At 69.8% G+C, this 82,331-nt stretch carries 76 protein-coding genes and 3 pseudogenes (1 of these 79 cut by a window edge); 30 read left to right on the top strand and 49 right to left on the bottom strand.

Annotation, left to right across the window (positions count from 1 at the left end; all coding sequences use genetic code 11):
• Positions 1-306: 306 nt before the first annotated feature.
• Positions 307-723, bottom strand: a complete 417-nt coding sequence (locus ACGFWI_RS08915; protein ID WP_393905225.1) for a 4-oxalocrotonate tautomerase family protein — start codon at positions 721-723, stop codon at positions 307-309.
• Between the two features lie 118 nt (positions 724-841).
• On the opposite strand from ACGFWI_RS08915, the gene ACGFWI_RS08910 reads away from it, so the two are divergent.
• The gene (locus ACGFWI_RS08910) at positions 842-1,771 is read left to right on the top strand and encodes a LysR family transcriptional regulator (RefSeq protein ID WP_393905224.1); all 930 of its coding nucleotides are present in this window, start codon (positions 842-844) and stop codon (positions 1,769-1,771) included.
• A gap of 41 nt (positions 1,772-1,812) precedes the next feature.
• On the opposite strand, the gene ACGFWI_RS08905 is transcribed toward ACGFWI_RS08910, so the two are convergent.
• The 4 genes from ACGFWI_RS08905 to ACGFWI_RS08890 form a co-directional block, all read right to left on the bottom strand.
• On the bottom strand, positions 1,813-2,328 hold the full coding sequence (locus ACGFWI_RS08905; protein WP_393905223.1) for a hypothetical protein: 516 nt from the start codon (positions 2,326-2,328) through the stop codon (positions 1,813-1,815).
• Positions 2,329-2,600: 272 nt separating this feature from the next.
• On the bottom strand, positions 2,601-2,894 hold the full coding sequence (locus ACGFWI_RS08900) for a hypothetical protein (RefSeq protein ID WP_393905222.1): 294 nt from the start codon (positions 2,892-2,894) through the stop codon (positions 2,601-2,603).
• Between the two features lie 286 nt (positions 2,895-3,180).
• Positions 3,181-3,393: a hypothetical protein gene (locus tag ACGFWI_RS08895; protein ID WP_393905221.1), complete on the bottom strand. Its 213-nt coding sequence runs from the start codon at positions 3,391-3,393 to the stop codon at positions 3,181-3,183.
• 153 nt (positions 3,394-3,546) lie between these two features.
• Entirely contained in the window at positions 3,547-4,797 is a 1,251-nt protein-coding gene (locus tag ACGFWI_RS08890; RefSeq protein WP_393905220.1) for a GNAT family N-acetyltransferase, read from the bottom strand.
• A gap of 94 nt (positions 4,798-4,891) precedes the next feature.
• On the opposite strand from ACGFWI_RS08890, the gene ACGFWI_RS08885 reads away from it, so the two are divergent.
• The 3 genes from ACGFWI_RS08885 to ACGFWI_RS08875 all read left to right on the top strand — a co-directional run bounded on the left by ACGFWI_RS08885 (position 4,892) and on the right by ACGFWI_RS08875 (position 6,917).
• On the top strand, positions 4,892-5,083 hold the full coding sequence (locus ACGFWI_RS08885; protein ID WP_393905219.1) for a hypothetical protein: 192 nt from the start codon (positions 4,892-4,894) through the stop codon (positions 5,081-5,083).
• A gap of 270 nt (positions 5,084-5,353) precedes the next feature.
• On the top strand, positions 5,354-6,457 hold the full coding sequence (locus ACGFWI_RS08880; protein ID WP_393905218.1) for an NUDIX domain-containing protein: 1,104 nt from the start codon (positions 5,354-5,356) through the stop codon (positions 6,455-6,457).
• A gap of 229 nt (positions 6,458-6,686) precedes the next feature.
• Complete coding sequence (locus ACGFWI_RS08875; protein WP_393905217.1) at positions 6,687-6,917, top strand: chaplin; 231 nt, start codon at positions 6,687-6,689, stop codon at positions 6,915-6,917.
• Between the two features lie 188 nt (positions 6,918-7,105).
• Here ACGFWI_RS08875 and ACGFWI_RS08870 read toward each other — a convergent pair whose 3' ends face one another.
• The 4 genes from ACGFWI_RS08870 to ACGFWI_RS08855 all read right to left on the bottom strand — a co-directional run bounded on the left by ACGFWI_RS08870 (position 7,106) and on the right by ACGFWI_RS08855 (position 9,978).
• Positions 7,106-8,374 carry an aromatic acid exporter family protein gene (locus ACGFWI_RS08870; protein WP_393905216.1) on the bottom strand — a complete coding sequence of 423 codons (1,269 nt, stop codon included), beginning with the start codon at positions 8,372-8,374 and terminating at the stop codon, positions 7,106-7,108.
• 307 nt (positions 8,375-8,681) lie between these two features.
• Positions 8,682-8,837: a hypothetical protein gene (locus ACGFWI_RS08865; RefSeq protein WP_393905215.1), complete on the bottom strand. Its 156-nt coding sequence runs from the start codon at positions 8,835-8,837 to the stop codon at positions 8,682-8,684.
• Positions 8,838-8,956: 119 nt separating this feature from the next.
• The gene (locus ACGFWI_RS08860; RefSeq protein ID WP_393905214.1) at positions 8,957-9,121 is read right to left on the bottom strand and encodes a hypothetical protein; all 165 of its coding nucleotides are present in this window, start codon (positions 9,119-9,121) and stop codon (positions 8,957-8,959) included.
• 371 nt (positions 9,122-9,492) lie between these two features.
• A complete protein-coding gene (locus tag ACGFWI_RS08855; RefSeq protein WP_393905213.1) occupies positions 9,493-9,978 on the bottom strand; it encodes a peroxiredoxin in 486 nt (161 codons plus the stop codon).
• A 663-nt stretch (positions 9,979-10,641) separates the two neighbouring features.
• On the opposite strand from ACGFWI_RS08855, the gene ACGFWI_RS08850 reads away from it, so the two are divergent.
• Entirely contained in the window at positions 10,642-10,959 is a 318-nt protein-coding gene (locus ACGFWI_RS08850) for a UBP-type zinc finger domain-containing protein (protein WP_393905212.1), read from the top strand.
• 350 nt (positions 10,960-11,309) lie between these two features.
• Here the strand turns inward: ACGFWI_RS08850 and ACGFWI_RS08845 are convergent, their stop codons facing one another.
• The 4 genes from ACGFWI_RS08845 to ACGFWI_RS08830 form a co-directional block, all read right to left on the bottom strand.
• Complete coding sequence (locus ACGFWI_RS08845; protein WP_393905211.1) at positions 11,310-12,047, bottom strand: SAM-dependent methyltransferase; 738 nt, start codon at positions 12,045-12,047, stop codon at positions 11,310-11,312.
• 135 nt (positions 12,048-12,182) lie between these two features.
• Positions 12,183-13,259 (bottom strand): chitinase, encoded by a 1,077-nt coding sequence (locus ACGFWI_RS08840; RefSeq protein WP_393905210.1) that lies wholly within the window; start codon positions 13,257-13,259, stop codon positions 12,183-12,185.
• A gap of 545 nt (positions 13,260-13,804) precedes the next feature.
• Positions 13,805-14,530, bottom strand: coding sequence for an HAD family hydrolase (locus tag ACGFWI_RS08835; RefSeq protein ID WP_393905209.1), 726 nt, complete (start codon positions 14,528-14,530; stop codon positions 13,805-13,807).
• A gap of 228 nt (positions 14,531-14,758) precedes the next feature.
• Positions 14,759-15,679 carry a ScbA/BarX family gamma-butyrolactone biosynthesis protein gene (locus tag ACGFWI_RS08830; RefSeq protein ID WP_393905208.1) on the bottom strand — a complete coding sequence of 307 codons (921 nt, stop codon included), beginning with the start codon at positions 15,677-15,679 and terminating at the stop codon, positions 14,759-14,761.
• Between the two features lie 105 nt (positions 15,680-15,784).
• On the opposite strand from ACGFWI_RS08830, the gene ACGFWI_RS08825 reads away from it, so the two are divergent.
• From ACGFWI_RS08825 to ACGFWI_RS08815, 3 genes are all read left to right on the top strand, one after another.
• Positions 15,785-16,447, top strand: a complete 663-nt coding sequence (locus tag ACGFWI_RS08825; protein ID WP_393905246.1) for a ScbR family autoregulator-binding transcription factor — start codon at positions 15,785-15,787, stop codon at positions 16,445-16,447.
• A gap of 131 nt (positions 16,448-16,578) precedes the next feature.
• Positions 16,579-17,394, top strand: a complete 816-nt coding sequence (locus ACGFWI_RS08820) for a thioesterase family protein (protein WP_393905207.1) — start codon at positions 16,579-16,581, stop codon at positions 17,392-17,394.
• A 277-nt stretch (positions 17,395-17,671) separates the two neighbouring features.
• Positions 17,672-18,028: a hypothetical protein gene (locus tag ACGFWI_RS08815; RefSeq protein WP_393905206.1), complete on the top strand. Its 357-nt coding sequence runs from the start codon at positions 17,672-17,674 to the stop codon at positions 18,026-18,028.
• Between the two features lie 156 nt (positions 18,029-18,184).
• Here the strand turns inward: ACGFWI_RS08815 and ACGFWI_RS08810 are convergent, their stop codons facing one another.
• Positions 18,185-24,169, bottom strand: a complete 5,985-nt coding sequence (locus ACGFWI_RS08810; protein WP_393905205.1) for a TIR domain-containing protein — start codon at positions 24,167-24,169, stop codon at positions 18,185-18,187.
• A gap of 56 nt (positions 24,170-24,225) precedes the next feature.
• Between ACGFWI_RS08810 and ACGFWI_RS08805 the strand changes: the two genes are divergently transcribed.
• Positions 24,226-25,416, top strand: coding sequence for an SLC13 family permease (locus ACGFWI_RS08805; protein ID WP_393905204.1), 1,191 nt, complete (start codon positions 24,226-24,228; stop codon positions 25,414-25,416).
• 139 nt (positions 25,417-25,555) lie between these two features.
• On the opposite strand, the gene ACGFWI_RS08800 is transcribed toward ACGFWI_RS08805, so the two are convergent.
• The 7 genes from ACGFWI_RS08800 to ACGFWI_RS08770 form a co-directional block, all read right to left on the bottom strand.
• A complete protein-coding gene (locus ACGFWI_RS08800) occupies positions 25,556-26,467 on the bottom strand; it encodes an inositol monophosphatase family protein (RefSeq protein ID WP_393905203.1) in 912 nt (303 codons plus the stop codon).
• Entirely contained in the window at positions 26,448-27,113 is a 666-nt protein-coding gene (locus tag ACGFWI_RS08795) for a hypothetical protein (RefSeq protein ID WP_393905202.1), read from the bottom strand. The genes ACGFWI_RS08800 and ACGFWI_RS08795 overlap by 20 nt, the downstream gene beginning before the upstream one ends.
• Positions 27,114-27,599: 486 nt before the next feature.
• A complete protein-coding gene (locus tag ACGFWI_RS08790; RefSeq protein WP_393905201.1) occupies positions 27,600-28,520 on the bottom strand; it encodes a hypothetical protein in 921 nt (306 codons plus the stop codon).
• Positions 28,521-28,882: 362 nt separating this feature from the next.
• Positions 28,883-30,013, bottom strand: a complete 1,131-nt coding sequence (locus ACGFWI_RS08785; protein WP_393905200.1) for an FAD-dependent oxidoreductase — start codon at positions 30,011-30,013, stop codon at positions 28,883-28,885.
• Positions 30,014-30,404: 391 nt separating this feature from the next.
• Positions 30,405-32,249, bottom strand: coding sequence for a gamma-glutamyltransferase (gene ggt, locus ACGFWI_RS08780; protein WP_393905199.1), 1,845 nt, complete (start codon positions 32,247-32,249; stop codon positions 30,405-30,407).
• A 414-nt stretch (positions 32,250-32,663) separates the two neighbouring features.
• Positions 32,664-33,092: a TIGR03668 family PPOX class F420-dependent oxidoreductase gene (locus ACGFWI_RS08775; protein ID WP_393905198.1), complete on the bottom strand. Its 429-nt coding sequence runs from the start codon at positions 33,090-33,092 to the stop codon at positions 32,664-32,666.
• 16 nt (positions 33,093-33,108) lie between these two features.
• A complete protein-coding gene (locus ACGFWI_RS08770) occupies positions 33,109-33,933 on the bottom strand; it encodes an LLM class F420-dependent oxidoreductase (protein WP_393905197.1) in 825 nt (274 codons plus the stop codon).
• Between the two features lie 355 nt (positions 33,934-34,288).
• On the opposite strand from ACGFWI_RS08770, the gene tap reads away from it, so the two are divergent.
• Both tap and tpg read left to right on the top strand, forming a co-directional pair.
• Positions 34,289-36,373 carry a telomere-associated protein Tap gene (tap, locus tag ACGFWI_RS08765; protein WP_393905196.1) on the top strand — a complete coding sequence of 695 codons (2,085 nt, stop codon included), beginning with the start codon at positions 34,289-34,291 and terminating at the stop codon, positions 36,371-36,373.
• Positions 36,374-36,382: 9 nt separating this feature from the next.
• Positions 36,383-36,940, top strand: a complete 558-nt coding sequence (gene tpg, locus ACGFWI_RS08760; protein WP_393905195.1) for a telomere-protecting terminal protein Tpg — start codon at positions 36,383-36,385, stop codon at positions 36,938-36,940.
• Between the two features lie 186 nt (positions 36,941-37,126).
• Here the strand turns inward: tpg and ACGFWI_RS08755 are convergent, their stop codons facing one another.
• Complete coding sequence (locus tag ACGFWI_RS08755) at positions 37,127-37,537, bottom strand: RidA family protein (RefSeq protein ID WP_393905194.1); 411 nt, start codon at positions 37,535-37,537, stop codon at positions 37,127-37,129.
• A 257-nt stretch (positions 37,538-37,794) separates the two neighbouring features.
• On the opposite strand from ACGFWI_RS08755, the pseudogene ACGFWI_RS08750 reads away from it, so the two are divergent.
• Positions 37,795-38,600 (top strand): annotated as a pseudogene (locus tag ACGFWI_RS08750) (transposase).
• Between the two features lie 171 nt (positions 38,601-38,771).
• Here the strand turns inward: ACGFWI_RS08750 and ACGFWI_RS08745 are convergent.
• Positions 38,772-39,350, bottom strand: a complete 579-nt coding sequence (locus tag ACGFWI_RS08745; RefSeq protein ID WP_393905193.1) for a dienelactone hydrolase family protein — start codon at positions 39,348-39,350, stop codon at positions 38,772-38,774.
• A 341-nt stretch (positions 39,351-39,691) separates the two neighbouring features.
• Between ACGFWI_RS08745 and ACGFWI_RS08740 the strand changes: the two genes are divergently transcribed.
• Positions 39,692-39,826 (top strand): hypothetical protein, encoded by a 135-nt coding sequence (locus tag ACGFWI_RS08740; RefSeq protein WP_393905192.1) that lies wholly within the window; start codon positions 39,692-39,694, stop codon positions 39,824-39,826.
• A 283-nt stretch (positions 39,827-40,109) separates the two neighbouring features.
• On the opposite strand, the gene ACGFWI_RS08735 is transcribed toward ACGFWI_RS08740, so the two are convergent.
• On the bottom strand, positions 40,110-40,595 hold the full coding sequence (locus ACGFWI_RS08735; protein ID WP_393905191.1) for a lamin tail domain-containing protein: 486 nt from the start codon (positions 40,593-40,595) through the stop codon (positions 40,110-40,112).
• 904 nt (positions 40,596-41,499) lie between these two features.
• On the opposite strand from ACGFWI_RS08735, the gene ACGFWI_RS08730 reads away from it, so the two are divergent.
• Both ACGFWI_RS08730 and ACGFWI_RS08725 read left to right on the top strand, forming a co-directional pair.
• A complete protein-coding gene (locus tag ACGFWI_RS08730) occupies positions 41,500-41,994 on the top strand; it encodes a hypothetical protein (protein ID WP_393905190.1) in 495 nt (164 codons plus the stop codon).
• A 20-nt stretch (positions 41,995-42,014) separates the two neighbouring features.
• Complete coding sequence (locus ACGFWI_RS08725) at positions 42,015-42,458, top strand: DUF2690 domain-containing protein (RefSeq protein WP_393905189.1); 444 nt, start codon at positions 42,015-42,017, stop codon at positions 42,456-42,458.
• Between the two features lie 177 nt (positions 42,459-42,635).
• Here ACGFWI_RS08725 and ACGFWI_RS08720 read toward each other — a convergent pair whose 3' ends face one another.
• Positions 42,636-43,526 carry an aminoglycoside phosphotransferase family protein gene (locus ACGFWI_RS08720; RefSeq protein WP_393905188.1) on the bottom strand — a complete coding sequence of 297 codons (891 nt, stop codon included), beginning with the start codon at positions 43,524-43,526 and terminating at the stop codon, positions 42,636-42,638.
• A 317-nt stretch (positions 43,527-43,843) separates the two neighbouring features.
• Between ACGFWI_RS08720 and ACGFWI_RS08715 the strand changes: the two genes are divergently transcribed.
• Both ACGFWI_RS08715 and ACGFWI_RS08710 read left to right on the top strand, forming a co-directional pair.
• Positions 43,844-44,143: a hypothetical protein gene (locus ACGFWI_RS08715; protein WP_393905187.1), complete on the top strand. Its 300-nt coding sequence runs from the start codon at positions 43,844-43,846 to the stop codon at positions 44,141-44,143.
• Between the two features lie 54 nt (positions 44,144-44,197).
• Positions 44,198-44,305, top strand: a pseudogene (locus ACGFWI_RS08710) (IS5/IS1182 family transposase); the annotation flags it as partial.
• Between the two features lie 59 nt (positions 44,306-44,364).
• Here ACGFWI_RS08710 and ACGFWI_RS08705 read toward each other — a convergent pair.
• From ACGFWI_RS08705 to ACGFWI_RS08690, 4 genes are all read right to left on the bottom strand, one after another.
• The gene (locus ACGFWI_RS08705; RefSeq protein WP_393905186.1) at positions 44,365-44,829 is read right to left on the bottom strand and encodes a hypothetical protein; all 465 of its coding nucleotides are present in this window, start codon (positions 44,827-44,829) and stop codon (positions 44,365-44,367) included.
• Between the two features lie 290 nt (positions 44,830-45,119).
• Positions 45,120-45,395: a hypothetical protein gene (locus ACGFWI_RS08700; RefSeq protein WP_393905185.1), complete on the bottom strand. Its 276-nt coding sequence runs from the start codon at positions 45,393-45,395 to the stop codon at positions 45,120-45,122.
• A gap of 370 nt (positions 45,396-45,765) precedes the next feature.
• The gene (locus tag ACGFWI_RS08695) at positions 45,766-46,434 is read right to left on the bottom strand and encodes an AAA family ATPase (RefSeq protein WP_393905245.1); all 669 of its coding nucleotides are present in this window, start codon (positions 46,432-46,434) and stop codon (positions 45,766-45,768) included.
• A gap of 413 nt (positions 46,435-46,847) precedes the next feature.
• Entirely contained in the window at positions 46,848-48,074 is a 1,227-nt protein-coding gene (locus ACGFWI_RS08690) for an AI-2E family transporter (protein ID WP_393905184.1), read from the bottom strand.
• Positions 48,075-48,543: 469 nt separating this feature from the next.
• Here ACGFWI_RS08690 and ACGFWI_RS08685 point away from each other — a divergent pair, with 469 nt between their 5' ends.
• Positions 48,544-48,903, top strand: a complete 360-nt coding sequence (locus ACGFWI_RS08685; RefSeq protein ID WP_393905183.1) for a YciI family protein — start codon at positions 48,544-48,546, stop codon at positions 48,901-48,903.
• Positions 48,904-48,911: 8 nt separating this feature from the next.
• Complete coding sequence (locus ACGFWI_RS08680) at positions 48,912-50,150, top strand: RNA polymerase sigma factor (protein WP_393905182.1); 1,239 nt, start codon at positions 48,912-48,914, stop codon at positions 50,148-50,150.
• A 151-nt stretch (positions 50,151-50,301) separates the two neighbouring features.
• On the opposite strand, the gene ACGFWI_RS08675 is transcribed toward ACGFWI_RS08680, so the two are convergent.
• The 3 genes from ACGFWI_RS08675 to ACGFWI_RS08665 all read right to left on the bottom strand — a co-directional run bounded on the left by ACGFWI_RS08675 (position 50,302) and on the right by ACGFWI_RS08665 (position 53,992).
• Complete coding sequence (locus ACGFWI_RS08675; RefSeq protein WP_393905181.1) at positions 50,302-51,003, bottom strand: hypothetical protein; 702 nt, start codon at positions 51,001-51,003, stop codon at positions 50,302-50,304.
• A 298-nt stretch (positions 51,004-51,301) separates the two neighbouring features.
• Positions 51,302-53,245 carry a SpoIIE family protein phosphatase gene (locus ACGFWI_RS08670; RefSeq protein ID WP_393905180.1) on the bottom strand — a complete coding sequence of 648 codons (1,944 nt, stop codon included), beginning with the start codon at positions 53,243-53,245 and terminating at the stop codon, positions 51,302-51,304.
• 48 nt (positions 53,246-53,293) lie between these two features.
• Positions 53,294-53,992, bottom strand: coding sequence for a class I SAM-dependent DNA methyltransferase (locus ACGFWI_RS08665; RefSeq protein ID WP_393905179.1), 699 nt, complete (start codon positions 53,990-53,992; stop codon positions 53,294-53,296).
• A 543-nt stretch (positions 53,993-54,535) separates the two neighbouring features.
• Between ACGFWI_RS08665 and ACGFWI_RS08660 the strand changes: the two genes are divergently transcribed.
• A complete protein-coding gene (locus ACGFWI_RS08660) occupies positions 54,536-55,741 on the top strand; it encodes a cytochrome P450 (protein WP_393905178.1) in 1,206 nt (401 codons plus the stop codon).
• A gap of 137 nt (positions 55,742-55,878) precedes the next feature.
• Here ACGFWI_RS08660 and ACGFWI_RS08655 read toward each other — a convergent pair whose 3' ends face one another.
• From ACGFWI_RS08655 to ACGFWI_RS08640, 4 genes are all read right to left on the bottom strand, one after another.
• Complete coding sequence (locus ACGFWI_RS08655) at positions 55,879-57,576, bottom strand: ABC transporter family substrate-binding protein (RefSeq protein ID WP_393905177.1); 1,698 nt, start codon at positions 57,574-57,576, stop codon at positions 55,879-55,881.
• Positions 57,577-57,639: 63 nt separating this feature from the next.
• Positions 57,640-59,775, bottom strand: a complete 2,136-nt coding sequence (locus tag ACGFWI_RS08650) for a dipeptide ABC transporter ATP-binding protein (RefSeq protein WP_393905176.1) — start codon at positions 59,773-59,775, stop codon at positions 57,640-57,642.
• 67 nt (positions 59,776-59,842) lie between these two features.
• On the bottom strand, positions 59,843-60,910 hold the full coding sequence (locus ACGFWI_RS08645; RefSeq protein WP_393905175.1) for an ABC transporter permease: 1,068 nt from the start codon (positions 60,908-60,910) through the stop codon (positions 59,843-59,845).
• Positions 60,911-60,962: 52 nt separating this feature from the next.
• On the bottom strand, positions 60,963-61,943 hold the full coding sequence (locus ACGFWI_RS08640; protein WP_393905174.1) for an ABC transporter permease: 981 nt from the start codon (positions 61,941-61,943) through the stop codon (positions 60,963-60,965).
• 649 nt (positions 61,944-62,592) lie between these two features.
• Here ACGFWI_RS08640 and ACGFWI_RS08635 point away from each other — a divergent pair.
• Together ACGFWI_RS08635 and ACGFWI_RS08630 are read left to right on the top strand one after the other, a co-directional pair.
• Entirely contained in the window at positions 62,593-63,246 is a 654-nt protein-coding gene (locus ACGFWI_RS08635; RefSeq protein ID WP_393905173.1) for a TMEM175 family protein, read from the top strand.
• Positions 63,247-63,410: 164 nt separating this feature from the next.
• Complete coding sequence (locus tag ACGFWI_RS08630) at positions 63,411-64,823, top strand: alpha/beta hydrolase family protein (protein WP_393905172.1); 1,413 nt, start codon at positions 63,411-63,413, stop codon at positions 64,821-64,823.
• A 121-nt stretch (positions 64,824-64,944) separates the two neighbouring features.
• On the opposite strand, the gene ACGFWI_RS08625 is transcribed toward ACGFWI_RS08630, so the two are convergent.
• A complete protein-coding gene (locus ACGFWI_RS08625; protein WP_393905171.1) occupies positions 64,945-66,714 on the bottom strand; it encodes an MOSC domain-containing protein in 1,770 nt (589 codons plus the stop codon).
• Positions 66,715-66,994: 280 nt separating this feature from the next.
• On the opposite strand from ACGFWI_RS08625, the gene ACGFWI_RS08620 reads away from it, so the two are divergent.
• On the top strand, positions 66,995-67,783 hold the full coding sequence (locus ACGFWI_RS08620) for an alpha/beta fold hydrolase (RefSeq protein WP_393905170.1): 789 nt from the start codon (positions 66,995-66,997) through the stop codon (positions 67,781-67,783).
• Positions 67,780-69,069, top strand: coding sequence for a cytochrome P450 (locus ACGFWI_RS08615; protein ID WP_393905169.1), 1,290 nt, complete (start codon positions 67,780-67,782; stop codon positions 69,067-69,069). Before ACGFWI_RS08620 ends, ACGFWI_RS08615 begins: the two co-directional genes overlap by 4 nt.
• 28 nt (positions 69,070-69,097) lie before the next feature.
• Here ACGFWI_RS08615 and ACGFWI_RS08610 read toward each other — a convergent pair whose 3' ends face one another.
• From ACGFWI_RS08610 to ACGFWI_RS08600, 3 genes are all read right to left on the bottom strand, one after another.
• Complete coding sequence (locus tag ACGFWI_RS08610; protein WP_393905168.1) at positions 69,098-69,310, bottom strand: hypothetical protein; 213 nt, start codon at positions 69,308-69,310, stop codon at positions 69,098-69,100.
• A gap of 98 nt (positions 69,311-69,408) precedes the next feature.
• A complete protein-coding gene (locus ACGFWI_RS08605) occupies positions 69,409-70,017 on the bottom strand; it encodes a CatB-related O-acetyltransferase (RefSeq protein WP_393905244.1) in 609 nt (202 codons plus the stop codon).
• Positions 70,018-70,165: 148 nt separating this feature from the next.
• On the bottom strand, positions 70,166-70,807 hold the full coding sequence (locus tag ACGFWI_RS08600) for an ArsR/SmtB family transcription factor (RefSeq protein WP_393905167.1): 642 nt from the start codon (positions 70,805-70,807) through the stop codon (positions 70,166-70,168).
• A gap of 113 nt (positions 70,808-70,920) precedes the next feature.
• Between ACGFWI_RS08600 and ACGFWI_RS08595 the strand changes: the two genes are divergently transcribed.
• Positions 70,921-71,349 (top strand): hypothetical protein, encoded by a 429-nt coding sequence (locus ACGFWI_RS08595; protein WP_393905166.1) that lies wholly within the window; start codon positions 70,921-70,923, stop codon positions 71,347-71,349.
• On the opposite strand, the gene ACGFWI_RS08590 is transcribed toward ACGFWI_RS08595, so the two are convergent.
• The 3 genes from ACGFWI_RS08590 to ACGFWI_RS08580 are packed head-to-tail and all read right to left on the bottom strand — an operon-like array spanning position 71,343 to position 74,174.
• A complete protein-coding gene (locus tag ACGFWI_RS08590) occupies positions 71,343-72,575 on the bottom strand; it encodes a cytochrome P450 (protein ID WP_393905165.1) in 1,233 nt (410 codons plus the stop codon). The genes ACGFWI_RS08595 and ACGFWI_RS08590 overlap by 7 nt on opposite strands.
• 35 nt (positions 72,576-72,610) lie before the next feature.
• Positions 72,611-73,975: an NAD(P)/FAD-dependent oxidoreductase gene (locus ACGFWI_RS08585; protein ID WP_393905164.1), complete on the bottom strand. Its 1,365-nt coding sequence runs from the start codon at positions 73,973-73,975 to the stop codon at positions 72,611-72,613.
• Positions 73,965-74,174: a ferredoxin gene (locus ACGFWI_RS08580; protein ID WP_393905163.1), complete on the bottom strand. Its 210-nt coding sequence runs from the start codon at positions 74,172-74,174 to the stop codon at positions 73,965-73,967. Before ACGFWI_RS08580 ends, ACGFWI_RS08585 begins: the two co-directional genes overlap by 11 nt.
• 649 nt (positions 74,175-74,823) lie before the next feature.
• Between ACGFWI_RS08580 and ACGFWI_RS08575 the strand changes: the two genes are divergently transcribed.
• A complete protein-coding gene (locus ACGFWI_RS08575) occupies positions 74,824-75,441 on the top strand; it encodes a hypothetical protein (RefSeq protein ID WP_393905162.1) in 618 nt (205 codons plus the stop codon).
• A 676-nt stretch (positions 75,442-76,117) separates the two neighbouring features.
• Positions 76,118-76,795 (top strand): guanitoxin biosynthesis heme-dependent pre-guanitoxin N-hydroxylase GntA, encoded by a 678-nt coding sequence (gene gntA, locus ACGFWI_RS08570; RefSeq protein ID WP_393905161.1) that lies wholly within the window; start codon positions 76,118-76,120, stop codon positions 76,793-76,795.
• Between the two features lie 125 nt (positions 76,796-76,920).
• On the opposite strand, the gene ACGFWI_RS08565 is transcribed toward gntA, so the two are convergent.
• Positions 76,921-77,571 carry a DUF2238 domain-containing protein gene (locus ACGFWI_RS08565; protein WP_393905160.1) on the bottom strand — a complete coding sequence of 217 codons (651 nt, stop codon included), beginning with the start codon at positions 77,569-77,571 and terminating at the stop codon, positions 76,921-76,923.
• Between the two features lie 427 nt (positions 77,572-77,998).
• Between ACGFWI_RS08565 and ACGFWI_RS08560 the strand changes: the two genes are divergently transcribed.
• Positions 77,999-78,640, top strand: coding sequence for a hypothetical protein (locus tag ACGFWI_RS08560; protein ID WP_393905159.1), 642 nt, complete (start codon positions 77,999-78,001; stop codon positions 78,638-78,640).
• A 31-nt stretch (positions 78,641-78,671) separates the two neighbouring features.
• On the opposite strand, the gene ACGFWI_RS08555 is transcribed toward ACGFWI_RS08560, so the two are convergent.
• From ACGFWI_RS08555 to ACGFWI_RS08545, 3 genes are all read right to left on the bottom strand, one after another.
• The gene (locus ACGFWI_RS08555; RefSeq protein WP_393905158.1) at positions 78,672-79,400 is read right to left on the bottom strand and encodes an alpha/beta hydrolase; all 729 of its coding nucleotides are present in this window, start codon (positions 79,398-79,400) and stop codon (positions 78,672-78,674) included.
• Between the two features lie 60 nt (positions 79,401-79,460).
• Positions 79,461-79,667, bottom strand: a complete 207-nt coding sequence (locus ACGFWI_RS08550) for a DUF2180 family protein (RefSeq protein ID WP_393905157.1) — start codon at positions 79,665-79,667, stop codon at positions 79,461-79,463.
• Positions 79,668-80,128: 461 nt separating this feature from the next.
• Positions 80,129-80,479 (bottom strand): alpha/beta fold hydrolase, encoded by a 351-nt coding sequence (locus ACGFWI_RS08545; protein ID WP_393905156.1) that lies wholly within the window; start codon positions 80,477-80,479, stop codon positions 80,129-80,131.
• Here ACGFWI_RS08545 and ACGFWI_RS08540 point away from each other — a divergent pair.
• Positions 80,453-80,713 (top strand): hypothetical protein, encoded by a 261-nt coding sequence (locus tag ACGFWI_RS08540; protein WP_393905248.1) that lies wholly within the window; start codon positions 80,453-80,455, stop codon positions 80,711-80,713. The two genes, ACGFWI_RS08545 and ACGFWI_RS08540, sit on opposite strands and share 27 nt — an antisense overlap.
• Before the next feature lie 111 nt (positions 80,714-80,824).
• On the opposite strand, the pseudogene ACGFWI_RS08535 reads toward ACGFWI_RS08540, so the two are convergent.
• Positions 80,825-81,127, bottom strand: a pseudogene (locus ACGFWI_RS08535) (hypothetical protein); the annotation flags it as partial.
• 334 nt (positions 81,128-81,461) lie between these two features.
• Here ACGFWI_RS08535 and ACGFWI_RS08530 point away from each other — a divergent pair.
• The gene (locus ACGFWI_RS08530; RefSeq protein WP_393905155.1) at positions 81,462-82,112 is read left to right on the top strand and encodes a CAP domain-containing protein; all 651 of its coding nucleotides are present in this window, start codon (positions 81,462-81,464) and stop codon (positions 82,110-82,112) included.
• A gap of 195 nt (positions 82,113-82,307) precedes the next feature.
• Here the strand turns inward: ACGFWI_RS08530 and ACGFWI_RS08525 are convergent, their stop codons facing one another.
• On the bottom strand, positions 82,308-82,331 hold the final stretch of the coding sequence (locus tag ACGFWI_RS08525; RefSeq protein ID WP_393905154.1) for an FtsX-like permease family protein. The gene runs 2,316 nt beyond the window's last position; only the last 24 of its 2,340 coding nucleotides appear in the window; its start codon lies off the right edge, out of view; it ends in the stop codon at positions 82,308-82,310.

Below are 82,331 nucleotides of genomic sequence, written 5' to 3'. Positions count from 1 at the left end.
CCCGCGGTGAGCGCGCCGACCGGCGACGAGATCGTGCGGATCGACCCCGAACAGCGCACCGCGCAGGGGCCGGGCCGGCCGCGGGCCCGGTCGTAGCACGAATTCGAGCTGCTGGCCCCTCTGGTCGCGCACCCCCCCCCGGGGGCCACCCCCGCCGGCCCTGTGGCCCGCCCCCGCCCGCCCCGCGGGGGGCGCACAACGCTTCACTGGCAGCAGCCCTGTGCCACCGGCTGGCGCCTGTGGTCGGCCGTAAGCCGGCCACAGGCACCAGCGCAGCGCAACGCGACCCGGCCGATGACAGGCAGTTCAGCGGGCAGCGAGGGCGGTCGGCGTGTCCCCGGCGCGGCGGTAGTAGTCGAATTGGGTCACTCCGTTGTAGCCGTAGCTCTCGGGGTGGAGTTCGTGCAGCGCGACGCCGGAACGGGGAAGCGGGCCGAGGATGTCCGACAGCAGCTCACCGGCCCTGGCGATGAAGGCAGCCTTCTCCGCGGCGCTGTTCGTGCCCAGGGTGAGGCTGGCCTCCACGTGCGCGTCGCGGGCGCCGCTCAGGGGCCTGCCGTCGACGAAGTAGCTGCCGGCCGGGACCAGGTTGAGGTGGACGATGGTCCTCGCGCTGGACTTGTGCAGGACCGAGACCGCCAGCCGGGTCAGACCCTCGGCAAGGGCGCACTGGACGTCGGCCGGGAGGTCGGGGTCGGGGACGGTGACGCGGAAGTACGGCATGGCTCTCCTCGGCAAGTGCTCGGTGTGCGTCCGCCGGAGCCGGCGGCACGGATCAAGCGTCGCCAACCTGGCACCATGGATCCAACGCATAGCTGTCATAGACACATGAGGCTCTCGCATGACCGTGAACATTCCGCAGCTGAGGGCTTTCCTCGCCGTCGTCGATGCGGGCGGTTTCAGTGCGGCCGCCGCCGAACTGGGCATGAGCCAGTCAGCGGTGTCGCACGCCGTCGCCTCCCTGGAACGCGAGCTGGCCGCCCCACTGCTGGTCCGCGCCACCCCGGCCCGGACCACGGCACTCGGCGAGCGGGTCCTGCCACACGCCCGCATCGCGCTGTCGGCGGCCCGGTCCGTGGAGCGGATCGCGGTCGATGCCACCGAGGCGATGACCGGCACCGTGCGGCTGGCCGCCACACCCACGGTCTGCCAGGGGCTGGTCCCCGGTCTGCTCCGGCACTGGCGCGAGGACCAGCCGCGGATCACGGTGCGGGTCTTCGAGGGTGACAGCGCCGAAGTTTCGGGCTGGCTGGAGGACGGGACGGCCGAGGCCGCCGTCCTGATCGACCCGCCGCCCGGCCCCGGCATCCAGCTCGCGGTGGACTGCTACCGGGCCTTGCTGCCCCGGGACCACCCCTTGGCGGACGAGCCATCCGTCGACATCCGCGAGCTGGAGGACGACCAGTTCCTGATCTCACCCAATGGCTGCGAAGCCCGCATCCGTACGATCCACGGCCTGGCCGGGCTGCGGTTCACCCCCACTCACCGGGTACGGGACCTGGCGACTCTGATCAGCATGGTGCAGGCCGGCATCGGCGTGACCATCCTGTCCGAGGTCTCGCGTGCTCTGATCCCCCCTGATCTGGTCCTGCTGCCGCTGGAACCCCAGACCTCGCGCCGTCTCGTACTGACCGGACCGCATGGCCGCCCCTGGCACCCGGCGATCCGCACCTTGGCGGAGTCGGCCGGCGGCCATCTGGCTCGAACCGTTTCCCGGTCGCCCATGTCAGAGGAGGGACTGGCACCGCCGTCGCAGCAGCACGCGCCATGAACCGCACCAGGAGGGGCGGGCCGTCGCTGTGACGGCGGGCGTCACAGCGGGCGGAGCCTTTCGGGGCGGGCCCGGCCGGGCGGTTCGACTTCGAGGTATCGGCGCCGGCGTGGTCCGCGGTACTCCAACGCTTCCCACCCCAGCCGACGCAACGCGACGACGCAGCGCCGCAGCTCTTCCTGCTCGGCGTAGGCGGCGCCGCTTCCCGCAGGCCCCAGCCACTCGACCCGCGCCACTCCGTGCGTGTCGGCCGCACACACGCGGTACCCCGTCGCCACCCGCTGACCATCCTCGTCGACTGCCGAGGGGGCAATCCCGGCGGCCTCCAGGGCCAGAGCAACGGCGCGTACCACTTGGTTGCGCTCCCATTCCGCCGGCACCGCAAGCGGATCGGCGGCTCCTGCGTTCATCATCCGCCGGATCTGCAGCAACCCGTTGAACGCGGCCTGGACCGCGGTGCCCCTCGTCGGGTCCGTCTCCACCGGCGGGCGACCGTCGCCGTCGGCCACCTCGAAGCCCGCGCCGTCGGCGTTCACCCGGTCCCCTTTTCGCTGCATGGCATGGTGCCAGTCTGCCGGGCTCGGGCGACCACGGACGGTGTCGTCGTTCCGAGACCGTCCCCGCGGGAACCGGGAACCGGGAACCGGGAACCGGGAACCGGGAACCGGGAACCGGGAACCGGGAACCGGGAGCAGGAAAGGAGCAGGGGTTCCTCGCGGTCTTCGGCGGCTGCCGTCATGCACTCCCGCTCACGACGTCCCCGCCCTCCCTAGGACGGCCGACGTGACCGACGGGGTCACTCCTCGCCCCGAACTCCTGACTCAGGTCATCAGGCGCGGCGGAGCCGGGCGGCAAGGGCGTGCCCAAGGAGGACGTAAAGCACGGCGGGCAGCCCGTAATTCAGCACGGTCCGCACCCAGTCCGGATCCATGGTGAACAGGTCGTGCGACCATCCGGCCAGCCAGCCGGCGGCCGCTCGCACCCAACTGACCAGGTCGTTGGCGCGGTTTGCGTCGAGGAGGGCGAACAGGATCCACAGGCCGAGGATCACCGCGGTGAGGTCCGCGATGACGACGATGACTTTCGCTGCTTCGCTTCTGCCGTTACGGACGTGTCTGGACATGACAAACACGTTGCCGCTTTCGCCCCGTCGAAACCCGGCCTCAAGGTCAAGCGTGGGGCCTGCACCGGCGGCTACACCGGCACGCGCCCCGACTCGCCCGCCGCCCGGCTGCCCACCCCGGCCCGAAGAGCCGAAGCTGTGGCTCCGGCCAGGACCGTTGCCCCGGGCTGCAGGCAGGAGACCACCTTCTCGTTCCTGCAGGAGACCGCCTTCCGTTCCTGCAGGAGACCGCCTTCCGTTCGTGCCAGGCACGAGCGACACGGACGCCCGCAGCATCCCCTGGGCGTCACCGGCCGGCTGTCTCCCCCAGGCTGTTGCTGATGGTCTCCAGCTGGGCCCGGATGGTCGACAGCTCGCGCAACGCCTCCCGGCTGTAGAGCGTCTGCGCGATCTGCGTCAGCGCCGCCGCCTTCGCCCCAGGGTCCGTGATCTTGGCAGCCAGTTCCCTGGCGTCGTTGAGCAACTCGTGGGTCTCTTCGCTCCAGTGCTGTCCGGACATGCCACTACTCCCTGACGTCGCGGATCTTCTGCGACAGCTCTTCCCAGCCCTGGGCTTGCGGAATCGCACGGGCCGCGCCCGCCTGTTGCGGCGCGCGTGTGAGCGCCGTCCGATTTCTTCGGGTGCCCGCACCGAGCCACGGCCGCAGAACGCTCAGTAGGCGGGGAATGCCCAGCCTCCGGGGTAGAAGGGATCCCGATGTCCGCGGAAGGCGCTCGTTGCGCGTGCCAGGGCACCCGGCAGCAGTTCCTTGACCCGGCCCGCGGCCGCGAGGGAGGCGAGAGTCGTCCCGCCGAGAAAAGCCGCGCCCAGCTCGGTCGAGGTCAGCTGGAGGTCGGCGGGATCGTCCGTGCGCTCGCAGGCGGCCGATTCGTCGTCGGCCCGCAGCCGGTAGCGCCCGGTGTTCCACGGGCAGAAGCTGTCTTCCACGTCCAGGACGAGGTTCAACGGCGTCGAGTAGCGGCGCCCTGCCAGCGCCCGGTCGACGTCGACCAGACGTACCCACAGGCGGTCCACGGGCGTGGAGCGCGCCGCACGGGGATCGGTCAGCAGATGCGGCAGCGGTTCGTCGACCGCCGCCTCGTACTCGATCCAGGGCACGAGGTCGATGCCGGCGAGGAACCGCCACAGTGCGGCGTAGGCCCGGTGGCAGGTCGTCGCGCACTCCACGACCTGCACCGCGCTCTTGTCGTTGCCGAAGATGTCGCGTTCGCTCTTGATCCGGTAAAGCGCGTACCCGGTGACATGGCCGCTCGGATCCCGGTGCACGGCGAAGCGCAGCGACGTCGCGCCGCCGCGCGCCTGCGGCTCGTCGAACAGGCGGCTGTTCCAGGAGCCGTCGGTTCGGCCGGGCCAGCCGACCGCGCCGGTGCGAACCTGGTCATAGACCTTCTCGATCAACGGACGGGCTTCATCGCGGCCCAGGAGCCCGATGGTTCCGTCGCCGAATTCGGTCCCGGGTCGGAAGGTCATGGAGCGCTTCTCGCACTGGAGCCGGGCCCCGCGCGTGGCGGGTCCATATCCGAAGCGGCCGTAGATGGCGGCTTCGGCAGGGCGGAGCACAGCGACCGGCTCACCGCCGGAATCGTGCAGGTCGGTGAGCTGTTTGCGCATCATCGCGGTGAGGATGCCGCGGCGCCGGTGGGTGGGGGCCACGCCCACCCAGGTGACGCCCGCGACCGGGAGCACGGCGCCGGGAACGGCCAGGGAGCGGGTGTAGGCCGCGGTGCCGGCGACGGGGGTGTTGCCGTCGAACGCGGCGATCGTGCGATCCAGTTCAATCGTGGCTCGTTCGGTGGCCAGTTCCTCGTCGGACCGGTCCTCGCCATAGGTGTTGGCGACCATGCGGGCCCACGGCACGAACTCGTCATCGGTGAGGGGGCGGAGAGGATGGGGATCAGTCACCGGCCATGTGTAGCGGACAACGCGACACCGCGCGATCGAATAAACCGTTCCCGAGGCCGAGTTGGCGGTCTGCGAGATCACCAGGGAGCGCGCCATGGCCTCTTTCTCGCGTCGCCTGCGCGTGCATCCGCTCCCGGTCGGGTCGGTCCTGGGGGGGGACGCCTCCCCGTCGCCGACGGCCCGAGGCGGAGTGCTGTACAAGCACACGTCCGTACTGCTGCTGGACGAACCGACCGCGAGCATGGATCCCAAGGCGGAGGATGTGCTGCGTGACCACCTCCGCTGAACCGGCGCCGCGAAAGCCTCGGCCGACGCGTGCGGCGCCGGGCGGTCCCCGTGGCGGCACCAGAACCTCCGTCGCGGCAACTGCCCCGCACGCCACCCGGCCCGTCCCCCGAAAGCGGTGACCCGATGAACCGGTCCCAACTCCCCAAGTCGGCGGGCACAGCCACGATGCTCATCAACGACAACGGCGAGTACCTGCTGCGCCTGCCCGACACCTTCTTCTGATCCTCACCTACCTATCCGGTACCTCCGAAGCCGAAGGGTTTTCGCCATGGGACACGCCACGCAAGACGAATGGGATACCCACTACGGAGCAGGCCGTTCCTTCCGGCCGCTCGGCGACACCGAACACATCCTCTTTCGTGACCTTGCCCCCGACCCGCCTGGCGGCGGCCATGCCCTGGACGTGGGCTGCGGCGTGGGCGAACTCGCCCGCCATCTCGCCACCCTCGGCTACACCGTCGATGCCGTCGACTACGCCCCCTCAGCCATCACCACCGCCACGCAGATGCCGATTGCGGCCGGCACGGGAAGATTTGTGCAGTGCGACATCGAGCGGGACTCCCTCGACGGCCTGCACAGCTCGTACGACCTGATCGTGTTCCGGCTGAGTTACGCCTTCCTCCACGACCGCACGCGAGTGATGCACCGGCTGCGCGAACGGCTGAGCCCCGGCGGCGCGGTGGTGGTGATCACGCCGGTCGTGGACGAGGTGCCCGTCGAGCGGCGCGACATTGCGCTCGACGAGGAGGAGATCGGTCTGCTGTCCGCCGGATGGTGCACGGTCGAACGACGTGATGCCGAAGGGCTGGCGATCATCGTGCTGCGCGACCCTGAACCGGGCGCGGTGGCGTTCAGCGGCAAGGGGCGCCCGTCCCCGCACGCGCTGACCGGCGCAGGCGTCGTGGTGACGGACGATGCGGGCCGTGTGCTGCTGGGCAGGTCCGTGCGGGGGGTGTGGGAGTTGCCCGGTGGCAAGAACGACGGCGACGAGTCGTTCGTCGAGGCCGCCGTGCGCGAACTCGAAGAAGAGACCGGCCTGCAGGCCGAGGCGGCCGACGCGTGCCTGCTGGCGATCTTGATGGACACCGCCCATGGCATTCCGCGGGTGACCGGCGCCGTGCGCGTCGTCGCCTTCCGCGGCGAGCCGGCCGTGCGGGAGCCGAAGCTCGTCCACCGCTGGGAATGGCATGACGTCGCCGACCTGCCGACGCTGGCATCCGGGCTGTTCACGCCAAGTGCCCACGTCCTGGATGTCGTCTGGCCCGGACTACTTCCCGGCCTGCCGCCCGTCCACCGCCACACCCTCGTACAGCCACCGCGGCCGGACGATCCGGCCCGGGCGCGGGAAGCGGATCGGCTGCGCCAGACCTGACGCACCGGCTGCCTGACGGGCCGCTGCTCGCACCGCCCCAGACCTCGGCAGGACCGCGGCCACTTCCACACCCGTACGGGCCAGGGCAGATCCGGTCCGAAGAAGCGGATCGATGCGGCACTCTCGTTTGAGTGAACGGCACATGCAGGCATGTGCGCTTGGTCAGCTCTCCCGCGCCTCGTCCAGCCGCCGAGTCATCCCAACTGCTCTGCCGGAAAAGGAAATACCTATGCGCCGCATCGCTGCAATCGTTCTCGGAACCGCCGCTCTTCTTGGAGTTCTCGCCGGCCCTGCCAGCGCCGACGGTGGCGCCGAAGGAGTCGCCGCCGGGTCGCCGGGCATCATCTCGGGCAATGTGATCCAAGTGCCGATCCACGTTCCGATCAATCTGTGCGGCAACTCCATCGACATCGTCGCACTGCTGAACGCGGCCTCAGGCAACACCTGCATCAGCGCCTGACCGGGCCGATCGACTGCGGTGCCGTCAGCCCTTCCGGCGGCACCACAGCTCAGCGACCGCCTCAAAACCCTGACCGAGCGATTGCTGAGGGGCGAGACTCAGGATCCGGCATGGAACGCCGAGACGCACACCGCCGTTGCTCAGGCCGTGTCCTTCGCTCGCGGGCCCGCGCTGATCCGAAGAACGGCCTAGTGCGCCGCGTCCGTAGTGCGGTGTCCCTGCCGTCCCTGCCGTCCCAGGCGCAACCGGGCGCGCAGCTTGTCCACCAGCGGGTACTTCTCGCGCTGCTCGCGGGCCTGGCGGTTCAGCTCCTCCACGAGCCGCTCGGAGCGCTTCGCCACGTCCATCTCATCCAGGATCCGATCGATCTCGGCCAGCAGCGCGCCGTGCAGCTGCCATTGCCGCGGATGCTCCTGCACACCGTCGAGGAGCAGATGCGCGACGATCTCGCGGCTCTCGCGGCTCGCGGCGAGCTCCTGGGCGAGCCGCTCCTCGGCCTCCTCCGCATTGGCACTGACCTGCGTGGTGATCAGGACCGCGAAACTCTCGACCGCGCGGGCCATATGGCCGAACAGCTCCTGCAGGGCGGTGGCCAGGGCCGGCGAGAAGAGCGGCTCATCGGTCCGCGCCTTGGCGAGGTCGGTCAGTGTGCGGCACGCCGTACGGAGCACCACCGCGGAGATCTCCAAGGTGTCCAGGCCGGTACGCAGGACGACACGGGAGAGCAGGCCCTCCTTGACGCGAGGATTGAGCCGGAGACTGTCTTCCGCCTGCCGGAGCGACTCGTCCACCTGCACGATGTCGTGATCCAGCTGCCGCGCCTCGTGCAACCGGGCTGCCGCCTCCGCCACGGGTGTGTGGCCCGTCATCTCCTCGCCGAGGCTCAGCAGCAACCGGCTCATCCGGGCAGCCAGGCCTTCGATGGCCTCACTGGCGGGCTGCACCCACAGGGGTGGCACGAACAGCATGTTGAAGAGCAGTCCGACGACCGCCCCGATCAGCGTCTCCAACACCCGGTCCCAGGCCGTCGCGGCCACCCGCGTAGTCGTCACCCCGAGCACCAGCATCGCGCTGATCGCCACCTCGGGCACGAACTCACCGGCCCGGACGAAGCGCCCGATGACCAGCGACGCGAGGATGATCAGGCCCAGGCTCCACCAGGTCAGACCCACCAGGGAGCTGAAGCCGATGGCGATGAGGACGCCCACCACGACGGCGTTCACCCTGCGCACACTGGTGGTGAGGGTGGTGTACAGGGTGACCTGGACGACGAGCAGGGCAGTCAGGGGTGCGGTCAGCGGCGCCGGTTCGCTGCTCAGCAGCAGGGCGACGACATAGGAAATCACGGCGGCCACCGTCGAGCGGAGCGTCTGGGCGACGACGGGTTCGCTGTGCCATCGGACGAGATCCAGCAAGGGATCGGTAACTTCGCGCACCCTGCGTCCCTTTCCCCCCATCCGCCCGGAGGCAACATCGATCGCCGTGAATGACCCGCACACCTCACCGGCACCCGGTGCGTACGGCCTACCGGGGCACTTCAAGCGCAGCGCACAGACCGGCAGGCCCGAGCTGGTCGTGGGATGCTCACCCCGCCCGCGGTCACTGCTGCTTTCCGTCGCCTGGGCCCTCTTCGCGTCGTGGGTCGCGACGCCTACTGGACCGCGCTCAGGCCCCCGACTCGGCCCACAGCAGGAGAAGGCACCTCTTCCCTCTCCTACGGAAGAGGTGCCGGCAGGGCGGGACCGTGTATCCCTCCCCTTCCTGTCACCTCTCGTCGTCCTCCGCCAGGCGCTCGCCCTCCGCCTGGGACGGCTGGGTACGGGTCGTCGCAGGGTGGCGCTGCTCGGCCGGATCCCGGTCCTCCTCCAGCCTCTCGCCCTCGGCCTGCGACGGAGTCGGGTACTCCTCGTTCTGCCTCATGGCCGCCTCCGCAGTCGGTACGAGTCCATACAAAGCGAGCGTAACGCCTCGCCCGGTCTGCGGCCCGGGGGTGCGGATCCGGCTCCATGGTGAGGTGACGTCGGCCGCGGCGTGGGGTGTCAGGCCACGGTGACCACCACCGAATGCCAACCGGAGGCGGTCGAGGACTTGTCGGACGCCTTGTCCTTGCTGTCCATGTCGCTGGAGCAGGCGGCCAGTGCGATCGACAGAACCGCCGCGGCGGTGACAGCGAAGGCGGCACGACGGAAACGCAGGGTGCTCACAGTAATCTCCAGAGGATTTCGATGTTGGGTGGGACGAACGGATGGCCTGTGCCGCCGGAAGCTTCCTCGCTGTGGCGGACGCCGGACCGGGTGGCGTCACTGCAGTCCTGGTGCGGGCTCACCCCCGGGATCCGGGACACGCGGCCGGTCGAGACCGGGCGCAACGGACGCCGGCTCCGCAACGGACACGGCCACGCGCTCAGCCACGAGGATGCTCACTACGCCTCGTACCGTGCGGGTGGCTCTCTGTCGTCGCGTGCTCATGACCGGTATTCGGAACCCGCCCAGGAGCGGATTGGTCGATCGCTCCAGAAGGTTTTTTGCGGATTCAGTGGCCGACGGCACAGGTACTCATCCGAGCCCGTCATCGATCAGCTGGTTGCCATCCCGGCGAGCTGCCGGGCGAGGGTGTCGACCGGCTGGAAGGTGGCGCCGAGGAGCGCCACGTGCTTCCGGTGCAAGGTGCCGCCGGGTCCGATGAGGAACACCGCCCGGCGCAGTCCGATGCCGGGGGCGGCGACGCCGAAGGTGCGGGCGACCCGGCGATCGGTGTCGGCGAGCAGGGGCATCCGCAGGTCGTACTTGCGCGCAAACCGCTCGTGGCTGTCGACATCTTGAGGGCTGATACCCCAGACTTCCGCGTTCTGGTCCTGGAACTGCTCAAGGCCGCTGGAGTAGGAACACAGCTGCTTGGTGCACACACTGGTGTCGTCGCCCGGATAGAACGCCAGGACGAGCGGGCGGCCGCGCTGAAGGGAAAGGGTGTAGTCGCGACGCTCGAAGCGGTCGCCCGTCAGCACACCACCGGGCAGGGTGAAGTCGGGTACCGGCGAGCCGATTTGGGGTGCGGAAGCCATCTGGGTGTCCAATCCACCAGGGGAACGGGAAGGTCTGCGAGGAGTGTGCACGTACGCGGTTTCCCACGGTCCGGCGCCCTGTAGGAGAAAGCGGTGCAGCCGGCCCGGCGAGGGAGCAGCGCGGCTTTCAGGGCGCCCTCATCCGGTGCGTTCGTCACCTGGTGTATTCGTCGCCGGTCGAGGTGTGGATGGGTCGGGCAGCGGGCCTGCCGTCGGTGGGGCGCGGGCAGCCACGGGCAGCCACAGCCAGGCCGCGCGTGGTGGCGCATGGCCTGGCGGCCGTGGTCGTCTCCGCGCGTCTCGGCACGGGGACCGAGCATCTGAGTGATCACTCCGACACCTGGGCTCCTCTTGGCAGGATGCTGCGCGATGGCGTCAGCGGACCCGCGCCTCCTCCGGCAGAAGCGGTGATCGAAATGCGAGTGGTCCAGTCCACCGTTTGACAGGGTGCCGCCGCGTGGGAGGGTAGAAGTGATGATTGCGGCGCCGCGGCCGGGCCAGGGCGCCCCAGGACGTGGGCTGGACTACTTCGTCCTCCCTCCCAACGACGGCACCAGCTGACCCTGCTCGGTCGTACCCCTGCGACAAGCGTCCGTGAGGGGTCCCCGTGCAGATGCCCCAGGGGCCGGTCAGGGTGTGGGCTGCGTGCGGTGAGTAGGCAACATGGCTTTCAGCGAAGGAACGGCGGGCGGCCTGATCTGTGAGCACCTCAATCAGGTGGAGCCGGTCAGCCCGGACAGCCCTGACAGCTGCCCGGAGTGTGTCGCACTGGGCGACCAGTGGGTGCACCTGCGCGAGTGCCAGAGCTGCGGACACATCGGCTGCTGCGACTCTTCCAAGAACAAGCACGCCACGGCCCATCACGACGCCACCGGCCACCCGCTCATCCGGTCCTACGAGCCCGGCGAGGCCTGGTGGTGGTGTTACGAGGACCAGGTCGTCTTCGAGGTCGAGGGCGTGGGCCCCGTACGGTCGGCGTAAACCCAGGTCCCGCACCTACCCGGCGCCCGACGCCGCTGACCGGCGGCTTCGGGCGCCCGCACGGAGTCGGCAACGCCCTCGCAGAAAGTGGGCCGGGGTTGTTCACCGAACGCCCCTCCGTCGAGAGCTGGAGGTGCTCACGACCCAGCTCCCGGCGTAGCCGAGCCGGACCGTCACCGACGCTCAGCGCCCCGTGCGGAGGCGTCACCGGAAGACAGGAAGTAGAAGCCCCCGGCCGCACGGGGGTGTCGGCCGGGGACGTCAAGCCGTGTGCCCCGCGCAGCTCGGCACAAACGCGGTGGCGTGATCGAATCCCCCCTGTCCGACGGGGAGTTGGTGCTGTTCCGGGGTCAGCCGGATGTGTGACGCAGGACCAGGCAGACGAAGCCCCAGGTGTCCCGGTAGACGCGTAGCCATTCGGAGCGCCGAGTGGCGGCTGTCTCCAGCAGTTGCGAGCTGTCCGGGTCGGCGGGGTGGTCCAGGGCCCATGAGGCCAGTGAGCCCCAGCACGACCACTCGTAGTCGTCCAGCTCACTGCGGGTGCTGACATGGCCGTGCACAGGAGTCCACCCGTCCGCGGTGACACGGTCCATCGTGGTTGCCAGGTCGGCGAAGTCCCCGAGCATCTCGACGGCCTCCGGTGCGGGCTCGCGGTCCCAGAAGCCGTCACCGATCAGCACATGTCCCCCAGGAGCCAGGTGCTTGCGCGCCGCAGCCAGGGTGGGCAGCAGGCCGCCGAAGGCGTGCGCGGCCCCGACGCTGAGCACCAGGTCGAACGGGCGCGGTGCGGAGAAGCTTGCGGTTTCCTGGTGGTGGAGTACGAGGCGATCCTGGACGTCGAGGCGGGCCGCGGCCTGCCGGGCCTGCGCCAGCGCCTCCTCGGAGATGTCGACCCCCTCGGCGTGCACCTGAGGGTGCATGGCCAGGGCGCGCAGCAGCCATTCCCCTCCCCCGCAACCGAGGTCGAGTACCCGCTCGTTGCCGCGCGGAAGGCCGCGCTCCAGCAGTCGGCGTACCGAGTCGTCGTCGAGCGGGGACTTGATCGGGTGGTCGGCATGGGCGAGTGCCGAGATCTGTTCACGGTTCACCGGCGCAGCTTGACAGCGCCGGATGCCGCACGCACATGAATTTCCTCCACGGCGACATGGCCTACGCCCGCCCGACAGGCCGCGAGCGTGGAGCGACGGGAACCGCTGCGCAACCCGCTGGACCACGCATGCTGCTCAGCCGGTGAAAACCCTCGCGAACTCGTTGGCGGCCTTCCCGATGCTGGAACAGGTCGCTGCCGCCTTGAAGTTCGGGCCTCCCGGGCAGGCCTTGTCCCGGGTGACCGACCACATCGACAGCCGGCCGAGCCCCTTCTTCTCAGCGAACCTCTTGAGCTCGGCCGCGTCGTCGGGCCGGAAGACCTCGACCTTGACGTCGTTCACGCCGATCATCGGCGTGACCGCGACCGTCTTCCAGGCCTCGGCCTCGGTTCGAATGCCCAGGGCCGCCTTGACCTGCTTCTGGGTGGCGGTGGCGGCGGCGATGGCGTATTCGCCCATGTCACCGTGGTAGTAGGTGCCGTAGTCCATGGCCATGATGTTCACGGAGGAGATCCGGTCACCGTGCTTCTTGGCGTTCTCCAGCACCGCGACGGCGTGCCGGTTCAGACCGGAGGGGAGCACCGGGAGAGTGAAGGAGACATCCAGTTTCTTGCGCTGCTGGAGCCGGGCGATCGCCTGCGCACGAAGGTTGTTGGCCTTGGTGTCCGTCAGGGCGGGACCCTCGATGTCGAAGTCGACCTTCGTCAGGTGGTAGGCGTCGATGACCTCGCTGTACGCATTCACCAGCTTGTCCACCGAGCCGCAGACCCTGGCCAGTTCGTTACCGCTCTGCCCGCCGAAGGAGATCCGCACATCGCCGCCCTTGGCGCGCAGCGCGTCCGCCTGCCGCGCCACCGGGTTGTCGCGGAGCGCCTGCCTGCCGCCCCACTTGGGTACGCAGCCGCCTCCCGGGGAGACGAATGCGAGGTTGTACTCCTTCACGCCGGTCTCCTCGGCACCCTTGAGAAGGTCGTACGGGGGCCTGAGCGAGGTGTCCACGTACGGCGAGAAAGCGCTGGATTTCTCCGCGGGGGCATGGCTGCTCTTCTGCGGCGAGGGCTCCACTGGACTCGGGCGCTTGGGCTGATCCGGCTCCTCCGTCGAGCAGCCGGCGAGCAACAACGCCGCAATCACCGCCGCCCCTGCCGCGGTGGCGGTCGGCGTCAGCTTGCGGTTCCTCCGCGAAGCATGCACTGCTGCGTTGTTCGTCATCGTCGGGCTGCCTCCATCGGTGGGGGTGGGCAGTTTGCGTTCGGACCTGCCGCGAGGAAGCGACAAAAGCTGGGGATTCAGTTTGGGGGCCGGCTCCGGAAGACTTCGGGCGGCGGCATGTGAACGGGCGGGCGCCGGGGGCGGCGGAGGGCCCGTCCGTCGGATACGGATACGTCACGTGGTCATCCGTTGAGGGTACGTGATCCGACGGATCGGGCTTGGTCCCGCCCCCAGGTACGGCAAGGGCAACGGGTGCCCGCCCCGTCCCCCACGCGTCCGACCGCGCCAGTGAAGCGGGAGCCTCACACCCGGGCCCTTCCGGCCGCTGCGTAGCGGCGGGCTGAGGAAGGGCCCGGGGAGCGACGGAAGGCGCACGCCGCACCCCGCACGCATCCGAGCATCGTCAGAACTTCCCCCACTCAGGGCTGTGTTGGCCGGGAGCACATCGGTTCGCTCCGTACGGCGAGGACGGGAGCGGCTTCCACACGCCTGCGATGGTGCGGTGCGGCCCGCTCAGGGAGACGTCCGCCCGGACCGGACCGCGGTCACGCTCGTGGTGTCCCGGCCTCGGGCACAGTGGGACCAGAGCCCTGAGCAGGGATGCGGGCGTCGGCCCACCCCTGCACTGCCGGCTCTTCCAGCGAGTGGACCCACCAGTCGGCCAATGCGGTCTCCTGGTCGCTGGGCCGGGGGCCGACTCCGAGTACCCGCATGCCTGCACCTGCGGCGGCTTGGATGCCGCAGTGGGAGTCCTCGACGGCCAGCGTGTCACCGGGTTCCACTCCGCAGAGCTGGGCGGCGGTGAGATAGACGTCCGGATGAGGTTTGGGTCTCGTCGTGGCATTGGGCACCACGATGTGACTGAAGCAATCCCGGAGCCCGGCCATACCGAGGCACGACTCGACGACTTCCAGCGGGCAGTTGCTGGCCACCGCCAGCGGCGCGAACTGCACGGTCGAATAGACCAGTTCCGGCGCCCCGGGCATGGTGGTGGGGTCCGCGGCGACGAGGTCACGGAAACGTTCGAGCAGCGATTCCGTCATGTCCCCGGTCAGTTCCGGGCGGCCGGCCACATCGGCCATCAAGCGCCCGCATTCGGTGTAGTGCAGCCCCCGGGCCTTTTCCGCGAATGCGGCCGAGGGGGTGAATCCGTAGCTGTGCAGCACCATGTCACGGGCGTCCTGCCAGTGGCGTTCGGTGTCCATCAGCGTGCCGTCGCAGTCGAAGACGACGGCGGCGGGGGTCCAGGAAAGGAGGCTGTCTGCGGTCATCCGAGAATCCGTTCTGACGGGCCCGGAGGCGCCGCTGTGACCGGTCGCGAGAGGGGCGGAGCAGCGTCGGTTTCACGGACGTTCGGCACCGGGCCGAGGGATTTCCGGCAGCGGGCAGCGCTCATGGAGAGGAGTTGCTCCCGCGCCATGCCAGAAAATAACGATCATTACGTTACGGACGGCAACGCAGGGTGGTCAACAGGTTCATAAATGTCCATATTTTATGCTCTACATATAACCGAGAGTGCCCCAAGCCGTTTCCTTGCCGCCCTGGCGGATGCGGAATACGCACGTCGAGCGGTGCCGAGTGCACAGCACACGTGCGGGTGGGGCCAGTTCGGTGAACCGCGAGGCCTTCAGCCAACCGAAAAGGGGCCGGCTCAGCCTGCCCTGACTGCGATAGGAGGCGGCCTGCCGGGCGGCTTCCAACAGCACCATGCCGGGTACGTGATCGGTGGGGTGGTCGAAGAAGAACGGGTGCAGCGGGTCGGCCGGCGACACCAACAGCCCGCCCTCGTCGAGAGCGAGGACCACGTCATGCGGGTGGTTCACAGTCAGCCGGGCGGCCGGCGGGCGGTTCCCGTCACCCAAAGGGCAGGCCGGGGCGGCATCGACCGTGCTTCCGGCGCGCAGCACGGTGAAGCGCGCGCCGTCCAGGAATCGCACGCCCCCGCCACCACAGCCGAAGATCACCCCACGGGTGGCGAAGGTGACGTTGAGTCGCAGACCGACGATGGACCCGTCCGGCGCTCGCCGTAGGGCGCTCACCCGTGCGCAGCAGGTGACCTCGGTCGCTCCGGGGCGGGCCGGCGGCTCGTCGGCGGGGCTGAGATGGAAGTACAGGTCGGTGATGACCGCGTGGAACGCCTCCGGAACGGCATAGAACCGCAGGGGAATGCAGAGGCCGAGCTGACGCAGCGTCTCCACCAGGATGAGTGGGCTGTGCCGCTGTGACCCGTCGCGCGGGAAGGTCGTATGCGCACGTGGCCATGACGCCGCTGCCAGGAAGACATGCGCGGTATCGGTCGGTCGTACATCGGTGAGGAGGACCTCTGCCACCGAGGTCCGGTGCACCAGCTCCCGCTCGACCGTACGCGACCAGCTGAGCGGCTCACTCTTTCCGGCGGCATCGGCTGTTGGCGTGCTCATACGACCAGGGAATACCGAGAACCGTACGTGCGCACCCTTGAATTGCGGGGCGCGCGGAGCGGTAGGTTGCCATCCGGCGGAACGAGAACGATATCTGAGGTGTATGTGCAGATCCGGGCGGAGACGACGCGCAGGTCCCTTCTTGAGGCGGCAGCAACCTTGTTCGACGAGAGAGGGTACGCCGGTACCAGCATCAGTGACATCAGTGCGCATTCCGGTCGCACCAGCGGTGCCATTTATTTCCACTACGCCAGCAAGGAGAAGCTCGCCCTCGCCATTGTCGAGGAGCATTTCGCCACCTGGCCGCACTTGATCGGCCGATACCAGCAGCCCGGCCTGCCCGCCTTGGAGAAACTCATCGGGCTGAGCTTCGACGTGGCCCGGGCTTTTCGTGACGACATCATCGTCCGGGCCGGAGCCCGCCTTTGGGCCGAACGCAAAGCCATCGACACGCAGCTCCCCGCACCATTCCTCGGCTGGATCGAAGCGGTCACGCAGTTGCTCGAAGAAGCCGCCCGTAACGGGGAAGTCGCTGCCGATGTGCCGCCTGCCGCCACCGCCCATGGCATCGTCTGCGCCTTCTTCGGTCTGCACACCGTCTCCGACGCCTTGGACGGCCGCCGGCACATCGAGGAGCGCCTGCATGACCTGTGGCATCTGCTGCTCCGCGGTCTGCAGGCCCAGGCGGATCCGGCCGCACTGCTCGATCGCGTGCGCCGACCCATGCGCGACAACAGCGACAACAGGCAGGCCCCCGGACCGGCGTAGCTGGATCGTGTGGTCGACCGATGCCGAATCTTCGCAAACGGCGCTGCAACGTCCGTCCAACCTTGCTGCACGTTCGGCAGTAGCGCCGACAGCCGTTGCCTGGACAGCGAGCTTGGGGGTAAGCCTTTCGCATGACTGATCGTTGGTTTGCCGAGTCGGAACCCCAGCACCGCGCGTTTTACCGGAGCCTCGGCAACGGCCGCTATGAGAGCAGCCCCGCCACCGCGGGACCATGGAGTCCCAAGGCCCAACACGCCGGTCCGCCCTCGGCACTGCTGGGCAGGGCGTTGGAGCGCCACGCCGCCCGGCAGGGCTTTCGCATTGCCCGCATCACACTGGAGCTACCACGCCCGGTTCCCGTCGATGACCTGCAGGTCGAGGTGCGCACTGTCCACTCCGGTGGGCGAACGGAGTTGGTCGAGGGCGAGCTCACCGCCAACGGAAAGCCGGTGATGCTGGCGCGGGCGTGGCGGGTCGCGGCCAGCCCGGCTGACACTCCACAGCTACGGCCCGAAGCCGGCCCGCCGCCGCTGCCTGAATCGCAGGCGCCACAGGCCATGACCGGCGCGCATATGGACGGCTATATCGCCGCAATGGAATGGCGGTTCGAAAAGGGGAAAAGTTTTGACACACCGGGCCCTGGCATGGTCTGGGCCCGCCAGCGCATTCCGTTGGTGGCTGACGAGCCGGACACGCCGCTGACCCGGGCACTCACCTTGGCCGACAGCAGTTGGGCGGTCGCCTTCGAGCTCGACCACCATCAACAGTTCGTCATCAACACCGATGTGACGGTGTCCTTGCACCGTGAGCCGGTCGGTGAGTGGCTCTGCATGCGGTCGTCGACCGCGGCCAGCCCTCACGGTTCGGGGCTGGCACTCGGGCAATTCGATGACGCGGCCGGCGACTGCGGCCGCATTCTGCAGACCCTGTTGGTCGCCGAGCGCTGACCGGAGAGACCCCTGTGGTGGGGGACGTCGGCAGACGGGGCTGCTGGTCAGCGGGTCGGCGCCGGCAGGTAGCCTGCACCGGTCAATTCGCGTTGCCCTTCATTCGTGTCGTCAACCACGGGGGATTTCAGGCATGTCCGCACCGCCGCCCTATCAGAATCAGCCGCAGCAGCAGCAGCAGCAGCCGTACGGGTACCCGCAGCAGCAGTCGTATGGGCATCCGCAGCAACCCCACGGGCCACAGGGACCGCAGCGGCCGCCGCAAGGGAGCAGCCCGTTGCGGGGGCTGATCACCGCCGTCATCGTCCTGGCGGTCTTCGGCGGCGGGGCCTGGTACGTGTGGAACTACAACACCGATCCCCATGGCGGCAAGGCCAAGGCGGAGGCCTCACAGGCCGCGCGGGCCGAGGAGAACAAGAAGTACAACCCGGAGGTCGGGGACTGCGTCAAGGTCCAGGACCCCAAGGGGGAACCGCTGCCGGTGATCGTCGGCTGTGGCTCGGACGAGGCCCAGTACAAGACCGGCGACAAGCTGATCGGTGCCGACAAGCGGTGCGGATCGGGATTCGATTACGGCATTCAGGTCTCGAGCCGCCGCGGCGCTGACTACACGCTGTGCTTCACCAAGGTCTGACCGTCGGTTCGCACTCCGGCCGTCGCCCGTAGGAACGGGTGGCGGCCGGAGCTGTTCAGGCCCATGGGGAGCCGGCTTCGAGCCACCCCGGGACGCCGTTTCAGGATGCGGTGTCTAGGCACTCTGCGGACCGCTTCCGTACGGCTCGCCTCCGGCTCAGCCTTCGTTGGGGTCGGAGCCGCCGAGCGGCGCGGTGAGTGACATTCGGCGCACTCCCGGAAGGTGGCCGTCGAGTTCACCCGGTTCGAAGCGGCACATGCCCACCGCATGCCAGAACTCGCCCGCGATATCGCCCTCGTACTTGTAGCCACCCGTTGGTGAGAGCGCGGCCCAGCCGCCCGGTACACCGATCAAGGTGGCCTGCAGGGACGGCTCGCCCTGTGCGGGCACGCTCCACAGCCGGACCGTGCCGTCCTCGCCCCCGCTGGCGAGCAGCGAGCCGTCCGGGCTGAAGGCAGTCGACAGGATCCGCCCCGTGTGCCCGGTCAGTTGGCCGGTCTCCTGCCCGTCGCGCGGATCCCACAGCCGTACGATCCGGTCGTCGCCGGCCGTGGCCAGCAACGGGCGGCTCGGGTGCACGGCGGCGGTCCACAGCCGGCCGGAGTGTCCGCGGAGCAGGTGCTGTGGTCTGCCGTCGGCCCAGATGATCGCGTCTCCGTCCCAGGACGCGCTGGCCAGCCAGGAGTCGCCGGGCCCGAAGGCCACCGTGTACACCCGGTCCCGGTGCGCGTCGAGTTCGGCGGTCAGGCGGCTTTCCCGGAGGTCCCATATGCGGACGACCCGGTCGTCGCAGCCGGTCGCCAGCCGTGTGTCGTCGGCGCTGAACGCGATCGACCGCACCCGGCCCCGGTGCTGGGCGAGCGTCGTCACATGCGTGCCCGTGCTGCGGTACCACAGGCGGACCGTGTCGTCGTCGTTCGCCGTGGCGAGCAGCTCGCCGTCGCCGCTGAACGCCTCGGCCCACACATGGTCGGTCTCGACATCGATCTCCCGCTGGTACTCGCCCGTGGCGGCGTTCCACAGGTACACGTCGCCGTCGTTGCTGGAGGTGCCGAGGACTGCTCCGCCGGCCCCGGTGGGGCTGAAGACGGCCGACACCAGGCGGCCGCTGTGGCCGCTGAGCTCGCGAAGGCGACGGCCGGTCGCGGGTTCCCACAGCCGTACGACGCCGTCGTTGCTGCTGGCCGCCAGGTACGAGCCGTCGGCGCTGAAGGTCAGGGTGCCGATGCGGCGACCGTGACCGCGCAGGATGCGCCGGCCCTGGCCACTGGCGGTGTCCCACAGCCGCACCACGCCGTCGTTGCCGGCCGTCACCAGCAGCGAGCCGGACTCGGTGCCGCTGAGGCCGCCACGCGGCCGGAACCGGCAGGTCCAGACGGATCCGCGGTGGTCGGCGGGCTGCTGGCGCAGCGGGGACACGGACCAGCCGGGGGCATCGCCGGGGCGGCCCCGGCCGTCGGTCCCGGTGCCGGCCGCCTGCACCCGCCACAGCCGGACGGCGCCGTCGCTGTCGCCCGCCGCCAGCAGCGTGCCGTCCGTGTCGAACACCACCTGGTACACGGCGCCGCTGCCCCGGCCGGGCTGCCCGGCCGGGGTCCCGGCCACCGGGTCCCACAACCGCACCTGTCCGTCGGTGTCGCCGCTGGCCAGCAGCCTGCCGCTCGGGTGGAAGTCCAGGGTATAGACGCGCCCGGTGTGGCCGGTGAACTCGTGCCGCAGTCGGCCCGAGGCCACGTCCCACACCCGTACCGTGCCGCCGTGATCGCCGCCCCTGTCACCAGTGGCCAGGAGCGACCCGTCCGGGCTGAACTGCGTCCGGTTGCAGACGCCTTCGTGACCGGGCAGCTCGATGCGCAGTTGGCCGGTGCGGGTGTCCCACAGCCGTACGCCCGCGGCCCCGTCGCCGGTCGCCAGGGTGTGCCCGTCGGGGCTGAACACCGCGGTGTAGACGGGGGCCGTGTGCCCGAGCAGCTCGTGCCGCCGGGTGCCGGAGGCAGCGTCCCACAGGGTGACGGTGCCCTCCGCGTCGCCGGTGGCGAGCAGCGTGCCGTCCGCGTCGAGGGAGACCGGCCACACCCCGCTCGGGTGGATGTCCAGCCGGTGCAGGCAGGCGCCGGAGACGGCATCCCACAGCCGCACGGTGCCGTCCGCCCCGCCCGTGGCGAGCAGGTCCTGGCGGAACTTCACGGCGTAGACGCGGCCGACGTGGCCCTGAAGGGTGCGCAGTGCCGTACCGCTGGCGGCGTCGCACACCAGGACGCCGCCGTCCTCGCTGCCCACGGCGAGCAGTTCACCGTCGGTGCTGTACGAGACCGGCTCGGGCAGCCGGACGGATTGCATGCCGAAGCCGTAGGGGACGCCGACCGCGGAGGGCCGGAAGCCCGCGTCGACCGGCATGCCAGGGGCGAGGGCGGCGGCGCGCAGTTCGGGGCGGCGCAGGGCTTCTTCGTCGGTGGTCGCGTCGATCAGCGCGGCCCGGTTCCAGCGGCTGCCCTCGGTCCGCACGCCGCGCAGGTCGGCGCGGATCAGCCGGGCCCGGCGCAGGTCGGCGCCGCGCAGGTCGGCGCCGGTGAGGTCGGCGTGGTCCAGCCGGGCGCCGACCAGGCGGGCGTCGCGCAGCACGGCTCCGGAGAGGTTGGCGCCGACCAGCTGGGTGTCGGTGAGGTCGGCGCGGGTGAGGTCGACGCCGGAGAAGTCGCGGTGGGAGAGGTCCTCGCCGGCGAGGCCGGCGCCGCGCAGGTCGGTGTGGGCGGGCACCCGGAGCCGGGCGAGGACCTTGACCGCGTTGGCCCGGGCGACCTCGTCGGCCTGCCCGCGCCGCCCCTCCCCCTCGCCGTCCTCGTCCGGGCCGTCCAGGGTCCGCTCGGCCCACTCCTGGCAGGTGCGGTGGTCGGCAAGGTCGCAGAGGAACTCGACGGTGAGCTGGCTCAGCGGGCGGCGCGCCAGCAGCTCGTACTCGCCGCGGGCGAGCCGGGTCGCGGCCTCGCGGGCCACCAGCCACTCCACGATGGAGCTGTGGATGAACTGGAACAGCCCCTCGTCGCTGCGCACCAGCAGACTGCCGGAGCCGATCGCGTGGGCGGCCTCCCGCGCGGAGAGCCTGATGTCCGCCAGGCCCGTCAACGTCCCGGCGACGTCAGTGAGTTCGTCGAGGCTCAGGGTGCTCTGGCCGCTGGACCACAGCCGCAGTGCGAGCGTGGTGACCGCGTCCCACCGCTGGTCCAGATCCATCCCGGGAGCCGCGCCGGCGCCGCCCTGGCCGCGCCGCTCCTCGTACTGCAGCCAGGAAGTGAGCACTTCCTCGTACAGTCCGGCGGCGCTGAGCGCGCGCCCGGCCCCGGCGACGGCGCGCAGCCGGTCGTGGTCGAGGTCGGCGACGAAGCTGAGCAGTCGCGGGTTACGGCACAGCGCCAGCAGGTCGGGGATGCCTTCGAGGAGTCGCACCCGGCGGTCGGCGGCCTGCTCGTCGCCGTAGCGGTTGGCCAGGTAGGTGCGGATCTGCTGGGGCGTGAATTCCTGGAGGGCGAGGACACGGCGCTGCGGGAGCAGTCCGACGCGCTCCCCGAGGGCGGTGAGCACCTGGGCCTGGGACTTGAAGTGCTGGTTGCGACTGCTGACGACGACCTTGGCGTTGTCCACGACGGCGTCGAGGAGAACTTGCAGCCGGTCGGTGGCCCGCTCGTAGCTGACCCGGTTCGCCAGCTCGTCGAAGCCGTCGAAGAGCAGCACGATCCGGCCCTGCTGGAACATGTAGCGGAAGGCGCGGAGGTTGACGGAGTCGACACCGTGGTTTGCCAGGTGGGCGGCGACGAGGCCGTCCAGTGAATAGGCCCGGTCCAGGGTGTTCAGCTCGATGAACAGCGGGATGAGGTGCGGCATCTCCTCGGGGATACGGCGGGCGAGCTCGCGCAGCGCGAAGGTTTTGCCGTGTCCGAAGTCCCCCAGGAGCAGCAGGAACCGGCCGTGGTCGGCGTCGAGCAGCCGCAGCATGTCGTCGACCAGCCCGTCGCGCTCCTCGCCGCCCGGGCGTTCGACCTCCCGGTAGCGCTGCGGGAGATAGAGGTCTGGCCGGTAGCGGAGGTCGGTGCGCAGCCGCTCGGTCTGGGCGGTGACGTAGTCGCGCAGGTCCAGCAGCCCCTGGAACTCGGTGAAGCTGCGGACGCGGACGCCCCGGCGGCGGGCCCGCTCCCGCAGTTCGCGGGCCGGTGCGGGCCCGTCGTGGACGAGTTCGGTGTCGGGTTCGGTGTCGGAGGCGTGGACGTGGTCGAGGAAGCCGTCGATGTCCTCGGCGGAGGGGGTGCCGTGGCAGACCCCGACCCGCTGCTGCCGGACGAAACCGGACTCGTTCCAGGTGACCAGGAGTTGGGGCGGACTGCCGGCGATGCGCCGCAGCTGGGCACCGTCGTGGCGGGTGCGGCAGACCTCGGCGACGCGGGCCACCAGTTCGTCGAGCGGGTCGTCGAGGGCGCGGGCCTCCCGGCCGGGCTCGACGTCCGGCGCGCCGGGCCCAGCGGTCTCCGGCCTGCCCTCCTCAGGCGCACTGCCGCCGGCATCGGGCTGCAGGCGCGGCGGTCCGAAGACCCGCTGGGCGCGCCGCCAGTCGGCCTCGACGTGCTCCGGGTCCGTGTCGGGACGCTCCCGCCAGCGGGTGAGGCCGTCGCGGGTGATCCGCAGCAGTTGGTGGCGGGCGGGGCCGGCCGCACCGTAGACGGGCAGCTCACCCGTGGTGAAGGGGAGGGACGGGGTGGTGGGCGCCGCGGAGGCGGAGCGTCCGTCTCCGGCGGGGCCGTGCAGCAGGAGGTGCAGGCGGGGCGCGGTGAGCCGGGCGAGGGCGGCGGTGTCGCGGAGCGGGCCGGGGCCGTGCGCGGAGCCGGGGCGGCGGCCCCCGTCCTCGATGACCGGGTGCCGCAGGGCGCCGAGGCGCAGCCAGCCCTCCTGCTCGTACGGGCGCAGGGCCTGGGCGAACCAGGCGGCCTGCTCGGGGCCGAGCCAGCCGTACTGGTCGTCGGGCCGGTGGCTGTACGCCATGGAGGAGTTGAGGCCCGCGATGACCGTGCGCAGTTCCGGGATGGGGAACAGGCTCCAGGGCTGGTCGCTGTCGAAGACGACGTCGAGGCCCTGGTAGAGCTCGTGGAACAGCCGGGCGTAGTGCCGCCACTTGGGCCAGTAGGGCGGCCTGGGCTGCATCTCGTCGGCTTCGCAGGTGTTGAAGTACGCGCGGCAGGCGGCCTGGCTGACGTCCTGACCGCCGGGCACCACGGCGAGGCGGTGGGGTTCGAGGCCGAGCAGGGACCGCAGGCCGGTGAGAAAGCTCAGGGCCTGGTCGGTTTCGCGGGGGCTGCCCGAGGCGGTGAGATCGCCGGTGACGACGAGGAGGTCGGGGGCGGGGGCGCCGGCGTCGGTGAGCTCGACGAGGTCGCCCCAGATGGCTGCCTGGAGTGCGGCCGGGTCCTGGCCACGGCCGAAGGCGGGCCCCGCCAGGTGCAGCACGGTGACGGCCTCCCGGGTGTGCTGCGCTCCGGGCTCCTGGGGGTACTGCGGCGGGAGGGCCGGGCGGCGACGCCCTGCCCAGCCGGGGCGGCCCAGCGGCCTGCCGTCCCCGGACTGCGGCCGCGGAATCCCGGCCGGGGTGGCGGCTCCGGCGGGCCCGCCGGGGTAGCCGGGGCGGCTGGTGGGCCGGGCCCGCCCGTCGAGCGCCTGGCCCACCCGGGTGAGCAGCATCTCGCGGGCGGCGGCGGTGTCGGTGACGCCGACCAGGTCGACGTAGGTGATGGTGGCGAGCAGGCCCTCGATGGGGATGTCCTCGACCCGGACGGTCAGCAGTCTCCGTTCCGGGGCGTCGGGGTCGGCGCGCAGCGCGGCCTGCCACTCCATGCGCCCGTAGCGGGAGCGTTCATAGTTGCTGGAGAGCACGGCGATGACGGCGGCGGATTCGCTGACGCCACGGTCCATGAAGTCCACGAAGTTGGTGCCCGGGACGAAGTCCCAGGCCTGGACGACCGTCCGGTAGCCCGCCTCCTCCAGCGTCCAGGCGATCCATGAGGCCCACCGCTCATCGGCCGGTGAGTAGCTGATGAAGAAGTCTAACGGGCCGGTTTCCGGGCGGGTTTCGGGTTCTCCGAATTCCTGGCGAGCCACCATGCCCGCCATCCTATGATCCATCGTCAACCGGCTGCCCAGCGTTTACTCTTTTCCGTGTGCGCGCCATACAACGTCTGCATCCACTGGACTGGTTGGCCGGAGGGCTGCTCGCCTGCGGTCTGCTGTTCACGGCGACGGGCCTGCTTCCCACGGAATCGGCCGGCCAAGCGATGATCCGGATCGGTCCCCTCCTCGCCTTCCTCGGCACGGTCATCGTGCTCGCCGAGCTCACCAGCGAGGCCGAGGTCTTCGACGTCGTCGCCTCGGGCGTGGCCCGCGCCGGGCGGGGCGGCTACGGACGGCTGTTCGTGCTGTGCGTGGCCTTCGCCTCGATCACCACGATCACCCTGAATCTGGACACCACGGCGGTACTGCTGACCCCGGTGATGCTGGCGCTCGCGTCCCGGGTGGGGATTGCCGCGGTGCCGCTGGCGATGACGACGGTGTGGCTGGCCAATACGGCCAGTCTGCTGCTGCCGGTGTCCAACCTGACGAACTTGCTGGCCGCGAACCGCGTGGCACTGCGCCCCACGCAGATGGCCGCCACGATGTGGGCGCCCCAACTGGCGGCCATCGCCGTGACGATGGGCTGCCTCTGGCTGTTCTTCTGGCGCCGCGGGCGGCGCGGGGCGGAGTCCTACACGCCCCCGGACCTGCATCGCCCCGGGGATCCGGTGCTGTTCCGGGTGTGCGCCGTGGTCTGTGTGGGATTTCTGCTGGCCATACTGATCGCGGATGTGCCGCTGTGGTCGGCGTCCGCGACGGCGGCGGCGGTCGTGGTGGTGGCCTTCGCCGTCCGCCGCCCGGCCAGCCTGCGGCTGTCGCTGGTGCCCTGGCGGCTGCTCGTCATGGTGCCGGGGCTGTTTCTGGTGGTGGAAACGGTCAACGCCAACGGCCTGCACGAACTCCTGACCTCGGCGGTGGGAACGGACGGGGGCGTGGTGGGCATGTTCCGGGCCTCGGCGGTCGGCGCCGGCCTGTCGAACGTCCTCAACAACCTGCCCGTCTACCTGGCAGGCGAGTCGGCCGTGCCCCTCGCGAACCACCAGCAGCTGCTGTCGCTGCTCATCGGCACCAACGTGGGCCCGGTGGTGACTCCGTGGGCGTCGCTGGCCACACTGCTGTGGTTCGAGCGCTGCCAGGCACAGGGCGTACGGGTGCCGCTGCGGAGCTTCATGGCGACGGGCGCGGTGCTCGCAGTGGGCGCGGTGCTGGCGTCCACGGCGGCGCTCGTGGCGACGGGGTGAGCGGGCGCGACACGCTCCTGGTGACAGGCTGAGCAACCGGCCCGCGGCGTGACAGCAAACCCCAGGGACCTGGAGTCCGACAACGGGCGCGACGGACCAGGAAGTTTGACGGCACCCCTTAGCGAACGCGGTCGACGGCCTAACTCCGGCTGACCAGGTCGAGCAGGTACGGGATGTCCTCCGGCCGGCCGGCGACAAAACTGCGGTCGGTGTCGGGCCCGGCGATGGATCCCTGGAACGGGCCGCCGTCCAGGGACCGGATCTCCATCCCCGCCTCCGCGGCGAGCAGCGCACCGGCGGGGAAGTCGATGGCCTCAGCCCGGTAGCCGACGAACCCGTCGATGTCGCCACGGGCCAGCATCGACCAGGTCAGCAGTGGCGCCCACAGCTGCAGCAGGCGGCGGGAGCGGACCTCCAGAGCCGATTTGAGGGTGCGCGCGGCCGGGTCGTCGCGGGCGACGGCGTGCCCCTGGGTCCAGGCGAGCAGCGGCCCGGAAGCCGCGAGCGGGCCGGTGGGTCCTGTCATCCGCCCGTGCGGGCCGTACGCCCCGCAGCCGGTCAGGGCCGACCAGGTCCGGTCGGTGACCGGGTCGTGGATGACGCCGACCACCGGCTCGTCGTCGACGCACAGGGCGACGCCGACGACGTAGGCGGGCAGGCCGATGACGACGTTGTTGCTCCCGTCGAGCGGGTCGACCAGCCACATCCTGCGCGGACCCGGCGCGGACCCGCCGTCGCCGTCCAGGATTCCCGACTCCTCGGCCAGGATCCGGTCGTGCGGGAAGTGTTCGTGGATACGCTGCACGACGAGCCGCTCGGCCAGCAGATCAAGGTCGGTGACCACATCGCCCTGGTCGCCCTTCGGCTGGATGCCGTACTCGTCCTGGAAGCGCGAGCGCACCAGTGCGCCGGCCTCCCGTACGGTGGCGACGGCCAGCTGCTGCTCGGCTGCGAACGGCGCCGTCGCGAACGCCTCCGGTGCGAACGGCCCTGCAGCGGACGGTCCTGGAGCGTCCTGCGGGACGGCCGGGTCATTCCGGGTGATGCCCATGGATCCTCCTGAGGGCGGACCGCGCCGTCCGGGCGGTCTGTGCGGCGTCGCATGTCTGTCGTACCACCCGGTGCCCGGTGCCATCCACCGGTCCGAGGGACAGGTCAGTGTGCCGAGGGAGCGAACGGCCGAGCACGAGGGTGGCCGCGGCGCTGCCGCTCGGGACGACCGTGCTGTGGAACGCACCTGCCGGCAGGCGGTAGACCTGCCCGCGGGCGCTGGTCTGCTCGGGGCCGGGCTCGCAACGGACCAGGCGCGAAGTCGGCCGGATCTCGTCCACCCCGGAGGGGTTGCTGTGCACCTGGAAGACGCGGTGGGTGGGCTCCGCGGGATCCCGGCGCACCCCGATCCGCAGGTTCCCGACCTCGCCGTAGAGCACGAAGCTGGTCAACTCCCAGCTGTGGCAGTGCATGGGCGAGGTGGTGAGTTCCACAGGGTCGCTCGCGCCGGGCTCGAAGACATGCACACAGACGCCTTGGTCCCCGTCGCGCAGCACCGGCAGGCAGAAGAAGCCGAGCGGGTGGTGTACGGCGCTCAGGGCACGCCGCCCCGAGGTGACATCCTCCAGCGCGGCGACGGCCGCGCCGAAGAGTGTGTCGGTCCCTCCACCCCGCCCAATGATCCGTTCGAGCATGCGATAGTCCATGGGATGTCGCCTTCGGCGGCTCACCTGACCTCCCGCTGGATGCGGTCTTCGGGCCGGAGGGAGCTGCGGGCCCCGGCGGGGATGACCCTGTGGTACCGGCGCAGGCCCCCCGAAGCGCGCACGCACCCGACCGCATCTTCCTTACCGGCAGCACCCCTTGGCGCGGTTCGGACGGGCGCGGATCGGACGGGCGCGGATCGGACGGGCGTCGGCAGGCGGACTTCGTCGCCGGCGCCGTCCGGTCCGAGCCGCTTGAGGAAGCCCGGGACCGGACGGGTGCCGGGCTGGGTGTGGCGGACTTCGCGGTGACCGGTGGCGGGTAGCGGATCGCGGGCCTGCGCCCCTCGCAGACCTGCTCGGCCGGCGGGCACCTCCCGGACCGGCTGAAGCGAGGAAATGCCTCGGGCCGTGCCGGTGGAGCTGGTGTCGGTCGGCAAGGGTCCTCCCTTCCGCAGTCGGCCATGGAGCAGGAAATCCAGAGGGAGGTCAACTCCGATACGGGTTCTCCGCGTGCAGCGCCTTGTCGATGATCTCGCCGACGTCCGTGTCGGTGACGGTGGAGGGGAGCGCGAGGTCCAGCCTCTCGAAGAGCTGGCGCGCCTCGTCCACCGTGGGCTCGTCGCTGAGCGGCGCCGCGTGGTGCAGGTTGAGGGCGACCGCCTGTTCCCGGGCCTGGTGCAGCTCGGTGAGGTAGTAGTCGTACAGCGGACGCCCTCGGTCCACGAGGAGGTTGACCCGGCGCAGATCGTCCTGAGTGATGATCAGGCACGAGTCGGTCAGGTCGAACCGGAGGGTCGGGACCACGGAGGACAGATGGACGTCGATCTCCAGGACGTCCAGCCGCTGCTTGTGCCAGCAGGCGGCCAGGACGGTGGCATACGACTCCTTGCGGGTGCGCTCGGCGCTCCAGGTCCGCCGCTGTGCCGTGTCCGCCTGCCCGCCGTCGAACGTCCGCCGGAAGCGGGCGTACGCCTCACAGGCCTGTGCGTCCGCCGGGTTGACGATGTCGATCTTCATCGTGAGGGAGCGGCGCTGCTCCTGCGCCTTCCGTACGCACTCGGGGAGCGTGACAGCGCGCAGATACGTGCCGGTGCCGCCCTTGAACACCCAGCGGTCGGTGTTCTGGCGGGCCTCGTCCAGCGCCCGCCGGACCTCGGTTCCGGACAGCGACCGCACCATGGCGAGGTCCTCCAGCGCCTTCTGTGTGCCGGTCGTCGCCTCGCGGATGTCGGCGACCCGCCGCCGTCGCTCGGTGAGCGACCCGAAGACCAGCGCGGCCAGCACCAGAAGGGTCGCACCGGAGGTGACATTGTCCGAGACGGCATCGCTGAAGATGTCCATCAGGCCGACGACCATGGCGCCGGAAATGGCCACGACCCCGTCGAAGTGCCTGATGACCCAGGCCACAGCGGCCTCGATCCGATTCCCTGAAGACCGTTCTGACACCTGTCCTGAAGGTGTGTTTCTGCGCGCCACGTGGCCCAACTCCTCCCCCGGGTAAGGCAATCGTAGGAGGTGAACCGTGTGGCCCGCCAGCAATTGTGATCACTGAGGGGGGCATCTGCGCCACAGACGGAGGCGACAGGGGCCAGGGTCGGTGAGTTTGAGTGGTGATATTGACGTGAGGCTGGGCATCGTGACTCGCCCTGTCGTGGCTGTGGCGATGGCGGGCACCACTCGGCCACGTGCGGCATGGCGGCCGGCGTGAGGTAACGCGGGGGTGACTCACCGCCCGCCCGGGAGGTAAGGAGCGAGGAACTCCAGGTGATTTATCGATAGTTGATCCCGGCGAGTTCGGTGGCGATCTTGGTACGCAGGCCCAGCCGGCCGAGGAGGGGAAGCGCGATGTTGCGGGCGGTGCGGGCCGGCGCGCTGCGTGTGGTGGCCATCCGGGTCATCCGGTCGGTGAAGGCGACCACCCGCTGGGCGACCGGGCGGCGCTGTGCCTCGTAGCCGTCCAGGTGCCCGGTGGCGAAGGCCCGGCCGAGGGCATAGCCGTCCTGGATGCCGGTGTTCATCCCCTGGCCGCCCGCAGGGCTGTGCACATGGGCCGCGTCGCCCGCGAGGAAGAGACGGCCTGCGCGGTAGTGGTCGGCGACCCGGTGGTGGACGCGGAAGCGGGAGGCCCAGACGAGACCGCTGACTCGGGCCAGGCCGGGGGTGCGCTCGTCCAGCAGCTGCTGGACGAAGTCGAGAGTGGGCCGGGCGGGTGCGTCGTCCACGGTGACGACGACGCGGTAGTGGCCGTCCGGGAGCGGGGCGACGACGGCGAGACCGGCGGCGCCGAAGGTGAGGGACACCTCGCTGCGACCCGGGGCCCAGTCCATCAGGACGTCGGCGAGGACGAACGACTCGGCGTACGCGCTGCCGGTGAATCCGATACCCGACGCCTCCCGTACAGCGCTGTGCATGCCGTCGGCGCCTACGGCATACCCGGCGCGCAGGGTCTCCCCGTTGCTCATGGTGAGCGTCACGCCGTCCTCGCCCTGGACCACCGAACCGACCTCGTACGGTCGGTGCACCTCACCGCCAAGGGCCCGCAGCCGGGCGAGCAGCACGCTCTCGGTTTCGTATTGGGGAACCATCAGCGTGTACGGGTATGGCGTGGGCAGGCCGTCGAACGGGACGGTGAGCAGCTTGCGGGAACCATCGCGGACGGCGAACCGCGCTACCTGGACACCGCGTGCAATCAGCTCCTGTGCGGCGCCCAGTTCGCCGAGCACCTCCAGGGTGCGGGCGTGCACTACGGCGGCGCGGGAGGTGTTCGCTCCCTCGGCCAGCCGGTCCACGATGACGAAGTCGATGCCGGCGGAAGCGAGCGTGACGGCGAGCGCGAGCCCGGTCGGGCCGGCGCCGACGATGGCAACCTCTGTGCGGTCGGGGAGCGCGGCGGCATTCATGGTCGTATCCAATACAGTCGCAGCAAGTCGGTCAACGCTCGTTGGCCAACGCTTGTTGTCATATTGCTACGACCGCACCCTCAAGTCAACACGTGTGGGCCTACGGTTGTTGGCAAAGGCAGCGCAAGGAGTCCACCATGACGCGCCCGGCGCTCGTCGTCGGTTTGGGTGGCTCGCTACGGACGCCCTCGACCAGCCCTGACGCCTGCGGTGGCTTGTCCGGCGCGGGGCCGGACCCCGGTGCCACGGCGCCGGAAGGGGATGTCCGGCGCGGGATGCTCCACGGGATGCCTCGGTGCGGACGGGAACGCGGCCGGCAGGCGCGGGGCCGTGGCGCGGCCACCTCCCACGGCGCGATCCCCTCCGGGGCATGCCCCGGAGGGGACGGGCTTCAGCGGGATTCGTTGAGCACCATGGCCGAACCGCCACCACGGCGCTTGGGTTCGGCCACCGCCCTGACCTTGCCCTGCTGCAGGAACTCCAGGGCTGCCACCGCTCCGATCTCCGGTGACGGAGTGAAGGCCTTCGGGGCCAGGACGAACTGGTGGCCCATGGCTTCCAGCTTCTTGCGTTCGGGCGAGTCGAGGAAGGCCGGTTCGGCTTCCGTCGCTGTCTGGTTCCGCTGCGAGAGACGCGGTGCGGCGACCGCAGCCGGTAGCGACATACCGAGGTCAAGACGGTTGACCAGGGTCTGCAGCACCGTGGTGATGATCGTGGCGCCGCCCGGAGAGCCGACAGCCATCATCGGCTTGCCGTCCCGCAGGATGATCGTCGGCGACATGCTGCTGCGCGGACGCTTGCCGGGGCCCGGCAGGTTCGGGTCCGGCGTCCCCTTGGTGATCGGAGCGAAGTCGAAGTCGGTCAGCTCATTGTTGAGGAGGAATCCGCGTCCGGGCACGGTGATGGCCGAGCCACCGGTCTGCTCGATCGTCAGGGTGTAGGAGACGACATTGCCCCAGCGGTCCGAGGCCACCAGATGAGTGGTCGACGGCCCTTCGTGCGGTTGCTTGTTGCCGGTCTTCCGGTCACAGCCCGAACCCGGGTGGCGCGGGTCGGCGGGAGCCAGCGGGCTGGTCAGCGCCTTGTCGGAACGGATCAGACAGGCCCGGTCCTTGGCGAACTCCTTGGAGAGCAGCGGCTTGGTGGGGACATCCGAGAACGCCGGGTCGCCTACCCAGCGGTTGCGATCCGCGAAGGAGATCCGGCTGGCCTCCAGGTAATGATGAAGGGCCTGGGTCTTGTCGGCCTTGGAGAGGTGGAAATTGTCCAGGATGTTGAGCGCCTCCCCCACCGTGGTGCCACCGGCCGACGACGGCCCCATGGAGTAGACGTCCCTACCGTGGTACGTGGTCCGGGTCGGTTCCCTGCGTTTGGCCGTGTAGTCGGCCAGATCGGCCGTCTTCATGAGGCCGGGGCGGGCCTTGTGCTGGGAGCCGGGAGCTATCGGCGGCTTCCGGACGGTCCGCACCACATCGCGCCCCACCGCGCCGTGGTAGAGCGCATCGACGCCTTCACGGGCGAGCTGCCGATAGGTCCGGGCGAGATCAGGATTGCGGAAGCGTGAGCCGACCACCGGGAGCTTGCCCTTGGGCAGGAACAGGTCGGTGGTGGACTTGAAGTCGCGGAACCGCTTCTCGTTCATGGCCGTCTGGGCCCGGAACTCGTCGTTGACCACAAAGCCGTCGTCGGCGATCCGGGTGGCCGGGCGCAGGGCCTTCGCCAGGGAGACCGTGCCCCAGTCCTTGAGGGCCTTCTGCCATGTGGCCGGAGTGCCCGGGACGCCGACGGACAGGCCCGAGTTGATCGCGTCCTCGGTGGGGAGGGGCTTGCCGGTCGAAGGGTCGAGGAAGGAGTCCGAGCGCATGCTGTGCGGAGCGGTCTCCCGGCCGTCGATGGTGCGCACCTTCTTGGCCTTGGCGTCGTAGAAGACCATGTAGCCGCCACCTCCCACTCCTGCCGAGTAGGGCTCAACCACACCGAGCGCGGAGGCGGTTGCCACCGCCGCGTCCACCGCGTTGCCTCCCTTGCGCAACACCTCCAGCCCTGCCCGGGAGGCGTATGGATTGACACTGGAGACCGCGCCACCGCTGCCGGTGGCCACGGCCTTCTTCGCGGGTGGCTGCTCCTTGGAGTCGGCGGCCGATGCGGCGCCGTTGACCTGGCATGAGGTGGTCAGCAGGGAAAGACTGAGCGCAGCCGCTGACGCGGCGACGACAGCGGCACGACGGACAGCCATAGGGCCTCCACGACTTCACTGTGATGTTTGCGAGGGATTCCCGAAACCCTGGCACCGCTCGACCGGAGGATCAACGCTGAGCTGCAAGGTTTGCGCGAGATCTGAGGTTTCCCTCCAGTAACCCGTCCGGAGGTCCGAGGTACCGAAAGCGGTTCCGAGGGCACGGCAGCGCCCCGCGCACCCGACGGGAGGAGAAGGGGAGGCAGCTGCGGCTCGGACCACCGACCGGCGTCGGAAACAGGAGTCCCCGGCTGGACGGGGGAGGCCAGCCGGGGACTACAGGGCGTGTGCCCCGCGTATCGCAGCCAAAACGCGCGGGCGCGGGCGCCGGCGAGGTTCGCGCCCGCACGGGTCGATGGGCGCACGTCGCGCCTGAAGGTCACGGTCCGTGCCCCGGCGGCAAGGAAAGGCCGGTCAGGTGGCGCGCCACCCCGACCACCGGCCCACCGCGATTTCCACCACAGGTCCGGCCGGCGGGCGGTCGGCGTACTGCCGGTACTTCCGGGCCAGCAGGCCCGCATACCGTGCCGACGCCGCCGATTCCTCAGCCGGTGGCAGCACCACGGCCGTGCCATCCGCCCGCGCCCACCACAAACGGTCCCAGTCCTCGTCGTAGTCGTCGACGAGGAGGCACACCTCGGGATGGGCACGGATATTGGCCAGCCGCTTCAACCGGACCGACTGCTTCGGCTTGTGGTCCACGGCGAAGACCACGGTGTCGCCGGTGAGGGCGAAGACCGCGGGGACCAGGTGCGGGCGGCCGGCGCCGTCGACGGTCGCGAGCCGGGCGATCCGGGCCAGGGCGAAGTGCTCCCGGGCCTGACCGCTCGTCATCCTCGGCACTGCGAGCCCCTACGGCTCACCGGAAGCGCTGCGCGACGTCGGCGAGCTCGTCGAGATACGCCAGCGTCTCGGCCTCCGGCATCGTGGGCAGGTAGAACAACAGCCGCTCCACACCGAGCCCTGTGTACTGCTCGATGATCTCCGGATCCTTCGCCACCGCGTAGACGGTCACCGGCACGTCCCGACCCGCGATGCTGCGCATGCGGTCGATCTTCGGGCCCAGCTCCTCGGGCGGCAGGCTATTGGCCAGCCAGGCGTCACCGAAGGCAGCCACCCGCTGGAAGGCTGCCTCCCCGCCACCCACGTAGATGGGTGGGTGCGGGCGCTGCACCGGCTTCGGCCAGGAGTAGACCGGGTCGAAGTCGACGAACTCGCCGTGGAACTCGGCCTTGTCCTTCGTCCACAGCTCGCGCATGGCCCGCAGCCGCTCGTCGGCGAGACGGCCCCGGGTGCGCGGGTCCGTCCCGTGGTTCTCCATCTCTTCCTTGTTCCAGCCGACCCCGATGCCGAAGACGGCCCGCCCACCGGAGACAAGGTCCAAGGAGGCCACCTCCTTGGCCGTGATGATCGGGTCGCGCTGGGCCACCAGTGCGATGCCGGTGCCCAGCAGGATCCGCTCGCTCACCGCGGCGGCCGCGCTGAGCGCGACGAACGGGTCGAGGGTGCGGTAGTAGATCTCCGGCAGCTCACCGCCGCCCGGGTACGGCGAGCGACGGTCCACCGGGATGTGGGTGTGCTCGGCGATGAGCAAGGAGTCAAGTCCTCGCTGCTCGACCGCGCGCCCGAGTGGGGCGGGCGCGATGCCCTGGTCGGTGATGAAGGTTGACACACCGAACTTCACAATGGCTCCCTCAGATTGCCGTTTCTCGGATGTGCAGGGTCCGCGAGCACGCGGGGGCGCAAACCCGCGGCCCCTAGCAGGTACCCCGATCACCCCCGGCACAACTACCCGTGCAGCCGACCGAGCGACCACCCGGCAATCGCACAGAGCGCGCGGCACCTTCCGCCTGACGAATCAACAGATCCGGTCCGCCGACCGCCTTACCCGCCGGCGCAGCACGCCCATTGCCCCCTGCAGACGGGATGTCGAGGGCATCACACGGGTACGGGGACTCCGCCCCCAACCAGCACTTATTGGATAAAATTAAGGCTAAATTCAACGGTAAATTATGCTAGCCTCGGGGCGGAGGTGAAGCATGCCCAGCGAGGAAGAGCTGTTCGCGGCGGTCGACGCACTGCTGGAGGGCGAACCGCAGCTGCCGTCACCGGCGGAGCGGGCCCGACTCCGGGATGCGGCCGGTGTGACGCAGGCCCGGCTGGCCCAGGTGCTGCGCACGACACCGCAGACGGTGAAGAACTGGGAGCACGGCCGCAGCGAGCCCCGACCGCCCCGACTGCAGGCGTATCAGCGGCTGCTGGAGGGCTGGGCCGCACAGCACGCGGCGCCGACCTCGACGTCGGCGTCGGCGTCGGAACAGCCGGCCTCGCCCGCCCCGTCCCCTGCGGCAGAAGCACCCATCCCCGAACCCGAGACAGCGCCCGCCACCAGGCCGTCGACGTCGAGGCGCCCGGCCGCGAAGCAGGCTGCGGCGAAGAAGCCGGCCCCGGCCGAGGCCGACCCGCGCTTCGCCCACGGCCCACTCGCGGTACTGGACGGGGACGGATCGGCGTACTGCGTCGGTGGCCTGGTGCTGGACTGTCCGGCCAAAACCCTCCCCGCGCTGGTCGACTGGGCCCTGACCGAAGCGCAGCTGGGCGCTGCCAGGCTCCACCGCAACGGCAAGGACGCCGACCCGCTGATCGTCCTCACCGACGCCGCCGTCGAACGACTCGGGCTCCCGGCCGTCCTGGAGGACCGGCGCGGCCTGCGGCTCCCGGAGGACCACAAGGTCCTCAAGCAACTGGCCAAGGCCAAGTGGAAGCTGACCAAGCGCGGGTTCGGCCCCTGGGCCCGGATCTACCGTCCCGCCGAGCGCGGCAAACGACACTGCGTGCAGTTCGCGATCCTGCCCTGGGGCGCCCTCGACACCCGTTCCTGGGGCGACACGGGCCAGCTGCCGCCGGCCGACGTCGCCGCGCTCCTCGGCACGTACGCCACCCGCGTCCTGACCCCGCGTGGCTCCACGGCCGTCTGCGGCCTGGAGCTGATGAGCGCGCTGCGCCCGCCGACCCGAGCGGTGAAGGACGCGGCCACCGGCTCCTGGGTGTCCGGGCCGAACCCGGGCTCGCTGACCGAGCCGGTCGACCCCGCGCCGCCCGAGGCTCCCGCCGAGCACCCGCTCGTCGCCGCCCACTATCCCCGCCACCACGTGCGCACCCCGGACCAGGTCATCGACGAGGAGGCGTACGACTGGTTCCGCCCCCTCACCGATGAGGAGTGCACCCAGGGCTACACCCACGCGGTCGGCATCGACGTCAATATGGCCTTTGCCGCCGCCGCCAACCGTCTCGTCATCGGCACCGGCCCGGCAACCCATGTGCAGAACCCGGCGTTCGAGCCGAAGCTGCCCGGTTCCTGGCTCGTCGACCTCTCCCACATCGAGACCGACCCACGCCTGCCAAATCCCTTCACTCCCAAGGGGATCCGGCCGACGGGTCCTGCCTGGTACGCGACATCGACCGTCGCCTACGCGGTGGAGCTCGGCTACGACGTGGCGCCAGCGGAGGCGTACGTCCGATACGAGCATGCCGCCTACTTCGACGCCTGGTACACCCACCTGCGCAACGCCTATATCGCCACCATGGCCGACCTGGGCGTCACCACCGGCATGACCGACGAGGACTTCCTCGCCGCGATGGAACGCCACAGGAGCGTCGACCCGGGTCAGGCGGCCGTCCTGTCGGCCATCAAGTCGACCGTCAAGGGCGGCATCGGCAAGCTACGGGAACGCCCGCAGAGCATCGCCTACAAATTCGGTGAGCCCTGGCCCGCCCTCTCCCGCCCCACCTGGAGCCCGCACGCCAGGGCAGAGCTGATCGGCAAGGTGCGCACCAACGAGCACCGCAAACTCATGGCATGGGCGAGGGCCGGTCTCTTCCCGGTGGCAATCCTGTCCGACTGCGCCGTCTACCTGTCCCACGGCCCCGGCCCGCTGGACTTCATGCCCCGCACCGCCGAGGGCAAGCCGCTGCCCGGAGGGTTCCGCCTCGGCGTCAGCCCCGGCATGGTCAAGCACGAAGGCACCCGGGACTTCCTCTGGCTCGCCCAGACGATCGAGGACGACCGGATCAACCCGGCCCGCCACATCAAGGGCGACGACGCCCCCGACAGCGGAGAGTAGGGGCACACGATGGGCATCCTCGGCGACAGCCTCGACAAGGCCGCGGCGAACACCGCCACCCGCCCGATCCCGAAATCCGCCGGCGCCCAGGTACGGTTCCTGGTCAAGCAGGAGAGGGGATCCACCAGGGCAGTCGCGCAGCTCCTGGGCGTCTCCCAGCGCACGATCGAGCGCTACCTCAAGGCCCAGATCAAACGGCCCCGCAAGGACCTCGCGGCCCGCATAGAGCGCGAGGTTCGCAAGCGGTGGCAGCCCCGGGTACGCGACAAGGCGAAGAAGAACGCGGCCCGTACCGGCGGCATCGTCATCGAGACGCGAGCCCGGTTCGGGTTCACCGCCGCGCCCGGCACCACCGACGACGGCCGGATCCGCCTCATCACCCAACACCTCCCACCCGCCTACGCGGCCCGCCTCTTCGAGGCCCAGGCGTCGGGTGCCACCGAACAGCAGCTGCAGCACATCGCCGCCGAAGGCCTGCAGGAGATCTATTTCAAGGATCACGGGCGCCGTGCCGACGGGCTCGTGGTGGAGTTCACCGACATCGACTACGTCGAGCTGGACTTCTGACGCTCCCGAGGAAGGGCGCACGTTGAGCACGCACACACCTGGACCGAAGCACGACAGTTGTTGTCACCAAGGCAGGCCTTTGTCACCGTCGGCGGATGCCGGGCAGCGAGCAGGCAGCGGGATCGAGCAGTTGCGCTGACGTTCTCCCTGCCCCATACGGCATGGCCGACAGGGACGATCGAGTGACTACGCATCAAGAACGGCAGCGATGGCCTCGATCTCCACCAACTGGTCGGTGTAGCCGAGCACGGTGACGCCCATCAGTGTGCTGGGGACATCGTGGTCGCCGAAGGAGTCCCGGACCACTTCCCAGCTGGTCACCAGGTCTTCTCTCCGGGAGGAGGCAACGAGAACCCGTGTGCTGATGACGTCCTGCAATGACGCACCGGCGGCGGCGAGGGCAACCTGCAGGTTCTCAACAGCCTTTGCCGCCTGGCCCGCATAATCCCCGATCGCAGCTGTGGAGCCGTCCTCGTTGAGCGGACACGCGCCGGCGAGGAAGATGAGCCGAGCCCCGGCAGGCGCCGCGGCCGCGTAGGCATACTCGGCGACGTCGGACAGAGAGTCGGAGCGAATCAGGGTGATGGCACGGCCCATGGCGATCTTCGGTCCCTTCCGGTCAGGATGAGGCGGCCATCCTGGCAGGGGTGCCTCGGTCCCTGCCTCCTCTTTTCGTCGGGCGACGGTGAGTGCTTTGCGGCTCTGCCGCTGACCCGTCCAGCGACGCATCCAGCTGCTTGATGCATCCCTCGCCGAACGGGAGAGCCGAACGGCGTCATGAGGAGGCGGCACCGCACCTCCACCCTTGAAGGCTCCCGGGCCCGGCGCCAACCCAACTGGAATACGGTCCGCCGATGTTCCCGTACGCCTGCCTGTCCTGGGACGTGTCCGATGGGCCGCGTGACTTACTGGTGTCCGTCTTCACGGGGTTGAGCGTCGGGCAGTTCCGGAAGCTGTTGCGTGTGGTCCGCCGTCGTCACGGGCTCGCATTGGCCCCGTCCCGACCCGGCCGACCCTGGGCGCTGTCGCTGGAGGACAGGGTTTTGATAGTCGCTTTGTATCTGCGGACGACCTCACCATGCGGCAGCTGGGACCCCTATTCGATGTCTCGTCGGCCGCCGCGCACCGGATCGTCGACCGTCACAGTCCGCTCGTGGCGCTGGACCCGCCGCGGGCCAGGCCTGAGGCGGACGAGGTGGTGATCGTGGACGGCACCCTGGTACCGACCCGCGACCGGACGATGGCCGCGTCGTCCAAGAACTACCGGTTCTCCACCAACCTGCAGGTCCTCATCCACGCCGACACCCGGATGGTGATCACGGTCGGCCGGCCGCTATCGGGCAGCCGCAACGACTGCCGGGCGTATACCGAATCCGGGATCGACCAGGCGTGCGGCGACGCGTTCGTCCTGGCAGACGGCGCCTACCGGGGCACCGGCTGCCTGATCCCTCACCGACGTGCCCCCGGCCAGGCCGAGGTCACCGGCTGGAGCGCCGACCACAACCGCAGTCATCGCAAGGTCCGGGCCAGGGTCGAGCACGTCGTGTTCTCGCGGATGAAGAATTGGAAGGTCCTGCGGGACTGCCGACGCAGGGGCGACGGCGTGTTCTGGTCCGCCAGTGCCATCGCCCGAATGCACAACCTCGCCATGAGTGGATAGATGCCAGTGCACTTTACCGGCCGCAGGAGCTCGCGTACCGGCTCTGAACTGCGACGATTCATAGACTACATCTCCGCGACGGCGAGTTGAGGCCGTTGCTGTCACTCGCCCTGGTGGTCCCGAGGGGTGGGCAGGGCGACAGGCTCAGGTTGTTGATCCCGCTTCGGTTGGCTATTTAATGTGGTCGAGGAAGCCGAGCACCCGGTGGGTGGCCTGCGTTGCAGCGTGCTCGTCGTGCGACGGCAGGCTGCTGTCGGTGAACAGGTGCCTGTCGCCGGAGTAGAGGAACAGCTCAGCATCCGCCGCCGTCTCGACGAGCTCGCGGGCCGCGTCCACATCGCCCTCACCGGAGAAGAACGGGTCTGAGTCCATGCCGTGGACCTGGACTGGGACGCCCTGGGGCCAGGCACCGCCGAACTCCGAGACCGGGACGCATGCCTCGAGCAACAACGCGCCCTTCGTGCCCGGGCGGGTCTGGGCCAGCTTCTGCGCCGGCAGGACGCCAAGTGAGAACCCGAGGTAGACGAGCTCCGCAGTTAGCCCCTCAGCGATGGCGGTTCCGCGCGCGATGACTGTGCCGAACCCGACCCTCTCGGCGTAGTCGATGCCCTCCTCGAGGCGGTCGAATACCTGCCCCTCGAACAGGTCCGGGGCATGGACGGTGTGTCCGGCCCGTCGCAGCTGCTCGGCGAACTCGCGGACGCCAGCGGTCAGTCCGTGCCCGTGGTGGAAAACCAGCACCTCAGCCATGTCGCTCCCCTCGTGCTGCGGTGCCCGGGCGGCGCCGCAGCACGAGTATGACCCGCAGCACTGACAACCGCGGGCCCCAGCCTGGCAGGGTCAGGTTGTTGATCCAGGATCAGCGATCTGTGCCTCCAGGTCGGCCATGCGGCGGTCCTGGAAGCGCAGGTTGGAGCGGGCGGCCTTGAGCTGCTCGTCGAGGGTGCGGATATCGGCGGTGAGCTGGCGGACCCTTTGTCTGAGGGTGGTGTTCTCGCCTTGCAGGTCAGGTCGCGGAGCTCGTCAGCATCCGGTCGGGCAACAGCGGCCAAGCCCTCTTGCCGCTGCTCGCCGGCGGCGATGATGAGGCGGTGTGCGACTTCAGCACGGCCTGCGGCCGTATGAAGCCGACCGTCAGGGACCAGCTGTCGGCTGCGCTCATCGTGGAGTACGAGCGGGACGACTGGCTCGACGGCGAGCGTTGCGGACGGCTGCGCGTCGGCTGAACTCCTCGCTTTACGCGGCCGTTTCGCCGAGATCGCACCGTCCCCCGTGGCCGTCCGTTCAAGACGGGACTCGTCCACATCCACATCATCCCCCGCCACCGCATCGAGGGGCACGATGCCCGGCAGTACTCGATGTCCTCAGCGCAGCCTTCGACGAATGCTCCGCCCCCGGTACGGAATGGCGGGGAGCCGGAACATGGCAGTGCGCCGCAGGTGCAGGAACCTGCGGCGCACCGTGTGGCCGGCGAGGCGACGCCACCTCTCACCGACCCGCTAGGGCTGGTCAGTGGCGGTGACCGTGGCCCCAGCTTTCGGTGTCAACGATCCTGCGGTGATCGTTGCTCAGGACCGCGGTGCCCCGGTGGTTGTCCCATACGTAGTCACGACGGTCCTGGAAGACGTCCCAGCGGTTGTTACGACCGATACCTGTGTGGACACGAACCTGGCGGTGACCGTCCAGACGGAAGGTGCCGAAGCGGTAGGTGTGGCCGGCGCGATCCGACAGGCTCCAGCCACGCAGGTTGACCGGCATACGGCCGGTGTTCTTCACGGTCACGTACTCGGCGTTCAGGCTCCGGTTGGAGTGGTCGTCCCGCCCGGGGCTGTCGTACTGGATCGCACCGAGCACCACTGCGGAGCGGTGACGCGGAGCCGGAGCGTGGCCGTGGCCGTGGCCGTGGCCGGCCGCGGCCGCCGGGAGGACGGCGGTGGCCGCCAGAGCCGCGGAGCCGAGGACCGCGGCGGCGATACGCGAAGTGTTACGGAGCACGAAAACCCCCTGGATACGGCACCCACAATCAGGTGCCGGAAACCGGATACCCGGCCGGTTTGACCGGGCACCCACACAGTGACGCCTCGTCATGCCTTGACGGAAGAAATCCGGTTTGGTGTTACAAAACACAGACATATACACAACCACACCACGCCAGGCGCACACTCCCCCGCGCCCACCAGCACAAACACGACACCTCGTACACGCATCCAGACGCCGCAAGGGTTACCGGCGGTGTACTGCTCATGGCTGTCGCGAGCCTGCGCCGACGACGTGCCCGATCCGCGGACGGCCGGGGCTCGGAGCGCCCCAAAAATCCCATCGCTGTACCGCTTGCGGACCGGACGGCCTGCGGCAGGGCGCCGCGCTCCGCACTCCCCGACAACTCGGCGGCCGGTCGGAGCTGGACTTGCCTCACGCGGTAACCGAATGAGCCGGGCAGCTGCCGTCCGGGCACAGCCGCGATCGCGCACTTCGGTCCTCGATCACGCGCCTCGGTCCCCTCACCGGCACACCAACTACTCAAGGGGCAGTGGCATAGTCGCCGGCCTCGCCGCCGCGGTACGGGTCCGGTACTCGTTCGAGCTGACGGGCACGGATCGCATGGCGAAGGCATTCGGCATTCGGCATTCGACGTCCCATGATCGGCGTCCCACGATCGCCTCACGGACCGTGGCGTCCCAGCAGCTCAGCGGCCACAGCGTCCCGCGAGATCCCCAGCCGGCCGGTGACTGTGTTCCGTCGGCCGCCCCGTGGACATGATCGGTGCGGCGAGACGGGAGGCCCCGCGCTGCCAGTAACGGCCGTCCTGTCGACGGACTTCCCGTACGGCGCAGCCCCCAACCGGGAGTGGAGCCCACCGCCCCTCGCCTCGAACTGTCGTCACGAAGGGAACCCGGCTATGTCCACCCATCTGTCCGCTCGGCGCGGCCTCGTCGCCGTTCTGGCCGCGGTTGCAATCGCCGCGCCCGTCGTCACCGCCGGGACCGCGGCCGCCAGCGGTTCGAAGCTGACGCATGCGCAAGCCGCGAGCAAGTTGCGGGCGGCCGGTATCACCTGGACCTCCAGCGGTCACTGCTCGAACCGCAACAACCGGCGATGCACCTCGTTCACCCGCATCAACTCCGGCACCGTCAAGGGGATCATCACCTTCAAGCGGGCCAGCCGGTGCGCGGTCACCCTCACCGGCGGCACCGAGACCGGCCATGCATCAGGCCGGTACAGCCACTGGAACGGCTACAAGGTGGACATCTCTCCCACCGGTTGCGTCACGAAGTACATCAAGCACACGTTCCGGTACGCCGGCAAGCGCGGGGACGGAGCGCCCATGTACAAGTCCTCCGCGGGCAACATCTACGCCCGGGAAAGCAGCCACTGGGACATCACCTACAAGTGACGGGGAGAGAGGAAACCACCATGCGCACTGTCCTACGTCTCGCGGTCACCGGAGCCGCCTCCGTGCTGTTGGCCATGTCCGGGGCCGTCCCCGGGAACGCGGCTCCCGCCGCGGTCGCGGCGCACTGCACCGGCAGCGGTTGTACGGGGAAGAGCCCCGTGAGCACCGGCTGCGACCGCCATGCGCGCACTGTCCGCCGCAGCGCCGAGATCGGTCCCCTGATTGAGCTGCGCTACAGCTCGGCCTGCCGGGCAGCGTGGGTCCGGGTCACCCACGCACGGGGCGGTGACCGTATCGAGGCGCGGAACAAGGGCGGTGCCTGTCGGCACAAGTCCTGTTACGCGAAAACGGTGGCATCCGGCCGGTCCTCCGCGTACACCGCCATGGTCAACGACAAGGGGATCAAGGCCTGGGGCTGTCTTCACCGGCGGAACGGCAACATCGTGTGCACGGAAGCGTACTGACCGGCTGCCGGGGGTGGGGGCGCGAGTCCGCGTCCCCACCCGCATGCGCGGCCCCGGCTCTTCTCGTCAGTGGGGCGCCAGGAGTTGTCCCGTAATCGCTGGTCAGTGCAGGCTTGGCGGCTGGCAGACGGACGAGCAGGGCGTCCGGCGTCTCAGAGATCACTCACGGGACAGTCCTCAATTGGATGTCAGAACACGATCAAGCGCCGTCCGGCCCGCGAGTTCCCATGTCGGCCGGCCGCCGGGGAGGCCCCGCTCCCAGGCCTGACCGATGCCGATGAGGGAAACTGCGCGCAGGGCAGCCCACCCTCGCGCCCGCTGGATCATTGCCTCGTCCGCAGTTGCGTACGCGTCGAGGAATCGTGCGGCCGCGCCTGCGGGAAGGAGCAACCAGGCGGCCGCGAGATCCGTCGCCGGATCGCCGGCGCAAAGTTCATCGAAGTCGATCACGCCTGAGAGCGTCCCGTCCGAGATGACGACATTGGCAGGATGCAGGTCGCCGTGAAGCCATACCGGCGGGCTCTCCCACTCGGGAGCCGCAATGGCCGCATCCCAGACGACTCGGACGTCGGAGGCGAGGCCGTCGGAGGCAATGGCGTGGAATTTCCGGTCGAACTCGGGCGTGAGCGTACCGAGGGAAACGCCGCGGTTCGGATTCGCCGGTGCCTCGCTGGGAGCATTCCGATGGAGCGCCCTGAGGAAGGCTGCCAAGTTGTCGGCCGCATGGTCGTCGCGACTGATCGAGGCGCGGTCGCCTGGTTCGCCGGGAACCCATGTCATGACGGTCCACGGCTTCGGGAAGCGGGCAGATGGTTCGCCGATCCGCACAGGGGTCGGTACCGGGAGCGGAAGCCGCGGGGCCAGGGCGGGCAGCCACTGCTGCTCGTTGCGGAGAAGAGACGGGGCGCGTGGCGTGCGCGGCAGACGCACGGCCAACTCGCCCCCGAGGCACCACAGTTGATTGTCCCAGCCGGCGGCCACACGACGCAGACCCAGTCCTGCAAGATCCGGATGCTGCTCACGCAACAGGGATCGCACCCGTGTCTCATCGATGCCGCCGTTGGCCATGGATGAGACCCACTCCCTGTGGCGTTGCGGCAGCCACCACGATCTCACTCATGAGCGCGGTTACGGGACACCTCTTAGGTTTGCGCGCGACATAGACTCCCCTCTACCGGCTCGTCCGCCGTCCGCCGTCCGCCGTCCCCGTCCCCGTCCCCGTCCCCGTCCGCAGAAAGGTGTCGCCGTGCCCGAGCAGTCCGTGTCCCTCCCCGCCCAGAGGCCGTGCCGGGCGTCGCGGGCTGATCCGCGTTGATCCGAAAAACACGGCTCAGGCCCCAAGCCCGCTGCTTCACCGATCCACCCGTAAAAGGACAATTCCACCCGTGAAGAAGAGCGCGATAGCCGGCGGCTGCATACTCGGCCTTCTCGTGATTGCCGGCGCCTACCAAGGCAGCTCCGCCACCAGCGACCCGCTGACCCTCGCCGAATACGAGAAGCTCAAGGCCGGCAGCAGGGAGAAAACCTTGTTCGCCTATGCCAGCACCTGCCAACAGGACAGCGAAAAGGTCGCCGACAGCTATCCCATCACCTGGACGTGCTACGGCGCCGACGGAAGCAGCAGCGCGGTGTTTTTCTATTCCGAGGGTGTGCTGTTCAGCAAGGCACAAAGCGGGCTCACTTAGACACATCTTGATCGGCCACGGCTCGCGCATCCCGCCGATCCGCTTGCGTACGGGCCCTGGCGCCGCCCGGCGGGGCTACGCGCGGACAAGGGCGACGACCTCGAGCACCTCCCCGGCTGGGTGCGGCGTCGGCAGATCGTGCCGCGCATCGCCCGCCGTGGCCCAAGGCCTCTGGCCGCCGGCGCTCTGCTCCGCTACCGCCAGTACACCCAGGCGGCGTCTCAGGGTGCAGCGGATCTGCCGCTGGTCTCGCGAAGCTCAGCCATCGCAAGCGCCGCCTCCTCGCGCACTCCGGCGTCAGGATGAGTAAGGAACGGCTCGCCAGCTCGCAGTGCACGCTTGTCATGAGTTGCCGACAGGCTGCACAGCACATACTCCAGCAGCAGAGGCTCAAAGGAGTCGATATCGGCAGCCAGCGGTGCGAGGGCCGTGTAGGGAAGCTCGTACTGAACTCCGGCCTCAGACACCGCGTGCAGGGCGGACTCCCGCACCGCGTAGTCCATGTCGGACACCGCCCACTGGACCAGCCATCTGACGACTCGCCCGGCGTCAGCCTGCGTCAAATAGGCCGACTGCAGGAGATCGTCAAGACTGTCAGCCCAGACCTCTCGCTGACGTGCATCAGCGCCGGTCAGCGTCGTCCATGCCGTTTCAAGCTGTTCCATCAGCTGTCGGTACTCGTCCACGGAGCGATCGTAGGGACCCCTGCACGGTCGAGCGCTCTCACGCCAACCGATGCATCGTCTTCGATCCTGCCCTCTGTGGTGAGTGGGACCAGGCGTTTGTAGCGGCGCGGGGCACGCGGGCGAGGGCGGTATCCATCCAGCCCAGGCGAGCGTGCTGGGCGTGATCAACCTCAGCTACCAGCACACCTCGTCCGGCCGTTCCTCGCGGGACCGGCGGTGCCGTCGCCGCGGTCCTGGCCCCCTGGCGCTCGTAGGCTACAAAGGGCGGTGAATCCACCGGCAGGCGGCGGTCACTTGCCCGGTGTCTCCGCCAGCCGGAAGGGACCCGCGGCACCGGGGCCGAACATCACCGGCAAGTTGCGCCCCAGCGGCACCACCACGAGCGGCTCTTCGCGGTACTCCCTGAGAAAGTTCTCCAGGGGCTCCCAGATGAGGCTCCGGTACCCCGACTCGCTTCGTTGGGGTTCGAAGGAGAGGGTCAGTGCAGAGTCCATTACGGTGACGCTCACGGCGTCCACTTCCAGCCACTCTCCACCGATCCAGGCTTCGAGCCTCACATATGACATGACGCAAGAGTGCCTTGCACCTCACACCAGCCGCAAACCAGCCCCGCCGGGATGCGTCCGGCTGTGGGCGAGAGTGGTGCAGGTCCGTGGGTTCGGTGGGCGAGGGCGGCACTGCCCGGTTCACCCTGCCCCGCTCGGCCGCATGCCGGTGCCCACCGCCGCAGCGGACGGCGCCCGGCGCAAGGCCTCCCGGTCCCCCAGTCCCCCTGGTCCGTCCAGTGACCACGTCATCCGACGGACCAGGCCCGGACACGTCGCGGCCAGGCCATCTCCTGTCGCGGCCTTCTCGTCCGGATGCGGAGGGGCCAAGCGTCCAGGCGCAGAAGAGCGACCTTGCTGTGCTCAAGACTCGCGAGGGAAGGGGGCGGGTTCAAGCGGGCTTGGCTGATGTTCCGCCATCCGTCAGGGGCGGACGCGACCGGGCCGGCGCGGGAACGAACTCCACCGCCGCCACGTGCTCTCGTGAACTGCGGTCCAGCAAGACCACTGATATCGCTTCCCGCACCGGATCAGCGGCCGGGGTCGCCGGTTGTACGGACTGCTTCGGGAGCCTGACGGTATGCGTTGAAGCGGCGTCAGTGTCGTCGGCGGCAGCCCGTGGGCCGCCCGACTGTGCCGCGCCGGGTCCGGACAACGCACCGAGCAACCGGTCGAGGCCTCTGCGATGTCGGACGAAGGCGCGCCGCGGGGCCCACCTGCCCCGCGCTTTCTGGCCCGACAACGCCTCGGCCACCCCTACGTCCAGCAGTACCAGGTGCAGTTCGCGTCCCTGACGTCCGGCGCTTCTGGCCAGCCACCGGCGCATCCACGGCCGGCCACCGCAATCGTGGACCAGCAACGGCTCCCCGTCGCGTACCGCCGTACGCAACCACCGGAAGTACTTCCACCGCGCCCAAGGCCGGTACACCGCGTACGGCACCCGGGCCGGCATCGCCGCCTCACAGGCGACATGAACGATGCGCGGGTCAACAACGGAGGCCGCCGTGGACCAACGTCGCAGCAAGGTGCTCTTACCGCTCCCCGGCAATCCGGAGACCACCACCACCGCTCCGGCGGGATACGACAACACAGCCGGAACATCCCCCGGGCCCCGCAGATCCACCAGTCCGTGCGGCCGCAACCCCCACCCCTCATGTGCAGCAACGGACTTCTCCGTTGCACCCGACCAGACCGACTTACCCACTACCCGTCCTTTGACCGCACTGATTTCCCCCACCGCCGCAACGTGCGATCTTCACACAGTGCACCAGGACTTCAAAGCCGGGACGGTTCGTAGCAGTTGCTGCTTGACCGCCGTGGCGGGGCGCCCGTCCGTGCCCGGCGCCCCCTTGCCGGCCCAGCGAGCCGCTCGTGGGGTGTCGTGCCTGGGATGTCGTGCCTGGGCTGTCGTGCTGCGGGTCGTCGTGACGGGGCGGCAGGACCGTTGTCGTCGAGAGTCGAGAGGCGACTCGTTCAGCGCCCCGGGGAGGTTGAGGGCGGGGCCGGGGTCGGGTTTGCGCGCAGTACGCCGTACACGGACCAGGCCACGGAGACCAGTGGTACGGCGACGACCGCGCCGGGCACGCCCGCCGTGACGCTGCCGCAGATGACCGCGAGCGCCACCACCACCGGATGCAGACGGACGGCCCGGCTCATCACGAGGGGGTGCAGCACATGGCCTTCGATCTGGCCGATGACCACGATCAGCAGCACGACGACCGCGGCCACCAGCGGCCCCTTGGCGGCCAGTGCCACCACGGCGGCCACGGCCAGCGCCACGGGCGAACCCACCAGCGGGATGAATGCGGCGAAGAACTCCAGCACGGCCAGGGGAACGGCGAGGGGTACCCCCAGGACGAAGAGCCCTACTCCCACCAGAACCGCGTTGATCGCGGCAACCACCACGATCCCGCGGGTGTAGCCGGTGAAGGTCACCCATGCGGCACGCCCCGCGAGACGTAGGGGATGGCGCCCGCGCCCCGGCAGCTGACCGCCGAACCAATTCCACATCCGGTCGCCCGAATGCAGAAAGAAAACCGAACAGAACAGTGCCAGCACCCCCACCGTCAGCACTTCCAACAGCTGGCCCACGCCGCTCAGCGCGGTGTTGATCAGACTCGCACGATGGCTCGACACGAACCGCGACACCCGTGCCTGCAGATCCGAGAGCGTCCCCGCACGCAGACGGAACGGTGGGCCCTGGAGCCACCGCTCGATCCTGGCCACACCACCGACGAACTCCCGGCGCAGCCCTTCCCACTCACCGGCGACATTCGCCCCGATCAGGCTCAGGACACCGAAGAGCAGCACGATGCCGATCAGCAGACCGGCCGCGACCGCCACAGACCGCGGCATCCAGCGGTTCAGCAGACCGACCAACGGCCCCAGAAGGGCCGTCAGCACCAAGGCCAGGAACACCGCCAGCGTCACCAGCTGGAACCGCCCCAGCGCGGCAAAGATCGCGTAGACGGCCGCACCCACAATGATCAGACGCCATCCGTACGCCGCCGCCACCCGCAGCGACGGAGAGACCTCGGCGGCCTCCCACGGTCGGCGATCCGGCGTGCCCCCCACCGGCCGGCGCAGGCCTACGGCTCGCGCCCCGCGAGCCGGACGCTGCATGCCGTTCCTGCGCCGCCGCGCCTCGACCCCATGGGCGGCGAGGGAACGGCCACGCTCGCTGCCGGATCGGTTCCGCACTTGGCCGCCACCACCTCCCACCCCTCCCGTGCCCGAGGGCCGGAAGAGGGACGCCTGCCGCGCGAGGGACGGGCTCCCGGCCTTCGCGCATACCCCAACGTGGTATCACCTCGAAGGGGCCTTCGAACGTGTACGGGCCCGCATTCCCCCAAAGGCACGCGGCAAGGGAAGGGCTGCGGGCGGCTGATACCGCGGACACGGGTGCTCCGCCTGCACACCTCCTACGACGCCGACGAATGTGTGACGTACGGGCCGAGGGATGTGTCGGCCCTGGTCAGGCCATCCGCTCCGGTGTTCCGGCCGAGGCCTCAAGCTGGGAGGGGAGGTCGCCTCCTCCCCCGCTGTCGGAGCGGTCGCAAAAAACTTGCCGGCCGGTCGTGGCCCGGTGTCGATCCGGGGCGAGGTCATTCGTATAGAGGGTGAGACGCCGGCGAGGCGCCGGCGGAACGCCCGGCCAAGGAGGCACACCATGACGCACTACCTGCTCAGCATCTACCAGCCCGACGGGGACGGGACCCCGCCGCCGCCGGAATTCCTGGAGCCGATCATGCGGGACGTCGAGGCCCTGAATGCCGAGCTCAGAGCGGCCGGCGTCTGGGTGTTCGCCGGGGGCCTGCATGCGCCGAGCACGTCCACCGTGGTGCGGCTCAAGGACAACGAGATGCTCACGACCGACGGGCCGTACATCGAGGGCAAGGAGCACCTCGGTGGCTTTACCGTCATCCAGGCGCCCGACCTCGACGCCGCGCTCGCATGGGGCCGCAAGCTCGCCCGCGCCACCACGCTTCCCATCGAGGTCAGGCCGTTTCAGCACGGGTCCTGTGGGTGACGTCCCGCATGCCGAAGGCGACCGCATCCGACATCTCCGGTGTGTTCCGCGAGGAGTACGGCCGTGCGGTCGCCGTCCTGGTCCGCGTCTTCGGCGACATCGACGTCGCCGAGGAAGCGGTCCAGGACGCGTTCACCACGGCGGCTGAGCGGTGGCCGTCGGCCGGGCTGCCCCCGAGCCCGGCGGGATGGATCATCACCACCGCCCGCAACCGGGCGGTCGACCGCCTCCGCCGGGAGGCGTCCCGTGAGGACCGGCAGGCCCAGGCCGCACTGCTGCGCGCCGGGGACGCACCGGCCGAGGAGGGACCCGTGCGCGACGACCGGCTTCGCCTGATCTTCACCTGCTGCCACCCCGCGCTCGCCCCCGCGGCCCAGGTCGCCCTGACACTCCGGCTCCTCGGCGGGCTCACCACCGCGGAGATCGCCCATGCCTTCCTGGTCGCCGAGCCGACCATGGCGCAGCGGATCGTCCGGGCCAAGGGCAAGATCCGCGACGCGCAGATCCCGTATCGGATCCCTACCGACGCCGACCTCCCCGACCGTCTCCGGGCCGTGCTGGCCGTCGTCTACCTCATCTTCAACGAGGGCTACACGGCCAGCTCGGGTGAGGCGCTGGTCCGCGACGACCTCTGCCGGGAGGCGATCCGCCTCGGACGGCTGCTCGCCGAGCTCATGCCCGACGAGCCCGAGGTCGTCGGGCTGCTCGCCCTCATGCTGCTGACCGCATCGCGCCGCGCCGCCCGCACCGGGCCGGACGGCAACCTCGTGCTGCTGGCCGACCAGGACCGCAGTCGCTGGGACCGCGGTCTCATCGCCGAAGGCCACGCCCTCGTCCGGCGGTGCCTGCGCCGCAATCAGCCGGGCCCGTACCAGATCCAGGCGGCGATCAATGCCGTCCACGGCGACGCTCCGACCGCGGCGGCCACCGACTGGCGGCAGATCCTTCAGCTGTACGACCAGTTGCTCTCCCTCGACCCGAGCCCCGTCGTGGCCCTCAACCGCGCGGTCGCGGTGGCCGAGGTCGAGGGGCCGGAGGAGGCACTCGCCCTCGTCGACGGCCTCGACCTCGACCGGTACCACGTGTTCCACGCCATCCGTGCCGACCTGCTCCGCCGCCTCGACCGCCACGCGGAGGCTGCCCTGGCGTACGAGAAGGCGCTCGCCCGCACCGAGAACGCGGCCGAGCGCGACTTCCTGCAGCGCAGTCGTCACGCACTCCCCCGGGATGGCCGAGGCCTGCGGTGAACGAAGCAGCCCGGCTGCACAGCGGAGCCAGGCCCGGGGCAACCCGACAGCGCACCGGGTCCTGCGCCGACCGGTCTGACTTCGGCGGCGGTGACCGCTCGGTGCCGCAAGCAGAAGAGCCGCTGGGCGGCGTAGCGGTGAGGCGTGGCCGTTACGCCGATGCGGCGGCGAGTGACGGGAGGGAGGTGGGCGGCGCGGGGGTGGTGGCGTCCAGCTGAATCTGGCATTCGTCCGCATCGTGGTGGGCGAGAACGGCGCTGAGGGCTTCGTCTGCCTGACCGTGCGGCTGGGTGTCCGGCAGAACGGTGATCGAAAGATGTCGCAGGAGTTCGGTATGTGCTGCCAGGACCTGACGGGTGCGGGTATCGGTGTGGTCGGTGAGCAGGAGGCGGGCCGCGGTGTTGGCGGCGCGCAGCCGGGGCTGCTGGATGCGGCGATGGGTGCGGGGAAGGGCGCGCCAGGCGGTGTTGGCCACGGTCACCAGCCGCCAGATCTCGTTGTCGGCGGGCTCGGTGTCGTAGAACCGCAGGCCGTAGCGGTTCACCAGCCAGTAGGAGGCGGCCAGGATAAGAGCGGTGGCGGCGTCGAAGGCCAGCCAGAGCCCCACCAGAGGGGGCCGGCCGCAGGCCGCTCGAACCGCCAGGGCTGCCGCGGCTCCGCCGGCTCCGAACAGCAGCGCCGCGGCGAGCAGCAGGAGGAGGGCGGCCGGAAGGGCGCCGATCCCGTTGTCGCTGTCAAGGCGCGCCATGCCCTTCCAATGGGGCGCCAGATAGCGGGCGTAGTAGGCCGGTTTGGGGGCGGGCTCGATCAGGGCGATGCGTCCGGCCCAGCTGACGCTCTTCGGTCTGTTCATACTCTTGGTGGCCGAGACGGGGCTGCTACAGGGAATCACGTGAGCGACAACGAGCCGTGAGGGAAAACGCGACAGGCGGGGCGGAGGTTTAGACGGCAGATTCCTCCCACCGGCCGGGCGCGCGACGCATCGGGCGGAATGCGCCGGTGGAACAGCCGGCCGATCATCTGACACATCATCACCGCGCAACGCGCTCCGGGCGGGCTCCCGTTTCCCGCCGGGCGCCCGCCCGCTCCCCCTTCTCAGGGCCGCTGCCCCGGTGCAGGCGCCTCTCGCGTTCGTGACTCGCGGACGGGAGCTACGGCGCGTCCCGTTCCTGCCGGCGGTACTCCTCGGGGATCGGCTGCTCGAACCAGACGACCTTGCCCGTGCTCAGCCGTGTCGCTCCCCAGCGCTGGGCGAGCCGGTCGACCAGGAACAGGCCGCGTCCGCCCTCGTCACCCGCCTGAGCACGCCGCATCCGGGGCACCTGCGGTGAATCGTCACCCACCTCGCAGCGGAGCACATCGGTGCGGAGCAGCCGCAGGGCGATCGGCCGGGAGGCGTAGCGCACCGCGTTCGTCACCACCTCACTGACCAGGAGCTCGGTCGTTTCGAGCATCGGGTCCAGGCCCCAGCGGTGCAGCGCTCTGCGGGTGAGTTTCCGGGCCCGGCCGGCCGTTTGCGGCTGGGGATTGAGGAACCAGTACGCGACATTGAGCGACGGAAAACCGTCGAACCGGGCGGCGAGCAGGGCGACGTCGTCGTCCCGGGCGTCCTGGTCCAGGATGGTCAGCACCGCGTCGCAGAGCATTTCCGGCGGTGGGGAGGTGACTACGGCGGCCGCGGCTTGCAGGCGGGCGCACAGCAGCTCCACTCCTGTCCAGACATCCCTGGTACGGGACTCGACGAGGCCGTCGGTGTACAGGAGCAGGGTCGCTCCCCTGGGCGCGGGCATTTCCACGGATTCGAAGGGGACGCCGCCCACCCCGATCGGCGCGCCGGGCGGGACCTGAAGCACTTCCCCCGCCCCGTTCGGGTGCAGCAGTACCGGGGGCAGATGGCCCGCGTCGGCCATCAGCAGCCGCTGCGAGATGGGGTCGTAGATGGCGTAGAGGCAGGTCGCCATGTGCTCGCTGCCGAGGCGCTGGGCCTGCTCGTCGAGGTGGTGCAGGACCTCTTCCGGCGGCAGGTCGAGCCCGGCGAGGGTCTGCACGGTGGTGCGCAGCTGGCCCATGATCGCGGCAGAGGTCATGGAGTGGCCCATGACGTCGCCGACGACCAGCGCGACGCGGTTGCCGGGCAGCGGGATCGCGTCGTACCAGTCGCCGCCGACCTGGGAGGTCTCGGCGGCCGGCAGGTACCGGCTCGCCAGCCGGACGCCGGTGGGCTCGGGGAGCGACGAGGGCAGCATCGTGAGCTGCAGGGCGTCGGCGAGCGAGGCTTCGTGCCCGTAGAGCATCGCTTTGTCGACGCCGAAGGCGGTGTGGGTGGCGAGCTGGGAGGCGACGAGGAGGTCGTCCGCCGTGAAGGCTAGCCGGTCGGCGCCACGCAGCAGGGCGACGGTTCCCATGACGTGGTGACGGCCGTACAGCGGGGCGATGATCAGCCGTCGGCCCGGTGAGGGTGTCGCCGGCATGCTCGCCACCGGCTCCAGCAGCTCGGTCATCGCGGGCGCGATCTCCGGGGCGTCGCCGAACACGGGACGCCCGGCCAGCAGCAGCTCGGCGAACCGGCCGGTGACCGGCAGATGCACGAAGGCGGCGGCGCCTGGAGGCACGGCGGTGACCGAATCCTCCGGCCCCTGAGCGATGCTGTGCAGTCGCAGGACGAGAGGGTCGGGCGGTGGTCTCTCCCCGGTCGGCAGTGGATCACGCAGATGGACGAGGATCGCGTCGGCGAATGTGGGGATCACCGCCCGGCGCAGTTCCCGCAGGGTTTCGTCCAGGTCCAGTCCCCGGGCGATCCGCCGGGTCGCGGCTTCGAGGTACCGAAGCCGGTCGCTCGGTGTCTCGGGGGCACGCTCCGCCTCGTCAGCGGGGCGCTCGTCGGAGTCGGGGCCGGTGGCGCCGCGGCCCGGAAGGATCAGGCCCTCCGCGGGCACGCCGTCGGAACGACCGCTTCCCGGTGACGGCGGTCGGGACCGCGTGGTGGCGCCCGGGTCCACGGGTGCGGCACTCACTGTCAGGTCGTGGGGAGCAGGACGGCCCCCGGACCCGGTGGGGAGCCTGCCGGGGCCTTGGCCTGGGGTGCGGGGCTCCATCACTCGTCTCGTCCGTCCGGTGGGTGCCAGGGACCGTGCGGGGCGGCCTCAGTCGCGTCGCGCGCAGTTGAGAAACAGCTGTTCCTCGGGCGGCACGTCCGAGATCGCGGGGGCGTAGGTGTACGAGGTCTCCTCGACGATCTCGAAGTCCGCCTCCTCGATGACCTTGCGCAGGTCGTCGCGCAGATAGCCGGACACCCGGATGGTGTCGCCGAGGAAGGGGATCGTGAAGTAGTCCACGTCGGCCTCCACCATCGAGAGGGTGAACAGGCCATCGGGGACCAGCAGCTCGTGGATCGTCCATAGCGCACCGGGGATCTCGGTACGCGGCAGCATCAGCAGGGAGAAGAAGGCCGCGATCGCATCGAAGCGACCCAGGTCGTGCGAGCCGTCGGGCCCCAGGTCGGCGATGTCCAGCCGGTGGAACGTTGCACCGGGCACATACTCCCGGGCGAGATCCACCATCCCGCGGGACAGGTCGACGCCGACGACCTCGAACCCCGCGTCCACCAGCTGCCGGGCGGTCGGCAGGCCGGTTCCGCAGCCCAGGTCGAGCACGCGGGAGCCCGCGGACAGCGTCCTGATCAGCCACTCGGCGGCGGCGAGCTGCCCTTGCTTGTACGGGAACGCCTCGTCATAGCGATCGCCGATCGCGTCGAAGGCCTCGGCCTGCCCCTCGCGGTCGGGCCGTGTGTCAGGGCCGGCCTCATCGCTCTCGTGACCGGTCTCCAGGAATCCTTCGCTCACGAATTACGCCTCTTCACGTGCGTCTATTCGATTACTTCCATCATGCACCCCTCCCGTCCGCCGTCGCCCCTTGCACGGCGGGCCGCCACGTTCCGTACGGAGCGCACACCGTGGCCAGGGCTGTCCGCTCGCCCGGCAGCCCGACCGTCGCGGGGGCGTCCGGCGGCGGTGCGCGCCGCGGCCGGACGCCCCCTCTGAGCGCGCCGCCGCCGGCCTCGCCGACACCTCAAGGAACGTGCCGTCGGACGTACGGACGCCGGGGCCTTGGCTCCGGGGAGGCAGAGCGAGGACGTCACGGGCCGGCATCCGGCCGTCCGGGACCGGATGCCGGTTCGGACCGACGACGGCCCGTCTTCGAGGGCTTCGCCGTCTGCGCCCGCGTCCGACGCCCTGCCGCGTGCCTGTGGCCGGCCACACCATCGCCGAACGGCCCCTCAGCCGTGTGCAGTTGAGCGCGGGCGGACGGTTTGCGGGGCCGCCGCCACGGATAGTTCCCCCGTACCCAGCCATACCGCGGCAAAGGTCACGGGGAAAGGAGGCCAGATGGCAACGGAACCGGTGGGGACCCTTGATCTGGCGGCGATGGGGGAGGATTTCGTCCGCGATCCGTACGAGGTGTATGCGCGGCTGCGCGAGCGAGGCCCGGTGCATCGCGTACGGCTTCCGGAGGGCACGGTCGTCTGGCTGGTCGTCGGCTATGAAGAGGTGCGCGCGACCCTCAGCGATCCCCGTCTGTCGAAGGAGTGGCGGCACGCCTCGTCCGCGCAGCGCCTGCAGTCGGTGTCCATCGGCGCGTCGATGCTCCGTTCCAACGCCCCACAGCACACCCGCATCCGCGGACTGGTCGCACGGGCCTTCACCGCTCGTCGGGTGGCGTCCCTCGCGCCACGCATCCAAGAGATGACCGACGAGCTCCTGGCGGCGATGCTCGCCGCACCCGAAGGCCGCGGCGACCTCGTCGAGGTACTGTCCTTCCCGCTCCCGATCACCGTCATCTGTGAGCTCCTGGGCGTGCCCTTCCTGGAGCGGGACATCTTCCGTACCTGGACCGACATCCTGATGGTCGGTGCCGCGACGCCGGAGACCAAGGAAGCCCTGACGGCCATGGCCGGCTACCTCGACGACCTGGTGAAGACGAAGCGCGCCCGCCCCGGCGACGATCTGCTCACCGATCTGATCGCGGTGAGCGACGAGGACGGCGACCGGCTCAGCCAGGATGAACTCCTGGGCATGGCGCAGCTGTTGCTGATCGCCGGCTACGAGACCACCGCCAACCTCATCTCGAACGGTGTCCTGGCGCTGCTCACCCATCCCGCTCAACTCGCCGCGCTGCGCGCCGATCTGTCGCTGATCGACGGCGCGGTCGAGGAGATGCTGCGTTACGACGGGCCGCTGGAGACGTCCACGTTCCGTTTCACCGTCGAGCCGACCGAGATCGCGGGCACGATGATCCCCGGCGGCGGCGAAGTGGTGCTCCCCGTGATCGGCGACTCGGGACGCGACCCCGTCCGATTCGACGATCCCGGCCGCTTCGACATCACCCGCGACGCCAGGGGCCATGTGGCCTTCGGCCACGGCATCCACTTCTGCCTGGGTGCCCCGCTCGCCCGGCTGGAGACACGGATCGCGGTGCGTACGCTCCTGGAGCGCTGCCCAAAGCTGGAACTGGACGCCCACCCGACCGATCTGTCCTGGCGGTTGGGCGCATTGTTCCGCGGTCCGCGGAGCCTTCCCGTCCGCTGGTCGTGAGGGACCTGGCGGGCAGGCTCCGCTGACCGGACGGCGGCGGAGGCGACCCCTCCACTCCGCCACGCGCGAACGCCGGTGGCCGCATCCGAACGGTCCGGATACGGCCACCGGCGTCAGTGCGCCTGCTGCTCAGGGGGCTACTTGGTGAAGCCGATGCGCTCGTAGACCACATCGGTCATGCCGAGGGCACCCATGTTGGCGAGGTTCTTCTTGATCGCCGCGATGTCGGGGCGCTGGTAGATCGGCAGGACTCCGGCGAGCTGCCACGCCTCGGCGTCGGCCTGGTTGGTCTGCTTGAGCGCACCGGCCGGGTCGGCGGCGTTGGAGCTGGCGGAGTTGAGGAGGTCGTCCAGCTTCTTGTTGCCGACGTTCGCGTCGTTGTTGCCGCCCTTGGCGCTGTAGACGTTGGTGGAGCCGCTCGCGGGGAACGGCGTGCCGAGCAGGGTGTAGGGCGTGATGTCGAAGTCGCCCGGGGTGATGTACTTGTCGAAGAAGTCGTTGGACGGCACCGTCTGGACCTGCAGCTTGACGCCGACCTGCTGGTACATCTGGGTCAGCATCGACCCTTCGTTGGTGGCCGCCGGCAAGCTCGCCGGGATGATGAACCGCAGCGACAGTTCCTTTCCGCCCTTCTTGCGGGTCTTGCCGCTGAGCTTCCAGCCGGCCTCGTCGAGCAGCTTTCCGGCCGCCTGTGGGTCGTACTTGCCGAGCTTGCCCGCGTTGTCCTGATAGCCCTTCTGGTTGGCGATCAGGAGGTGGTTGTCCATGGTGGAGGGCTTCCAGCCCAGGCCCTTGAGGTCCGACTTGGCGATCGTCGCGCGGTCGGTGGCCATGAAGAGCGCCTGGCGGACCTTCGGGTCCTTCAGCTTGCCGCTCCCGCCGTTGAAGGTGAGCTGGCGGTAGTTGGGGCCGCCGGCTTCACGGATCTCACCGGCCGACACCTTGGAGGCCTGCTTGTAGGCGGAGGCGTCGCCGCCCACGTCGAAGTAGTCGACCTCGCCGTTGGCGAAGGCGCCGGGCATCGAGGTGTTGTCCATCGCATGGAAGACGATCTTGTCCAGCTTGGGCTTGTCACCCCACCACTTCGGGTCGGCCACCACGGTGACCGTCTTGGCGGACTTGTCGATGCTGCCCAGTTTGAAGGCGTTGCCGGTGACCGGGATCTTGTTGACGTAGGCGGTGTTGAAGGCCTTCGGGTCGGAGACGTACTTCGCCGGGTACAGCGGCTGGTTGGCCGACGCGTTGAACATGCCCTTCCAGTCCGCGAACGGCTTGGCGAAGGTCATGACGGCCTCGTAGTCGTCCTTGCCCTTCTTGACGTCCGCCACCTGGTCGAAGCCGACGGTGGAACCCACCTTGTACGCCTTGTCGTGACCGTCGAGGGCCTTCGTGTTGGCCGCGATGTCCTTCCAGGTGATCGGCGTGCCGTCGGACCACTTGGCCTTGGGGTTCAGATGCCAGGTGACGACCTGCTTGCCCTTGACGGTCGCGGACGAGGCGTCCAGCAGGAACGCCTGGTTGGGGTGCTGCACACCGTGCGCGTCCGAGTGCCACAGGCTCGGCATGAGGGACTTCATCACCTCGGTGGGGCCGGTCTGCAGACCGTCGACCTCCGCGATGTTCCACTGGGTGGCAAACGTGGTGATGGCCCAGTTCATCGTCCCGCCCTGCTTGAGCTTCGCAGGGTCCGTCGCCTTGATGTTGACGGCGGTCGTCCCCTGCGGAGCCTTCTGCTGCGCGTCGTCGTCACTGTCCGAGCCGCCGCAGGCGGTCAGTGCCAGCGATGACACGGCGAGGGTCGCGACGAGGGCGAGTGGATATCGGGAGACCTTCACGGGTGCCTCTTCCTGAGCTGTCGAGAATGTGCCGGCTACGGATGTGCGGAGCGGGGCGGTCGGTCAGTGCGCTGGGGGCCGGACGACGTCGAGCGGCGTCGCGTAGTGGCAGGCCGCCTTGTGGTCCGTGCCGAGGACGACCGTGGCGGGGTCCTCGTCCCGGCAGCGCGCCTGCTCGGTGTCACCGAGCCCGGCGTACTTCGGGCAGCGGCCCGCGAACCGGCAGCCGGACGGCACGTCCGCGGGGCTGGGCAGATCGCCGCTGAGCAGGATCCGGGTGCGTTCCCGCTCCTTGCGCGGGTCGGGCAGCGGGACCGCGGACAGCAGCGCCTGGGTGTACGGATGGGAGGGGGCGGCGAAGACATCGTCGGCCGCGCCGAGTTCCACGATCCGGCCGAGGTACATGACCGCGATGCGGTCGGCGATATGCCGTACGACGGACAGGTCGTGGGCGACGAAGAGGTAGCTGAGCCCGAGGCGGGTCTTCAGCTCGTCGAGGAGGTTGAGGACTCCCGCCTGGATGGACACGTCGAGGGCGGAGACCGGCTCGTCGAGGATGACCAGTTTGGGTTCCAGCGCGAGGGCGCGGGCGATGGAGATGCGCTGGCGCTGGCCGCCGGAGAACTCCTGCGGATAGCGGTCGACGTGCTCGGCCTCCAGGCCGACCATGTCGAGGAGTTCGGGGACGCGGGCGGCGATGCGTGCCTTGTCCCAGCCGTGTGTCTTGAGCGGTTCGGCGAGGATGTCACCGACCGGCATCCGGGCGTCGAGCGCTGCCATCGGGTCCTGGAAGACGATCTGCATGTCGCGGCGGAGCCCCTTGCGGTCCGCTCGGCTGAGACCGCGGATGTCCTTGCCGAAGACGGTGACGGTGCCGGCCTGGCCGCTGGGCAGGTCGAGGATCTCCAGCAGGGTGGTGGTTTTGCCGCAGCCGGACTCGCCGACCAGGCCCAGCGTCTCGCCCTCACGGATGTCCAGGCTGATGCCGTCCACGGCCCGTACGGTGCCGACCGTGCGCTTGACGATGGCGCCCTTGGTGAGGGGGAAGTGCTTGACGAGTCCGTCGAGTTCGAGAACGGTGGGGCGCTCCTCGCGCGGCAGCCGCTCGATCGCGCCGGCTTCCGGCAGGACCGGCACCGGATAGACGGCGTCGCGGTCGAGACTGGCACCGATCTCGTGCGCGCGGTGGCAGGCGGTGCGGTGCCGGGAGCCCTCGGCGACCGTCAGCTCCGGTTCCGCTGTGTGGCACCGGTCGATCGCGATGGGGCAGCGCGGGGCGAAGGGGCAGCCGGGCGCCAGGTCGACCATCTTGGGCGGGTTGCCGTCGATGGGGGTGAGGGCGCGGCGCGCGGTGCTCTCGGCCCGTGCCTCGTCCAGCCGCGGGATCGAGCCGAGCAGGCCGATGGTGTACGGCATCCGCGGCCGGTAGTAGACCTCGTCCACCGGGCCCGCCTCGACCGGCTTGCCCGCGTACATGACCTGCACCCGGTCGGCGAAGCCGGCGATGACACCGAGGTCATGGGTGATCATGACGATGGCGGCGCCGGTGACCTCCTGTGCGGTCTTGAGCACCTCCAGGACCTGGGCCTGGATGGTCACATCGAGGGCGGTGGTGGGCTCGTCGGCGATGATGACCTTGGGGTCGTTGGCGATGGCCATGGCGATCATCGCGCGCTGGCGCATACCGCCGGAGAACTCGTGGGGGAATGCGTCCACCCGGCGCCTGGAGTCGGGGATGCCGACCACGTCGAGGAGTTCGACGGCCCGTTTGCGGGCGACCGTCTTGTCCAGCGACTGGTGGACCTGGATGGCCTCGATGATCTGGTCGCCGACGGAGTAGACGGGGGTCAGCGCGGACAGCGGGTCCTGGAAGACCATGCCGATGTCCTTGCCGCGGATCTTCGACAGAGCGGCGTCACCGAGGCCGAGCAGTTCGCGCCCGGCGAGCTTGACGGACCCGGCGACCTCGGCGCTCTCGGGAAGCAGCCCGAGTACGGCCATGGCGGAGACGGACTTGCCGGAGCCGGACTCGCCGACGATGCCGAGCACCTCGCCGGGACGCACTGCGTAGGAGACGCCGCGTACGGCCTGTACCTCGCCCGCTTCGCTCGGGAAGGAGACCGTCAGATCGCTGACGTCGAGGACGGGCTGCGCCGCGTCGAGAGCCTCGGTGGGCTGGGACGGCCTGGTCTCGGTCACCGTCGGGGTCCTTCCTGGGGCGCGCGGTGCGCGGGGTGCTGGAGCTGGGGGTGGCGGACGGCGCGGTTCACGAGGCGGCGCCCTGGCTGCCGGCGGGCGTCTCGGGCTCGGCGGGCCGGGTGCCGGCGGCCGTCGCCTGTGCCGGAACCGCGGCCGTGGCCGGTCGCTGCTTCGGCTGCCTCCTCTTGCGGTGCGAACGCGCCTTCGCGCCCGATGCGTTGGGGTCGAGAGCATCACGCAGCCCATCGCCGACGAAGGAGATGGAGACGCCGATCAGCACCAGGCAGCCGGCCGGGAAGAAGAACAGCCACGGGTAGGTGGAGGCGTTGGCGGTGTTGTCGGCGATGACCGTGCCGAGGGAGACATCGGGCGCCTGCACGCCGAACCCGAAGTACGACAGGCTGCTTTCGCCGATGACCGCCGCACCGACCTGGATGACGGTGTCGATGATCAGCATCGAGGCCATGCTGGGCAGGATGTGCCGGAAGATGATGACCGGCGCGGGGACGCCCATGTACTTGGCGGCCTTGACGAACTCGCGGTCCTTGAGCGTGAAGGTCATGGAGCGTACGACGCGACCGGTGACCATCCAGCTGAAGGCGCCGAGCAGGACCACGAAGATCAGCCAGGTGGCGCCGCGGAACGCGGGCGACAGGACGGCGATGATCAGGAACGAGGGCATCACCAGCAGCAGGTCGACGATCCACATCAGCACCCGGTCGGTCCAGCCGCCGAAGTACGCGGCGAAGGCACCGACGGTGGCGGCCAGGAAGGTGGAGATGACACCGACCAGAATGCCGATGATCAGCGACTTCTGCAGCCCGCGCATGGTGAGCGAGAAGAGGTCGACGCCGCCCTGTGTGGTGCCCCACCAGTGGTCCCCGGAGGGGCTGGACAGGAAGTTCATGAAGTCGTGTTGCTGGTAGTCCCACTTGGTGAGGAACGGGCCGCCGTAGGCGCCGAGAAACAGCAGCACCAGCAGGAACAGTCCGAACAGTGCCAGTCGGTTCCGGGCGAAGCGCCGGACGGTCAGCCGCAGCCGTGAGGTACGGGCCTTGGCGGGACGGCCTTCGGTTGCACCGGTCGGGACGGGGCCGGGAACCGGTTCGGTGGCGGGGGGCAGCTGGACGCTCATCGCGCGCTCTCCTGAGGGGCGGTGGGGGTGCGGGCCGGTCGGCGGGGGCGGGTCAGCGGACCCGTACGCGCGGATCGAGCGCCGCGTACAGCAGGTCGGACAGCACTCCGGCGATCAGCACCAGTACGGCCGTGAACAGCCCGACGGTGGCGACGGAGTTGACGTCCTGTTTGTTGATCGAGTCGACGAGCAGTTCGCCCATGCCGTGCCAGCCGAAGGTCTTCTCGGTGAAGGTCGCGCCGGTGAAGAGCAGCACGATGTTGTAGACCAGCAGCGGCACGACGGGCAGGATCGCGGTCCGCAGTCCGTGCTTGACCAGGGCCTTTCGTCGGCGCAGTCCCTTGGCGCGGGCGGTGCGCAGGAAGTCGCTGCCGAGGACGTCGAGCATGGTGGAGCGCTGGTAGCGGCTGTAGAGCGCGACCTGAAGGATGATCAGGGTCAGTGCCGGGAGCAGCATGTGCTGGGCGCGGTTGACCAGGGCGTCGAAGTTCCACTGCCCCGCGTACTGCGGGTCGTACTCGCCGAGCACCTTGATGGTCTGTGAGCCGTCGTTGAGCGCGGTGGCGCCGATCTTCAGCGCGACGCCGATCACGAACACCGGCATGGCCAGCACGAAGAACGAGGCGAGGGTGGTGAACCGGTCGAAGAGGCGGTACTGGCGAATGGCGCCGAAGGCGCCGAGTGCGACACCGCCGACGGAGCCGACGAGGGTCGCGATGAGCAGCAGCCGGGTGGAGACACCTACCCGGCGGCCGAAGTCGTCGTTGACGTCGTCACCTTCGATGGTTTTGCCCAGGTCACCATGGACGACGCCCTCCGCCCAGTGTCCGAACCGGGACAGGATCGGGGTGTCCGGGTTCATGTTGTAGTCGTCGAGCGTCTTGGTGATGGACGACGCGGGCAGCGGCGGATTGCGACCCTCGAACTTGGCGCGGGGGTTGAGGCTGAGCCCGGCCAGAAAGTAGGTGAGGGACGCGGCGACGACGACCAGGACCAGATAGTTGGCAAGCCTGCGCAGCAAGTAGCGGCCCATGGTGATGTCTCTCCCTCATTCGCACCGAATCAGCCATATGCAGCTGAAGTGGGGGTCGGTACGGATCGAGCACATCCTTCATGTATTCAACACGTTTGTCGATAACGAGATGTTCACGGAGCCATAACGCCAACTCCCCTGCCAGCCAAGGGTATTGCGATTTCCGCCAGCAGATTCAATGGTCGCCGAGGATCCGTACTTTCGATTCCCAGGTTTACACCGCTCCATCGTGGAGCGATACCCGATATTCGGACACCGTGCGAACGTGATGTGGTGCGCGGCTAGTTGACGAAGACTTTACGACAGCAGGGGTAGGGGAACGCCGGGGGGCCCTACTTCCCGCACCGCCCGCACCTGCTGGCCGGGGGTGCCGAGCGGTGGCACCGGGCTGCCGAATGGCCCCGGCTCCTGGGCCGACTGACGGCGCGTCCGACGAGCCGACACCTCCGCCATGAGGGCGGCGCACGCGGCGCTCGCCGCCGCTTGCCCCCCTTACACCGTGTCAGCTCGGCATCGATGACGGACGACGGCCGGCGACAGCGCCGCGACACCGCGCCCCCACGCCGTCGGCGCCACGAAGCCCAGTGGGCGGCTCAACACGTTCAAGGGATCAATCTGAACATTCCTGGGCATGTGATCCTAGGGTGGCGTGGTGAAAGGTCACCAGCGAGTACGGGACGACGACGAGGAGAACGCAGGCCGACTCCTTGCGCTGTCCGACGGAGTGTTCGCCATCGCGATGACGCTGCTGGCGCTGGACATCAAACTGCCCGACGGGCTGGGGCCCGCCGGTTTCTCTCAGGCACTGAGGGATGTGATGCCCAAAGTGTGGGCGTACGTCCTCAGCTTGCTGGTCATCGCGGCGTGCTGGCGGGGCCATTACCAGATCTTCCAGTACGTGCGGCGAGTCGACGGGACGGTCATCAGACTCGGGCTGCTGAGCCTGGGGCTGGTCGCCCTGATGCCCTTCCCCACCACCCTGCTGGCCGAGTACGGGGACCAGCCGCAGTCGGTGGCCGTCTACTCAGGCGCCGTCGCGGCCATGGTGGCCACACAGCTCGCACTGACGATCGTGCTGTGGAAGCGCCCTTGGCTGGGAAGCGCGGCGCTGCCCGATCCCGTCGCGCGCAACGATGTGGCCGACCTTGCGTCGACGGTGGTGGTCTTCGCCGCCGCCGTGCCGCTCGCCTTCATCTCCCCGACGGGCGCGAAGTTGTGGTGGGTGGTGCTGATCCCGGTCAAATCGATGGTGGGCAGGCGGGGCAAGCGTCTGCGCGCGGCCGCCCAGCGGTTCGACGCCTGAGCCGTGTCTTTCGCAACAGCGCGGGCCCGCGACGCCTGGCACCCACGCTCGATGCATACCCCTGGCTCCGCACGGTGGAGGCGCGGTGGTGTGAAGTGCCGTTCGGGGGAACGGCGGGTGTCGGAGAGAGAGGCCCAGGGGCACGGCTCGTACGTTCAGTCGGCATGACCTACGTTTCGGGGGATCCCGCATCCGGCCCCACCCGCCGCACCACCCTCGCCGGGCTCGTCGGTGGGGCGGGGGGCGTGCTGGCCGCCGGGTGCACCGCGTCGGACGACTCGCCCGCGGCGGCGCCCACTCCCACGCGCACGGCGTGGGCCTCCGCGCCGACGAGCGGTCCCACTCCCGGTGTGATGACGCTCTTCAAGGACCCCGGCTTCAACTTCAACGGGCTCCTCGCCCTCGGCTCGTCTGGTTACGGCGCCGGGGAGGTGGGCGAGGTACTCACCGCCGTGAACACCATCAACAAGGCCGGGCTCTCCGCGCAGACGTACACCGAGACCTTCAAGGAACTCGGCGACCGGCTGAGGCAACCGCCCAAGAGCGGCAAGCCCGGGACGGAGACCACGCGTTTCCGTGCGCTGCGGGCCGCGCAGTACTACGGCCAGGCACTGTTCTTCGTCCTCGGCTCCGACACCCCCGGAAGCGAGGAGCAGCTGTACAAGGCCGGGCGCGGCGCCTGGGACACGTTCTGCGAGCTGAGTGACCCGGCACCGGTGACGGCGCACATCCCGTACCGGAAGACCCCGTTGCCGGTGTGGTTCTTCCGGCCGGACGGCTCCGGCAAGCGGCGCCCCACCGTGATCCTCACGAACGGCAGCGACGGGCAGAACGTCGACATGTGGACCTATGGCGTCCCGGCCGCCCTGCAGCGCGGCTGGAACGCCCTCGTGTACGACGGGCCCGGCCAGGGCCGGCTGCTCTTCGTCGACCATGTGGTCTTCACGCCACGCTGGGAGACCGTCGTCACGCCGCTCGTCAACTGGCTGTCCGCCCGCTCGGACGTGGACACCGGCAAGATCGCCCTGACCGGCCTGAGCATGGCCGGGAATCTGGCTCCCCGGGCCGCGGCCTTCGAGAACCGGATCGCCGCTCTGGTGGCGATGCCCGGCGTGCTCACGCCCTGGCTCGGCTTTCCTCCGGAGATCCGGGAGGTCCTCACCCCGGACAAGGAGAAGACCAACCACATCTGGAACAAGGAGGTCGTGCCCGAGCTGCCGCCGTCCGCGGCCGCATCGCTGAAGAAGCGCATCGAGCCGTTCTCGGTGCCGGCGATGCTCGCGGCCCGCGAGGGCAAGATGTTCACCGACTTCTACACCCCGGCCACCCTCATCAAGTCGCTGGACATCACGAACGTCGTGGACCGCATCAAGATGCCGACGCTGGTGCTCGACTACGACTACGAGCAGTTCTATCCCGGTCAGCCGCGTCAGATGTTCGACAGACTGACGGCTCCCAAGGACTACGTGAAACTCACCACGGCCACCGGCGCGCAGCTGCACTGCTCCCCGATGGCCCCTCAGCAGCACTGCGAGGTCGTCTTCGACTGGCTGCAGGAGAAACTGTCCGGCAGCTGACCTCTCCGCGGCGGCCTCCTCGTCACGAGCCCTCAGCACCGCTGCCGGATGAGGGGATTCGGCCCGGGTCGCTGCCACCGCGACGCGGACCCGTAGGCCGGTTTCCGCGGAGCGGCGCGCGTCAGAGGTCGAGTACGACGTCTTGGCGGGGCCGTGAGCAGCAGATCAGGGCGTTGCTGTCGGCGGGCGGCTCGACGGGATCGGGGTCGTAGCTGACGCTTCCTCCGAGGAGGCCGGTTACGCAGGTGTGGCACACACCGGTCCGGCAGGACCAGCGCACGGGCACGTCGCAGGCCTCGGCCATCTCCAGGAGCGTGCGGTACTCCGGTTTCCAGGGGATGGTCAGGCCGCTGCGTGCGAAGGACACCGCGGGTCCGGTTCCGGGGGCTCCCGCGGGCGGGTGGGGCGGGCGGGCCGCGGTGGGGGCGATGCCCGGGGTGATCCCGGGGCCGGCTCCGAAGACTTCCGTGTGGACCTGCCCGGGGCCCAGGCCGATTCCGGTCAGGGCGTCGGTGAGGTCGTTCATGAAGGCGGTGGGGCCACAGAGGTAGGCGTCGGCGTCGGCGGGCAGGCCGATGCGGGTGAGGAGCCCGGCGGACAGGTGCCCGGCGTCGGTGTAGTCGGAGCCCTGCCGGTCCTCGGGCCGGGGGCGGCTGTAGCAGATGCGGAAATGACTGTGCGGCAGCTGATGCAGCAGGTGTCTGCTTTCCTCCGCGAAGGCATGATCGTCACCGTTGCGGGCCCCGTGCAGCCACCACACCTGGCGAGTCGTCCGGGAGTCCGCGAGCGCCCGCAACATGGCCATGACGGGTGTGGCGCCCACACCGGCCGAGGCCAGGATCACGGAGGCGGGCCCCGGGGCGAGGGTGAACGTGCCACGGGGCGCGGCGGCCTGCAGGCGCTGGCCGACCCTGACCCGGGTATGGATCCGGGTGCTGGCGGCGCCGTGCGGCTCTTGTTTGACGCTGATGCGGTACTGGTCCCCGCCCGGCTGACCGGACAGGGAGTAGCTGCGCACCAGCTCCGGTCCGTCCTCCCCGGCCCCCAGGCGCACGGTGAGGTACTGGCCGGGTGCGGCGGCAGGCACCGGCGTGCCGTCGGGGTCGGCCAGCCACAGGGAGAGGACGCTGCGGCTTTCCCTCTCGACCCGTGCCACGGCGAGGGGACGGAATCCGGCCCAGGCCGGCCCGACGCCGGCATCTTGGGCGTGCAGGCCGGCATTGCCGACGGTGGCCCCCGGCCCGCGGTCGGCCTGCTCCAGCAGGGCATGGAAAGAGCCCTGCCATCCCGGGCTGAGGGCGTCGATGCGCAGTGCCTGCTCGATCCGGTCCCGTGGGTGCTCGGGCAGGTACAGCAGGCCGTCGACCTCGGTGACGGTCATCCGGCCCGTCCCCGTGGCGATCTTGACGATGTCCTGCCCGGCCTCCACCTCGCCCTCGGTGAGAACCCGGAAGTAGAAGCCCGGTCGCCGGTGGGACACCAGGAGGGCAGGCATCCGGGCTTCATCCATCCGCAGCCCCACCCGGTAACAGGTCACCCGGGGCTGGGACACCTCGAAGACGGCCTCCCCGATCCGGTAGCGGTCCCCGATGCACACCTCGTCGTCCGCGAGCCCCTCCACGGTGAAGTTCTCGCCGAACTGGCCGAGCACGAAGTCGTCACGCCCGAGCTCCTGCTGCCAGTAGCGGTAGGAGTCGAGCTGGTAGACCATCACCGCGCGCATCTCACCACCGTGCCCGGCGAGATCGCCCTGCCCGTCACCGTCGATGTTCAGCTTCCGCACCATCCGGGGGCCGGTGACGGGGCTCTTCCAGATCCCCGTGTGCACCGTCCTCCCGTGCCAGGAGACATCCTTGGGGAGACCCACGTTGACGGAGACCAGTCTGGCCACGACGTCCACCTCACGCTGACGGCCCCCACCTGTCCTTTCGATCGTAACCACGCCGGAACCACAGACGCTCGGTCACGCGCCGCCCTGGTGGCCCACAGCAACGGTGACCAGGTGGTGCCCGTGGTCGCTGCCGGCCCGGCGTCGGCACGCGGTCTCCTGGCGCCGCTCCGGCCTGTCGCTTCGAGCCCGTGGCGCCCTTGCAGGGCCCGGAGGTTACGGCCACTGTGGTCGGACGTGGCCCGTTGGCCGTCGGCAAGTTCGTCACACCTGTGGAGTGCGCGTGTCTTCCTTCGTACTGCCTTATGCCCTGCACGGCCGGGGATCGCACAAGGTCATCGCCGTGCACGGATGGTTCGCCGACAGGTCCGCCTTCGACCCGGTGCTGCCGGATCTCGATCAGGACGCGTTCCAGTACGCACTGGTCGATCTCCGTGGCTACGGCGAGGCCAGGGCCGCGGTCGGCGCGTACACCTCGGGTGAGGGGGCGGGCGATGTGCTCGCGCTCGCCGACCGGCTGGGCTGGGACCGGTTCTCGGTGATCGGACATTCGATGGGCGCCAGTGTCGTCCAACGCGTACTGGCCTCGGCTCCGCACCGGGTGCGCAGGCTCGTGGGAATCTCGCCGGTCCCCGCCTCCGGACTGCCGCTGCCGCCGCAGCAGTGGGAACTGTTCTCCTCGGCGGCCCACATGCCGGAGAACCGACGGGCCATCCTCGACCTCACCACCGGCGGGCAGCGTCCGGCCGCCTGGCTGGACCGGATGGTGCAGCGGTCACTGGAGCGCAGCGACCCGAAGGCGTTCCGGTCCTGGCTGGACTCCTGGTCCGGGGAGACGTTCTCGGCCGAGGTCGAGGGCTCGGCGGTGCCGGCGCTGGCGGTGACCGGGGCGCTGGATCCGGCGCTGACCGCCGAACTGACGCGTGAGACATGGATGCAGTGGTACGCCCAGAGTGAGCTGGTCGAGCTGCGCTCGGCGGGGCACTACGCCATGGACGAAACACCGCTGGAGCTGATCCGGGCCGTCGAGGACTTTCTGCGCGCCGACGGCGACGGGCCGGAAGCCGGATGACGGTGTCCGCCGGGAGGGCCGCCCGGCCGGAGGTGCCGGACGTCTTCGATCCCCGCGGCTACGCGGACGGTCTGCCGCACACCGCGTACCGGCTGTTGCGCGATCAGCATCCGGTGGCCTGGCAGGAGGAGCACGAGGTGCTCGGCTGGCCGGCCGGCCCCGGCTTCTGGGCGGTCACGCGGCATGAGGATGTCGTCCGGGTCCTGAAGGACGCGGGCACGTTCTCCTCTCGTCTGGGGGCCACCCAGATCCGCGATCCCGACCCCGCCGACCTGCCGTTCATCCGCCGCATGATGCTCAATCAGGACCCCCCGGACCATGGGCGGCTGCGGCGCCTGGTCAGCCGCGCCTTCACCCCTCGCCGTATCGAGCGGTTCGGGACGGCCGTCCGCGAGCGGGCCCGTGACCTGCTGACCTCGGCGGTCGACGCGGCGCGTACGGGGAACGGGGTGCGCGACCTCGTCACCGATGTCACGGACGACTTCGCCCTGCTCAACCTCGCCGATCTGCTCGGAGTGCCGCCCGCTGAGCGCGGACTGCTGCTGGCCTGGACCCGGCGCGTCATCGGGTATCAGGACCCGGACGAATCGGGCCCGGCCGCATCGGGGCCGGACGGGCGTCCCGCCAACCCGCGGTCCCCGGCGATGCTGCAGGACATGTTCGGCTTCGCGCGCGAGCTGGCCGCCCACAAGCGACGGCATCCGGGCGACGACGTCATGACCGTACTCGCCTCGGACGACGAACTGGCCACGCCCGAACTGGAGATGTTCTTCTTCCTGCTGACCATCGCGGGCAACGACACGGTCCGCAGCGCGGCTCCCGGCGGCCTGCTCGCACTGGCCCGGCACCCGGACGCGTACCGCGAGCTGCGCGCCGGGGCAGTGGAGACGGCGACCTGTGTGGAGGAGTTGCTGCGCTGGCATCCGCCGGTGCTCAGCTTCCGCCGGACCGCCGCGTGCGACACCGAGTTGGCCGGGCGCCGGATACGCGCCGGCGACAAGGTGGTGGTGTTCCACGGCTCGGCGAACTACGACGAGCGGGTCTTCGCCGCCCCGCACCGTCTGGACCTTGCCCGCTCACCCAACCCGCATGTCTCCTTCGGCGACGGCCCGCACATCTGCCTGGGCGCGCATCTCGCCCGGTTGCAGTTGCGGGTGCTGTACGAGGAGACCGGCAGACTGCTGCCCGCCCTGGCGGTCGCCGACCGGCCGCAGCGGCTCGTGTCGAACTTCATCAATGGGCTGAAGTCGCTGCCTCTGCGGCTGGTGGACGGTCCGCACCGGTAGCGGGCCGTACGGGCAGCGGCGCCCCGGCTCAGGTGCGGAGTGCCGCGCCGGCCTCGGGCGGCGCGAGGCCCGGCGCGCCCCCACGGTCGGGTGCGGCCTGCAGCAGCGAGGCGGTGAGCGGGTGTTGGGGGTTCGCGAGGAGTTGCCCGGTCGAGCCCTGTTCGACGAGGTGGCCGTTGTCGAGCACGGCGGTCCGGGTGAGCCGATGTGCACTGCACGGGGCCCGGACTGCCCACGTCATGACCCCCTTGCACGATCCCCGGTCGTACAACCCCTCAGCCCCACCGGAGACCGACCGGGCCGGGCGAGTGTGGGCGGACGGCGGGCCCTGAAGCGCAGTTACCGCTTCCTGGGGCGCGCCGCCTCCAGCTCATCGACGCTGCCGGACATGACGGCCGGGATGTGCTCCGTCAGGTGCTCAACCGGCCAGTCCCACCAGGCCACTGCCAGCAGCCGGTCGATGTCCGCATCGTCGAAGCGACGACGGATGAGGCGGGCCGGGTTGCCGCCGACGATCCCGTAGTCGGGGACGTCATCGACGACGACGGACCCGGACGCGATGACCGCGCCGTGGCCGATACGGACGCCGGGCATCACCGTGGCCCGGTATCCGAACCAGACGTCGTTGCCCACCACGGTGTCACCCCGGCCGGGCAGGCCGGTGATCAGATCGAAGTGCGCGGCCCAGGAACCGCCCATGATCGGGAAAGGGAATGTCGAGGGGCCGTCCATACGGTGGTTGGCGCCGCTCATGAGGAATCGCACCCCCTCCCCCAGCGCACAGAACTTCCCGATGACCAGCTTCTCCGGCCCGTAGTGGTACAGCACATTGCGGGTCTCGAAGGCGGTCGGGTCGTCCGGATCGTCGTAGTAGGAGAACTCGCCGACCTCGATCAACGGCGAGGTCACCAGCGGCTTCAACAGCACCACCCGCGGCTGCTCGGGCATCGGGTGCAGCACGGTCGGATCGGCAGGAACGGCAGGGCTCACGACGCTTCCTCCAGACTCTGCGACAGACGGGCTCCTCATGATCACAGCAGTCGCCGGGGGCGGGCCACTCCATTTCGCACCGGCCGGCCGCCGGCCCGTGCACGGATCAGACGGAGACCACCGCGCTCGGCGCGCTAGCGTGGCCCGCGCTCGGCGGGTCCTCGGCCGGCTGGAGCAGTTGGTCGGCCTGGGGCGTACGGCGGTAGTGGACCCGGTGTGCCGAGCGGGTCCGGGTCAGCAGGCCCGCGCGGTGGAGACGGCTGAGGTGGTAGGAGACCGTGGACGCGCTCATGAAGTGACGCCGGGCCAGCTCCGTCGTGGTCCTCGGCAGATGCAGGTCGGTCAACAGCCGGAGTCGGGAGTGTCCGATCACATCGGCGAAAGGTAGGTCCGGGTCCTGTGTGGCGGACGGCTTGCCGGTGCGTGCCCGGGTGTTCTGCCCGGTGGCCGGATAGACCAGATAGGGCCCGCGCTCGTCCCACGGGTCCACACTGAGCAGCCAGCCGCCGGCCAGGCCGGAGGGAAACAGCCTCAGGGGCCGGCTGGTGGTCAGGCTGAGAATCCGGGGGTCGGCGAGGTACAGCGTCGATGAGCGGCAGGCGATGGCGGGATGCAGCGAGTCCAACGCGGTGGCCAGGCCTTCCGTGGCCATCGTCGTGGCCCGGCGCTCGACGTCTGTCCGGGCACGGTTGGCCCGTGTCCCTCCGCCGCCGGAGGCCGGTGCCGCGGGGCTCGTTTCGAACCTCATCGAATCATCTGTCGCTCGTCAAGCCGCCCCGGTATCTCTTGATCGAGGACTGGTACGGGGGTTCAGTTCCCACCAGTCCCATCAGACGACGAGACCCACTCAAGGGAAATGTTGTGCGTACACGGGGAATGACTTTCGCGGCGGGGGCACTCACGGTGCCGGCCACGGCCGCTCCGGCCACCGCCACTCCGGCCGCGGCCGCCGCGGTCAAGGCGTCCTGCTCCGGAAGGGGCGGCTCGGGGAGCGCCGCATGGACCTGGGCCGGCAAGACGGAGCTGCACTCGGTATCCGTCCGCGCCAAGGACAACCGGGCCGACGGCATGCACCCGGCGATCCGGCTCTACTGGTACAACGGCAAGGGCAAGGGCAAGTCCACCCCTTGGCGGCATGTCCGCAACGGCGACAACCACTGGTCCACTCCCGTCGTCCGCGACCGCGACAAGGTCAAGGTCGCGGGCATCGAGATGGCCCTGTTCCGCGGTAACGCCAGTCACCCGGTGCGGGACCTCTGCGGGGCCGGGAAGAAGAACCCGCGCTACTGACCCCCTCGGACAGCGGCCCGGCCTTGCTCGACGAGCAAGTGCCGGGGCCCGCGCAGTACGGGACTGCGGCGGTAGGGAGGCGGGTCCTCGGCCAAGCGGGGGTGGTCGAGGTACTGGAGGAGCTCGTTGAGAGCGATCTGCGCCTCCAGACGGGCGAGCGGTGCCCCGAAGCAGCTGTGGATGCCACTGCCGAAGCCGAGGTGTGTGTGGTCGTCGCGGGTCGGGTCGAAGCGGTCGGGGTCACGGAACCGCCGGGGGTCGCGGTTGCCCGACGCGAGCATCAGGATGAGGGGCGCGCCCTTGGGGACGGTGACGCCCGCGACCTCGATATCGGCCAACGGCGTGCGCTGCGGGAGCATTTGGACGGGGGGCTCGTACCGCAGCAGTTCCTCCACCGCCCGGGGCATCAAGGCGGGTTCGCTGCGCAGGCGTGCCAGCTCGTCAGGGTGGCGCAGCAGGGTGAGGATCCCGTTGGTGATCAGGTTGACGGTTGTCTCGTGACCGGCGATGAGCAGCAGCACCGACGTGGTCATGATCTCGAGCGGCGTCAGCTGCCCGTCCGAGCTGTCGCTGACGAATGCGGAGAGCATGTCGTCGGAGGGATGGGCACGGCGCTTCTCGGCGAGCTCTCCGAGATACAGGCCCATCGCCTTCCGGGCCTCGGCTGCTGCCCGCTGACGCTCCGCGGGGTCCTCCCGCGGGCTGGGATCGATGCCGGTGACGATGGCATCCGACCACTCACGGAACCGTGGCTCGTCCTCGATCGGTACACCCAGGAGACGGCAGATCACGGTGACGGGCAGCGGGTAGGCGAAGTCGTCGACGATGTCGATCCGCTCCTTGCCCGCAAAGCTGCCGATGAGGTCCTTGACGATCCGGGTGATGTCGTCGTGCATGCCATCGATCCGGTCCGGCGTGTGGGGCGGGCCGAAGGAGCGCATCGTCAGGTTTCGCAGCCTGTGGTGTTCGGGGTCGTCGAGTCCGATGAAGGCCGGCGGGAGCCCTTCCTGGGCTGCCGTCGTCGCGTCCGGGACGGTGCGCTTGCGGCGGTCCGAGCTGATCCTCGGGTCGTGCAGCAGGGCTTGGATCTCATGGTAGGTCCCGACCAGGTAGCTGCCGTCCTCCTGCCGTGCCACCCCCTCCTCGCGGAGCTCGGCGTACAGCGGGTAGGGGTTGGCGCGGTTGGCGTAGTCGGTGATCCGGTGGAACAGGGTGTCCGCAGCCATGCGCGGGGGCTCCTCATCGCTATGGAGTGGCGGTCTCAGCGTGCCGGTTGCACCAGGGTCAGGCGCCGGTCCGGCAGATGACCGGTGAGGGCGACGGTCGGGCCGTGCGACAGCATCTTCGGGTCCGGCACGTCGGAGGGGACGGGCACCGGGGACTCGATCTGGTCGGCGGCTCCCGGCGCGGGCGGAAACGGCGCTGCCGTCTCGATCAGCCGCTGGTAGTACTCCAGCGACTTGGCCTGGTTCACGCTCACCGCAGCGGTGACGCGTCCTCGGTAGCCGTAGACGGCAACCAGCCGGGCGTCCTTGAGCGACCCCTGGGCGATGACCACCTGGTCGGAGAAGGTGGGTACGCCGACCGACTTGATGTTGAGGCCGAACTGGCTGGACCAGAACGCCGGTACCGTCAGATGCGGGCGTCTGCGCGGCCCCGGATTGACCATGTTGTGGGCCGCGACCTCGGCTTGGGCGACCGCGTTGCCCCAGTGCTCCAGGGAGAGCAGCTGATACTCGAAGAGCGGGTGCGGGAACCGCGCCACGTCGCCCGCGGCGAAGATGTCGTCGGTGACGATCCCGTACATGTCGAAGGCGCGGCACCCCGCGTCACAGGTCACTCCTCGTGGGCCCGCGGCGAGTCCCGACTCGGCCAGCCAATCGGTGTTACGGACCGCACCCAGGGCCACCACGGCGACATCGGTATCGATCCTCGTGCCGTCGGAGAACTGTGCGCCGGTGAGCCGCCCGTTGCCCTCCAGCGCGGTGACCGTCACCCCGCAGCGCAGATCGGCACCGTGCGCGCGCTGCAGCTTCGCGGCGAGCGCACCCAGCGTTCCGCCGAGCGCACCGACCAGAGGTGCCGGGCCCCGCTCCGCGACCGTCACCGCAAGACCGCGCTCGCGACAGGCGGAGGCGATCTCCGAGCCGGTGAAGCCGGCACCGACGACCAGGACCCGTCGCGGCCCGGCGTCGAGACGCTCCGCAAGACGGCCCGCGTCCTCGCTGGTGCGCAGGGTGAACACCCCGTCCAAGGCGGCCTCGGCCGGGTTCGGCCAGGGCCGGGCGCGGGTTCCGGTGGCGATCAGCAGCCGGTCGAAGGGCACTTTCTCGCCGTCGGCGAGGAGTACCTGTTTCCCGACCGGATCGAGCCCGGTGGCGCGCACGCCGAGTTTCCAGTGGGCGTCGACCGGACGGCGCTGTGGCAGCCCGGTCTTGTCCGCCGACACCATTCCGAGCAGCACCTGCTTGGACAACGGCGGCCTGTCGTAGGGGGGATGCGGTTCTTCCCCGATCAGCGTCAGCGAGCCGGCAAACCCCTCGTCACGCAGCGTCTCGGCGGCCCGCAGCCCCGCCAGCGACGCACCGACGACGACGATGCGGCCATCGCGTGGTTCACCCTGCACCGACGACCGCCTCCTCACCCACGAGGATCGCCTGCACCGGACACGCCGCCTCGGCCCGGAGGACACGTTCCCGCTGGTCTTCCGGGACGGCCGGGGTGTACAACAGGGCCTCCTCGCCATGCATCGTGAACACCCGGGGGGCGAGGAAGGCACACTGCGCATAACCCTGACATCGGTTGAGATCAACGACGACGTTCATGCCGAGCCACTCCTCCCACCGCCACACCCGTCGAGTCCGTCCTACAATCGGTCACGGTGCGGCGCACGTGGTGCTGAGCCATCCGAGGGTTGCGGAGGTGTGGCGTCCGCACTCAGCTCTCCCTGCGAGAACTCCGGCATCAACCACAGGCCGGTGGGTTCACCTTGCGCGGTGGCAGCAACCTGCCGCCATGGAGAGAACGCTTCATACCGCCGACGCCATCGGTCCGCACCACCGCACCGGAACTACGGTCACCCACCACACGTGCCACCAGACTCGGGCGCATCACGGCCGCGCGCCGGTTCGCAGTGCGTCTCTCCGCGACCAACGGACGACGAGACCATGGCGGATCCACCGGAGGAAAGACTCAAAGGAGTGACAACCGGACGGAGTTCAGCCCCTCTGTCGACGGGGTACGCGACTTCAATCACGGCCCGTATGGCTCATTCAAGGTCCTTTTCTTGACCGATACGGAGGGGTTGGACACCATCCGAACTCCCCGTGATGGCGCGCTTGTTCGGCCGTGGAACCGAACACCGGTGCCCTGCGCCTGGCGATAAAACGGAGCGGGACCGGGTTAATTGCGGAGCGAGATGAGTAACATCCAGCCAACCGCAGATCGATCAGGCAATAGAGAGCAGGCTGTTTCATGTCCGAGTCGGAATTCGCCGTGCAGGTGGCTGCCAAGCTGAAGAGCATCGCGAAGGAGATCGACGAACTGCAAAAGCTCCGGGCAAAGCTGGAGGACCTCCAGCAGCATCTCGGCACGAGCCCCCGGAAGGAAGTTGAAGAGGTTGTCGCGCCCCAGCCCTCGGAGGCTGACACCGCGGTGACGAAGCCGGTGACCGTGCCCGCGGCGCGACGCGCGAAGCCTGCCGCGCCGAAGGCCAAGCCCGCGAAGAAAGCCCCGGCCAAGGCGGCGGGGAGCGCAAAGAAGGCACGAAAGGCCACGCCGGCCCGGGGCAAATCCCGGCAGCGGAACTCCACCCGCGCCGACCGCGTACTCGGCCTGCTCGACGAGCAGCCGCGCACGGTGACGGAGCTGACGAAGCTGCTGGCGAAGGAACATCCGGATCACACGGCACCGGAGACGGCCGTACGCAACACCCTGGAGACCTCACTCATCGCCAAGGGTCTGGCACACCGCAGCAAGCAGGGAAGGAGCGTCTTCTACTCCCTCCCCGGCGCCACTTCCCAGGACGGCACCGAGGACCGTGCAGCCGATGCCGCTGACACCCAGGAGGAGGCCGCGCCCGCCCGCGCCTGACGGGGACGACCCCGCTCCCGTCTGCCGACGCTGCCGCACGCAGTCAGCAGACGGGGCGCGGCCGGCTCACGACACATCGCGCGCGATCAGCACGGGGGATCGCGCCGCGGCAGAGTCGGCCGCCCTGGAGAGCCCGGCCGGCTGCCAAACCGTCCGTGGCCGGTAGCCGGAGGCTCGGGTCAGCGACCGGCCCTCCGAGGCCGACAGCCGCAGGCTCCGATCGGCGACCGACGCCGGCAGCCGGCAGCCGGCGGCTCAGCTCGGCGACCGGCCCGCCGAGGCGATGGCTAGCGGCAGGGATCGACGACCGCCGTACAGAGCGGGTGGGCTCCGGCGGTCCCGTCGGCAAGGGAGCTCCGGCACGGGGGACCGGGCAGCGCGGGGCGCGGCGCCGCCGCAGGCCGCCCTGGCGATCACCTGCCCGAGTTTCTGAGACGATGAAGATCTACAAGAAGCCCTGCAGTGAGAGCGAGCTGTCCGGCGGCCAAGACATGGTCACGGCCCGATTCGGTCATACCACCGCAAACGCGGTGCTGACGCCGTCGGTGAGGGCAGTCGCAGAGGGGTGAAACGGCCGAGTCTTGACGAACTGGCCCTGCCCGATCTTGACTGCCAGGGTCCCACCACCGCAGGGCCCCCACCAGGGGTGTTGCCCCCCTCACCGAAGGTCACAAACATGACGGTTGACGCCACCGCCGCCACCGAAGTTGACGCAGCCGCCGAAGTCGGACGGTTCCTGCTCGGTGATGCCTTCCCCTGCTTGGCGGGCCGTTCCGCATGGCGGCAGGGGGGTATCACCCATCGCCATTACACGTGGTTCGGTGATGACGAGGCGGCCCGGGAGATGGCGGCCGATCTTCAGGCGTATGTGGCGGCGGTGGACTGGGCCGCCAAGCCCTTCACGAGCTTCGTGGCCACCTTCTCGGGCCCCCTGAACGTGGCGGAAGTCGAGTTCGAGGCGCTGCTGTGGCAGCAGCTGCAGGCTGTCCACGACCATGACAGCCTCACGCACCCCTGGGCCGATGGCTATGACCCCGATCCGACATCCGGTGCCTTCGCGTACAGCGTCGCCGGGCACCCCTTCTTCGTGATCGGACTGCACGAAACGCACAGCCGCATCGGCCGCCGCCCGCCGTTCCCGATGCTCGCCTTCAATTCCCACGCCCAGTTCGACCGAATAAAGGCCGCGGGCCTCTGGGGCCGGCTGCAGGAGAAGATCCGCAAGCAGGACATCGAACTGCAGGGCAATATCAACCCCAATCTCATGGAGTACGAGCAGCTCTCCGAGGCCCGACGCTACTCGGGCCGGCGCAAACCGGCGGACTGGGCCTGCCCGTTCTCCGCCCGGGTGTGAGAGAACTTCGGCGGGTCGAGGAGCAGTTCACCGCACGAGCTCCTGACGGGTACGGGGCCGGAGCCGGTTCGCGGATCCCGCTTCTGTCCGCGGGCCCTGCCTGAGGACAGCGACCGGAACAGCGATCAGGCGGCCTGCCGTCCCGTGATCCGCTCCTCCTCCCCGGTGCCGTAATGGGCGAGCTGGCGGTCGTGGACGCGACTGAGGAGCAGCAGCGAGACGATCGCGCCGAGGAGGGCGCAGGCCATGTCCCACTGGGTGTCCCACTGGTCCCCCTGGGTGGCGAGGAACGCGTCGGCCGCGGAGCCGCCGGCCAGCGCGCTCCACCACTCGATCAGCTCGAAGAAGGCGCTGAACGCCAGGCATGCGCACACCGTCAGCGGGGCCAGCCAGGCGCTGCCGCGCAGCGGGGAGGTGCGGACCAGAAGTTCGCGGACCAGGACGGCGGGCACGAAGCCCTGCACCAGATGTCCGATCCGGTCGTAGGGATTGCGGGAGAGGTCCAGAGCGTCCTGCAGCCAGTGGCCGAAGGGGACCTCGGCGTAGGTGTAGTGGCCGCCGACGATCAGGACCAGTGCATGCACGGCCAGCAGACAGCACAGGAGCGGGCTGAGCGGAAAGCGTCGCCACACCGCGACCAGCAGCGGCAGGCCGACGATCACCCAGCAGGTCTCCATGACCCATGTGATCCGGTCATGAGGCTGCAGGCCCGACAGGGCCAGAGCGAGGAGCACCGCTATGGCCAGCGCCGGGGGAAGCATGCGGGATGTGGCCATGGTGGCCTTCATGGATCAGCCTCGAAGACATCGGGTGCAGGGCGGCGCGGCGCCCGCCGCGGGGCGGACGGAGTGACCCCTGCCGTACGGCGCAGGTACCCACCGAAGCCGTCACCACACCACAGGCCGGGACGGACGCTCTGCCGCGCTTGGTCATCCGCATCAGCCTCATGGCCACCGTGGGGTGTGTCATGAGTACCGCTACTCAGATTCCTCGCGCAGAACCTCAAGGCCGCGGAGCGTAAGAGCCGACCCCTTGAGCCCCTGGTTGACGGTGTGCGGCACCATGCGCCGGCGACCCTCCATGCGTGGCGAGGCGAGGCGAAGTGATGACGGCCGAGATCAGTGGCCCGGCAGCGCCGATCCGGTCGATGACGTGCACATGGCGCGTACGATCGGATGCCCCCCTACGGGAAAGGCATCCCCCATGCAAAAGACACCCGCTCGCAGAGTCACCTGGCGCGCGCTGCTCGCCCTGGGCGGCGTGGCAGCGTTAGCCGTGCCGACCGCGGGAGCAGCCGAGGGCGTACCGCGCACCGCCGGGGAAGGAGGGCGGGTCGGCGGGTGTGCCGTGGTGTATTTCGACCTCGGCGAGACGCTGGTACACACGGCCGAGGACAAGAGCGTGCGGTACATGCCGGGAGCCGCCGGGTATCTGCGCGCGCTGCGCGCCCGCCATATCCCCGTCGGCCTGATCACCAACGTGCCGTCGTCGTGGGGCTCCACCGACGCGGAGCGGGCAGCGGAGTTGAAGAAGGTGATCGACAAGGACTGGGCGGACACCAGCCCGTTCGCCTGGTCGGACTTCGGCGACCGGATCTTCACCCCGCGGACCGAGGCGGAGAGGAAACCCGCTTCGGCACTGTGGAAGCGCGCCCAACGGGCATCGCGTAACTGCCGGGTGGTGTACCAGGCAGAGACGGTGGAAGAGGTACGAATAAGCGGCTCGCTCGGGTACGTCGCCTACCAGGCGGCCCGCCCCAAGTGGCCCGCATACCTGCCGGTGCCGCTGATCGTCGCCCTCGCACATCTTCCCTACGGGACCGCGGCGGACATCAAGCAACGTTGAGGCGCTCGGCCCGCGGGCGCCTGTGAGGTCGTCACTTCGCCGCTGACCGGCTGTAGCGCTCCAGCCGGTCAGCCAGCTCGACCGGACGGGACAGCATCGGGAAGTGCCCGCCCTCCATCTCGTCGGGGGCCACCCCCAGGCGCTCCGCCACCACGGCACGCAGGAACGGCGCCGGGAAGAGGCGGTCCTGACGGCACAACAGAAACCGGGTCGCCACCGTGGGCCAGGATTCCATCGGCCAGGGCCGCGCGGCAGGGGTCTCGGACTGCCGCCGCCATCGCACCGCCGCCTCTGCCGCCAGCCCCGGCGGCAGATCCTGGAAGAACGGATCCGCGGCAGAACCCGGCACAGCGGACTCCGATGCGCCCTCGTCAGCCGGGGCCGCGCCGGCCCTCTGCGCGTCCCGCCCGGCGCGTCTGACCCGAGAGTCCGGGTGTCGCGTCGCCCCCCACCACTCCGCAGGCGCCTCCCCCGGCAAGGGCACCATCGCCGCCAGCAGCACCAGCAGATCCACCGGCACCCGTGCACAGACCAGGGGTGCGGTGAAGCCGGCGAACGAGTGCGCCACGAGCGTGAGCCGCTTCCGGCCCGCAACCGCGGCGACGACCGCATCCGCGTACGCGTCCAGGCCTGCCGCATCGTCCTCGCACGGCAGGTCCACACTCACCACCTCACGGCCCCGGGCGCGCAGCTCCGCCTCCAGCAGATGCCAGTGCCACGAGTCGCATGCCGCACCCGGAATCAAGACAAAGGTCGTCATTGACGGCATCATGCCACCGCCGCCCGTCCGGCACCCCGGCCGCGACCGGATCCTCAGGGCTCAGACCGACTGAGTTGCTCCCCGGCAGATCGTGCACACAATGCGACGCGCCGGCTCCGGCAGAGTGCTCGGACCTACGCCCTGTACGCGGACCACGGTCTGCGGGGCGGACCAGGCGTGCTGGTCGCACAGTGCGGCGCCGCAGTTCCGGCAGATCGCCACCGCGGCGGCGTTTCCGTCGCCCGTCGCGCAGTCATAGCAGTTCATGCACATGTCCGATCTCGTGAGGTTGGCCGACGCAGACCCAACGGCAATGTACGTCGCGACGCATGACGGACGCGGGAAGCTCCGTGCCGGGTCGGGGCGGCTCACCTGGCCGCCCCAAGGACGCGGCTCCCCCGCGGTGTCATGCCGGGTTCCCGACCCGCCACACCCTCGGGACGCAGTCGGGTCCAGTGCCCCACGATGCCGAGAACGTCCCTTCCTCACCCGGGTGTGTTTCGCCCGCACGGAACCCGTCCCGTCACCGGGGGGCTATGCAGCGGCTGACTCAAGCGTTGTGGTTCGTTCTCGCGGTAGGAGAGCAAGACGTACAGCCGGGACGCACCGTCACCGGGGGCAGCGGTCCGGATCCCGTGGATGGAGAGGCCGAAGCCGGTGCAGCCGGTGAGGAGGCGGGGGTAGTGGACATCACGGAAGTCCCGCATGCAGGGGAGGTCCCTGAGCGTTTACACCCGCAGTTCTTGTGGCGCTCCGCCCGCCGTCGGGCGGTGAGTGGCGGGCGCGTCGGCGAAGTCCCTTATGGGGAGCATGAGTTGCTCGGGAGTTTCGCTCTGGGGGACATGACCGGCGCCGGCGAGGAGCTGGAACCGGGCGCCGGGGATGGCACCGGCGTAGGCGCGACCGTAGTCGGCGTCGACGACGCCGTCACTCTCGCCCCACAGCACCAGGGTCGACAGTGCGATGGCGCCGAGCCGCCCGAGCAGCGTGGGGTCGGTCATGGACGGCTCGCGGCCGTAGCCCCGCAGGGCCGCGCGGTTGGCCACCAGGCCGTGCTGCTGAGCCTCGATGAGGGCCACCACCGCACCCTGGACAGCAAGTTGACCGCCGACCTGGACATCTCACTGGTGCAGTGGGACGCACTGCGGCACATCGACCGGCTCCCGGGGTCGTCGGTGCACCAGCCGACCCGGCTGACGTCTCAGACCGACCAGCCCTTCGGGGCGCTGACCGGCCGGCTGACCTCTCTGCACCGCCGAGGGGAGCGGCGGCCCACCGCCCTCAGAAGTGAAGGGCGGGCGGGAAGCCGGTAGGGGCTTCGCCCCTGGTCGGCTCCGACGCACGCAGGGGGACGCCGTCGAGCTGGTCGCAGACTGGTCGCAGATCAGCCGCGCGGTCCGCTCCGCCCGTGGGAGCGGCCCGTGCTGACACGCCGCGAGAGGGGTACGCCGGAGCCGCTCACCGAGCAGTACGGCCTGACGGCTACCGCGGTCCGTCAGCTTGCTCTCATCCGCTGAAACCTCACCGTGCCGTGCGAGGTAAAGGAAACGGCCAGCCGTTCCCGCCGTGGGCCGGGACCCCTTTCGGCATTCACGATCTTCGAATGCCCTGCTGGACGCAGATATGCGCCCCCAGGTTCCCGCCACGGAATCCCGAGTTCCGTGACATGCGTCATACCGAATCCCGGCACTAACTAAGCCGGATAGTAGATGACGCCTCGGCGACATATGAGATTTGTCCGTCTTGGCCTATGAATGCCGCGCACCGGGATAAGCGGCATTCGGCCCGCTCCGTGCCTTTGCTCGCACGGTCAGCACATAAGGCGTTCTGACGGGGCAACAGGAATTCCCGAAAGATCCGGGAGCCGGACCAGCATGCTCCCGCACTCATGGCAAGGGCCGGCCGCTCCTACGAAGCGAAGTAGTACTCAGACTTTGTTGCCTTGTCTGCACAGCGGCGCCAAGAATGACGAGCCGCAAGGCGTCTCCGCAGCTCAGGCGCGGGAATTGCACAGAGCCAGCCGCGCCAGGGACGCTCCGCAATTACCGAGTGAGGTCACGCATGACGAAACATCGCAGGACGCGGCGCTACCGGCAGATAACCGTCGCTGCCTTGGCCGTAGGCGCCGTGGGCGTGCCCTCTGCCGCCATGGCTTGTCTGGGTCACGAGAACGAGGCGGGTCGGCACCACGGCCATTGGCAGAATGCGTCCTTCGATCACCGCCAGGCGAAAGCAAAATGGGGCTCCGAGTGGGCCGCGAAGACAGCTCAGAAGCCCGCCGCTTCCGCCGGCGCTTCGAAAACCACCAGCCCTTCGAAGACCGCCGCTTCGGCTTCCGGTGATGCGGCCCGCGTGGTGGAACTCGTCAACAAGGAGCGCAGCAAGGCCGGGTGCTCACCGCTGACCGTGAATGCGAAACTGACAAAGTCCGCCCAGGATCACAGTAAGGACATGGCGGACCATAAGAACATGTCGCACACGGGCTCCGACGGCTCCTCTCCGGATGACCGGATCACGCGTGCCGGTTACCACTGGAGCTCCTACGGCGAGAACGTGGCCTACGGTTACTCCACACCCGACGAGGTCATGGCGGGCTGGATGTCCAGCCCCGGCCACAAGCGGAACATCCTTGACTGCTCGTTCAAGGAGATCGGCGTCGGCCTCGCACAGCCCGGCGATTACTGGACGCAGGACTTCGGCACGGCCGGCTAGCCGGCGCCAGGACGGCCGCCACTTCCCCGGCCTCCTTTCCTCCGCCCCTGCGGAGTGCATGAGCCCCTGTGGAGCGCATGAAGGTCCCCGACCGATTCCGGTCGGGGACCTCAGCGCGTAAGGCCCGGGGAGTGTGACGACACCCGGAGGGCGCGGGCCTTCCGGATCAGGGCGGGCCGATCCCCATGACCCGCCCTACAGCAGATCGCTGGCCGAGTC

It is taken from the genome of Streptomyces sp. NPDC048434, from assembly GCF_043200375.1.
Classification (GTDB): Bacteria; Actinomycetota; Actinomycetes; order Streptomycetales; family Streptomycetaceae; genus Streptomyces.
The sequence above is the reverse complement of the archived record's forward strand: the minus strand, read 5'-3'. Positions and strand labels throughout refer to the sequence as shown.

Bases quoted from the DNA above. Each gene is read 5' to 3' on its own strand.
- ACGFWI_RS08915 (WP_393905225.1), bottom strand. From the start codon at position 723: ATGCCGTACTTCCGCGTCACCGTCCCCGACCCCGACCTCCCGGCCGAC.
- ACGFWI_RS08910 (WP_393905224.1), top strand. From the start codon at position 842: ATGACCGTGAACATTCCGCAGCTGAGGGCTTTCCTCGCCGTCGTCGAT.
- ACGFWI_RS08905 (WP_393905223.1), bottom strand. From the start codon at position 2,328: ATGCAGCGAAAAGGGGACCGGGTGAACGCCGACGGCGCGGGCTTCGAG.
- ACGFWI_RS08900 (WP_393905222.1), bottom strand. From the start codon at position 2,894: ATGTCCAGACACGTCCGTAACGGCAGAAGCGAAGCAGCGAAAGTCATC.
- ACGFWI_RS08895 (WP_393905221.1), bottom strand. From the start codon at position 3,393: ATGTCCGGACAGCACTGGAGCGAAGAGACCCACGAGTTGCTCAACGAC.
- ACGFWI_RS08885 (WP_393905219.1), top strand. From the start codon at position 4,892: ATGGCCTCTTTCTCGCGTCGCCTGCGCGTGCATCCGCTCCCGGTCGGG.
- ACGFWI_RS08880 (WP_393905218.1), top strand. From the start codon at position 5,354: ATGGGACACGCCACGCAAGACGAATGGGATACCCACTACGGAGCAGGC.
- ACGFWI_RS08875 (WP_393905217.1), top strand. From the start codon at position 6,687: ATGCGCCGCATCGCTGCAATCGTTCTCGGAACCGCCGCTCTTCTTGGA.
- ACGFWI_RS08870 (WP_393905216.1), bottom strand. From the start codon at position 8,374: ATGGGGGGAAAGGGACGCAGGGTGCGCGAAGTTACCGATCCCTTGCTG.
- ACGFWI_RS08865 (WP_393905215.1), bottom strand. From the start codon at position 8,837: ATGAGGCAGAACGAGGAGTACCCGACTCCGTCGCAGGCCGAGGGCGAG.
- ACGFWI_RS08855 (WP_393905213.1), bottom strand. From the start codon at position 9,978: ATGGCTTCCGCACCCCAAATCGGCTCGCCGGTACCCGACTTCACCCTG.
- ACGFWI_RS08850 (WP_393905212.1), top strand. From the start codon at position 10,642: ATGGCTTTCAGCGAAGGAACGGCGGGCGGCCTGATCTGTGAGCACCTC.
- ACGFWI_RS08840 (WP_393905210.1), bottom strand. From the start codon at position 13,259: ATGACGAACAACGCAGCAGTGCATGCTTCGCGGAGGAACCGCAAGCTG.
- ACGFWI_RS08835 (WP_393905209.1), bottom strand. From the start codon at position 14,530: ATGACCGCAGACAGCCTCCTTTCCTGGACCCCCGCCGCCGTCGTCTTC.
- ACGFWI_RS08830 (WP_393905208.1), bottom strand. From the start codon at position 15,679: ATGAGCACGCCAACAGCCGATGCCGCCGGAAAGAGTGAGCCGCTCAGC.
- ACGFWI_RS08820 (WP_393905207.1), top strand. From the start codon at position 16,579: ATGACTGATCGTTGGTTTGCCGAGTCGGAACCCCAGCACCGCGCGTTT.
- ACGFWI_RS08810 (WP_393905205.1), bottom strand. From the start codon at position 24,169: ATGGTGGCTCGCCAGGAATTCGGAGAACCCGAAACCCGCCCGGAAACC.
- ACGFWI_RS08800 (WP_393905203.1), bottom strand. From the start codon at position 26,467: ATGGGCATCACCCGGAATGACCCGGCCGTCCCGCAGGACGCTCCAGGA.
- ACGFWI_RS08795 (WP_393905202.1), bottom strand. From the start codon at position 27,113: ATGGACTATCGCATGCTCGAACGGATCATTGGGCGGGGTGGAGGGACC.
- ACGFWI_RS08785 (WP_393905200.1), bottom strand. From the start codon at position 30,013: ATGAATGCCGCCGCGCTCCCCGACCGCACAGAGGTTGCCATCGTCGGC.
- ggt (WP_393905199.1), bottom strand. From the start codon at position 32,249: ATGGCTGTCCGTCGTGCCGCTGTCGTCGCCGCGTCAGCGGCTGCGCTC.
- tap (WP_393905196.1), top strand. From the start codon at position 34,289: ATGCCCAGCGAGGAAGAGCTGTTCGCGGCGGTCGACGCACTGCTGGAG.
- tpg (WP_393905195.1), top strand. From the start codon at position 36,383: ATGGGCATCCTCGGCGACAGCCTCGACAAGGCCGCGGCGAACACCGCC.
- ACGFWI_RS08755 (WP_393905194.1), bottom strand. From the start codon at position 37,537: ATGGGCCGTGCCATCACCCTGATTCGCTCCGACTCTCTGTCCGACGTC.
- ACGFWI_RS08745 (WP_393905193.1), bottom strand. From the start codon at position 39,350: ATGGCTGAGGTGCTGGTTTTCCACCACGGGCACGGACTGACCGCTGGC.
- ACGFWI_RS08730 (WP_393905190.1), top strand. From the start codon at position 41,500: ATGTCCACCCATCTGTCCGCTCGGCGCGGCCTCGTCGCCGTTCTGGCC.
- ACGFWI_RS08725 (WP_393905189.1), top strand. From the start codon at position 42,015: ATGCGCACTGTCCTACGTCTCGCGGTCACCGGAGCCGCCTCCGTGCTG.
- ACGFWI_RS08720 (WP_393905188.1), bottom strand. From the start codon at position 43,526: ATGGCCAACGGCGGCATCGATGAGACACGGGTGCGATCCCTGTTGCGT.
- ACGFWI_RS08700 (WP_393905185.1), bottom strand. From the start codon at position 45,395: ATGTCATATGTGAGGCTCGAAGCCTGGATCGGTGGAGAGTGGCTGGAA.
- ACGFWI_RS08685 (WP_393905183.1), top strand. From the start codon at position 48,544: ATGACGCACTACCTGCTCAGCATCTACCAGCCCGACGGGGACGGGACC.
- ACGFWI_RS08680 (WP_393905182.1), top strand. From the start codon at position 48,912: ATGCCGAAGGCGACCGCATCCGACATCTCCGGTGTGTTCCGCGAGGAG.
- ACGFWI_RS08675 (WP_393905181.1), bottom strand. From the start codon at position 51,003: ATGAACAGACCGAAGAGCGTCAGCTGGGCCGGACGCATCGCCCTGATC.
- ACGFWI_RS08670 (WP_393905180.1), bottom strand. From the start codon at position 53,245: ATGGAGCCCCGCACCCCAGGCCAAGGCCCCGGCAGGCTCCCCACCGGG.
- ACGFWI_RS08660 (WP_393905178.1), top strand. From the start codon at position 54,536: ATGGCAACGGAACCGGTGGGGACCCTTGATCTGGCGGCGATGGGGGAG.
- ACGFWI_RS08645 (WP_393905175.1), bottom strand. From the start codon at position 60,910: ATGAGCGTCCAGCTGCCCCCCGCCACCGAACCGGTTCCCGGCCCCGTC.
- ACGFWI_RS08640 (WP_393905174.1), bottom strand. From the start codon at position 61,943: ATGGGCCGCTACTTGCTGCGCAGGCTTGCCAACTATCTGGTCCTGGTC.
- ACGFWI_RS08630 (WP_393905172.1), top strand. From the start codon at position 63,411: ATGACCTACGTTTCGGGGGATCCCGCATCCGGCCCCACCCGCCGCACC.
- ACGFWI_RS08615 (WP_393905169.1), top strand. From the start codon at position 67,780: ATGACGGTGTCCGCCGGGAGGGCCGCCCGGCCGGAGGTGCCGGACGTC.
- ACGFWI_RS08610 (WP_393905168.1), bottom strand. From the start codon at position 69,310: ATGACGTGGGCAGTCCGGGCCCCGTGCAGTGCACATCGGCTCACCCGG.
- ACGFWI_RS08605 (WP_393905244.1), bottom strand. From the start codon at position 70,017: ATGCCCGAGCAGCCGCGGGTGGTGCTGTTGAAGCCGCTGGTGACCTCG.
- ACGFWI_RS08600 (WP_393905167.1), bottom strand. From the start codon at position 70,807: ATGAGGTTCGAAACGAGCCCCGCGGCACCGGCCTCCGGCGGCGGAGGG.
- ACGFWI_RS08590 (WP_393905165.1), bottom strand. From the start codon at position 72,575: ATGGCTGCGGACACCCTGTTCCACCGGATCACCGACTACGCCAACCGC.
- ACGFWI_RS08580 (WP_393905163.1), bottom strand. From the start codon at position 74,174: ATGAACGTCGTCGTTGATCTCAACCGATGTCAGGGTTATGCGCAGTGT.
- ACGFWI_RS08575 (WP_393905162.1), top strand. From the start codon at position 74,824: ATGTCCGAGTCGGAATTCGCCGTGCAGGTGGCTGCCAAGCTGAAGAGC.
- gntA (WP_393905161.1), top strand. From the start codon at position 76,118: ATGACGGTTGACGCCACCGCCGCCACCGAAGTTGACGCAGCCGCCGAA.
- ACGFWI_RS08565 (WP_393905160.1), bottom strand. From the start codon at position 77,571: ATGGCCACATCCCGCATGCTTCCCCCGGCGCTGGCCATAGCGGTGCTC.
- ACGFWI_RS08560 (WP_393905159.1), top strand. From the start codon at position 77,999: ATGCAAAAGACACCCGCTCGCAGAGTCACCTGGCGCGCGCTGCTCGCC.
- ACGFWI_RS08555 (WP_393905158.1), bottom strand. From the start codon at position 79,400: ATGACGACCTTTGTCTTGATTCCGGGTGCGGCATGCGACTCGTGGCAC.
- ACGFWI_RS08550 (WP_393905157.1), bottom strand. From the start codon at position 79,667: ATGAACTGCTATGACTGCGCGACGGGCGACGGAAACGCCGCCGCGGTG.
- ACGFWI_RS08530 (WP_393905155.1), top strand. From the start codon at position 81,462: ATGACGAAACATCGCAGGACGCGGCGCTACCGGCAGATAACCGTCGCT.